This is a genomic window from Amycolatopsis sp. 3B14 (assembly GCF_050958625.1).
Classification (GTDB): domain Bacteria; phylum Actinomycetota; class Actinomycetes; order Mycobacteriales; family Pseudonocardiaceae; genus Amycolatopsis_E; species Amycolatopsis_E thermoflava.
On record NZ_JBHZEN010000040.1, the window covers coordinates 1 to 111,860 of the forward strand.

General features: G+C 72.4%; 111 protein-coding genes (1 of these 111 running past the window's edge). 26 read left to right on the plus strand and 85 right to left on the minus strand.

All coding sequences use genetic code 11. The features are described from left to right. The 11 genes from ACCP09_RS22200 to ACCP09_RS22250 all read right to left on the minus strand — a co-directional run. Window positions 1-870 (minus strand): acyl-CoA dehydrogenase family protein (locus ACCP09_RS22200; RefSeq protein ID WP_433749678.1); only part of this gene is annotated, 870 nt, incomplete at its 3' end. After that, window positions 863-1,726, minus strand: a complete 864-nt coding sequence (locus tag ACCP09_RS22205) for an SMP-30/gluconolactonase/LRE family protein (RefSeq protein WP_433749681.1) — start codon at window positions 1,724-1,726, stop codon at window positions 863-865. The genes ACCP09_RS22200 and ACCP09_RS22205, both read right to left, overlap by 8 nt. Beyond that, window positions 1,719-3,287 (minus strand): class I adenylate-forming enzyme family protein, encoded by a 1,569-nt coding sequence (locus ACCP09_RS22210; protein ID WP_433749684.1) that lies wholly within the window; start codon window positions 3,285-3,287, stop codon window positions 1,719-1,721. The genes ACCP09_RS22205 and ACCP09_RS22210 overlap by 8 nt, the downstream gene beginning before the upstream one ends. An 11-nt stretch (window positions 3,288-3,298) precedes the next feature. After that, window positions 3,299-3,670, minus strand: coding sequence for a Zn-ribbon domain-containing OB-fold protein (locus ACCP09_RS22215; RefSeq protein WP_237335253.1), 372 nt, complete (start codon window positions 3,668-3,670; stop codon window positions 3,299-3,301). After that, window positions 3,667-4,815 (minus strand): thiolase family protein, encoded by a 1,149-nt coding sequence (locus tag ACCP09_RS22220; RefSeq protein ID WP_433749688.1) that lies wholly within the window; start codon window positions 4,813-4,815, stop codon window positions 3,667-3,669. The genes ACCP09_RS22215 and ACCP09_RS22220 overlap by 4 nt, the downstream gene beginning before the upstream one ends. Window positions 4,816-4,894: 79 nt before the next feature. Continuing rightward, window positions 4,895-5,533 (minus strand): GntR family transcriptional regulator, encoded by a 639-nt coding sequence (locus ACCP09_RS22225; RefSeq protein WP_020415907.1) that lies wholly within the window; start codon window positions 5,531-5,533, stop codon window positions 4,895-4,897. Between the two features lie 80 nt (window positions 5,534-5,613). Then, on the minus strand, window positions 5,614-6,627 hold the full coding sequence (locus ACCP09_RS22230) for a CaiB/BaiF CoA transferase family protein (RefSeq protein WP_433749692.1): 1,014 nt from the start codon (window positions 6,625-6,627) through the stop codon (window positions 5,614-5,616). 11 nt (window positions 6,628-6,638) lie between these two features. Then, on the minus strand, window positions 6,639-7,364 hold the full coding sequence (locus ACCP09_RS22235; protein WP_433749695.1) for an SDR family NAD(P)-dependent oxidoreductase: 726 nt from the start codon (window positions 7,362-7,364) through the stop codon (window positions 6,639-6,641). Next, on the minus strand, window positions 7,361-7,867 hold the full coding sequence (locus tag ACCP09_RS22240; RefSeq protein WP_433749698.1) for an SDR family oxidoreductase: 507 nt from the start codon (window positions 7,865-7,867) through the stop codon (window positions 7,361-7,363). The genes ACCP09_RS22235 and ACCP09_RS22240 overlap by 4 nt, the downstream gene beginning before the upstream one ends. Continuing rightward, complete coding sequence (locus tag ACCP09_RS22245; protein ID WP_433749701.1) at window positions 7,864-9,018, minus strand: thiolase family protein; 1,155 nt, start codon at window positions 9,016-9,018, stop codon at window positions 7,864-7,866. The genes ACCP09_RS22240 and ACCP09_RS22245 overlap by 4 nt, the downstream gene beginning before the upstream one ends. Next, window positions 9,015-9,425, minus strand: a complete 411-nt coding sequence (locus ACCP09_RS22250; protein WP_433749704.1) for a Zn-ribbon domain-containing OB-fold protein — start codon at window positions 9,423-9,425, stop codon at window positions 9,015-9,017. Before ACCP09_RS22250 ends, ACCP09_RS22245 begins: the two co-directional genes overlap by 4 nt. Before the next feature lie 196 nt (window positions 9,426-9,621). On the opposite strand from ACCP09_RS22250, the gene ACCP09_RS22255 reads away from it, so the two are divergent. From ACCP09_RS22255 to ACCP09_RS22285, 7 genes are all read left to right on the plus strand, one after another. Beyond that, a complete protein-coding gene (locus tag ACCP09_RS22255) occupies window positions 9,622-11,118 on the plus strand; it encodes an aldehyde dehydrogenase family protein (protein WP_237335260.1) in 1,497 nt (498 codons plus the stop codon). A gap of 31 nt (window positions 11,119-11,149) precedes the next feature. Next, complete coding sequence (locus ACCP09_RS22260) at window positions 11,150-12,265, plus strand: NDMA-dependent alcohol dehydrogenase (RefSeq protein ID WP_433749708.1); 1,116 nt, start codon at window positions 11,150-11,152, stop codon at window positions 12,263-12,265. A gap of 59 nt (window positions 12,266-12,324) precedes the next feature. Then, window positions 12,325-13,614 carry an MFS transporter gene (locus tag ACCP09_RS22265; protein WP_433749710.1) on the plus strand — a complete coding sequence of 430 codons (1,290 nt, stop codon included), beginning with the start codon at window positions 12,325-12,327 and terminating at the stop codon, window positions 13,612-13,614. A gap of 66 nt (window positions 13,615-13,680) precedes the next feature. Further along, window positions 13,681-15,087 (plus strand): MFS transporter, encoded by a 1,407-nt coding sequence (locus ACCP09_RS22270; RefSeq protein WP_433749713.1) that lies wholly within the window; start codon window positions 13,681-13,683, stop codon window positions 15,085-15,087. After that, a complete protein-coding gene (locus tag ACCP09_RS22275) occupies window positions 15,084-16,373 on the plus strand; it encodes an MFS transporter (RefSeq protein ID WP_433749716.1) in 1,290 nt (429 codons plus the stop codon). Before ACCP09_RS22270 ends, ACCP09_RS22275 begins: the two co-directional genes overlap by 4 nt. After that, window positions 16,360-17,133, plus strand: a complete 774-nt coding sequence (locus ACCP09_RS22280) for an alpha/beta fold hydrolase (RefSeq protein ID WP_433749719.1) — start codon at window positions 16,360-16,362, stop codon at window positions 17,131-17,133. The genes ACCP09_RS22275 and ACCP09_RS22280 overlap by 14 nt, the downstream gene beginning before the upstream one ends. Beyond that, window positions 17,130-17,870, plus strand: coding sequence for an SDR family NAD(P)-dependent oxidoreductase (locus tag ACCP09_RS22285; protein WP_433749722.1), 741 nt, complete (start codon window positions 17,130-17,132; stop codon window positions 17,868-17,870). The genes ACCP09_RS22280 and ACCP09_RS22285 overlap by 4 nt, the downstream gene beginning before the upstream one ends. On the opposite strand, the gene ACCP09_RS22290 is transcribed toward ACCP09_RS22285, so the two are convergent. Genes ACCP09_RS22290 through ACCP09_RS22300 form a run of 3 tightly spaced genes read right to left on the minus strand, consistent with a single transcriptional unit; the run spans window position 17,867 to window position 20,663 of the window. After that, entirely contained in the window at window positions 17,867-18,958 is a 1,092-nt protein-coding gene (locus ACCP09_RS22290) for an aminotransferase class V-fold PLP-dependent enzyme (protein WP_433749725.1), read from the minus strand. The two genes, ACCP09_RS22285 and ACCP09_RS22290, sit on opposite strands and share 4 nt — an antisense overlap. Further along, on the minus strand, window positions 18,955-19,362 hold the full coding sequence (locus ACCP09_RS22295; RefSeq protein ID WP_431903315.1) for a RidA family protein: 408 nt from the start codon (window positions 19,360-19,362) through the stop codon (window positions 18,955-18,957). Before ACCP09_RS22295 ends, ACCP09_RS22290 begins: the two co-directional genes overlap by 4 nt. Continuing rightward, window positions 19,359-20,663, minus strand: a complete 1,305-nt coding sequence (locus ACCP09_RS22300; protein WP_433749729.1) for an aspartate aminotransferase family protein — start codon at window positions 20,661-20,663, stop codon at window positions 19,359-19,361. The genes ACCP09_RS22295 and ACCP09_RS22300 overlap by 4 nt, the downstream gene beginning before the upstream one ends. 171 nt (window positions 20,664-20,834) lie before the next feature. Here ACCP09_RS22300 and ACCP09_RS22305 point away from each other — a divergent pair, with 171 nt between their 5' ends. The 7 genes from ACCP09_RS22305 to ACCP09_RS22335 are packed head-to-tail and all read left to right on the plus strand — an operon-like array spanning window position 20,835 to window position 27,746. Beyond that, entirely contained in the window at window positions 20,835-22,073 is a 1,239-nt protein-coding gene (locus tag ACCP09_RS22305; RefSeq protein WP_433749732.1) for a M20 family metallopeptidase, read from the plus strand. After that, window positions 22,066-22,887 carry an IclR family transcriptional regulator gene (locus tag ACCP09_RS22310; RefSeq protein ID WP_433749734.1) on the plus strand — a complete coding sequence of 274 codons (822 nt, stop codon included), beginning with the start codon at window positions 22,066-22,068 and terminating at the stop codon, window positions 22,885-22,887. Before ACCP09_RS22305 ends, ACCP09_RS22310 begins: the two co-directional genes overlap by 8 nt. Next, window positions 22,884-23,627, plus strand: coding sequence for an SDR family NAD(P)-dependent oxidoreductase (locus ACCP09_RS22315; RefSeq protein WP_208722450.1), 744 nt, complete (start codon window positions 22,884-22,886; stop codon window positions 23,625-23,627). The genes ACCP09_RS22310 and ACCP09_RS22315 overlap by 4 nt, the downstream gene beginning before the upstream one ends. Before the next feature lie 44 nt (window positions 23,628-23,671). Then, the gene (locus ACCP09_RS22320; RefSeq protein WP_433749738.1) at window positions 23,672-24,628 is read left to right on the plus strand and encodes a thiamine pyrophosphate-dependent dehydrogenase E1 component subunit alpha; all 957 of its coding nucleotides are present in this window, start codon (window positions 23,672-23,674) and stop codon (window positions 24,626-24,628) included. Next, window positions 24,621-25,604, plus strand: a complete 984-nt coding sequence (locus ACCP09_RS22325) for an alpha-ketoacid dehydrogenase subunit beta (RefSeq protein WP_433749741.1) — start codon at window positions 24,621-24,623, stop codon at window positions 25,602-25,604. Before ACCP09_RS22320 ends, ACCP09_RS22325 begins: the two co-directional genes overlap by 8 nt. 8 nt (window positions 25,605-25,612) lie before the next feature. After that, window positions 25,613-26,419, plus strand: coding sequence for an acetoacetate decarboxylase family protein (locus tag ACCP09_RS22330; RefSeq protein ID WP_433749744.1), 807 nt, complete (start codon window positions 25,613-25,615; stop codon window positions 26,417-26,419). 7 nt (window positions 26,420-26,426) lie between these two features. Then, window positions 26,427-27,746: an MFS transporter gene (locus ACCP09_RS22335; RefSeq protein WP_433749747.1), complete on the plus strand. Its 1,320-nt coding sequence runs from the start codon at window positions 26,427-26,429 to the stop codon at window positions 27,744-27,746. A 42-nt stretch (window positions 27,747-27,788) separates the two neighbouring features. Here the strand turns inward: ACCP09_RS22335 and ACCP09_RS22340 are convergent, their stop codons facing one another. The 11 genes from ACCP09_RS22340 to ACCP09_RS22390 form a co-directional block, all read right to left on the minus strand. Further along, a complete protein-coding gene (locus ACCP09_RS22340) occupies window positions 27,789-29,405 on the minus strand; it encodes a PucR family transcriptional regulator (RefSeq protein WP_433749750.1) in 1,617 nt (538 codons plus the stop codon). Between the two features lie 25 nt (window positions 29,406-29,430). Beyond that, on the minus strand, window positions 29,431-30,537 hold the full coding sequence (gene menC, locus ACCP09_RS22345; protein ID WP_123686139.1) for an o-succinylbenzoate synthase: 1,107 nt from the start codon (window positions 30,535-30,537) through the stop codon (window positions 29,431-29,433). Beyond that, window positions 30,534-31,373 carry a GNAT family N-acetyltransferase gene (locus ACCP09_RS22350; RefSeq protein ID WP_378364597.1) on the minus strand — a complete coding sequence of 280 codons (840 nt, stop codon included), beginning with the start codon at window positions 31,371-31,373 and terminating at the stop codon, window positions 30,534-30,536. Before ACCP09_RS22350 ends, menC begins: the two co-directional genes overlap by 4 nt. Next, on the minus strand, window positions 31,370-32,458 hold the full coding sequence (locus tag ACCP09_RS22355; protein ID WP_433749970.1) for a M20 family metallopeptidase: 1,089 nt from the start codon (window positions 32,456-32,458) through the stop codon (window positions 31,370-31,372). Before ACCP09_RS22355 ends, ACCP09_RS22350 begins: the two co-directional genes overlap by 4 nt. Before the next feature lie 26 nt (window positions 32,459-32,484). Next, window positions 32,485-35,787 carry a serine hydrolase gene (locus tag ACCP09_RS22360; protein WP_433749755.1) on the minus strand — a complete coding sequence of 1,101 codons (3,303 nt, stop codon included), beginning with the start codon at window positions 35,785-35,787 and terminating at the stop codon, window positions 32,485-32,487. After that, the gene (locus ACCP09_RS22365) at window positions 35,784-36,581 is read right to left on the minus strand and encodes an ABC transporter ATP-binding protein (protein WP_433749758.1); all 798 of its coding nucleotides are present in this window, start codon (window positions 36,579-36,581) and stop codon (window positions 35,784-35,786) included. Before ACCP09_RS22365 ends, ACCP09_RS22360 begins: the two co-directional genes overlap by 4 nt. After that, window positions 36,578-38,446, minus strand: a complete 1,869-nt coding sequence (locus tag ACCP09_RS22370) for a dipeptide/oligopeptide/nickel ABC transporter permease/ATP-binding protein (protein ID WP_433749761.1) — start codon at window positions 38,444-38,446, stop codon at window positions 36,578-36,580. Before ACCP09_RS22370 ends, ACCP09_RS22365 begins: the two co-directional genes overlap by 4 nt. Window positions 38,447-38,450: 4 nt before the next feature. After that, window positions 38,451-39,431 (minus strand): ABC transporter permease, encoded by a 981-nt coding sequence (locus ACCP09_RS22375; RefSeq protein WP_433749764.1) that lies wholly within the window; start codon window positions 39,429-39,431, stop codon window positions 38,451-38,453. A gap of 10 nt (window positions 39,432-39,441) precedes the next feature. Continuing rightward, window positions 39,442-41,001, minus strand: a complete 1,560-nt coding sequence (locus tag ACCP09_RS22380) for an ABC transporter substrate-binding protein (RefSeq protein ID WP_433749767.1) — start codon at window positions 40,999-41,001, stop codon at window positions 39,442-39,444. A gap of 13 nt (window positions 41,002-41,014) precedes the next feature. Then, window positions 41,015-42,382 (minus strand): serine hydrolase domain-containing protein, encoded by a 1,368-nt coding sequence (locus ACCP09_RS22385; protein ID WP_433749770.1) that lies wholly within the window; start codon window positions 42,380-42,382, stop codon window positions 41,015-41,017. Between the two features lie 101 nt (window positions 42,383-42,483). Beyond that, window positions 42,484-43,317 carry an SDR family oxidoreductase gene (locus ACCP09_RS22390; protein WP_433749773.1) on the minus strand — a complete coding sequence of 278 codons (834 nt, stop codon included), beginning with the start codon at window positions 43,315-43,317 and terminating at the stop codon, window positions 42,484-42,486. Between the two features lie 244 nt (window positions 43,318-43,561). On the opposite strand from ACCP09_RS22390, the gene ACCP09_RS22395 reads away from it, so the two are divergent. Then, window positions 43,562-44,338 carry an SDR family oxidoreductase gene (locus tag ACCP09_RS22395; protein ID WP_027928974.1) on the plus strand — a complete coding sequence of 259 codons (777 nt, stop codon included), beginning with the start codon at window positions 43,562-43,564 and terminating at the stop codon, window positions 44,336-44,338. Window positions 44,339-44,358: 20 nt separating this feature from the next. Here ACCP09_RS22395 and ACCP09_RS22400 read toward each other — a convergent pair whose 3' ends face one another. Further along, the gene (locus ACCP09_RS22400) at window positions 44,359-45,174 is read right to left on the minus strand and encodes a helix-turn-helix transcriptional regulator (protein ID WP_433749973.1); all 816 of its coding nucleotides are present in this window, start codon (window positions 45,172-45,174) and stop codon (window positions 44,359-44,361) included. An 82-nt stretch (window positions 45,175-45,256) separates the two neighbouring features. Between ACCP09_RS22400 and ilvD the strand changes: the two genes are divergently transcribed. Further along, window positions 45,257-47,092, plus strand: a complete 1,836-nt coding sequence (gene ilvD / locus ACCP09_RS22405; RefSeq protein ID WP_433749778.1) for a dihydroxy-acid dehydratase — start codon at window positions 45,257-45,259, stop codon at window positions 47,090-47,092. 225 nt (window positions 47,093-47,317) lie between these two features. Here the strand turns inward: ilvD and ACCP09_RS22410 are convergent, their stop codons facing one another. Then, the gene (locus ACCP09_RS22410; RefSeq protein WP_433749976.1) at window positions 47,318-48,175 is read right to left on the minus strand and encodes a helix-turn-helix domain-containing protein; all 858 of its coding nucleotides are present in this window, start codon (window positions 48,173-48,175) and stop codon (window positions 47,318-47,320) included. Between the two features lie 160 nt (window positions 48,176-48,335). Next, window positions 48,336-49,277, minus strand: coding sequence for an acyl-ACP desaturase (locus tag ACCP09_RS22415; protein WP_027928970.1), 942 nt, complete (start codon window positions 49,275-49,277; stop codon window positions 48,336-48,338). A 203-nt stretch (window positions 49,278-49,480) separates the two neighbouring features. On the opposite strand from ACCP09_RS22415, the gene ACCP09_RS22420 reads away from it, so the two are divergent. Together ACCP09_RS22420 and ACCP09_RS22425 are read left to right on the plus strand one after the other, a co-directional pair. Next, entirely contained in the window at window positions 49,481-50,503 is a 1,023-nt protein-coding gene (locus ACCP09_RS22420; protein WP_433749782.1) for a lipase family alpha/beta hydrolase, read from the plus strand. An 8-nt stretch (window positions 50,504-50,511) separates the two neighbouring features. Continuing rightward, window positions 50,512-51,063, plus strand: a complete 552-nt coding sequence (locus ACCP09_RS22425) for a QsdR family transcriptional regulator (protein ID WP_148085746.1) — start codon at window positions 50,512-50,514, stop codon at window positions 51,061-51,063. 242 nt (window positions 51,064-51,305) lie between these two features. Here ACCP09_RS22425 and ACCP09_RS22430 read toward each other — a convergent pair whose 3' ends face one another. Beyond that, window positions 51,306-52,286 carry a LacI family DNA-binding transcriptional regulator gene (locus ACCP09_RS22430; protein ID WP_433749786.1) on the minus strand — a complete coding sequence of 327 codons (981 nt, stop codon included), beginning with the start codon at window positions 52,284-52,286 and terminating at the stop codon, window positions 51,306-51,308. Window positions 52,287-52,414: 128 nt separating this feature from the next. Here ACCP09_RS22430 and ACCP09_RS22435 point away from each other — a divergent pair, with 128 nt between their 5' ends. Continuing rightward, complete coding sequence (locus ACCP09_RS22435) at window positions 52,415-53,326, plus strand: dihydrodipicolinate synthase family protein (RefSeq protein WP_433749789.1); 912 nt, start codon at window positions 52,415-52,417, stop codon at window positions 53,324-53,326. A gap of 98 nt (window positions 53,327-53,424) precedes the next feature. Continuing rightward, window positions 53,425-54,807: an MFS transporter gene (locus ACCP09_RS22440; protein ID WP_433749793.1), complete on the plus strand. Its 1,383-nt coding sequence runs from the start codon at window positions 53,425-53,427 to the stop codon at window positions 54,805-54,807. A gap of 50 nt (window positions 54,808-54,857) precedes the next feature. On the opposite strand, the gene ACCP09_RS22445 is transcribed toward ACCP09_RS22440, so the two are convergent. Both ACCP09_RS22445 and ACCP09_RS22450 read right to left on the minus strand, forming a co-directional pair. Then, window positions 54,858-55,745 carry an SRPBCC family protein gene (locus tag ACCP09_RS22445; protein ID WP_027928964.1) on the minus strand — a complete coding sequence of 296 codons (888 nt, stop codon included), beginning with the start codon at window positions 55,743-55,745 and terminating at the stop codon, window positions 54,858-54,860. Further along, a complete protein-coding gene (locus ACCP09_RS22450; protein WP_027928963.1) occupies window positions 55,732-56,295 on the minus strand; it encodes a winged helix-turn-helix domain-containing protein in 564 nt (187 codons plus the stop codon). Before ACCP09_RS22450 ends, ACCP09_RS22445 begins: the two co-directional genes overlap by 14 nt. 81 nt (window positions 56,296-56,376) lie before the next feature. Here ACCP09_RS22450 and ACCP09_RS22455 point away from each other — a divergent pair, with 81 nt between their 5' ends. Then, window positions 56,377-57,336 (plus strand): RluA family pseudouridine synthase, encoded by a 960-nt coding sequence (locus ACCP09_RS22455; RefSeq protein WP_433749798.1) that lies wholly within the window; start codon window positions 56,377-56,379, stop codon window positions 57,334-57,336. Window positions 57,337-57,391: 55 nt separating this feature from the next. Here ACCP09_RS22455 and ACCP09_RS22460 read toward each other — a convergent pair whose 3' ends face one another. Genes ACCP09_RS22460 through ACCP09_RS22520 form a run of 13 tightly spaced genes read right to left on the minus strand, consistent with a single transcriptional unit; the run spans window position 57,392 to window position 72,112 of the window. Next, on the minus strand, window positions 57,392-58,207 hold the full coding sequence (locus ACCP09_RS22460; RefSeq protein WP_433749801.1) for a nitroreductase family protein: 816 nt from the start codon (window positions 58,205-58,207) through the stop codon (window positions 57,392-57,394). Further along, window positions 58,207-59,271 (minus strand): LLM class flavin-dependent oxidoreductase, encoded by a 1,065-nt coding sequence (locus tag ACCP09_RS22465; RefSeq protein ID WP_433749804.1) that lies wholly within the window; start codon window positions 59,269-59,271, stop codon window positions 58,207-58,209. The genes ACCP09_RS22460 and ACCP09_RS22465 overlap by 1 nt, the downstream gene beginning before the upstream one ends. Further along, window positions 59,268-60,584, minus strand: coding sequence for an NtaA/DmoA family FMN-dependent monooxygenase (locus ACCP09_RS22470; protein ID WP_433749807.1), 1,317 nt, complete (start codon window positions 60,582-60,584; stop codon window positions 59,268-59,270). The genes ACCP09_RS22465 and ACCP09_RS22470 overlap by 4 nt, the downstream gene beginning before the upstream one ends. After that, window positions 60,581-61,630 carry an LLM class flavin-dependent oxidoreductase gene (locus tag ACCP09_RS22475; protein WP_433749810.1) on the minus strand — a complete coding sequence of 350 codons (1,050 nt, stop codon included), beginning with the start codon at window positions 61,628-61,630 and terminating at the stop codon, window positions 60,581-60,583. Before ACCP09_RS22475 ends, ACCP09_RS22470 begins: the two co-directional genes overlap by 4 nt. Next, window positions 61,627-62,640: an aldo/keto reductase gene (locus ACCP09_RS22480; protein ID WP_433749813.1), complete on the minus strand. Its 1,014-nt coding sequence runs from the start codon at window positions 62,638-62,640 to the stop codon at window positions 61,627-61,629. Before ACCP09_RS22480 ends, ACCP09_RS22475 begins: the two co-directional genes overlap by 4 nt. Then, a complete protein-coding gene (locus ACCP09_RS22485) occupies window positions 62,637-63,656 on the minus strand; it encodes an aldo/keto reductase (protein ID WP_433749816.1) in 1,020 nt (339 codons plus the stop codon). Before ACCP09_RS22485 ends, ACCP09_RS22480 begins: the two co-directional genes overlap by 4 nt. 10 nt (window positions 63,657-63,666) lie before the next feature. Continuing rightward, window positions 63,667-64,860, minus strand: coding sequence for an acyl-CoA dehydrogenase family protein (locus ACCP09_RS22490; RefSeq protein ID WP_433749819.1), 1,194 nt, complete (start codon window positions 64,858-64,860; stop codon window positions 63,667-63,669). Then, the gene (locus tag ACCP09_RS22495; RefSeq protein WP_433749822.1) at window positions 64,857-65,738 is read right to left on the minus strand and encodes an LLM class flavin-dependent oxidoreductase; all 882 of its coding nucleotides are present in this window, start codon (window positions 65,736-65,738) and stop codon (window positions 64,857-64,859) included. Before ACCP09_RS22495 ends, ACCP09_RS22490 begins: the two co-directional genes overlap by 4 nt. Then, window positions 65,738-66,943 carry an LLM class flavin-dependent oxidoreductase gene (locus ACCP09_RS22500; RefSeq protein WP_123686110.1) on the minus strand — a complete coding sequence of 402 codons (1,206 nt, stop codon included), beginning with the start codon at window positions 66,941-66,943 and terminating at the stop codon, window positions 65,738-65,740. The genes ACCP09_RS22495 and ACCP09_RS22500 overlap by 1 nt, the downstream gene beginning before the upstream one ends. Window positions 66,944-66,953: 10 nt before the next feature. Beyond that, window positions 66,954-68,591, minus strand: a complete 1,638-nt coding sequence (locus tag ACCP09_RS22505) for a dipeptide ABC transporter ATP-binding protein (protein WP_433749825.1) — start codon at window positions 68,589-68,591, stop codon at window positions 66,954-66,956. Further along, entirely contained in the window at window positions 68,588-69,439 is an 852-nt protein-coding gene (locus tag ACCP09_RS22510) for an ABC transporter permease (protein WP_433749828.1), read from the minus strand. The genes ACCP09_RS22505 and ACCP09_RS22510 overlap by 4 nt, the downstream gene beginning before the upstream one ends. Next, window positions 69,436-70,398: an ABC transporter permease gene (locus ACCP09_RS22515; RefSeq protein ID WP_027928947.1), complete on the minus strand. Its 963-nt coding sequence runs from the start codon at window positions 70,396-70,398 to the stop codon at window positions 69,436-69,438. The genes ACCP09_RS22510 and ACCP09_RS22515 overlap by 4 nt, the downstream gene beginning before the upstream one ends. Before the next feature lies 1 nt (window position 70,399). Continuing rightward, window positions 70,400-72,112 (minus strand): ABC transporter substrate-binding protein, encoded by a 1,713-nt coding sequence (locus ACCP09_RS22520; RefSeq protein WP_433749832.1) that lies wholly within the window; start codon window positions 72,110-72,112, stop codon window positions 70,400-70,402. A gap of 258 nt (window positions 72,113-72,370) precedes the next feature. Between ACCP09_RS22520 and ACCP09_RS22525 the strand changes: the two genes are divergently transcribed. After that, entirely contained in the window at window positions 72,371-73,264 is an 894-nt protein-coding gene (locus tag ACCP09_RS22525; RefSeq protein WP_433749835.1) for a LysR family transcriptional regulator, read from the plus strand. A 52-nt stretch (window positions 73,265-73,316) separates the two neighbouring features. Here the strand turns inward: ACCP09_RS22525 and ACCP09_RS22530 are convergent, their stop codons facing one another. The 5 genes from ACCP09_RS22530 to ACCP09_RS22550 are packed head-to-tail and all read right to left on the minus strand — an operon-like array spanning window position 73,317 to window position 78,134. Further along, complete coding sequence (locus ACCP09_RS22530; protein ID WP_433749838.1) at window positions 73,317-74,075, minus strand: IclR family transcriptional regulator; 759 nt, start codon at window positions 74,073-74,075, stop codon at window positions 73,317-73,319. A gap of 30 nt (window positions 74,076-74,105) precedes the next feature. Next, window positions 74,106-75,083, minus strand: coding sequence for a cyclase family protein (locus ACCP09_RS22535; RefSeq protein WP_433749841.1), 978 nt, complete (start codon window positions 75,081-75,083; stop codon window positions 74,106-74,108). After that, complete coding sequence (locus tag ACCP09_RS22540) at window positions 75,076-75,342, minus strand: hypothetical protein (RefSeq protein WP_433749844.1); 267 nt, start codon at window positions 75,340-75,342, stop codon at window positions 75,076-75,078. Before ACCP09_RS22540 ends, ACCP09_RS22535 begins: the two co-directional genes overlap by 8 nt. Window positions 75,343-75,366: 24 nt before the next feature. Then, window positions 75,367-76,788, minus strand: coding sequence for a TRAP transporter large permease subunit (locus ACCP09_RS22545; protein WP_433749847.1), 1,422 nt, complete (start codon window positions 76,786-76,788; stop codon window positions 75,367-75,369). Then, the gene (locus tag ACCP09_RS22550) at window positions 76,788-78,134 is read right to left on the minus strand and encodes a DUF1932 domain-containing protein (protein WP_433749850.1); all 1,347 of its coding nucleotides are present in this window, start codon (window positions 78,132-78,134) and stop codon (window positions 76,788-76,790) included. The genes ACCP09_RS22545 and ACCP09_RS22550 overlap by 1 nt, the downstream gene beginning before the upstream one ends. Window positions 78,135-78,576: 442 nt before the next feature. Between ACCP09_RS22550 and ACCP09_RS22555 the strand changes: the two genes are divergently transcribed. Beyond that, window positions 78,577-79,212 (plus strand): hypothetical protein, encoded by a 636-nt coding sequence (locus tag ACCP09_RS22555; RefSeq protein WP_433749853.1) that lies wholly within the window; start codon window positions 78,577-78,579, stop codon window positions 79,210-79,212. Between the two features lie 81 nt (window positions 79,213-79,293). Here the strand turns inward: ACCP09_RS22555 and ACCP09_RS22560 are convergent, their stop codons facing one another. From ACCP09_RS22560 to ACCP09_RS22605, 10 genes are all read right to left on the minus strand, one after another. Next, window positions 79,294-79,698 (minus strand): type II toxin-antitoxin system VapC family toxin, encoded by a 405-nt coding sequence (locus ACCP09_RS22560; protein ID WP_431878568.1) that lies wholly within the window; start codon window positions 79,696-79,698, stop codon window positions 79,294-79,296. Next, window positions 79,691-79,921 carry a type II toxin-antitoxin system CcdA family antitoxin gene (locus ACCP09_RS22565; RefSeq protein ID WP_433749857.1) on the minus strand — a complete coding sequence of 77 codons (231 nt, stop codon included), beginning with the start codon at window positions 79,919-79,921 and terminating at the stop codon, window positions 79,691-79,693. Before ACCP09_RS22565 ends, ACCP09_RS22560 begins: the two co-directional genes overlap by 8 nt. A 435-nt stretch (window positions 79,922-80,356) precedes the next feature. After that, complete coding sequence (locus tag ACCP09_RS22570; protein WP_433749860.1) at window positions 80,357-80,773, minus strand: type II toxin-antitoxin system death-on-curing family toxin; 417 nt, start codon at window positions 80,771-80,773, stop codon at window positions 80,357-80,359. Beyond that, complete coding sequence (locus ACCP09_RS22575) at window positions 80,770-80,973, minus strand: CopG family transcriptional regulator (protein WP_027935544.1); 204 nt, start codon at window positions 80,971-80,973, stop codon at window positions 80,770-80,772. Before ACCP09_RS22575 ends, ACCP09_RS22570 begins: the two co-directional genes overlap by 4 nt. A gap of 40 nt (window positions 80,974-81,013) precedes the next feature. Beyond that, complete coding sequence (locus ACCP09_RS22580) at window positions 81,014-81,733, minus strand: CHAT domain-containing protein (protein ID WP_433749979.1); 720 nt, start codon at window positions 81,731-81,733, stop codon at window positions 81,014-81,016. Further along, on the minus strand, window positions 81,661-82,443 hold the full coding sequence (locus ACCP09_RS22585) for a hypothetical protein (RefSeq protein WP_433749864.1): 783 nt from the start codon (window positions 82,441-82,443) through the stop codon (window positions 81,661-81,663). Before ACCP09_RS22585 ends, ACCP09_RS22580 begins: the two co-directional genes overlap by 73 nt. Further along, window positions 82,361-84,472, minus strand: a complete 2,112-nt coding sequence (locus ACCP09_RS22590) for a hypothetical protein (protein WP_433749867.1) — start codon at window positions 84,470-84,472, stop codon at window positions 82,361-82,363. Before ACCP09_RS22590 ends, ACCP09_RS22585 begins: the two co-directional genes overlap by 83 nt. Before the next feature lie 3 nt (window positions 84,473-84,475). Next, entirely contained in the window at window positions 84,476-84,616 is a 141-nt protein-coding gene (locus tag ACCP09_RS22595) for a hypothetical protein (RefSeq protein WP_167499136.1), read from the minus strand. Next, window positions 84,616-85,254 (minus strand): DUF6338 family protein, encoded by a 639-nt coding sequence (locus ACCP09_RS22600; RefSeq protein WP_433749870.1) that lies wholly within the window; start codon window positions 85,252-85,254, stop codon window positions 84,616-84,618. The genes ACCP09_RS22595 and ACCP09_RS22600 overlap by 1 nt, the downstream gene beginning before the upstream one ends. Window positions 85,255-85,345: 91 nt before the next feature. Continuing rightward, window positions 85,346-85,951 (minus strand): TetR/AcrR family transcriptional regulator, encoded by a 606-nt coding sequence (locus ACCP09_RS22605; protein ID WP_433749873.1) that lies wholly within the window; start codon window positions 85,949-85,951, stop codon window positions 85,346-85,348. A 106-nt stretch (window positions 85,952-86,057) separates the two neighbouring features. Here ACCP09_RS22605 and ACCP09_RS22610 point away from each other — a divergent pair, with 106 nt between their 5' ends. After that, window positions 86,058-87,254 (plus strand): FAD-dependent oxidoreductase, encoded by a 1,197-nt coding sequence (locus ACCP09_RS22610; protein ID WP_433749876.1) that lies wholly within the window; start codon window positions 86,058-86,060, stop codon window positions 87,252-87,254. A gap of 2 nt (window positions 87,255-87,256) precedes the next feature. On the opposite strand, the gene ACCP09_RS22615 is transcribed toward ACCP09_RS22610, so the two are convergent. From ACCP09_RS22615 to ACCP09_RS22695, 17 genes are all read right to left on the minus strand, one after another. Next, window positions 87,257-87,988, minus strand: a complete 732-nt coding sequence (locus ACCP09_RS22615) for an SDR family NAD(P)-dependent oxidoreductase (RefSeq protein ID WP_433749879.1) — start codon at window positions 87,986-87,988, stop codon at window positions 87,257-87,259. Between the two features lie 68 nt (window positions 87,989-88,056). Then, on the minus strand, window positions 88,057-88,413 hold the full coding sequence (locus ACCP09_RS22620) for a hypothetical protein (RefSeq protein ID WP_433749882.1): 357 nt from the start codon (window positions 88,411-88,413) through the stop codon (window positions 88,057-88,059). A gap of 29 nt (window positions 88,414-88,442) precedes the next feature. Beyond that, on the minus strand, window positions 88,443-88,829 hold the full coding sequence (locus tag ACCP09_RS22625) for an SRPBCC family protein (protein WP_027928928.1): 387 nt from the start codon (window positions 88,827-88,829) through the stop codon (window positions 88,443-88,445). A gap of 3 nt (window positions 88,830-88,832) precedes the next feature. Next, complete coding sequence (locus ACCP09_RS22630; protein WP_346056889.1) at window positions 88,833-89,018, minus strand: tautomerase family protein; 186 nt, start codon at window positions 89,016-89,018, stop codon at window positions 88,833-88,835. A 15-nt stretch (window positions 89,019-89,033) separates the two neighbouring features. Next, window positions 89,034-89,999, minus strand: a complete 966-nt coding sequence (locus ACCP09_RS22635) for a biotin-dependent carboxyltransferase family protein (RefSeq protein ID WP_433749885.1) — start codon at window positions 89,997-89,999, stop codon at window positions 89,034-89,036. Next, window positions 89,989-90,879 (minus strand): 5-oxoprolinase subunit B family protein, encoded by an 891-nt coding sequence (locus tag ACCP09_RS22640; protein WP_027928925.1) that lies wholly within the window; start codon window positions 90,877-90,879, stop codon window positions 89,989-89,991. Before ACCP09_RS22640 ends, ACCP09_RS22635 begins: the two co-directional genes overlap by 11 nt. Next, a complete protein-coding gene (locus ACCP09_RS22645; RefSeq protein WP_433749888.1) occupies window positions 90,876-92,240 on the minus strand; it encodes an acetyl-CoA carboxylase biotin carboxylase subunit in 1,365 nt (454 codons plus the stop codon). The genes ACCP09_RS22640 and ACCP09_RS22645 overlap by 4 nt, the downstream gene beginning before the upstream one ends. Beyond that, the gene (locus ACCP09_RS22650) at window positions 92,237-92,485 is read right to left on the minus strand and encodes an acetyl-CoA carboxylase (protein ID WP_027928923.1); all 249 of its coding nucleotides are present in this window, start codon (window positions 92,483-92,485) and stop codon (window positions 92,237-92,239) included. The genes ACCP09_RS22645 and ACCP09_RS22650 overlap by 4 nt, the downstream gene beginning before the upstream one ends. 45 nt (window positions 92,486-92,530) lie before the next feature. Continuing rightward, window positions 92,531-93,253, minus strand: a complete 723-nt coding sequence (pxpA, locus tag ACCP09_RS22655) for a 5-oxoprolinase subunit PxpA (RefSeq protein ID WP_027928922.1) — start codon at window positions 93,251-93,253, stop codon at window positions 92,531-92,533. 21 nt (window positions 93,254-93,274) lie between these two features. Continuing rightward, the gene (locus ACCP09_RS22660) at window positions 93,275-93,610 is read right to left on the minus strand and encodes a Rieske 2Fe-2S domain-containing protein (RefSeq protein WP_123686090.1); all 336 of its coding nucleotides are present in this window, start codon (window positions 93,608-93,610) and stop codon (window positions 93,275-93,277) included. A gap of 13 nt (window positions 93,611-93,623) precedes the next feature. After that, a complete protein-coding gene (locus ACCP09_RS22665; RefSeq protein ID WP_167499135.1) occupies window positions 93,624-94,652 on the minus strand; it encodes a 2Fe-2S iron-sulfur cluster-binding protein in 1,029 nt (342 codons plus the stop codon). A gap of 7 nt (window positions 94,653-94,659) precedes the next feature. Beyond that, window positions 94,660-95,646, minus strand: coding sequence for a toluene monooxygenase (locus ACCP09_RS22670; RefSeq protein WP_433749895.1), 987 nt, complete (start codon window positions 95,644-95,646; stop codon window positions 94,660-94,662). Beyond that, window positions 95,643-95,975: an MmoB/DmpM family protein gene (locus tag ACCP09_RS22675; protein ID WP_228684539.1), complete on the minus strand. Its 333-nt coding sequence runs from the start codon at window positions 95,973-95,975 to the stop codon at window positions 95,643-95,645. The genes ACCP09_RS22670 and ACCP09_RS22675 overlap by 4 nt, the downstream gene beginning before the upstream one ends. Window positions 95,976-95,990: 15 nt before the next feature. Continuing rightward, window positions 95,991-96,245, minus strand: a complete 255-nt coding sequence (locus tag ACCP09_RS22680; protein WP_027928917.1) for a toluene-4-monooxygenase system B family protein — start codon at window positions 96,243-96,245, stop codon at window positions 95,991-95,993. A 20-nt stretch (window positions 96,246-96,265) separates the two neighbouring features. Continuing rightward, on the minus strand, window positions 96,266-97,762 hold the full coding sequence (locus ACCP09_RS22685; RefSeq protein ID WP_027928916.1) for a YHS domain-containing protein: 1,497 nt from the start codon (window positions 97,760-97,762) through the stop codon (window positions 96,266-96,268). A gap of 61 nt (window positions 97,763-97,823) precedes the next feature. Further along, the gene (locus ACCP09_RS22690; protein WP_123686088.1) at window positions 97,824-98,528 is read right to left on the minus strand and encodes a hypothetical protein; all 705 of its coding nucleotides are present in this window, start codon (window positions 98,526-98,528) and stop codon (window positions 97,824-97,826) included. 125 nt (window positions 98,529-98,653) lie between these two features. Continuing rightward, on the minus strand, window positions 98,654-100,174 hold the full coding sequence (locus ACCP09_RS22695; RefSeq protein WP_433749901.1) for a PucR family transcriptional regulator: 1,521 nt from the start codon (window positions 100,172-100,174) through the stop codon (window positions 98,654-98,656). Window positions 100,175-100,410: 236 nt separating this feature from the next. On the opposite strand from ACCP09_RS22695, the gene ACCP09_RS22700 reads away from it, so the two are divergent. Next, window positions 100,411-101,382 (plus strand): 5-oxoprolinase subunit B family protein, encoded by a 972-nt coding sequence (locus tag ACCP09_RS22700; RefSeq protein WP_433749904.1) that lies wholly within the window; start codon window positions 100,411-100,413, stop codon window positions 101,380-101,382. Then, window positions 101,379-102,386 (plus strand): biotin-dependent carboxyltransferase family protein, encoded by a 1,008-nt coding sequence (locus ACCP09_RS22705; RefSeq protein WP_123686086.1) that lies wholly within the window; start codon window positions 101,379-101,381, stop codon window positions 102,384-102,386. The genes ACCP09_RS22700 and ACCP09_RS22705 overlap by 4 nt, the downstream gene beginning before the upstream one ends. Window positions 102,387-102,439: 53 nt before the next feature. Here ACCP09_RS22705 and ACCP09_RS22710 read toward each other — a convergent pair whose 3' ends face one another. The 9 genes in view from ACCP09_RS22710 to ACCP09_RS22750 are tightly spaced (at most 38 nt apart) and all read right to left on the minus strand, a layout consistent with a single transcriptional unit that may run on beyond the window. Then, a complete protein-coding gene (locus ACCP09_RS22710) occupies window positions 102,440-103,315 on the minus strand; it encodes an alpha/beta fold hydrolase (RefSeq protein WP_433749908.1) in 876 nt (291 codons plus the stop codon). A gap of 1 nt (window position 103,316) precedes the next feature. After that, window positions 103,317-104,000 carry an isochorismatase family protein gene (locus tag ACCP09_RS22715; protein WP_433749911.1) on the minus strand — a complete coding sequence of 228 codons (684 nt, stop codon included), beginning with the start codon at window positions 103,998-104,000 and terminating at the stop codon, window positions 103,317-103,319. Next, a complete protein-coding gene (locus ACCP09_RS22720) occupies window positions 103,987-104,646 on the minus strand; it encodes an SRPBCC family protein (protein WP_378364295.1) in 660 nt (219 codons plus the stop codon). Before ACCP09_RS22720 ends, ACCP09_RS22715 begins: the two co-directional genes overlap by 14 nt. Next, a complete protein-coding gene (locus ACCP09_RS22725) occupies window positions 104,643-105,140 on the minus strand; it encodes a (2Fe-2S)-binding protein (RefSeq protein WP_433749915.1) in 498 nt (165 codons plus the stop codon). Before ACCP09_RS22725 ends, ACCP09_RS22720 begins: the two co-directional genes overlap by 4 nt. Then, window positions 105,137-107,539, minus strand: coding sequence for a xanthine dehydrogenase family protein molybdopterin-binding subunit (locus ACCP09_RS22730; protein ID WP_433749918.1), 2,403 nt, complete (start codon window positions 107,537-107,539; stop codon window positions 105,137-105,139). The genes ACCP09_RS22725 and ACCP09_RS22730 overlap by 4 nt, the downstream gene beginning before the upstream one ends. Beyond that, entirely contained in the window at window positions 107,536-108,399 is an 864-nt protein-coding gene (locus ACCP09_RS22735) for an FAD binding domain-containing protein (protein ID WP_433749921.1), read from the minus strand. Before ACCP09_RS22735 ends, ACCP09_RS22730 begins: the two co-directional genes overlap by 4 nt. Window positions 108,400-108,418: 19 nt before the next feature. Further along, complete coding sequence (locus ACCP09_RS22740; protein WP_123686079.1) at window positions 108,419-109,813, minus strand: MFS transporter; 1,395 nt, start codon at window positions 109,811-109,813, stop codon at window positions 108,419-108,421. A 38-nt stretch (window positions 109,814-109,851) separates the two neighbouring features. Continuing rightward, a complete protein-coding gene (locus tag ACCP09_RS22745; protein ID WP_433749925.1) occupies window positions 109,852-111,123 on the minus strand; it encodes an FAD-dependent oxidoreductase in 1,272 nt (423 codons plus the stop codon). Beyond that, window positions 111,120-111,860, minus strand: the 3' portion of a protein-coding gene (locus tag ACCP09_RS22750; RefSeq protein WP_433749929.1) for a maleate cis-trans isomerase family protein. The gene runs 33 nt beyond the window's last position; 741 of the gene's 774 nt are visible here — the last part of the coding sequence; its start codon lies off the right edge, out of view; it ends in the stop codon at window positions 111,120-111,122. The genes ACCP09_RS22745 and ACCP09_RS22750 overlap by 4 nt, the downstream gene beginning before the upstream one ends.

Sequence of the window (111,860 nt, forward strand, 5' to 3'; positions counted from 1 at the left end):
CGTCGCCATATCCGCCAGATAATTCCCGATCGACTGATGCTGCCAAATCGGCTTGCCGAACGACTCCCGCTCCTGGGCATACCGCAACGAATCCTCCAGCGCGGCCCGCCCCACGCCCAGGGCCCGGGACGCCACCTGGATCCGGCCCACTTCCAGGCCCTTCATCATCTGCGCGAACCCCTCGCCCTCGGCGCCACCCAGCAGCGCGTCCACCGGTGCGCGGTACCCGTCGAAGGACAGCTCGCAGCTCTCCACGCCCTTGTAGCCCAGCTTCGGCAGATCACGGGACACGGTGAGCCCGTCGCCGTGTTCCACCAGCAGAATGCTCATCCCCGCGTGCCGCGGCGTGGCGGCCGGATCGGTCTTGCACAACAGCGCAATCAGCTGGGAGCGGCGGGAGTTGGTGATCCACGTCTTCGCGCCGTTGACCACGTAGTGGTCCCCCTCGCGCCGGGCCGTGGTGGTCATCGCCTGCAGATCGGATCCGCCACCCGGCTCGGTCAGCGCCATGGTCGCCCGGATCTCCCCGGTCGCCATCGGCGGCAGGTACCGGTCCCGCTGCTCAGGCGTGCCGAACGTGGCGATCAGCTTCGACACCACCGTGTGCCCGCCCATCGCCCCGGCCAGGCTCATCCAGCCCCGCGCCAGCTCCTCGGTGACCTGGACGTAGCACGGCATCGACACCGCGACCTCGCCCCACGGCGCCGGGATCGCCAAGCCGAAGATGCCCATCTCCTTCATCGCCTCGATGAGCTTCTCCGGATAGGCGTTGTCGTGCTCCAGCTCCCGCGCCACGGGCCGCACCTCGCGGTCCACGAAGTCCCGCACGGTGTCGACGATGAACTGCTCTTCGGTGCTCAGCTCAGGCATGGTGTGTCCTCGCGGTGGTGGGTGGCGGCACGAGGTGCCGGGGTCCGGTGGCGACGCCGTCGAGGGCGAGCACCCGGCCGCCCTTGGCCGCCGTAACGATGAGCGTGTCGCGGGCCGGGCCCGCGAAGCACAGGTTGGTCGGGAAGGTGCCGTCCGGGAAGCGGATGGGCGCCAGTGGGGTGCCGTCGGTGTCGAGCACGGCGATCCGGTCGGCGTCGGGCAGCGCCGCGTAGAGCCGCCCGTCGGCGTCGAACGCCAGGCCGTCCGGGCCGCCCGGAAGGACAGCGAGGACACCGTCGAAGCGCAGGGACGCCCCGTCCCAGGTGTAACCGAGCAGACGGCGTTCGCGGGTCGCGGCGACGATCAACCGGTCGCCGCGGAAGGCCAGCCCGTTGGGGAAGCCGATCCCGTCGGCGACCACCTCGAGCCGCCCGTCCCGCGGGTCGTAGCCGAACACCTGGCCGGGGCCCTCCTCGTGCGGGCTGCCGGGATCGGTGAACCAGATCCGCCCGTCCGGGCCGCGGACCAGGTCATTGGGCGCGCGCACCCCGGCGGTGAGGGCGTCCAGGACGGTGCCGCCGAGCAGGGTCTGCAGTCCCGCGGCGGCCGGGCGGTGCGAGCTGCTCCGCCGCACCGATCCCCCGTTCTGGGCGACCCACACCCGGCCGTGCTCGTCCTCGGCCAGCCCGTTCGGGCCGCCGCCGGTCTCGACGCGTCGCACGACGGCGCCGGTGCGGTGGTCGAGTTCGAGGACCTGTCCGCGGGACACGCTGGTCACGAGCAGGCGGCCGTCGCTGGTCCACAACGGACCTTCGGTGAAGCCCGCGCCGCTGGTGAGCAACCGGATGTCAGGCATCGAACACCTCACGCAGCTTCAGCTTGCTGACCTTGCCGGTGTCGGTGAGCGGCAGGTCGGCGGCGGTCATCAGCACGAACCGCGACGGCACCTTGTACCCGGCCGCCTGTCCGCGGATGTGGGCGGTCAGGTCGGCGACGAGCCCGTCCCGGTCGGCGCCCGGGTCGCGGGGCACCAGCACGCAGGCCATCACCTCGTCACCGTTCTCGCCGGGCACGCCCATGACGAAGGCCTGATCGACGGCCTCGTGCGCGATGAGGATGTCCTCGACCTCGGCTGGGGCGATGTTGATGCCCTTGATCTTCATCATCTCCTTGCGCCGCCCGGCGAAGTGCAGCCGGCCGTGCTCGTCGAGCCACCCCAGATCGCCGGTGCGGAACCAGCCGCCGCGGCGGATGGCCTCGGCGTCGAGTTCGGGCGCGTCGAGGTAGCCGTCGATCACCGCGCCGGACAGCTCGATCTCCCCGGTCACCCCGGCCGGGCACGGCCGCCCGGCGTCGTCGACGATCCGGACCTGCTGCGTGGGCAGTGCGGTGCCGCAGGTACTCAGCTTGACCTCCACCGGGTCGAGCGCGTCGCTGACCGTGGAGTGCCCGTAGCCTTCGGTGAGCCCGTACATGCTGCACACCTGCGTGACGCCGAGTTCCTCGATCACCAGGCGCTTGTCCTCGGCGGTGAACCCGCACGTGCCGGTGCGCAACGAGGAGATATCGCGCTTGCCGAACGACGGCGCGGACAGCAGCGCCCGCGTGGTGGGCGCGAGTCCGTAGTAGACGGTGCAGCGCTCCCGTTCGATGAAGGCCAGCGCCTCCTCGCCGTCGAGGCGTTCCTGCAGGCACAGCGTGGTGGCGTGGGTGAGGGCGACGGGCAGGGCGTTGGCCGTGCCGTAACCGAAGAAGAACGGCGCCGAGATCCACAGCCGGTCGCCGGGGCGCAGGTGCTGTCGGCGGCCGATCTCGCGGGGGTTGGCCACCAGCGGGCCGTGGCGCAGCGGGACCGGTTTGGGTTTCGCGGTGCTACCGCTGGTGAACAGGATCGCCGCCAGGTCGCCGGGGCCGACCGGCACGTCGACGGGCGGGCCGGCGGGCAGCGCCGGGGGCAGCTCCGCGCCGGCGGGCCAGGTGAGCGCGCCGAGGTAGTCGCGGCGGGACTCGCCGTAGAGCTCGCCGTACCCGGCCTGCGCGAGGTCGGCGAGGACGTCGCGGCCGAACAGCTTGTCGTCGGTGACGACCGCGCGCAGCCCGGCCCGCTCGATCACGTAGGCGTATTCGGAGGAGCGGTACCAGGTGTTGACCGGGACCGCGACGAGACCGGCGAGGTGCGCGCCGAGGGTCGCGGTGAGCCAGCGCAGCCCGTTGGGCAGCAGCACGCCCACCCGGTCGCCCGGCCGCAGTCCCGCGGCCGCGTAGCCCGCAGCCATCCGTTCACACGCGCCGAGCAGGCCGGCGAAGGTGGCGCGGCCGTCGGCGGCGGCCACGGCCTCGTGGTCGCCGAAGTGCTCGCCGAGGGCACGCAGCACCCCGGGCAGGGTGTCCTGGTCGAGAAGCCGGTAGTGATCCACAGTGGACTCCTTCAGGCGGGCCGGAACCGCACCAGCGGGGTGCCGTTCACGCGCTCGAACGTAGCCGTCACGGGCAGGCCGACGCGGACGTCGCCGCCGGTGACGTTGCTGATGATCTTGACGCCCTCGGTCAGCAGCACGACCGCGACGACGTACGGCGGCTGCGGTCCCGGCGGCGGGAAATAGGCCTTGCGGAACACGGCGTAGGACCACACCGTGCCGGTGCCGGCTGCGGTGAACCACTCGATGTCGCCGTGGACCCGGCAGTGCGGGCAGACCGGTTTGGGCGGGAAGCGGGACTCGCCGCAGGCCCGGCACCGCGCCACGCGCAGCTGCCCGGCTTCGAGACCGGCGAGGTGCGGGGTGAGGTCGATGGTGTTCACGGCCGGCTCCCGTACACGACGGAGGACACCAGCGGCGCGGCGCAGGCGTACTGGATGTGGGTCGCGCCGGGGATCTGCCGTGCGCCGCATTCGCCGCGCAGCTGCCGCACGGCCTCTACGTTGAGACCCCAGCCCTGCAGGTAGCTTTCGGACAGGTGCCCGCCGGAGGTGTTGACCGGGAGCTCCCCGCCCAGCCCGATCCGGCCGTCCTGGATCCAGCGCCCGGACTCCCCACGGGGGCAATAGCCCAGGCCTTCCAGGGTGAACAGGACGTTGGGGCTGAAGTTGTCGTAGAGCATCAGGCCGTCCACGTCGGCCCGGTCGACGCCGGCCTGGCGCAGCGACTCCGTGCCGGCCTCGCCGATCGCCCCGGCCCAGAAGTCCTCGGGCGGGAAGTCGGAGCCGAGGAACTGGGCCCGCTGGGCGGCGCCGCGGACGTACACCGGCGGCCGCGGCAGGTCCGGGGCGCGGTCGGCGGTGGTGAGGATCATCGCCACGCCTCCGTCGTTGATCAGGCAGTAGTCGAACAGGTGCAGCGGTTCGACGATGTAGCGCGAGGCCAGGTAGGTCTCCAGGTCGAGCGGGTCGCGCATCACCGCCGCCGGGTTGAGGGCGGCGTGGCGGCGGAAGGTCAGCGCCACCTCGGCCAGTTGCTCCTCGGTGGTGCCGTACTGGTGGCGGTGCCGCTGGAACATCAGCGCCGAGAACGCGCCTGGGGAGGTCATGCCGTAGGGCCGGGTCAGTTCCGGCGCGGTGCCGTAGCCCTCCCCCGCCGCGGTGTAGCCGGTGCCGCCTGCGCCGTAGGTGGCGCCCGCGGAGCGGCCGTCGTTGCCGTAGACCAGCGCCACGGTCCGGCACTGCCCCGTGCGCAGAGCGGCGGTCGCCAGTTCGATCGCCGCACCGCACATCCGGCCCTCGGCGGGCAGCGGCACGCACCACCGGGGCTGCAGGCCGTGGGCCGAGGCGAAGGATTCGTAGCCGGTGACCCGGCAGGCGACCAGCCCGTCGATGTCCCGGACGTCCATCCCGGCGTCGGCCAGCGCCTCGCGGAGCGCCCAGCCGGCCAGGTCGTCGGCGGAGTGGCCGGGCAGCTTGCCGAAGCGGGTGGTGCCCACCCCGGCGACGGCCGCGAGTGGCCTGTTCATCACGACTCCCTCGTCGTCTGATACTTGATAATGTATAAACTCAGTCCGGAAAGCAAGGCCCCGGACGGAACGGGCCTGCTCAGAACGCGTCGTCGGCCAGGACGCCCTGGTCCCGCAGCGTGCGCACCACGTGGTCGCCCTCCAGCCGGACGTGCTCCCGGCTGGCGGCGTCGGCGGCCGCCGCATCGCCGTCCCGCAGGGCGCGCAGGATCCGGGCGTGTCCCTTGTTCGCCTCGGGACCGCCGCCGGAGGGCACCTCGTACACCGAGCGCGGCAGGTTGCGGGACAGCTGCCGCAGCACCGACAGCAGACGGCGGCTGCCCCCGGTCTTGTTGATCAGGGAGTGGAACTCCCAGTTGAGGTCGTGCAGCTCGTCGCCGTCGGTGCTGCGCTGCATCTGCTCGTGCAGCTCCTCCAGCTTGCGCAGGACCGGCTCGGTGATCCGCGTGGCCGCCCGAGCGGTCGCCAGGCCCTGGACCATGCCGTAGATCCGGTAGTGGTCCTCGATGTCCTCCTGGCGGATCGGCACGATGAACGTGCCGCGGTGCGGCTCGGTGTCGACCAGGCCCTCGGTCTCCAGGGTGATGAGGGCTTCCCGGACGGGCAGGCGGCTCACGCCGAGCTCGGCGGCGATCGCGTCCTGCGGCACGCGCTGCCCGCGTTCGAGGGTGCCGTCGAAGATGCGTTCGCGGATGTGGGCGGCGACCTCGTCGCTCATGCTCCGCCGCTTCGGCTGTGCCGCCCTGGCCATGCCGCCACCCCGTCCCCGTGTCGCTGCTGCCGGATACTTTATCAACGTTACTCCTCGATGATCGAGGAAATGCGCGGGGCAGGCGCGGGCTCCACCCGGTCGCCGTCCACCCGCAGCGTCGACCGCGCCGTCAGGTGCGGGTCGGCGGCGGCCTCGGTCATGCTCAGCACGGGCGTGACGCAGGCGTCGAGCGGCTCGAACACCTCGGCCCACTCGGCGCGGGTGCGGCCGGCGAAGATCTCCGCGAACAGCTTCTTGGTGGCAGGCCAGGACTCCCGGTCCCACTGGTCCGGCAACCGGGCGGGGTCCAGGCCCAGCGCGCGCACCAGCCGCTCGTAGAACTGCGGCTCCATGCTGCCCACGGCCAGGTACTCGCCGTCGGCGGTCTCGTAGACGTCGTAGAACGGCGCGCCGGTGTCGATGTCGTTCGTGCCGGGCTCGGGCTGCCAGCGGCCGTCGGCGACGCGCTGCCAGATGCCGGACATCAGCAGGCTGACGCCGTCGACCATGGCGGCGTCGACGACTTGGCCGCGGCCGGTGGCGTCGCGCTCCCGCAGCGCGGCCAGCAGCCCGAAGGCGAGCAGCATCCCGCCGCCGCCGTAGTCCCCGACGAGGTTGAGCGGCGGCACCGGCGCCTGTCCCCGCCGGGCGATCGAGCGCAGGGCGCCGGTGACGGCGAGGTAGTTGATGTCGTGCCCGGCCTTGGCGGCCAGCGGGCCGTCCTGCCCCCAGCCGGTCATGCGGCCGTAGACCAGGCGCGGGTTGAGCTCCGCGCACGCCCGCGGGCCCAGGCCCAGCCGTTCCATGACGCCCGGCCGGAATCCCTCGATGAGGACATCGGCGGAGGTGATCAGCTCGCGGGCCCGTGCCAGGCCGTCGTCGGATTTGAGGTCGAGGTGCACAGTGCGGCGGCCGCGGTCGAGGATGCCGCCGTCCCGGTCGCTGCCCGGGCGGTCGATCCGCACGATCTCGGCGCCGGCGTCGGCGAGCATCATCGCGGCGAACGGCGCCGGGCCGAGCCCGGCGAACTCCACCACGCGCAGTCCGTTCAGCGGTCCCATCCGTGTTCCCTTCACGCCGGCTGCCGGTACGGGTCGCCGATGCTGCGCCCACCGCACACGACGAGCACCTGCCCGGTGACGTAGGAGGCGCCGGCCAGGTAGGCCACCGCGTCGGCGACGTCGCCGGGGTGCCCGGCGCGGCCGACCGGGATCGCCTCCAGGGTGCGTTCGCGGATGCGGTCCGGCAGCCCCTCGGTCATCCGGGTGGCGACGAACCCGGGCGCGACGCAGTTGACGGTGATGCCCTGGCGCGCGACCTCCAGCGCCAGCGACCGGGTGGCGCCGACCAGCCCGCCCTTGGCCGTGGAGTAGGCGGTGGAGCCGAAGGTGCCCAGCCAGGCGCGGGAGGCGATGTTGACCACCGCTCCCCCGCCGCGCCGCGCCATCGGGCGCAGCAGCAGCCGCGTCAGCGCCAGCGGGCCGAGCAGGTTGATCGCGAGCAGGCGGCGGAACAGCACCGGGTCGAGGCGGCCGACCCGCGCGTCCTGGAGCACGCCGGCGCAGTTGACCAGAATGTCGACGCCGCCGAACTCCGCCACGCAGGCCGCGGCGACCTGCTCGCGGGACTCGCGGGAGGCGACGTCCAGGACCATCGGCCGCGCCTTCGGGCCGATCTCCGCCGCGGCCTCCGCCGGATCGAGGTCGGCGACGACCACGACGTCGGCCTCACGGGCCAGCCGTTCGCAGACGCCCCGGCCGATGCCACCGGCGCCGCCGGTCACGAGCGCGGTCTTCATGGCCGCAACCTCCCCAGACCGCTGCCCGCGGTCACGTAGATCTCCTGTCCGGTGATGTCCCCGCCGTCGGCGGCGAGCAGCGCGGACACCTGGTGGGCGACCGCGGTTTCGGCGCCGTCGGCGTAGAGCACGGTGTTGACCGTGATGCCGTCCCGGGCGAGCTCGATCGCCAGCGTCCGCGCCATCGACAGCACACCGCCCGCGACCGCCCCGGCCGCGGTGGCGTGCGGACGGCCCAGCGCGGCCTCGGCCGGGATCAGGAACACCAGCCGTCCTGCCCCGGACAGCGCGGGCAGCTGCCGCTGCACCTCGGCCAGCACACCGGCGAGCACGTCACCGATCTCGGCGTCGAGCAGTTCGTCGGACAGCCCTTCCAGGTCCCGGTCGCCGGGCAGGTCCGGGGCCAGGCACGCGGCGGGGACCGGCGATTCCAGAGTGGACAGTGCCGCGGTGAGTGCGGCGGAGCCGCCCCACACGGGCACGGTCGTGGTCACCTGCGTCATCGGGACATCACCAGCGTCGTCACCGATCCTCCGTCCGTGCCGTTGACCGTGCCGCCCTTGCAGTAGCTCAGCCCGACGCGCGCACCCTCGACCTGCCGGGCCCCGGCGGTGCCGCGCAGCTGCCAGGTCAGCTCGCAGGCCTGGGCGACGCCGGTGGCGCCGACCGGGTGCCCGCGTGAGAGCAGCCCGCCGCTGGGGTTGACGGGCAGCCGCCCGCCGAGCGCGGTGCGCCCGGCCTCGGTCCACGCCGCTCCTTCGCCGCGCGGGATCAGGCCGAGTCCTTCCATCCGGACGATCTCGGCGATCGTGAAGCAGTCGTGCATCTCGACCAGGTCGATGTCCTCCGGGCCGGTGCCGGTGAGCTTCCAGGCCTCCTCGGCGGCCCGGCGCGAGACGTCCTCCTCGTTGACGTCGCCGATGCCCGGCCGCACGCTGCCGCTGACGAGCGCGCAGCCCAGCATGCGTGGCACGGAACCGGCCACGCCGAGGCGGCGCAGGCCGGCCGGGCTGCACAGCAGCATCGCCGCGGCGCCGTCGGAGATCGGGCTGCAGTCCAGCAGCCCGAGCGGTTCGGCGATCGGCCGCGCGGACAGCACCTCCTGCAAGGTGACCGGCCGCTGGTACTGGGCGAACGGGTTGTGCACCGAGTGGGCGTGGTTCTTCACCGCGACCGCGGCGATCTGCTCGCGGGTCGCGCCGTGATCGGCCATGTACCGGCGGGCGCTGAGCCCGTGACCGGCGGCCATCACGTACCCGACCGCCGCGTCCAGGTCACCCGGGTCGGGCCGCACGCCCCCGGACACCCGGTCGGTCATCTTCTCCACGCCGATCACCAACACGACGTCGTGCAGGCCCGCGGCCAGGGCCACCCACGCCTCACGTAAGGCGGTGGCCCCGCTGGCGCAGTAGTTCTCGTGGTTGGACACCGGGCGCCCGTCGAGGCCGAGCTGCGCCGCGACGCGTTGCCCGGCGACCGGGCCGCCGAAGACGTGCCCGACGTACAGGGCGTCCACTTGGGACAGTTCGGCGCTCGCGTCGGTGAGCGCGGCGCGGGCGGCGCCGACGGCCATGCGCTCCAGGGTCACGTCGGCGGGGTACTTGCCGAACCGGATCATGCCGGCGCCGGCGACGTGGGCGGGTGCGAGCGTCATGCCGCCACCCCCGCGCGGAACCGGTAGCCGACCAGGTCGGCGCCGTCGGCGTCCTGGCCGGTGGTCGTCAGCTCCAGGTGCACGGGCAGGCCGATCGCGACGTCCTCGGGCGCGACCCCGCTGATCTGGGCGAGCACACGGACCCCCTCCGGCAGGTCGATGTAGGCCAGCACGTAGGGCACCTCGACGCCGGGCGGCGCCTGCCGGACGACGGTGAAGCTGTACACCGTGCCGGCGGGCGAGAGCTCGGTCCCGCGGATCCCCTCGACCGCGCGGCAGCCGGGACAGAACTCCCGCGCCGGGAACGAGACCGTGGCGCACCGGTCACACCGGGACCCGAGCAGGCGTGGCGGGGTCAGCTTCAGCAGCCCGTCCCGGAAGGGGCGGGCCGCGGCGACGGCGGGCATCGGAACCTCCAGCTGTCTTCGATGAACACCCACGACGGTACAAGTTTGATACATGATCAGACAAGCCTCACGAGCAAGACAGCGCTACTAGCTGCGACTTCTAGGTTTTTCCGACACATCCTGGACACCACGGCCGCGCTGACGTAGCCTCCGTCACAACTAGTTTGTATCAAATATCGAAGAGGATGAGACGCTGATGTCAACGACGACACCCGCCCGGGGCCTGGCTCCCGTCGTGGCCTCCCGCCTCGCCGCGGACCCACACCTGTTCATCGGCGGCGAGCGCCGCGAGGCCCGCAGCGGCCGGACCCGCCCGGTCCTGGACCCGGGCACCGGCGAGCCGATCGCGACCACGGCGTGCGCCGGCGCGGCCGACATCGACGACGCGGTCGCCGCGGCCGCGCGCGCCTTCGACCCCGCCTCCGAGTGGCGGCGGATGACCCCGCTGGAGCGCGGGCGCGTCCTGACCCGCATCGGCGAGGCGATCTACGCCCGGGCCGACGAGTTCGCGGAGCTGGAGGTGCTCGACGCGGGCAAGGTGCGCGGCGCGGCCCGCGCCATCGACGTCGAGTTCGCCGCGCGGACCTTCCTCTACTACGGGGGCTGGCCGAGCAAGATCCAGGGCACCACGGTGCCCGTCTCGCACCCGGGCATCCACGTCCGCACCGAGCGGGAACCCGTCGGGGTCGCCGGGGCGATCACGGCGTGGAACTTCCCGCTGCTGCTGTGCGCCTGGAAGATGGCGCCCGCGCTGGCCGCCGGGTGCCCGGTGGTGTTCAAGCCATCGGAGGAGACCCCGCTGTCCGCGCTGTGGCTCGCCGAACTCGCCGTCGAGGCGGGCCTGCCGCCCGGCGTGCTCAACGTGGTGCCCGGCTACGGCGACGAGGCCGGGCAGGCGCTGGTGGCGCACGCGGGCGTGCGCAAGCTGTCGTTCACCGGCTCGACCGCCGTCGGCCGCCGCATCGCCCGCGACGCCTCGGACCTGCTCAAGCGGGTCACCCTGGAACTGGGCGGCAAGAGCGCGAACATCATCTTCGGCGACGCGGACCTCGACGCCGCCGTCGCCGGTTCCGCGGGCGGGATCTTCTGGCACTCCGGCCAAACCTGCAGCGCGCCGTCGCGGCTGTTCGTGCAGCGCGACATCCACGACGAGGTGGTGGACAAGCTGCTCGCCGAGGCGGCCGCGTTGTCGATCGGCCACGGCCTGGACGCGGGCGTCGACTTCGGGCCGCTGGTCAACGAGCGCCAGGTGGAGCGGGTCCGCGGCTACGTCGAGCGGGCCGCGGCCGAAGGCGCGAAGGTGCACCAGGCCGGGGAACTGCCCACCGGTGGCGGGTTCTTCTACCCGCCGACCGTGATCGCCGGCGCCACCGACGACATGGAGTGCGCGCGCGAGGAGATCTTCGGCCCGGTCGTGGTCGTGCTGCCCTTCGACGACGCCGAGGAGGCCGCCCGCCGCGCCAACGCCAGCGACTACGGCCTCGCGGCCGGGCTGTGGACCGGCAGCGTCGCCACCGAGCACGCCATGACCCGCGCGCTGCGCGCCGGCACCGTCTACGTCAACGGCTGGGGCCTGACCGACCCGGCCGCCCCCTTCGGCGGCTTCGCCCAGTCCGGCTACGGCCGCGACCTCGGCCCGGACAGCCTCGACGGCTACCTCGAAACGAAGTCCGTGTGGACCTTCCACGGCTGACCCTCCCCCGCGAACGGAAAGTAGAGACACCATGAAGACCCGCGCCGCCGTGCTGACCGGCTACCACCAGCCCTTCGAGGTCCGGGAGGTCGAACTCGACGAGCCCGGCCCCAACGAGGTCCTGCTCAAGGTTTCCGCCGCCGGGCTGTGCCACTCCGATCTGCACATGATGGACGGCGACAACGTCGTGCGTTTCCCGATCGTCGGCGGCCACGAAGCCGCCGGAGTCGTGGAGCGCGTCGGCCCGGGCGTCACCCGGGTCGCCGAGGGCGACCACGTCGTGTGCAGCTTCATCCCCAGCTGCGGCAAGTGCCGCTACTGCTCCACCGGCAAGCAGAACCTGTGCAACATGGGCGCCACCATCCTCGAGGGCAGCATGCCCGACGGCACCTTCCGCATGCACGACCCCGAGCTCGGCGACATCGGCGCGTTCTGCATGCTCGGCGCCTTTTCCGAGTACACCACCGTGTCCGAGCTGTCGTGCGTGAAGGTCGACGACTGGCTGCCGCTGGACAAGGCGGTGCTGGTCGGCTGTGGCGTGCCGACCGGGTACGGCAGCGCGGTCAACGCCGGCGAGGTGAAACCCGGTGACACCACGGTGATCTACGGGATCGGCGGCGTCGGGATCAACGCCGTGCAGGGTGCGGTGCAGGCCGGGGCGAAGAACGTCATCTGCGTCGACCCGGTCGAGTTCAAACGGCAGACCGCCAAGGAGTTCGGCGCGACCCACGTGTTCGCCACCGCCGAGGAGGCCGCCGACGCGGTCCGCGAACTGACCTGGGGCGAGGGCGCCGACCAGGCGATCTGCGTGGTCGGGGTGATGACGGAGAAGGTCATCGCGGACGCCTTCGCGGTGATCGGCAAGGGCAGCACGGTCGTCGTCACCGGTGTGGCGAACCCGGCGAACCTCACGGTGCACGTGTCCGGTTCGGACCTGGTGTTCAACCAGAAGACGATCAAGGGCACGCTGTTCGGCTCGTCCAACCCGCAGTACGACATCGTGAAGATGCTGCGGATGTACGACGCGGGCAGGCTCAAGCTCGACGAGCTGATCACCGCCCGCTACACGCTCGACGAGATCAACGACGGGTACCAGGACCTGCGCGACGGCAAGATCATCCGCGGGATCATCGACTACACCAAGTAAACCGCGCCGGTGTGGCCGGATGGGGGCCGGCCACACCGCTTCTCTCCAGGAGCTCACCGATGCGCTCTCCCTCCGCGGTCGTCGCGGCCACCCTGGTCGGCAACTTCACCGAGTGGTTCGACTTCGCCGTCTACGGCGCGGTCGCCGTCACCCTCGGCCGCGTCTTCTTCCCCACCGGCGATTCCGTCGCCTCGCTGCTGGCGTCCCTGGCGGTGTTCGGCATCGCGTTCGTGTTCCGCCCGCTGGGCGGCGCGCTGCTCGGCTCGCTCGGCGACCGGCGTGGCCGCCGCGTCGCGCTGTCCACCGCCGTCATCGGCATCAGCGGCGCCACCACCCTCATCGGCCTGCTCCCCTCCTACGCCACGATCGGGTTCTGGGCGCCGCTGCTGCTGGTGCTGCTGCGCTGCGTCCAGGGCCTGTCCGCGGGCGGCGAGTGGACGAGCGCGTCGGCGTTCCTCGCCGAGTACGCCCCGCCGGGCCGCCGCGGTTTCCGCGCCAGCCTGATCTCCGCCTCCGGCGGCCTGGCCATCGTGGCCGGCACCGGATCGGTGCTGCTGCTGGAGAACCTGCTGACCCCGGCGCAGATGCAGTCCTGGGGCTGGCGGCTGCCGTTCCTGCTCGCCGCACCACTCGGCCTGATCGGCCTGTACCTGCGGCTGCGCCTGGACGAGACGCCGGTGTACCGGAGCCTGCGCGCACGCGACGAGGTCGCCGCCACCCCGGTGCGCACCGCGCTGCGGACCGAACGCCGCACGCTGGTGCTCGCGTTCGCCTGCGCCGCGGTCACCGGGGTCGGGTTCTACTACCTGGCCACGTACTTCACCAACGCGATGTCAGCCACCGGCAACCGGACCGCGTCGCTGGCGGTGAGTTCGATCGCGCTGCTGTTCTACGCCGCGATCTGCCCGGTGGCCGGGTGGGTGTCCGACCGGGCCGGGCGGCGCCCGGTCTACGTCGGCGGCGCGCTGACCCACGCCGTGCTGGCCGTGCCGGTGCTGCTGCTGGTCGGCTCGGGCTCACCGGGCCTGGCACTGCTGGGCATGTGCCTGTTCGCCGTCCCCCAGGCGTGTCTCAACGTGATGTCGTCGATCGTGCTCGTCGAACTGTTCCCGGCCCGCACCCGGTCCAGCGGTTCGGCGCTGGCCTACAGCCTCGGGGTCGGTCCCATCGCCGGCACCGCCCCGCTCGTGGCCGCGGCACTCGCTGCCGCCACGGGCAGCCCGCTCGCGCCTGCCCTCTACCTCGCCGTCATCGCCGCCGCGGTCGGCCTCGTGCTGGCCCGCAAGCTGCCGGAAACCTCGGCCCGCCCGCTCGGCGAGCCGGCCGCCGTCACCGCGCACACCGCCTGATCCCACTCCCCCACGCGACCCGGCCCGTCCGGGCGTTCCCCCCTGCCCTCTGCCCTGGAGGCCGCCATGTCCACCGGCACCATCCTCGCCCGGCTCGAACGGCTCCCGATGAGCCGCCCGCAGTACGGCATCCTCTTCGCGGGCGGCCTCGGCCACCTGTTCGAGGCGCTCGACATCGTGATCATCGGCTTCATGCTGCCGCACCTGAAAGCGGAGTTCGGTCTGGACAACGTCCAGATCGGCCTCATCGGCGGCGCCGCGCCGGTGGGCATGATCGTCGGCGCGATCCTGGCCGGCGTGGTCGGCGACCGGTTCGGCCGCAAACGCGTGATGCTCTACGCGTTGCTGCTGTTCTGCGCCGCGTCGATCGCGCTGGCCTTCGCCAACGGGTTCGCGTTCATCCTCGTGGTCCGCGTGATCGGCGGGCTCGGCGCGGGCGCGGAGGCCGCCATCGTGTCGCCCTACATCTCCGAGTTCGCGACCGGGCACAACCGTGGCCGGTTCGTCAGCGGAGTGACGTTGTTCTTCTCGCTCGGCAACGTGGCCGCGGCGGTGCTCGGTTCGCTGGTCGTGCCGCTGGACGGCGGATGGCGCATCGCCGCGGTGATCTGCGGCCTGCCGGTGCTGGTCCTGCTGTGGTGGCGGCGCTCCCTGCCGGAATCGCCGCGGTGGCTGCTCAGCCAGGGACGCGTGGCCGAGGCGGACGCCGTGGTGACCCGTCTGGAGGAGCGGGTGATCGCCGCCCGCCGCGGCGCGGCTCTGCCGCCGGTGCCGCCGGCGCAGGTCGTCGCACCGGCCGCGCCCGCGATGTCCTGGTCGCCGCTGCAGGTGTGGCGTGGCGGTCTCGCGCGGGTGTCGGTGGCGACGTGGCTCGGCTCGTTCGTGTTCCTGTTCGCCTTCTTCGGGTTCTTCACCTGGATGCCGTCGCTGTTCCTGGAGATCGGGGTCGACCCCGGCGTCGCCGCCACCTACAGCTTCTTCCTCTTCGTGGCCCAGCCGATCGGGTACCTGACCGCGATCGCCGTCAGCGACCGGTTCGAGCGCCGCACGCTGCTGGTGATGTTCTTCGGCTTCGCCGCGCTCGCCTCGCTCGCGCTGGGGGTCGTACCACGTGACAGCATCGCCCTGCTGCTGATCGGGATGGCGTTGTCGATCTGCATCACCTGCATCTCCGGCATCGTGTTCCCGTACTGCTCGGAGGTCTACCCGACCGCCATCCGCGCCACCGGCGCCGGGCTCGCCTCGACGGCGGGCAACGCGGGCGGGCTCACCGCACCGGTCGTCATCGGGCTGGCGTTCGGCTCGATCGGGTTCGGCGGCGTGTTCGCGGTGATGGCCGCGCTGCTGGCCGCGGGCGCGCTCGTCATCCGGCTGTTCGGCCCCCGCGTCACCGGCAAGACGCTGGAGCAGGTCTTCGCCGACGAGACCGCCCGGCCCGCCACGCCCAGCACGCTCGAAGGGAGCGCGTCGTGACGCAGGCCCCCGTCCCGCGCGGGCGGATCTACTTCGCCACGGTCTTCGGCCACCTCGTCGAATGGTACGAGTTCTCCGTGTACGGCTTCGTGGCCGTCCACATCGGAGCGACGTTCTTCCCCGGCGCCGACCCGATGGCCCGGCTGCTGGCCACCTTCGGCGTGTTCGGCTTCACCTTCGGGCTCCGCCCGCTGGGCGCCCTGTTCTTCGGGCCGCTGGCCGACCGCATCGGCCGTCGTCCGGTACTGGTCACGGTGCTGCTGCTGATGTGCGGGTCGACGTTCGCGATCGGGCTGCTGCCCGGGTACGCCACGCTCGGCATCGCCGCGCCGGTGCTGCTCGTCGTGTTGCGCGGGCTGCAGAACTTCTCCACCGGCGGCGAGTTCGGCAGCGTCGGGGCGTTCATGATCGAGCACGCCCCGCCGGGGCGGCGCGGGTACGCCACCAGCTGGCTGATGTTCTCCGCCGTGGTCGGGTTCGTGATCGGCAGCCTGGTGGTCGCCTCGCTGGCCGCGGCGCTCGGTGACGCGGCGATGGCCGCGTGGGGCTGGCGGATCCCGTTCCTCGTCGCCGGTCCGCTGGGCATCGTCGGCCTCTACATCCGGCTGCGCCTGGAGGACACGCCGGAGTTCCGCGCGCTTGCCGACCGGCACGAGGTGGCGCAGTCGCCGCTGCGGGAGGCGCTGCGGTACCGGCGGGAGATCCTGACCGTGGCGGGGCTGGCCGGCCTGCACACGACCGCGTTCTACCTGGTGCTGACGTTCATGGTGTCGTACCTGACGCAGACCGTCCGGTTCGGCACCGGGCTGGCGCTCACCGCGACGCTCGCCGGCGCGGTCGCCGCGCTGGCGCCGATGCCGTTCGTGTCGGCGTGGTCGGACCGGATCGGGCGGCGGCCGGTCCTGGTCACGCTCACCGCGGCGATCGCCGTGCTGGCGGTGCCGGTGCTCGCGGTCATCCGCAGTTCCCCGGCCGGCGCGATCGCCGGGCAGGTCGTGCTCGGGTCGCTGATGGGGGCGCTGGTGTCGACCACGCTGGTGTCGATGACGGAGATCTTCCCGGCGCGGGTGCGCTCGGCCGGTTCGTCGTTCGCCTACACCATCTCGGCGGCGCTGATCGGCGGCACGGCGCCGTTCGTGTCGACGTGGCTGATCGGCGCGACCGGCAGTTCGCTGGCGCCCGCCGGGTACCTGGCCGCGACGGCACTGCTGGCTCTGGTGGCCGCCGTGTGCTTCCGGGAGCGGATGGTTCCATCGGTGAAGGGAGAAGTCCATGTTGGACAGTGACGTCCTCGACCGCGGCGAGGGACCGGCCGTGGTGTTCAGCCACGGCACGCTGCTCGACCGCACGATGTTCGACCCGCAGATCGCGGCACTGGCCGGGGCGTACCGGACGATCGCCTACACCAGCCGGGCGGGCACGTCCCGCTACGGCACCGAACGCTCGCTGGACGACCTGGTCGCCGACTGCCTCGACGTGGTGGACGGCATCGACCGGTTCGTGCTGGTCGGCATGTCGGTGGGCGGGTTCATGGCGATCGAGCTGGCGCTCAAGCACCCGGCTCGCCTGGCCGGACTGGTGCTGGTGTCCACCATGGCCGACGCGTACACGCCGGAGGAGCGCGAGCGGTTCGGGGCGCTGCTGGAGCCGATGGACACCGAGGAGCCGATCAGCGCGGAGTTCGCCGAGGCGTTCGTGCCGGTGATCTTCGGGCCGCGGACGATCGCGGAGAACCCGGAGCACGTGCGGCGGTGGGTGCGGAAGTGGAGGGCGCGCCCGTCGCGCTCCGTGTGGGGCGAGTACCGGTCGTGGATCGACCGCGAGGACCGGCTCGGGCAGCTGGCCGAGATCACCGTGCCGACGCTGATCATCCACGGCGAGGACGACGGCGGCATCCCGATCGCCCGCGCGGAGGCGATGCACGCCCGCCTGCCGGGGTCGGAGTTCGTGCGCGTCGCGGACAGCGGGCACCTGGTGACCGAGGAGCAGCCCGAGGTGGTCAACCAGGCGCTGCGGAGGTTCGTCGACGGGATCGCGCCGTGGTGAGCGCCGAGCTGGATGGCCAGGTCGCGATCGTGACCGGCGGCGCGCGTGGCATCGGCGCCGCGATCGTGCGGTCGCTGGCGGACGCCGGTGCGGCGGTGGTGATCGCGGGCGGGCGCGAAACCGACGGACGCGCCCTCGCCGCCGAACTGGGCGACCGGGTGGTCTACGAGCCGCACGACGTGGGCTGCGAGCACTCGTGGGACCGGCTTCTCCAGGCCACGGTCGCGCGGCTCGGCCAGCCCGCGATCCTGGTCAACAACGCCGGGATCTACCGGCCGGGCCCGGACGTGACCGGGACGGCGCCGGAGGACTTCGACGAGCACTACCGGGTCAACCAGCGCGGCCCCTTCCTCGGGATGCGGGCCGCGGGCGCGGTGATGAAGACGGCCGGTGGCGGGGCGATCGTGAACATCTCCTCGATCGCCTCGCACCGGCCGTATCCCGGGCAGATCGCCTACTCCACGACCAAGTGGGCGGTGCGTGGCATGACGAAGTGCGCCGCGGTGGAGCTGGGTGCGCACGGGGTTCGCGTCAACTCGGTGCACCCCGGGTTCATCGACACCGGGATGCTGGACGTCATCACCGAGGAGTGGAACGCCCAGGTCCTCGCGGCGACGCCGCTGGGGCGGCGGGGTCTGGCCGAGGAGGTCGCGGCGACCGTGCTCTTCCTGGTCTCCCCGGCCAGCGCCTTCGTCACCGGCGCGGAGTTCGTCGTGGACGGCGGGTTGGCTTCCTAGCGGGCCTGCGCGGCGGCGAGGGCCCGCACCGCGGCCGCCACGTCGGACTCGTCGTTGAAGTAGTGGAATCCGAACCGGACCCGGTCGCCCAGTGCGGTGGCGCGCACGCCGTGCCCGGCCAGCGACCGGGCGATCCGGTCGGCGTCCTCAGTGGCCAGGACGACGATGTGCGAACCCGGTCCACTGTGGACACGCTGCAGCCCGAGTGCCGCCGCCTCGTCGGTCAGCTGCCCGGCCAGGCCGAGCACGTGCCGTTCCACCGCGGCCGGGTCCAGCTGGTGGAACAGGCGCAGCGCAGCACAGGCGCCCAGCCAGGAGAACCACGCCGGTGAGGCGTCGCAGCGGGCGGCGTCCGGTGCGAGGTCCAGGTCGCCGCCGAAGTAGCCGTGCGGCGCGGCGGTGGACTTCCAGCCGGGCGCCAGCGGCCGCAGCCCGGCCACCCGGTCCGGCCGCGCCACCAGCCATGCCGCGCCCCGGGGGCACAGCATCCACTTGTAGCCGTGCACCGCGAGGTAGTCGGGCGCCACGGCCGGGTCGAACCGCAGCGCGCCGAGCGACTGGGTGAGGTTGACGAACAGGCGCGCCCCGACCCGGTCGGTCGCGGCGCGCAACGCGGGAAGGTCCAGCCGCTGCCCTTCGCGGCTGGTCACCTCGCTCACCGCCAGCAGCGCCACGTCCTCGTCGAGGGCAGCGATCAGGTCCTCGGCCCGGGTCACGCCGTCCCGCGCCGGGACGCTCACCACGTCGTGCCGCGCCAGCCAGGGGAACCGGTTGCTGCGGAAGTCCTGCTCCGCCACCACGACCCGGCCACGGGGCAGGGACGCGGCGACGGTCGCGGCGGCCTCGGCGAGCGAGGACACCGTGGCGACCGTGCCCGGCGGGACGCCGAGAAACCCGGCGAACAGCTCCCGCGCATCGCCGGCGGCAGAGTCCCAGGCGAGCCAGTCGAACCCGCCGGAGGACCACGTGTCGAGCACCTCGCGCATCGCGGTCACCACCGGCTCCGCCCCTGGCGGCGCGCCCGGCGTGTCCAGCCACACCTGGTCGCGCAGCGCGGGGAAGAGCGCCCGGAACTCGGCGGGCGTCACCGGGGCACCGCGGCCATGGCCTCGACCTCCACCAGGATGTCCGGCCGGGCGAGCGCGGCCGCCACGATCAGCGACTGGGCCGGCCAGTCGCCGTCCGGGTACCAGCGGGTGAAGGTCCGCTTCACCACGGACCGGAAGCCGGTCAGGTGCTCGGTGCCGGCCACCATGCTGAACACCTTGACCAGGTGCCGCGGCTGCGCGCCCGCCGCGGCGAGGAGCCGTTCGAGGTTGGCGAACATCGCCTCGGTCTGGGCTTCGGCGTCGGCACCGGCGAGCGAGCCGTCGGGCAGCGCGCCGACCTGCCCGGAGATCACCACGAGCTCGTGCCCGGGCGGAACGTGCGCCAGGTGGCTGTACATCCCGATCGGGGCAGCGACGGTGTCCGGGTTCCAGCGCTTGATCATGCGTTCTCCTCGGTTCGTTCCACAGTGGTGAGGACCTCGCGCAGCACGGCGAGCGCCTCGTCCGCCTCGGCGACGGTGACGGTCATCGGCGGGGTGACCCGCAGGACGTTGCCGTGCAGGCCGCCGCGGCCGACCAGCAGGCCACGCTGCCGGGCGGCCTCCAGCACGCGCAGGGTCGCGGCCACGGCCGGTTCGCGGGTGCCGGGCACGACGAGTTCCACGCCGATCATCAGCCCCATCCCGCGGACCTCGCCGACGAGCGGGCAACCGTCCGCGATCGCACGCAGGCCGGTCATCAGGTGCTCGCCGACCTTGTCGGCGTTCGCCTGCAGGTCGTGCGAGAGCAGGTAGTCCAGGGTCGCGACACCGGCGGCCGTGGCGAGCGGGTTGCCGCCTGCGGTGGAGATCGAGTTCGCGCCGAGGCAGTCCATCAGACCGGCGGGCGCGACGACCCCGCCGATCGCGACGCCGTTGCCCAGGCCCTTGGCGAAGGTGATGGCGTCCGGGGTCACGCCGGAACCCGGCATGGCGAAGAACGACCGGCCGGTGCGTCCCCACCCGGACTGGACCTCGTCGGAGATCAGCAGGATGCCGTAGTCGTCGAGCACGGCCTTCATCGCCGGGAAGAAGCCCTCGGGCGGGGTGGCGAACCCGCCCGCGCCCTGGACCGGCTCGGCCAGCAGGCACGCCACGTCCCCGGCGGTGGAGGTCTCGATGATCGTGCGCAGCTCGTCGGCGCAGGCCGCCACGAACGCGGCGTCGTCCAGGTGACCGAAGGGGCTGCGGTAGCGGTAGCCGCTGTGCACGTAGGTGACCGCGAGCGGGCTGAGCGCGGTGGCCGACCAGCCCCGGATCCCGGTGGCCGCGACCGTGCCGAAGGACCGGCCGTGGTAGCTGCCACGCAGCGCGAGCACCTGGTGCGACCGGCGCCGCTGGGTGGCCAGCAGCAGCGCCGTCTCGACGGCCTCGGTGCCGGAGTTGACGAAGAAGACCTTCGCGTCGGGCAGGCCGGACAGCTTCGCGATCCGCTCGGCGAGCTCGACCTGGCTGCGGATCAGGTACAGCGTCGAGGAGTGCAGCAGACGCCCGGCCTGCGCCCGGATCGCCTCGGTGATCTCCGGGATGTCGTGGCCGACCATGGTGGCGAGCAACCCGCCGAAGAAGTCGAGGTACTCGCGGCCCTCGCCGTCGGTCACGCGGCGCCCTGAGCCGCGGACCAGTTCGATCGGCTCGTCGTAGTAGAGCTGCATCCAGGACGGCATGACCTGGCGGTGGCGCTGCCACAACTCGGCGTGGGGCACGGGCTCCTCCTTCGGCGGATGGCGACGCCTGCGCACGCTAGGGCGGCCGCCCGGACGGGCTCACCGTCGCCGGGCGCGAATTTCAAATAGTCGAAAAACGGGTTCACTCTGATGCAATGGGCGCCTCCGGGGCCGCACAGTGTCGGCCAGCCCAGCAAGCAGGAGGTGACCATGCCGCGACCGACCGACGCCGACGTGACGGCCCGTGTCGACGCCCTGGCCGAGGACATGCTGTCGTTCCTGGCCGCGACGGTGCGGGACCCGAGCGAGAGCGGGTGGGAGGACCGGGTCACCGGCCGGTACGCCGACTGGTTCGCCGCCCGGGGCTGGCCGGTGACGCGGCAGCCGCTCGAGGAGGCCTCCGGGGAGCCGCGGGCCGCGCAGCGGGAGAACCTGATCGCCTGGTACCCCGGCCGCCGCGGCCTGCCGTGCGTGGTCCTCAACGGCCACGTCGACGTGGTGCCCGCGGGCGACGAGCAGGCGTGGTCCCGGCCGCCCTACTCCGGTGACCGGGACGGCGGCCTGGTGCACGGGCGCGGCTCGGTCGACATGAAGGGCGGCATCGCGGCCGGGCTGTACGCGCTCGCCGCACTCGACGAAGCCGGGGTGGACCTGCCGTTCGACGTGGCGGTGCAGCTCGTCGTCGCCGAGGAGACCACCGGGGCGGGCACGCGGGCGGCGGTGCACCAGGCGCCGGACCCGGCGGCCGCGCTGGTGCTGGAGCCCACCGGCGGGGCGATCGTGCCGGTCAGCACCGGTCTGCTGTTCTTCACCGTCGAGGTCACCGGCGTCGCCGCGCACACCTCGGCCCCGTGGCGCGGGGTGGACGCGTTCGACAAGCTGATCCGGGTCCGCGAGGCGCTGGCCGAGCTGGCGCGCAAACGCGGCGCGGCCTACCGGCACCCGCTGTTCGCCGACGTGCCGACCGCGATCCCGTTCGCGATCGGCACCGCCCGGGCGGGCAGCTGGCGCGCCGCGGTGCCCGACCACGCGACCATGTCCGGCCGGATCGGCCTGATGCCCGGCGAGCCTCCGGGCGAGCTGCGCCGGGAGGTGGAGCGGGTGCTCGGCGAGGTCGCCGCGACCGACGACTGGCTGCGGGACCACCCGCCGTCCGTGCGCTGGGACCACGAGGGACTGCCCGGGTGGGAAACCCCCACGGACCACCCGCTGATCACCGCGCTCCGGTCCGCGCAGCGGGAGTGCGCGGGCGCGGAGACGCTGACCGGCTTCACCGCCGGCTCCGACGCCGCGTACTTCGGCTCCCGGGGCGTGCCGACGGCGATCTTCGGCCCCGGCGATGTGACCCGGGCGCACGCGCCGGACGAGTGCGTGGCCGAAGCCGACGTGGTGCGGGCCGCGAAGGTGCTGGCGCTGACGCTGGCCAGGCTGGTGGTGCGCGATGGGTGAGCAGCGCACGACCGTCCTGCACACGCTGGAGCGCGGGCTGCAGGTCCTGGAGGCCGTCGCGGCCGCGGACGGGACCGCCACCGCGAAGGTGCTCGGGCGGCAGCTGGGCATCAAGATCGGCACCTGCTACCACCTGCTGCGCACGCTGGTCGCCAGCGGGCACGTGGTCCGGCTGCCGGGCGGGTACTACGACGTGGGCCCGAAGGCGGCGTCGCTGAGCCGCCACCTGCAACGGCGGTCGGGGCCCTCCCCGGAGCTCGCGGTCATCCTCACGCGCCTGCACAACAAGACGCGCGAGACCTCCTACATCTCCGGCTGGAACCACGGCACGCTGATCCTGCAGCACTACATCTCGGGTCTGCACACGCTGTCCGTGGGCAACCTCGACGTGGGCTACACCGGGCACATGCACGCCCGCGCCTCCTGCAAGGCGGTGCTGGCGTTCCTGCCGGAGGAGCAGGTCGCGGCGATGTTCGCGGGTGTGCCGCTGGAGGCGGTCACCGCGCACACGATCACCGACTTCGACGCGCTCACCGTGGACCTGGCCACCTCCCGCCGCCGCGGTTATGCCCTGGACCTGGAGGAGTTCAGCGACGGCGTCTGCTGCGTGTCCGCGCCGTTCTTCGGCGAGAACGGGATGCCGGCCGGGGCGTTCACCGTGTCCGTGCCGCAGTCCCGGTTCACCGAGCGCCGGTCGTGGCTGATCGCGGAGGTGCGGGAGGCGGCGGCGATGGCGACCGGGCTGCTGCGCACCGGCCGGCTGACCGTGCCCTCCCCCGACGTGCCGGCGCGCACCGACCGGGAGGTCTCGTGAGGACGCTGGATTCCGCCCGGGCTGTGGTCACCGGCGCCGGGCGCGGGATCGGGCGCGCGATCGCGGTGCGGCTGGCGGCCTCCGGGGCGTCCGTGGCGGTGGTGGACGCCGACCTCGGCGGCGAGGTCGTGCCGGAGGTCGCCGCCCAGGGTGTGGACGTGATGGGCCTGCGCTGTGACGTGACCGACCCGGCCGCGGTGGACGCGTCGATCGGCGCGGTGGTCGACGCGTGGGGCGGGGTGGACGTGCTCGTCTGCAACGCCGGCGGCGGCACCGGCCCGATCCACGGCAACCGCGCGTCCGAAGTGGACCTCGGTGAGCTGGAGGCTGTGCTGCGGCTCAACCTCTACGGCACGATCCACTGCTGCCGGGCCGTCGCCGGTCCGATGCGGGCGCAGGGCCGCGGCAGCATCGTCACGATGAGTTCGATCAACGGGCTCGCGCCCACCGCGGACGGCGGCTACGCCCACTACGGCGTCGCCAAGGCGGCGGTGGCGCAGTACACCCGGTACCTGGCGCGCGACCTGCGCCCGCACGGCATCCGGGTCAACTCGGTGGCCCCCGGCCCGATCGGCACCGCCCGGCTGCGCGCCCGCTACGCCGAAGCCGGCGAAGACCTCGACGCGGCAGGCGAACCCGGCGACGTCGCCGGTGTCGTGGAGTTCCTGGCCGGGCCGGCCGCCCGGCACGTCACCGGACAGGTCCTCACCGTCGACGGCGGCCTGCTCGGCCACGCCTGAACCACATACTTCCCGTCAGTCCGAAAAGGAGAGTGGGTACACCCATGCCCGAAACCGCCGCACTGCTGGCCCATCTGGAATCGATGTGGCGCATCCGGTCCTTCGAAGAGGAGGTCACGCGCCTGCGCGCCACCGGCGACATCGTCGGCTCGGTGCACCTGTGCAACGGCCAGGAAGCGATCTACACCGGTGCGTGCGCCGCGCTCGACCTCACCCGCGACGCCGTGTTCCCCACCTACCGGGGTCACGGCTGGACACTGGCCTGCGGCGCGCCGCCCCGCGCCCTGTTCGCCGAGCTGCTCGGCCGCGCCACCGGGATCAACGGCGGCCGGGGCGGGTCGGCCTACCTCACCGCGCCCGACTACGGCATGTACGGCGAGAACTCCATCGTCGGGGCCGGTGCGCCGATCGCCGCGGGCGCCGCGCTGGCCGCCACGTTCGACGGCTCCGGCCGGGTGGCGCTGGCCGCGTTCGGCGACGGCGCGATGAACCAGGGCGCGGTGCACGAGGCGATGAACTTCGCAGCCGTCCGGTCGCTGCCGGTGATCTTCCTGGTGGAGAACAACCACTACTCGGAGCTCACCCCGATCGCCGACATGGTGCGGGTGGACCGGTTGTTCAAGCGCGCCTCCGCCTACGGGTTCCCGGGCGCGCGCATCGACGGCAACGACCCCGAGGCGGTGCGGCAGGCCGTGGCCGAAGCCGCCCGCCGGGCCCGGTCCGGGGCGGGCCCGGTGCTGCTGGAGGCGATGACCCAGCGGATCGTCGGCCACTACATCGGCGACGCGCAGCACTACCGACCCGCCGGGGACCTGGACGCCGCGCTCGCCGCGGAGCCGATCGGCAGGCTGACCCGCGAACTGCTCGCCCTCGGCGTCGCCCAGTCCGAACTGGACGAACTCACCGCCCGGGTGGACCGCGAGATCGCCGACGCCGCCGCCCGCGCCCTGGCCGATCCCCTCGCCGACCCCTCGACCGTTCTGGAGCACCTGTATGCCTGAGACGAAGAACCTCTCCTACGCCGAGTCCGTCAACGCCGCGCTGCGCCGCGCGCTCGCCGAACGGCCGGAAGCGCTGCTGTTCGGTGAGGACGTCGGCGCTCCCGGCGGCGTGTTCGGCGTGACGAAGGGCCTGCGCAAGGAGTTCGGCGACCGCGTGTTCGACACCCCGATCTCGGAATCGGCGATCCTCGGCGGCGCGGTCGGCGCCGCGATGTTCGGCCGCCGTCCGATCGCGGAGATCATGTGGGCCGACTTCTCCCTGGTCGCCTTCGACCAGCTGGTCAACCAGGCCACCAACGTCCGCTACGTCTCGCGTGGCGCGCTGTCCGCGCCGCTGACCGTGCGCACCCAGCAGGGCAACGCGCCCGGCGCGTGCGCGCAGCATTCGCAGTCGCTGGAGGCGTTGTTCGCCCACGTACCCGGGCTGCGGGTGTGCCTGCCCGCCACCCACCAGGACGCCTACGACCTGCTGCTGTCGGCGATCTGGTGCGACGACCCGGTGATCGTGATCGAGAACCGCACGCTCTACCACGCGGGCAAGCAGGAGGTCCGGCTCGGCGGCGAGGTGCGGCCGATCGGGGGCGCGGCCGTGCGGCGGCCCGGCCGAGACGTCACGGTGCTCACCTGGGGCGCGATGCAGCACCGGGTCCTGGAGGCGGCCGGGCGGCTCGCCGCGGACGGCATCGACGCCGAGGTGATCGACGCCCGCTGGGTCCGCCCGCTCGACCTGGACACCGTGCTGGCCAGCGTGCGCCGCACCGGGCGCCTGGTGGTCGCCCACGAGGCGCACACCGTCGGCGGGGTGGGCGGCGAGGTGGTCGCCGCCGTCGCCGAGGCCGGGGTGCCGTTGCGCTGCCCGCCGGTGCGGGTCGGCACGCCCGACGCCCGCATCCCGGCCGCGCCGGGACTCGCCGCCGCCGTGATCCCGTCGGCCGAGGTGATCGCCGAGGCCGTCACCAAGTCCGTGCGCGCCTAGGAGGAACCGTGACCGAACCCGTCGTCGCCATGCCCCCGTTCGCGCCGCTGTACGGCGTGGGCACCGAGTCGGTGCGGCTGCGCTGGCTCACCGTCGAGTACCGCACCGACCCCCAGGCCGTGGCGGGCCTGCTGCCCGCGCCGCTGGCGGCGACGGCGGACCCGCTGGTCGGGATCTGGGTCGCCGAGTTCCTCGGCGCCGGGTTCCACCTGCCCGACGGCACCGTCGAGCAGCGGCCGCCGTACCTGCAGGCCGGGATCAGCGTGCGCTGCCACCGGCACGGTGAGGTCGGCGCCTACCCGCTCACGTTCTTCATCGAGGGCCTCAACCACGGGACCCTCGGCCGGGAGATCTTCGGGCTGCCCAAGAAGCAGGCCCGCGCCGTCACCCTCACCGAGGACGGCGGCGAGGTCAGCGGCCGCATCGTCACCGCCAACGACATCGAGATCGTCACCATCCGGGCGCGGGCCACCGCACCCGCCGGCCCGCTCGACCCGGTACCCGCCTGGTTCGGCAACCACTTCGCGCTCAAGCTGATCCCCAGCGCGGAGGGCACCGGCTACGACATCAGCCGCCTGGTGCGGATCCCGTTCCGCACCTCCGAGCCGGGCGGCGCGTGGGACGGCACGGCCGAAGTGACCCTCCGGCCCTCCACCGCGGACCCCGTCCAGCTGCTGCCGTGCCGGGAGGTGGTGTCCGCGCGCTACGGCGGGATCCGCCTCGACATCGGCTTCGGCACCTACCTCGACCACGTCGACCACGTCCCCGTCGCGGGGACACCGCACTGGGGCAGCGTCGCCCCGGCAGGAGAGTGAGCACACCATGAGCGTCCAGACCCACGCGCAGGCCGGTGCCGGCGCCGGCATCACGCCGGCGCAACGCAAATCGATCGTCGCCGCGTGCATCGGCAACTTCATCGAGTGGTACGAGTTCGTGCTGTACGGGTACTTCGCGTCCACGATCGCGAAGTTGTTCTTCCCCGCCGGTGACCCGACCGCGGCGCTGCTGCTGACGTTCGCGTTGTTCGGCGTGAGCTTCGTGGTGCGGCCGCTGGGCGGGGTGGTGTTCGGCTACATCGGCGACCGCTACGGCAGGCGCAGCGCGTTGTCGGCGATCATCCTGCTGATCTCGCTGGGCACCGCGCTGATGGCGCTGGTGCCGCCGTACGCCTCGATCGGGGTCGCCGCGCCGGTGCTGATCCTGGTGCTGCGCCTGGCGCAGGGCCTGTCCGCGGGCGGCGAGTGGACCGGGGCGGTGGCGTACGTTATCGAAACCGCCCCGGCCGGGCGGCGCGCCTACTACGGCAGCTGGCAGACGATCACGATCGTGCTCGGCATGATGGTGGCCAGCCTGTCCGCGCTGCTGTTCACCGAGGTGCTCTCGCCCGCCGCGCTGGAGTCGTGGGGCTGGCGGGTCCCGTTCCTGATCGCGCTCCCGCTGGGCCTGATCGGCCTCTACATGCGACTGCGGCTGGACGAGACACCGGAGTTCGCGCAGGTGGCCGCCTCCGGCGAGCACGAACGCGCGCCGCTGCGCGCCACCCTGCGGCACGACTGGCGGTCGATCCTGCGGATCGCCGCGCTGGTGTGCTCGCCGACGATGTGCACCTACGTGCTGCTGGTGTACGGGCCCACGTTCCTGACCACCGAGCTGAAGGTGCCCGCCGCGCAGGCGAAGCTGGCCGGGTTCGCCGCGATGGTCGTGATGATGGTGCTGACCGTGGTGTTCGCGCGCCTGTGCGACCGCGTCGGGCGCAAGCCGTTCCTGATCGCCGGGGCGATCTGGGTGCTGGTCACCGCGCCGCTGGGGTTCCTGCTGCTGCACCGGTTGTCGTTCGGGTTCCTGGTGGCGGGCCTGGCGCTCGTGGTGATCGGCGAGGCGCTGATGCTGGCGCCGCAGCCGGCGATCTTCGCGGAGCTGTTCCCCACCGCCCGCCGGTACAGCGGGGTCGGCATCGGCTACAACATCGGCGTGGTGCTCTTCGGCGGCGCGGGCCCGCTGGTCGCCACCGCCATCGTGGAGGCCACGCAGAGCACCTACGCGCCCGCGGGGTACCTGGCGTGCGGCGCGCTGATCAGCCTCATCGCGGCGATCTGCACGCCGGAGACGCTGCGGCGCGACCGGACGTCCACCGCGAGCTGAACGACCGGAGACCCCCGCAGCCGGCTGCGGGGGTCTCCGGCGTCAGCGGGGCGCGATCACGCGCAGCTGCAGCATGGCGGCGAAGCGGGCCTCCGGGTCGGACAGGTCCAGCCGCGCGACCTCGGCCAGGCGCCGCAGCCGGTAGCGGAAGGTGTTGGGGTGCACGTAGACCGCGTTGGCGGCCGCGTTCACGTCGCCGAAGGAGTCCAGCCACGCGCGCAGCGTCTCGACCAGGTTGGTGTTGTGCTGCCGGTCGTAGTCGAACAACCGGGCGACCGGGCCGGTCGGGCGGTCGCCCCGCGCGGCGACCAGGTCGCGCAGCTCCAGCAGCAGCGCCTCGACCTGGACGTCGGCCAGGCGGGCGACCCGGCGGCCGGTGCGCGGTTCCGCCCGCAGCACCCGCAGCGCCCGGTCCGCGCTGGCCCGGGCGCCGGCCAGTGCCGGGACGTCCTCGGCGACCGGTCCGATCGCGACGACCGCGGGCACCCGCTCCCCCACGCGGTCCACGAATTCGGTCGCGATGGACACCGCCCACTGCTCGCCGTCGCCCTCGCCCTCCACCGGGACCAGCCCGTAGGCCACGTCCCCGACGAGGGCGCTCGCGGCACGCGGGTGCACCGCGGTCAGGTGCATCGCGAGGCCGTCGCTCACCCGTTGCAGTTCGGTCGCCACCCCGGCGTCGTCGCGCTCGCCGGGGCCGCGGTCGGCGAGCGCGAGCGCCAGCACCACCACCGGACGGCCCGCCAGCCCCAGCCGGGCCATGGCCTCGCGTGCTCCGGCGCCGCCTTCGAGCGCGGTGCTGAGCAGTTCGGCGCGCAGGCGGCGGGACACGTCGGTGCCCGCGCGGACCCGCAGCATGTGCAGCGCGACGAGCCGGGCCGCCTCCCGCAGCGCCTGCTCGCGTTCGGCGCTGAGCGGTTCCCGGACCGCCGCCCAGATCGAGCCGAGCACCTCGTCGCCCGCCCGCACGGCGACGGCGACCCGGGGCATCGTGAGGCCGTCGAGGTTGACCAGCGCGTCGACGTAGACCAGCCGGTCGCTGCGGTACAGCTCGCGGAACACGCCCCGGTCGGTGAGCATCCGGGCGAAGCGTTCCGGCACCTGCCGTCCCAGGATCGTCTCCACCCGGGACGGGTCGGCTTCGTCCTGGCGGCCGGAGAACGCCAGCACCCGCGAGCGCGGGTCCTCGATCGTCACCGGCGCGTCGATCAGCTCCGCGATCGCGTTGGCCACCGCGAACAGGTCGCCGGAGGGCACGCCGCCCAGCATCTCCGGCTCGGCCTGGCCGACGTCGCCCTCGGCGAGCAGCGCCCGCAGCATCGCGGCCAGCTGCGCCCAGGACGCCCCGCGCGTCAGGCCCAGCAACACCACGCCGGTCTCGTCGACGGCGGCGGTGACCTCCGCCGGCACGGCGACCGGCGCGCGCACCACCAGCCCCGCCGCCTCCTGCTTGCCGAGCCCGCGCAGCAGGCGGACGATGTCCGCCGGCTCGCGGACGCCCACGCCGAGCACGAGCGCGTGGCGGGGCAGCACGGGTTCCTCGAACGGGTCGTGGATCGCGACGCCGCCGATGTCCCCGGCGCCGCCCGGGTCGCCGTGGACGAGGTCGAGCAGCGTGCCACCGAGGTCGTCGAGGACACGGACCACACCGGCGCTCACCGCGACGCCCCACCTCCTCGCCGGCTCAGCAGGCCACCCGCTCGGTCGCCGTCGTCACCTCGGCCAGCAGCTCCGGCACCGGCTCCACCCCGATGCCCGGCCCCGCGGGCACGTCCAGGTGCCCGCCGGAGAGCACGAACGGCTCGGTGATGTCGGTGCGATAGTAGCGGTCGGAGGCGGAGGTATCGCCGGGCAACGTGAAGCCGGGCAGCGCCGCGAGCGCGACGTTGGCGGCGCGGCCCAGCCCGGATTCGAGCATGCCGCCGCACCACACCGGCACCCCGTTGGCGGCGCACACGTCGTGCACCCGGCGGGCTTCCAGGTAGCCGCCGACCCGGCCGGGCTTGATGTTGACGACCTGGCAGGCGCCGAGCGCGATCGCGTCCGCGGCCGACTTCGCCGACACGATCGACTCGTCCAGGCACACCGGCGTGGCGAGCCGCTTGGCGAGTTCCGCGTGCCCGAGCACGTCCTCCTCGTCCAGTGGCTGCTCGATCAGCAGCAACCCGAACGGGTCGAGCCGGGCCAGGTGGCGCGCGTCGGCGAGCGTGTACGCGGTGTTGGCGTCGACCTGCAGCAGCACGTCGTCGCCGAAGCGTTCCCGGACCGCCCGCACCGGCTCGACGTCCCACCCGGGCTGGATCTTGAGCTTGATCCGGACGTACCCGGCGTCGAGGTAGCCGCCGACGGTGTCGAGGAGTTCGCCGACCGAGCCCATGATTCCGACCGACACGCCGCACGGCACGCGGTCGCGCACCGCGCCCAGTTCCCGCGCCAGCGGGCGGCCTTCGGCGCGCAGCTCGGCGTCGAGCACCGCCATCTCCAGGGCGGCCTTGGCCATGCGGTGTCCCTTGAACGGCGCCAGCACCCGGGCCACCGCGGTGGCGTCGAGGTGGTCGGCGGCCGCGAGCGCGGGCACGAAGAAGCGCCGCAGCACGTCGGCCGCGCCGTCCACGTACTCCGGCGAGTAGAGCGGGTCGGCCAGTGCGCCGCATTCGCCCCAGCCCACGGCCTCGTCCGTCTCGACCCGCACCAGCAGGATGTCGCGGGCGGTCTGCGTGCCGAACGAGGTCCGGAACGGAGCCACCAGCGGCATCTCGATGCGGCGCAGTTCCACTCCGGTCAGTTTCACGCGTTGTCCTCCTTCGCCACGCGGGTGACGACGTACCACCCGGTCTTGTCGAATCCCGCGACGCGCGCGCCCTCGGCCAGCAACGTGCCGAGCGTGTCGCGCACCGCGATGCGCCACTGCCGCGCCAGGCGCGGGTCCGCACGGCGCAGCGTCTCGATGTCCCGCGGGGCGGCGACCAGCAGGGCCGGCCCGTCGAGACTGCCGGCGCGGGGTGTGTCGTTCTCCGCGCCGAGCGCCACGACCGCGCCGGGCGGCGCGCTGACGCGGCGGGGTGTGCCGTCGCAGGCCGCTTCGACCTCGGGGGCGCCGATGCGCCAGTGCACGAGCAGCCGGTCGGTGTCGTCGTCACCGTTGATGTGGTCGTGCATCCCGCCGTAGAAGTTCGGCAGGTACTCCACGGCCTCGGCGGCGAGCTTGCCGAGGTTGAAGTAGGCGTTGCGGCTCACCAGCGGGTCGAAGGTCCACTCGATCACCGAGATCCCCCGCGGCAGCGCCCAGGCCCGCTGGTGCAGCTTGAGCGCCAGCCCGACGCTGCGCCCGGCCATCACCGGGGCCACGCCCGCGATGTGGCTGTGCATCACACCGGGCGTGCCGAAGAACCCGACGCAGGCGCCCACCAGCTCGTCCCCGACGAAGGCGCCCGAGACGTAGTTGCCCGCCTTGGTCAGCGCGCGCATGAGTTCGGTGGTCACCGGCGGGTTGGCCGGATCGGGGCGCCAGATCAGGTCGAACAGCCGGTACACCGCCTCCAGCTCCGGCAGTTCGGCGACCTCGCGGACGCGGACGCCCGCCGCGACCGCCGCCTTGGCCGCGGCCTCCTCGGGACTGGTCCTCACCGGCGCACGTCCGTCAGCAGGTCGGCGACCAGTGCCGACACCAGCGCGGTGCGGCCGGGCAGCTCGCCGATCCGCACGTGCTCGGTGTCGGCGTGCGCGCCGCCGCCGACGGCACCCAGCCCGTCGAGGGTGGGTACCCCGGCGCCCGCGGTGAAGTTGCCGTCCGAGGCGCCCCCGACCGCGGCGGCGGTCAGCGGCGCCAGGCCGAGCGTGGCCGCCACCTTCTGCGCGCGGGCGAACAGCGCGGCCGACGACTCCGCTTCCATCGGGGGCCGGTTGGGGCCGCCGAGCACCTCCACCACCGAACCCTCCACAGCGGACTCCAGCGCCCGCATCCGCTCGTCCACCCTGGACTGCTCGGCCGCGCTTCGGACGCGCACGTCGACCGCGAACTGCCCGGCGGCGGGCACGGTGTTCGCCGTGGTGCCTGCGGACAGCACGGTCGGCGTCACGCTGGTGCCGCGCCCGGCGTCGGCGAGACCCGCCACCGCCAGGATCTGGTGCGCCAGCTCGACGGTGGCGTTGACGCCGCGTTCCGGTTCCAGTCCGGCGTGCGCGGCCCGGCCCTTCACCCGGACCCGGTACAGCGACACGCCCTTGCGCTCGGTCTTGAGCGCCCCGCCGTCCGCGGACGCCTCCAGCACCAGCGCGGCGGCGCAGCCCGCGGCCTCGTCCTCGATCAGGGTGCGCGAGCTGGGCGAGCCGAGCTCCTCGTCGCCGGTGATCAGGATGGTCACCCCGGCCCGGTCGCCGAGCGCGGCGACGGCGTGCAGGGCCATCACCACCCCGGCCTTCATGTCGAAGCAGCCGGGGCCGCGCAGCACATCACCCTCCACTGTGTACGGATGTGTGGCCAGGGAACCGAGCGGCCACACGGTGTCGTGGTGGCCGAGCAGCAGGACCCGCGCGGGCCCACGGCCGAACCGCCAGCGCAGGTGGGTCCACCCGTCGCGGACGATCCGCTCCGGCGGCACCCCGAGGAGCCGCTCGCCGATGCGCGCGAGCGTGTTCGCGCTCGCGGCCACGGCCGCGTGGTCCGACGAGGGTGATTCGCAGGTGACCAGCCGCTCGATGTCGTCGAGCATCGCGGGCAGGTCCGGGAACGGCATGCTCACACCACCTTCGGTGTGGCCCGCACGCCGTGGTGCACGTACCGCTCACCGGTGGGCAGCGAGTAGAACGTGACCGGCATCCAGGACTCCATCTGCGGGATCCACACCACGAACAGGTCGTCGTCGACCGCGACCAGCTCGTACTCCTCGACCGGGTCGGGCACGAGCTCGGCCAGCTCGCCGGTCACGGTGGTGCGCAGCTTCGGCGTGTCCCCGTCGCGGAACACCTCGATCCGGGTGCTCGCGCGCTCGTAGGTGCCCAGGTGCGGGGCGATGTCCACCGCCACCGGCTCGTCCGGCGGCGCCAGCGGGTGCGGCACGGCGACGCCGGCCAGTTCGGCGAAGATCTCCCGGTACAGGTCCTCGTACAGGCCGCGGGTGTTGCCGCCGTTGGTGAGGAGGGTGACCGCGAGTCCCGCCGCGGGCAGCAGGCGCAGGAACGCGGCCTGCCCGATGGTGTTGCCGTCGTGCCCGAGCACCAGCTGCCCGTCCCAGTGCAACCGGAACCAGCCGATGCCCCACGAGTCGGCGAGCGAGTGCTTGTCCGGCAGGTCGACCTGCTTGTCCGCCATCGCCGCGGCCGCCTCCGCGCTGAGCACGCGCGTGCCGTCGGCGGCCAGGCCGCCGGTCAGGTGCATCCGCGCGAACGCCAGCACGTCCGCCGCGGTGGAGTCGATGAGGCCGGCCGGACCCGCGGACCGCGGCAGCGTCCACACCGGCGCCGTCACCGGTTCCGGCGAGCCGACGTGCCCCACCGCGGCGCGGAACATCAGCGCCTCCTCGGGCAGCGTCACCGTGCGCGTCAGGCCGAGCGGGGTGAACAGGCGCTCCCGCAGCGCGGCGTCCCACGTGCCGCCGGTGAGCTTCTCGATGACCCGGCCGGCCAGCGAGAACCCGGAGTTGCAGTAGGACCAGGTCGCGCCGAGCGGGTGGTTCTGCGCGACCTCGTCCAGCCGCGCCACGTACTTCTCCAGGCAGTCGTCGCCGCGGCCGGTGTCGGTGAACACGTCGCCGTCGATGCCGCTGGTGTGGGTCAGCAGGTGGCGCATCGTCACCCCCTTCGTGGTGTCCGGGTCCGCCAGCCGCAGCTCCGGCAGCACGTCCGCCACGGGCGCGTCGAGGTCGAGCAGCCCCTCGTCGGCGAGCTGCATGGCGACGGTCGCCGTCCACACCTTGGAGATCGAGCCGATCTGGAACACCGAGTCCGTCGTGGCGGCGACACCGGTGTTCACGTTGAGCACCCCGTGGGCCGCCTCGACCACTTCGTCTTCGCCGCCCAGGCGCAAGATGCCGAGCGCCGCGCCGGGCACGTGGTGACGTTCGGCGAGTTCGGTCAGGCGCCGCTGCCAGTGCGCGGCGTCCAGCGGCGGGCGGCGGCCGGGCGTGTGCCGCTCGACCCAGTCCACGACGCGGCGGTTGTAGTCGAGGCGGTGCGAGGGCCGTCCATTGAGGATGAACGCGTGCGCGCCACCCGGGTACAGCACCAGCCGGGTGGGCACGCCGCGCTCACGCAGGGCGGTGTGCCACTGCTGCGCTTGGCCCACCGGGCAGAGCAGGTCGGCGCCGCCGTGCAGCACGAGCGTCGGCGTGCGGACCTGGTCGACCTTCGCCAGCGGCGACATCGCGGCGTAGGCCTCGGGGGCGTCCCACGGCAGCGCGCCGAGTTCGTGCGCCGCCAGCAGGTGGCCCTCGTCCGAGGTGCCCGCCATGCTGGTGAGGTCGGTGACCACACCCCCGGCGACGGCCGCGGCGAACCGGTCGTCGCGGCTGGTGAGGTAGCAGGTCATGAAGCCGCCGTAGCTGTACCCGGTGACGGCGAGCCGGTCCGGGTCGGCGACGCCTTCGGCGACGAGGTCGTCCAGCGGCTCCAGGAAGTCCTTGGCGTCGGCGGCGCCCCAGCCGCCGCGGACGCCGGTGAAGAACTCCTCGCCGTAGCCGTCGCTGCCGCGCGGGTTGAGCAGCAGCACGGTCCAGCCGCGGGCGACGAGTTCCTGGTGGTAGAAGTGGATTTCGTCGGCGCCGCCCTGCCACGCGTTGTGCGGTCCGCCGTGGATGTCGAGCAGCAGGGGCGCGGGGCCGGTCGTGGCCGGGTCGCGCAGCAGCCAGCCGTGTACGACGGTGCCGTCGGAGATGCGGAACTCCCGCTCCCGCGGAGTGAACAGCTCGATGCCCTCCGGTGTGTGTCCGGTGAGGACGGTCTCGGCGCCGGTGGACAGGTCCAGGCTGACGATTTCGCCGTAGGAACCGGGCGTGGTGAGCACGACGGCCGCGGCGGCGCCCGCGACGCTGAGCCCGGCCACGGTCCGTCCGGCGCCGGTGAGCACCGGGCGCGGCGTGCCGCCGTCGACGGGCACCGAGTACAGGTGGGTGCAGCCGCGGTCGCGGACGCAGAACAGGACGCTGCGGCCCTCGTCGGCAAGCTGCGGCCAGGCTCCGGGGTAGGCCGGGCCGCCGGGCATCACGTTGCGGTCCAGTGCGGCGGCGAGGTTCACCGGATCGCCCCCGTCGAGCGGGATGCGGATGAGCCCGGCGTGGCCTTCGGGCCCGCGCTGGTTGCCGACGACGAGCAGCGCGTCGCCGTCCGCCGTCCACGTCAGCGCCGCGGCGAGCCCGTCGGCGAGACCCACCGCGCGCGGGGCGGCGACGGGATCGGTCACGTCGAGGACGTGCACCGGGACCCGGATGGCGAGGTCGCGGTCGGTGCCGGTGGCGGCGGCGAAGGCCAGCTTGCCGCCGTCGGGCGACCACGCCGGGTCTCCGGCGTGCCAGTCGCCGCGGGTGACCTGGCGGCAGTCGCCGGTGGCGACGTCGACGACGTGCAGGTGCGCGCGCTTGCCGCGCAGCACTCCGGCGCCGTCGGCGTGGTAGTCGAGCCGGTCGGCCACGATGGGCGCGTGGTCGGCCTCGTCCGGGGTGAGGTCGACGGCCGCGGTGAACGCGATCTTCGTGCCGTCCGGGCTCCACACCGGCCGTCCCGCGCCCAGCGGCAACGAGGTGAGGCGCTCGGCCTCGCCGCCGCCGGCGGGTAGCAGCCAGACCTGCGGCGGCCCGTCCACCGCGCGCAGGAACGCGATGCGGCTGCCGTCGGGCGACCACGCGGGTGCGGTGTCGGCGCGTCCGTGCGTCAACCGCCGCGCCTGCCCGGCGGGGACGTCGGCGCGCCACAGGCTGTGCACGTTCTCGTCGGCCGCGAGGTCGCTGCTGCGCAGGACGTAGACGACCGCGTCGCCCGAAGGGGACAGCGCGGGCTGCTCGGGCACGGTCAGGTCGGTCAGGTCCGTGATGCGCTGGCGTCGGGTCACTGGGTTCTCCTCTGTGCGCGAAGGGGGACGGGCAGGGGCTCCTCGCCGGAGCCGGTGTCCGGATCGGACACCTCCCCACCGGAAGCGGCCGCGAGCAGCTCGCGGGTGTAGGGGTCCTCCGGTTCGCTGAGGACCCGGTCGGCGGGACCGTGTTCGACGATCCGGCCCCGGTACATCACGGCGATGAAGTCGCTGACGTAGCGCACCACCGCCAGGTCGTGGGAGATGAACAGCATCGACAACCCGGTCCGCTGCCGCAGGTCGCGCACGAGGTTGAGCACGGTGCCCTGCACCGAGACGTCGAGCGCGGAGGTGATCTCGTCGGCGATGATCACCTCCGGGCGCGCGGCGAGCGCCCGCGCCAGTGCCACGCGCTGGCGCTGCCCGCCCGACAGCTGGGCAGGCCGCATCCCGGCGCGGTCGGCGGCGAGGCCGACCTGTGCGAGCAGGCGGGCGACCTCGGCGCGCCGGTCGGTCCGGCCGCGCGGGATGGCCTCGGCGATCGAGGCACCGATCGTCATCCGGGGGTCCAGCGCGGAATACGGGTCCTGGAACACCATCTGCACCGGGCCGGGCCGCCGGACCGGACGTCCGCCGACCAGGATCCGCCCGGCGGCGACCGGCGCCAGGCCGACCGCGGCGCGGGCGAGGGTCGACTTGCCGGAGCCGGACTCGCCGACCAGTCCCACGATCGCGCCGTCCGGCACGGTGAGGTCCACCCCGTCCACGGCGGTCGTGCCGCGGCGCCGCGAGCCGTAGCGGACGGAGACGCCCTCGAAACGCAGTTCGCTCATCGCGCCTCCCCCACCCGGATCTGCTCGCGCGGCACGTCCACCACGGGGTGCCAGCACGCGACTCCGTGCACCAGTGGCGGCTCCTCGGTCGTGCACCGTTCGCTCGCCAGCGGGCAGCGCGGCGCGAACGCGCAGCCCGGCGGCAGGTCCGCGGGGTCGGCGGGACGGCCGGGGATGACGGCCATCGGCTGGTCGCGGTCCGTCGTCATGTCCGGCACGGCGGCGAGCAGGGCCCGCGTGTACGGGTGCGCCGCCGAGTCCAGCTCCGCGGCGGGCAGGTCCTCCACGATCCGGCCCGCGTACATCACCAGCACCCGGTCGCACATCCGGCGGACCACCCCGATGTCGTGGCTGATCAGCAGGATCGCGACGTCGTCGGCGGCGCGCACGTCGGCGAGCAGCCGCAGCACGCGGCGCTGCACGGTGACGTCGAGCGCTGTGGTGGGCTCGTCGGCGACGATCAGCGCGGGCGAGCACATCAGTCCCATGCCGATCATCGCGCGCTGCCGCATGCCGCCGGAGAACTCGTGCGGGTACTGCCGGGCCCGCCGCTCGGCGCCGGGCAGGCGCACGGCGCGCAGCCGGTCGACAGCCCGCGCGAACGCCGCCCGCCGGGTCATCCCCTGGTGGTACCGGGCCACCTCGGCGAGCTGGTTGCCGACCCGCTGGGTGGGGTTGAACGACGTCATCGGGTCCTGGAAGACCATCGCGAAGGCGGTTCCCAGCAACTGCCGCCGCGCGCGGCTGTCCGCGCCGGGCAGCGACTGGCCGAGGAACTCCAGCCGGTCGGCGTGCACCTGGCCCGGTTCCTCGATCAGTTGCGCGACCGCGAGCGCGGTGAGGCTCTTGCCCGACCCCGACTCCCCCACCACACCAACGGATTCCCCGCGCGCGAGGGCGAAGCTCACGCCGCGCACCGGGGTCACCGGCCCGGGGAAGGTGACGTGCAGGTTCTCCACCGACAGCACGGGTTCCGCCGGCTGGGGCGCGGGGGCGTCCGTGGGGCGCGGTGCCGGCGCCTTCCGTCGCCGGTGCCGGGTGGTGTCGGCGCCGATCGCGGTGGCCACCGCCTCGCCGAAGAGGCTGAACGCGAGCCCGGCGACCACCACCGCCACGGTGGGCGCGAGCGCGGCGGCCGGGTGGAGGTAGAGCACGTCGAGACCGTCGCGGAGCAGGCGGCCCCAGTCGTAGTCCGGCGACTGCACGCCCAGGCCCAGGAACGACAGCCCGGCGAAGGCCAGCATCGTGCTGCCGGTCGTGATGGTCGCGTTGACGACCAGGGCTTCGGCGACGTTGGGCAGGATGTGCCGCCCCAGCAGGCGGAACCGGCCGACGCCGGCGATCCGCGCCGCGGCGACGTAGTCGAGGGCGGCGACGCGGGCCACCATCGTCCGGGTGAGCCGGGCGAACGCCGGCGCGATGGCCAGCCCGATCGCGAGCACGCTGCCGCGCGCGCCGACGCCGAAGATGACCGCGAAGAACAGCGCCAGCAGCAGCCCGGGGAAGGCGACCGCGATGTCGACCGCCGCGGACACCAGCCGTCCCGCGCGCCTGCCGAGCAGCACGGCGGCGGTGCCCAGCAGCAGGCCGGTGGACACGCCGATCGCGGTGGCGGCGAGCGCCAGCTCCACCGACAGCCGGGTGGCGACCAGCACGCGGAAGAAGATGTCGCGGCCGAGCCCGTCGGTGCCCATCCAGTGCTCGGCGGAGGGGCCGCGCAGGATCTGGTTCGTGTCCAGCGCCGCGGCCCGGTCCGACCACAGCAGCGGCGCGAACACCGCCAGCGCGAGCACGGCGACCACGACCACGGCGGCGCTCGCGCCCAGCGGGCGGCGCAGTGCCGCGCTCCAGTTCGACTTCGGCACGATCTCAGCTCTCCCTGATCGCCGACCGCGGGTCGAGCAGCGCGAGCGCCACGTCGACGAGGAGGTTCACCAGCAGCACCCCGAGGCCGTAGACGAGCACCACGCCCTGCACCAGCGGGTAGTCCTTGGCGAGGATGGACTGCACGATGGTGCTGCCCAGGCCGGGCCAGGCGAACACGTTCTCCACCAGCACCGTCCCCGCGACCATCGCGCTGAGCAGCAGCCCGCCCAGCGTCAGCGTCGCCGTCAGCGCGTTCGGCAGGGCGTGCCGCAGGTAGATCCAGCTGGCCGGCAGCCGCTTGGACCGGGCGGTGCGGATGTGGTCGGCGCGCAGCTCGGCGAGCATCTCCACCCGGGTGATCCGGGCCAGCACCGCGGCCGGTCCGGCGGCCAGCGCCAGCACCGGCAGCAGGTAGGACTCCGGTCCGGACCGCCCGGCCACCGGCAGCCACCCGAGGCTGACCCCGAACACGAACACCAGGCCCACCGCGATGAGGAACTCCGGGATCGCGGCCAGGACGGCGGTGGCGGAGGTGAACGCGAGCTCGGTCGTCCGCCGCTTCCCGCCGCGGGTGAGCACCGCCATCACCGTGCCTGCCGGGATCGCCACGACGACGGCGAGGAGGAACGCGTACCCCGCGATCTCCAGGGTGGCGGGCAGCCGGTCGCCGATCACCTGCGCGACCGGCAGGCCGGAGCCGAGCGAGGTGCCGAGATCGCCGGTGAACAGGTTCCCGAGGTAGTGCAGGTACTGCTGCCACAACGGGTCGTCCAAGCCGAGCGCGGCCCGGCGGGCCGCGACGAGTTCCGGCGCGGCGGTCGGCCCGAGCGCGGCCCGCACCGGGTCGCCCGGGATGAGGTGGATCATCCCGAACGCGGCGGTGAGCAGGACCCAGACCGACACCAGCACCCTGGCCAGCCGCCGCACGGCGAACCGGGACCAGACGTTGTCACCCAGTCCGGCCGGGCGGATCGCGGTGGTCACCACGCGCGCCTCAGCCGAGCATCCGGATCGAGCTCGGGGTGATGCTGCCCTGACTCGTCTCGAGCGTGGCGCCCTGCACGAACGTGGGCCGCACCGAGTTGACGAACGGCACCACGTTGAGCTCCCGCACCAGCGCCTGCTCGGCTTCGCCCCACTTGCCGCAGCCGTCGGCGCCGGCGAGCGCCGCGGCCTGCTGGACCGCCGCGTCGTAGGCGGGGTTCTGCACCGCGGCGAAGTTGTTGCCGCCGCTGCCGGAGAAGAACGGGACGAGCTGGGAGGGCAGGAACACCCCGAGCGGCACGAACGCCGCGTCCCAGCCGCCCTGCGTGAGGACCTGCATGGTCTCGGTGTCGGTCATGCCCTTGACGGTGACCTGCGCGCCGACCGCGGACCAGCGCTGCTGGACGAGTTCGGCGGCCGCCTGCATGGTCGAGCCGAGCGTCGACGGGTAGTAGAAGGTGAGCGCCAGCGGCTTGCCCTCCTTGGCGCGCACGCCGTCCGGGCCCGCGACCCAGCCCGCGGAGTCCAAAGCGGACTTCGCGGCGGCTGGGTCGGAAGCGGGCAGCAGCCCGCTGATGGTGTCGCCGCCGCACGGGCCGAGCCCGGGCGCGAGGAGGCTCTTCGGCGCGCGGCCGGTCCCGCTGGTGAGGACCTGGCCGAGCTGGCCGAGGTCGAGCGCCTGGGTCAGGGCTCGCCGCACCGCGACGTCCGCGCCGGGCATCCCGGCGCGCTGGTTGAACCACAGCTCGCCGAACGGGGATTCGATGTCGTGTGCGGTCAGGCCCATGCCGCGCAGCCGCTGCTGGTCGGGGCCGAGCACGGTGGCCGCGTTGACCTGCCTGGACGCCAGCAGGTTCGCGGCGGTGATCTCGTTGCCGACGACCCGGATCACGACGGTGTCGGGCAGTCCGCGCGTGTCGGTCTTCCAGTCGCCGGGCCCCCAGGCGTAGTCCTTGCGCCGCGTGAGCGTGTAGTGGTCGCCTGCGACGGCCTCGGTCAGGGTGAACATCCCGGTGCCGTCGGCGCCCTGCTTGAGCAGTCCGCGGTCGGCCATCCCCTTGCCGCAGACGATGAACAGCCCGCCGATGTCACGGACGAGGAACGAGTCCGGGGTCGGGCTGGTGACCGTGACGGTGCCCGCCGCGTCGTCACCGCTGGCCGTCGCCCCGGGCATCACGTAGAGGCCCAGCGAGGCGGAGCCGTTGGCCGGGTCGCTGACGAAGTTGATGTTGTCGGCGACCTGCGACGCGGTCAGCGGCGTCCCGTCCGAGCAGGTGATGCCCTTGCGCAGCGTGTACTTCGCGGTGGTGGTGTCGCCTTCCCACTTCTCCGCGAGCCCGGCGACCAGGTTGCCGCCCGAATCGATGTTCACGAGCGTGTCGTAGAGGAACCGGTCGGCCTGGATGGTCACCGACAGCGCGGTGAAGTGCGGGTCGAGGCTGCCGGGGTCGCCTGCCGAGACCAGCGTGAACGTGCCACCGTCCACAGTGGTCGACCCGGCGCCGCCGCCGCAGGCGGTCAGAGCCAGCGCCAGTACGGCGGCCGCGGCCGTGATCGAAGCGGTCTTCATCGTGTCTCCTGGGTCAGGCGGAGCGGCGGGTCGCCCGCCCCGAGTGGACGTAGGCCGCCCGGCCGGTGCCGTCGTCACCGACGAACACGTGCGGCAGGTGGACACCGTGGGTGGGGGTGCGCGGGACGAGGACGTCGTCGTCCAGCCGGACCAGCTCGGTCCGCTCGGCCTCGCCCAGCTCGGCGAGCAGGCCCTTGGGCCGCTGGTCGAGCCAGAGGCGGCCGTCGTCGTCCTGGGTCACGGTCAGGTCGGCGACCTCGCTGGAGTAGGTGCCGAGGTAGCGGCGGGCGTCGACCGGCTGCGGGTCCGCGGGCGGCACCGGCAGCGGCGGCAAGGTCATCCCGGCCAGCTCGGGCATCAGGTGGCCGAAGACGTCGGTGTAGAGGCCGATCGCGTCCCCGCCGTTGGTGAGCAGCGCGATCGCGACGTCCCGGCCGGGCACCACGCGCAGGAACGCCGACTGCCCGATCGTCCCGCCGTCGTGCCCGAGGACCGTGCCGCCGGGCCACTCGTACAGCTCCCAGCCGAGCCCCCACCCGGTGCCCATCAGGCCGAGCGGCGGCAGGACGACCTGCCGCTCCTGCATGGCCTTCACGCTGCCGGGGCTGAGCAGGGCCGTGCCGTCCGGGGCGGCGCCGCCGGACAGGTGCAGGCGGGCGAAGGCCAGCAGGTCCCGTGGCCGCATCGCCAGCGCCGACCCGGCAGGCGCGTTGGAGCGGACCAGCGACCACACCGGGGCCGGCTGCCCGCCCGGCAGGTGGCCGAGCGCGGCGCGGTGCAGGATCGCCTCCTCGGCGTTCGTCGCGAAGTGCGTCAGGCCCAGCGGGGTGGCGAGGTGGTCGTGCAGGCACTGGTCGTAGGGCTTGCCGCGCAGCACTTCGACGATCCGGCCGAGCACGACAAAGGCCGCGTTGTTGTAGGAGAACATCTCCCCCGGCGGGAACAGCTGGTCGGTGCCGCTCAGCGTCGCGACGTACTTCTCGACGCAGTCGTCGCCGCGGCCGGTGTCGGTGAACAGGTCGCCCTCGAAGCCGGCCGTGTGGCACATCAGCTGGCGGACGGTGATCGTGGCGGCGGCGCTGTCGTCCGCCAGCCGGAACTCCGGCAGGTACCGGCGCACCGGCGCGTCCAGGTCGAGCGCGCCCTCGTCGGCCAGTTGCATCGCGAGCGTGATGGTCCAGACCTTGGTGATGGACCCGATCTGGAACACCGAGTCCGGGGTGGCCTCGACCCCGGTCGCCCGGTTCAGCACCCCGGCGGCCGTGTCGGCGACCTCGCCGCCCACGGCGACCGCGATGGCCGCGCCGGGCACCTCACGCGTCTCGACCAGGCCGGGGAAGTCGTGTCCGAGCCAGCCGGTGATCTCGTCCAGGTTCGCCATCGGGCCAAGGTAGCGGCGCCGGTGGCGGAAAAGTTCGTTCGCGAGCACGAACGCGGCCCCGTGGATTGGTCGTGCCGGACGAATCCACGGGGCGGTCCGCCTCAGTCCTGGTGGGCGGTCGCGATGGACTTCGCGCGCCAGGGCTCGGTGTCGTCGGCGATGCGGTCGACCTTGACCTGCCAGCGGTCGATCGCGTCGCGGCCGAGCAGCAGGTGGGTGGGCAGCTTCTCCTGGCCGGTGACCTCGTAGATCAGCGCCGCGCCCTGGACCGGGTCGCCCAGCTGCGTGTGGTTGGCCTCGCCGACCCAGTCCAGCGTCGTGTGCGCCGGGGTGCCGTCATAGGCCGCGATCCGGTTCCCCGGCAGGGACAGCGAGCTGGCGTCGAGGAAGTCGGTGCGGAACACGCCCGGCTCGACGACCATGCTCTGGATCCCGAACGGCGCGAGTTCGACCGACAGGGCCTCGCTGATGCCGGCCACGGCGAACTTCGACGCGCTGTACATGCTCACCCCGGGCTCGCCCTCGAAACCGGAGCGGGATCCGATGTGGACCAGCTTGCCGCCGCCCGCTTCGCGCATGTAGGGCAGCACCGCGCGGGTGACGTTGATCAGCCCGAACACGTTGAGGTCGAACAGCGAGCGCGCCTCGGCGTCGCTGATCTCCTCCAGCGCGCCGAGCAGACCGCGGCCGGCGTTGTTGACCAGCACGTCGATCCCGCCGAACCGGTCCACCACGGACTCCACCGCGGGGGCGATCGCGGCGGTGTCGGTGACGTCCAGCGCGACCGGGAACACGCGGTCGGCGGTCTTGAGGTCGTCCGGGAGCCGGTCCGGGTTGCGGACCGCGACCGCCACCGTGTCCCCGCCGGCCAGTGCCGCGCGGGCGATCTCGGCACCGAGGCCGCGGGACGCGCCGGTGATCAGCCAAGTAGCCATTTCCTCGTTTCTCCTTCGCTTTCGGCGTTGTGCCTGTGCCCCGCACTCAACCAGCGCCGAGCAGCGAAAAGGGCGCCGAAAAGGGCCTCGCTCGTCCTGGGACGGAGTGGGCCACCCAACCGCGCTGAGGGGGACATCCTGTCCCCCGATCACCTGGGCGTTGGTGCGGCCCCTTTTCCGGCTTCCGGACTGGTTGTGTGAAGACATCGGGACGAAAACCCGCAACCGGAAAGGAAAAACCGTCATGTCGCAGGTCATCGCCGGAACCCCGCTCACCGGCCGCGTCGCTGTCGTCACCGGCGCCAGCAGCGGGATCGGGGCCGCCACCGCGGAACGGCTCGCCGCGCTGGGGGCGAAGGTCGCGGTCGCCGCGCGCCGCAAGGACAACCTCGACGGCCTGGTCGCCCGGATCACCGCCGCGGGCGGCACCGCGCTCGCCCTCCCGCTGGACGTCACCGACCGGGACGCCGTCGCCGCGGCGGCCGGGCAGGTGGCCGATCAGCTGGGCCGGGCCGACCTGGTCGTCAACAACGCCGGGGTGCAGCTGATCTCGCCGATCGAGGACCTGAAGGTCGACGACTGGCAGCGCCAGATCGACCTGAACGTCACCGGGGTCATGAACGTCCTCGCCGCGTTCGTGCCGCAGCTGGTCGCCGCGGCGGCTGCGGGCGGGCCCGCGGACCTGATCACCACCTCGTCGATCGCCGCGACCAGGATCCTGGAGAAGTTCTCCGTCTACTCCGGCACGAAGGCCTACCTCAGCCACTTCAGCCGCCTGGCGCGCGTCGAGCTGGGCCGCAAGATGGTGCGGGTGTCGGCGATCGAGCCGGGCATGGTGGACACCGAGCTGCCCGACCACGTGACCGACCCGGACGCCAGCAAGCTGATGGCCGACCTGCTGCGCGACATCGAGTGCCTGAGCCCGGCGGACGTGGCCGAGACCATCGCGTTCATCGCCGCGGTTCCCCGCCACGTCAACCTCAGCGAGATCACCATCCTGCCGACCGCGCAGGCGATCTGAGCGGCTCCCGGCGCGCCGTCCTATTCGGACGGCGCGCCGAGCAGCCGCCGCAACGCCGCGGCGTCGGCCTCCCGCACCGGCGTGTAGACCACCAGGTGCAGGCCGGGGTGGTCCTGGGGCGTGAGCTGGTGGTGTTCCAGCAGCAGCTCACCGGCCACCGGGTGCCGGAACAGGCGCTCGCGGGAGGCGAACCGCTCGACGCCCAGGCTCTCCCAGCCCGCCCGGAAGTGGTCGCTGGCCGCCCGCAGCCGGTCGATCAGGTAACCGAACTCCCCCAGCCGGGGCCCGGCTTCGGCCCGGAACTCGGCGAGGAACCGGCGGCTGGTGACCTCCCAGTCCGGCAGCAGCTGCCGCACGTACGGGTCGGTGAACACCAGCCACAACAGGTTGCGGTCCGGCGCCGGCACGGTCGCGACGTTCGGGTAGAGCGCCGCGTAGGCGGCGTTCCAGCCGGTGATCTGCCAGTCCGGGGCCACCGCGTAGGCGGGCGACTGCGCGAGCGCGTCGAGCAGGCGCTGCACGTGTTCCGGCACGGCCTCGGGCTCCGGCGCGACGAGCGGCGGGGGCGGCGAGTAGCCGGCCAGCGAGAGCACGTAGGCGTGCTCGGCGCCGGTCAGCCGCAGCGTGCGGGCGATGGCGTCGAGGACCTCGCGCGAGGGGTTGATGTCGCGGCCCTGTTCGAGCCAGGTGTACCAGGTGACGCTGACCCCGGAGAGGTAGGCGACCTCCTCGCGGCGCAGCCCGGTGGTCCGGTTGCGGCCGACCGGGGGCAGGTCGAGGTCGGCCCGCACGAGCCGGGTCCGCCGGTCCCGCAGGAACTCCCCGAGCGCACGCATGGTCACCCCGCAACACTAGTGGTGCCACTACTAGTGTTCGCACCGTCTTCGCTTCGCCGCGTGGCGCGGGCATCGTGAGCGCATGCCCGAACTGCGATCACGCACTGTCACACACGGACGCAACATGGCCGGCGCCCGCGCGCTGCTGCGCGCCGCCGGGGTGGCCCGGGAGGACTTCGGCAAGCCGATCGTGGCCGTCGCCAACAGCTTCACCGAGTTCGTGCCCGGCCACGTCCACCTCCAGCCGGTCGGCCGGATCGTGTCCGAGGCGATCCGCGAGGCCGGCGGCATCCCGCGCGAGTTCAACACGATCGCCGTCGACGACGGCATCGCCATGGGCCACGAGGGGATGCTGTACTCGCTGCCGTCGCGCGACCTGATCGCCGACTCGGTCGAGTACATGGTGCAGGCCCACCGCGCCGACGCGCTGGTGTGCATCTCCAACTGCGACAAGATCACCCCCGGCATGCTGATGGCCGCGCTGCGCCTGAACATCCCGACGGTGTTCGTCTCCGGCGGCCCGATGGAGGGCGGCACGGCGGTGCTCGTCGACGGCACGGTGCGCACGCGCCTGCACCTGGTCTCCGCGATGTCCGACGCGGTCGCCGACTCGGTGTCGGACGCCGACATCGCCCGCATCGAAGAGGCCGCGTGCCCCACCTGCGGTTCCTGCTCGGGGATGTTCACCGCGAACTCGATGAACTGCCTCACCGAGGCTCTGGGGCTGGCCTTGCCGGGCAACGGCTCGGTGCTTGCGACGCACACCGCGCGCCGCGCCCTCTACGAGCAGGCCGGGCGCACGGTGGTGGAGTTGGCGCACCGCTACTACGACTCCGGCGACGAAGGCGTGCTGCCGCGGGCGATCGCCTCGCACGCGGCCTTCGACAACGCGATGGCGCTGGACCTGGCGATGGGCGGATCGACCAACACCGTCCTGCACCTGCTGGCCGCCGCGCACGAGGCCGGGCTGGACTACACGCTGCACGACATCGAGCGCCGGTCCCGGGAGGTGCCCTGCCTGTGCAAGGTGGCGCCCAACGGCAGCTACCTGATGGAGGACGTGCACCGGGCAGGCGGTATCCCGGCGATCCTCGGCGAGCTGCACCGCGCCGGGCACCTGCACGAGGACGTGCGCAGCGTGCACGCCGGCTCGCTCGCCGAGTGGCTCAAGACCTGGGACGTCCGTGGCGGCTCGCCCTCCCCGGAGGCGGTGGAGCTGTTCCACGCCGCGCCGGGCTGCCGTCGCTCGGCCGAGGCGTTCTCGCAGTCGGAACGCTGGCACGACCTGGATCTGGACGCCGCGGGCGGCTGCATCCGCGACGTCGCCCACGCCTATTCGGCGGACGGCGGGCTGGCGGTGCTGCGCGGGAACCTGGCCGAGGACGGCTGCGTGGTCAAGACGGCGGGCGTGGACTCCGCGATCCTGACCTTCGCCGGGCGGGCCGTGGTGACCGAGTCGCAGGAGGAGGCCGCCGAGGCGATCCTGGCCGGGCGCGTGCAGGCCGGCGACGTCGTGGTGGTGCGGTACGAGGGCCCGCGTGGCGGCCCCGGGATGCAGGAGATGCTGTACCCGACGGCGTACCTGAAGGGGCGCGGCCTCGGCAAGGACTGCGCGATGGTCACGGACGGCCGGTTCTCGGGCGGCACCTCGGGCCTGTCGATCGGGCACGTCTCGCCGGAGGCCGCCGCGGGCGGCACGATCGCCCTGGTCGAGGACGGCGACCGGATCGTCATCGACATCCCCAACCGGACGTTGCATCTGGACGTGCCTGAGGAGGTGCTCGCCGAACGCCGGGCCCGCGCGACGTTCCGGCCGCGGAACCGGAAGCGCACGGTGTCCACAGCGCTACGCGCCTACGCCGCGATGGCCCTGTCAGCGGACAAGGGCGCGGTGCGCGAGGTGCCGGACACTCTGTGAGCTCAGGGGGTGAGCCCGCCGCGACGAGGCCGGCCAGCGCGTGCCGCTTGGCCTCCAGCAGGCGGAGAGGTGGGCGGTGGCCCGGCCGATGCCGCTGGTGGCGCCGGTGAGGACAATGGTGTCGCGGTTCATGTCCCCAGCCAAGCAAGATCCGGGGCGCCGCAGGGGCTGTTGCCCAGCCCGGTTCATCGGGGGAAAAACCGGGCCACCCAACGGAAACGGGGGTCAGCGCACCGGCAGCTCACGCTCGCTGGTGTGCCAGTTGGCCAGCAGGCGCATCGAGGTTTCCGACGCGGAGCCGGGTTCGGTGGTGTAGACGAACAGGATCTGGTCCGGGTCGCCCGCGGGGTGGAGCGCCTGGTACTGCACGGTCAGGTCGCCGACGAGCGGGTGGTGGTAGCCCTTGGAGCCGGTGGTGCGCCGGTGCACCTTGTGGTCGGACCACCACTTCCGGAAGTGTTCGGAGTGGATGGACAGCTCACCGATCAACGCCGACAGCTGGGGGTCGTCCGGGTAGCGGCCGGCGTCCAGGCGCAGCATGGCGACCGTGTCGGCGGCGACGGCCTCCCAGTCCTGGTACAGCTCGCGGGCGTGCGGGTCAAAGAACACGAACCGCGCCTGGTTGCGGTCGGCCGCGGGCAGCGCCCGGAACTCGGTGATCAGGAGCCCCGCGAGCCGGTTGTGGGCCAGCACGTCAAGCCGCCGCCCGAGCACGAACGCCGGCGAGTGCACCTCGTCCAGCATCTCCACCAGCCGCAGCGTGGCCGGGTCCACCCGCTGCGGCCGGGCGCGCCGCTTGCGCACCGCGGGCTCCGGGCGGCCCAGGTCCATCAGGTGCTGGCGCTCGGCGTCGTTCAGCCGCAGCGCGGCCGCCAGAGCGTCCAGCACCTCGGCCGAAGCGCTGCGGCTGCGGCCCTGCTCCAGGCGCGTGTAGTAGTCCACGCTCACCCCGGCCAGCTGCGCCAGCTCCTCACGCCGCAACCCGGGCACCCGCCGCCGGGCCGAGCCGTCCAGACCCAGCTCCTCGGGGCTGACCCGGGACCGGCAGGTCCGCAGGAACTCCGCCAGCTCGCTGCTCTTCATGCCGCTCATGCCCGCGATTCTGCCCGGTGCTGCCCGCCCGGCGAGCGGTGAAGGTGGCCCATCTTGTCCCCTGTCACCGCGGTTGGGCGCACCCCCAATCCACAAGGTGCCGGACTTCGCGGTCACGGCCGATCCCCGGCGGCGGACGTCGAGCTGGGAGTCAGGCGAGCGGGCGCTCGCGTGCGGCGTCGCGGGCGAGGGCGGCTGCGCGGCGGTCCTCGAAGCGGGACGCCTGCGCGTCGAGTCCCTTGAGGAATGCGGCGAGCTCGTCGCGGGCGGTCTCGCCGACCTGACCCAGGCCTTCCAGCTCGAAGACCTTCCAGTACCGCAGTAGCGGCATCACGACGTCGTCGTGGTGGATGCGCAGGTCGTAGATCCCCGCTTTGGCGATCAGCGCGGCCTTGCGTGCGAAGCTCGGGATCACCGCGCCCGGCATCGCGAAGTCGAGCACCTCGTCGGTGATGGCGCGCATCATCGCGTCCGGCGTGATCTCCAGGGCCGCCTTCACCAGGTTGCGGTAGAACACCATGTGCAGGTTCTCGTCCGTGGAGACCCTGGCCAGCAGTTTCTCCGCCAGCGGGTCCTGGGTGTAGCGGCCGGTGTTGCGGTGCGAGAGCCGCGTCGCGAGTTCCTGGAACGACACGTAAGCGCACACCCGCAGCAGCGGCTTGTCCCCGCTGTCGTAGCCGGCCTGCATGGTTTCCATGCGCATCCGCTCCAGCTCCACCGGGTCGACGGCGCGGGTCACCAGCAGGTAGTCGCGGATGCAGATGCCGTGCCTGCCCTCCTCCGCGGTCCAGCGGTGCACCCAGGTCCCCCACGCCCCGTCCCGGCCGAACGCGCGCTCGATTTCCCGGTGGTAGCTGGGCAGGTTGTCCTCGGTCAGCAGGTTGACCTCCAGGGCCGTCCGCGCCACCGGCGAGACGCGCGACTGCTCGGGATCCCATGCCTCGCCACCCAGATCCGCGAAGTTCCGGCCCTCGCTCCAGGGCACGAACTCGTGCGGCATCCAGTCCTGGGCCGCGGCGAGGTGGCGGTTGAGGTTCTCTTCGACCGTCCCCTCGAGGTCGTACATCAGGCGGGTGGTGTCGGAAAGCGTCATGCGCACGTCCTTCGGGAGCCAGGGGCAGGAACCTACGAATCCGTAACCTACGGTCCCGTAGGTACTGTCAACGCGCGAGCACCCCGATGGGTTCCCGGTGCCCCTCCCCCGGCGCCGATCCCGTCGTCTTGCTGGATGCAACGTTTCGTGTTTTAGTTGCATCCGGCGTCGCGACGAGGCGGCACCGGCCGGAAGGATTTCCCATGCGCAGCCCGATTCGGCACCGCCTGCTCGCCGTCGCCGCCGCGACCCTGCTCGCCGTCACCGGCTGGAGTGGTGTTGCCGGGGCCGATACCTACGCGCCGGTGGACCGGCCAGGACCGGCGTTGACCGCGCCCCACCTGGCGGACAGCCTCAACTGCACCGCCGACGTCCGCAACGCCACGCGCGAACCGGTCCTGCTCACGCCTGCCACGACCGTCGACAGCGAACAGAACTTCGGCTTCACCTACGAGCGGCTGTTCCGGCAGCTTGGTATCCCGTACTGCACGTCGGATTCGCCGGTGGATCGCTACAACATGGGCGACCTGCAGGTTCGGGCCCAGTACGTCACCTACGCCATCCGGGAGATGTACAAGCTCGCCGGGCGCCCCATTGCCGTGATGGGACACAGCCAGGGTGGGATGATCATGCGCTGGTCGCTGCGGTTCTGGCCCGACACGCGGCACATGGTCGACGACGTGATCGGGATGGCGGGCACCAACCACGGTTCGGTGGTCGTCCCCGCGTTGTGCGTCCCCGACTGCGCTCCGGCGCTGTGGCAGCAGCGAGCGAACTCGGAGTTCGTGAAGGCGCTCAACTCCGGCCAGGAGACCTTCCCCGGCATCAGCTACACCGAGATCTATTCGCGCACGGACGAGTTCGTGCAACCCAACCTGGACGACCACGGCACCTCCTCCCTGCACGGGGGCGGCGGGAACATCACCAACGTCGCCGTACAGGAGGTCTGCCCGCTGGCCGTCCCCGAGCACCTGCTCATCGGCACCCTGGACCCCGTCACGTCCGCGCTGGCGATCGACGCGCTGACCCATCCGGGCCCGGCGGACCCCGTCCGGATCGAGCGGTCGGTCTGCGGCCGCCTGCTGATGCCCGGAGCGCACCCGGTGACCGGCCCGCTCACCTTCGCGACGCTGACCGCGCAGGTCACGGCGCAACTGACCGTCGCAGCGCACCGGGTGCCGTCCGAACCCGCGCTCGCCTGCTACGTCACCGCCCGCTGCCCGTGACGGCACCGGTGGGCCGACCCGATCGCGAGAGCGCCCTGCACCTGGCAGTGCGGACGTTCAACGCGCGGCAGCGGGTGGAGGTCAACGACCTCGCCAAGGCGCTCGGCGTCAACCGGGTGACCGTCTACCGTTGGCTGGGCGACCGGGACGCGATCCTCGCCGAGGTGGTGTGGCGGCTCGGCGAACGGACGATGCTCGGCGCGTACGCCTCGGCGGAGGGGACCGGGGGCACGCGCATCGCGAACACCATGTCGGCGTTCGTCCGGCAAACGCTCGCGCATGCCGGCATGCGGCACTTCCTCACCACCGAAACCGAGACGGCGCTACGCGTCCTCACCCGCGGCGGGCACACGTTCCAGCCCCGGCTCGTCGCACTGGTCGAGACGCTGCTGAACAAGGAGCGCGAGGCAGGCGCCCTGTCCGTGACGGGCATCGACCTGCACGACCTGGCTTACCTGTGTGTCCGCGTCGGCGAATCGTTCGTCTACACCGACGCCATCACTGGCGAGCCCCCGGACCCGGACCGCGCTGAACGGGCACTGCACTACCTGCTCCGCTAGCTTGTAGTCCACACGCGTCGGCCGCCTGCTCGCAACAGCGGCGGCTGCCGCGGATCCGCGGCCGCGCCGAACACGGGACGGTCGGCGCAGTGTGGGAGCTGCACACGCTGAAAGCCGTGATCCGCGACTGCCCCACCTGGCCGGGCGCGATGGTGAGCCGCACGCCTGAACCTCGTCGGCAGGGGTCCCTGCGCCAGGAACGCCCACCGTCGCGTTTGGTCACTGCTCCGGCAGCGACGCCGTCACGTGTGCGCGGGTCCGGTGGAGCGCCGTGGGATGAGGGTGGGTGTGGCGACGAGCGTGCGGGGCTGCTCGCCGCGGGAGGCTTCGGTCAGCAGTTCCAGCGCGCCGGCCGCGATCTGTCCGAACGGGACGCGCACGGTGGTCAGCGGCACGGGCAGGCGGCTGACGATGGGGATGTCGTTGTAGCCCACGATCGACAGGTCCTCGGGCACGCGCAGCCCGAGCGCGTGGGCGGCGGCCATCACGCCGATGGCGGTGTTGTCGTTGACGGCGAAGATCGCGGTGGGCCGGTCGGCCCGGTCCAGCAGGTCGCGCCCGGCGATCTCCCCGGATTCGATGGAAAACGCGTCCCCGGCGACCAGCCGGTCGTCGAAGCCGATCCCGGCCTGGTCGAGGGCTTCGCGGTAGCCCGCGAGCCGTTCCCGGGCGCTGGAGGCGTAACCGGGGCCGCCGACGAGGCCGATGCGCCGGTGGCCGAGGTCGAGCAGGTGCCGGACGGCCAGGTGCGCCCCGAGGCGGTCGTCGCCGACGGCGGCCGGGCCGATGCCGTCGGTGCGCAGGGCCAGCGCGTGTGGCACGTCCCGCGCGGTGGGCGTGCCCAGCCGTGCCGTGGTGAGGATCAGCCCGTCGACGCGACGGCGCACCAGGGTCTGCACCGCGAGCCGTTCGGTGTCGGGCTTGTCCTCGGTGGTGGCGACGATGGCGAACATCCCCCGGCTCCCCGCGGCGGCGGCGATCTCCTCGTAGAGCATCGCCATCACGGTGTCGGTGAGCCGGGGCACGATCACGCCCACCGTGTTGGTGCCCGACCGGCGCAGCCCCGAGGCCAGTGGGTCGCGCACGTAGCCGAGCTCGGCCGCGACCCGCCGCACCCGTTCGGCGGTGGGACTGGTGGAGTGCGGCAGCCGCTCGTCCAGGACACGGGACACGGTGGACTTGCTGACCCCGGCGGCCCGGGCAACGTCGAGGATGGTCACCACGGGGGTCAGGCTACTGGTCGGCGAGGACTTTCCGGACTCGCTGTTGACGGCGGGAGGCACGTGGCGCATTCTATGGGAACGTTCCCGCAACCGTTCCCAAACTCGCCGACGAGAAGGAGAACTTCGAGATGACACTGGACCTCCGCGGCCTCAACCCGGCGCCGGTCACCCCGTTCACGCCGGACGGCGAGGTGGACCACGCCGCGATGGCGAAGCTCGGCACCTGGCTGGCCGGGCACGACGGCGTGCAGAGCCTGGTGATCCTCGGCCACGCGGGCGAGGGCACCTTCCTCACCCAGGAGGAGCAGGTCGCCACCATCGCCAACCTGGTCGAAGCCGTGGACATCCCGGTCATCGCCGGCATCACCGGCGAGGGCACCGCGGTCGCGGTCGCCGAGGCCAAGCGGGCCGTCGCCGCCGGCGCCAAGGCCGGGCTGATCTACCCCTCACACGGCTGGCTGCGCTTCGGCTACCAGGCAGGCGCGCCGCAGGACCGCTACCGGGCGATCTACGAGGAGTCCGGGCTGCCCTGCATCCTGTTCCAGTACCCGGACAACACGAAGGCCACCTACGACCTGGACACCCAGCTCGAGATCGCCGCGCAGGACGGCGTGTTCGCCACCAAGAACGGCGTGCGCAACATGCGCCGCTGGGACACCGAGATCCCGGTGCTCCGCCGCGAGCACCCGGACCTGCAGATCCTGTCCTGCCACGACGAGTACCTGCTGCACACCATGTTCGATGTCGACGGCCTGCTCGTCGGCTACGGCGGGCTCGCGCCGGAGCCCCTGCTGGAGCTCATCGCCGCAGGCAAGGCCCGCGACTACCCCGCCGCCCGGGCCGTGCACGACCGCCTGCTGCCGGTCACCAAGGCCGTCTACCACCGCGGCTCGCACATGGAAGGCACCGTCGCCCTCAAGCTCGGCCTCAAAGCGCGCGGCATCCTCGAGCACGCCGGCGTCCGCTCCCCGCTGATCGACCTCTCCCCCGAGGCCGAAGAGGAGATCGTGCAGGCGCTCAAGAGCGCCGAACTCGTCTGAGCTCCACTCGCGTCCCGGCGGCGGCCCGGCCGCCGGGACCGGCGACAATGTTGTCCCCACGACTCCGCACCGCGGCGGAGGGCGAGGAAACGAAACCCATGACGACTTTCGCTGCCGGCAGCGCCGGCGCGGCCGCCAAGGCCAACGCCGCGCTGGTGGCGCGGCTCGAGCGGCTCCCGGTCACCCGCCGGCTCCTGATGATCCGCGTCATCATCGGCACCGCCACCTTCTTCGACGCCTACACCGTGCTGGTCATCGCCTTCGCGATGCCCAAGCTGGTCACCGAATGGCACCTCACCCCCGCGTGGGTGGGCCTGATCCTCTCCGCGGGTTACGTCGGCCAGTTCGCCGGCGCGATCCTGTTCGGCTGGCTCGCCGAACGCATCGGCCGCCTGCGCACCCTGCTCATCACCATCGTGCTGTTCGTGTCGATGGACATCGCGTGCCTGTTCGCCTGGAGCGGCGCCTCGATGCTGGTGTTCCGCTTCCTGCAGGGCATCGGCACCGGTGGCGAGGTGCCGGTGGCCAGCGCCTACATCAACGAGTTCGTCGGCGCCCGCAAACGCGGCCGGTTCTTCCTGCTCTACGAGGTCATCTTCCCGGTCGGCCTGCTCTTCGCCGGGCTCGCCGGCTACTTCCTGGTGCCCGAGTTCGGCTGGCGCGCCCTGTTCGTCGTCGGGCTCGTCCCGGCCGTGCTGATGATCCCGCTGCGGGTGCTCATGCCCGAATCCCCGCGCTGGCTCGCCGCCAAGGGCAAGTTCGACCGCGCCGACAAGGTCGTCACCATGCTCGAACGGGAGGCCGTCAAGGAAGGCAAACCGCTGCCCGAGCCCGTCGCCCGCCCGGTCACCGCAGCCGCGACCGGCGCGGGGTGGCGCGACCTGTTCCGCGGCATCTACCTCAAGCGGACCCTGATGCTGTGGGCGCTGTGGATCACGGTCTACGTCATCAACAACGGTTTGGTCACCTGGCTGCCCACGCTCTACCGGCAGGTGTTCGACCTGCCCCTGCAGACCAGCCTGCTCTACGGCTGGATCACCTCCGCCGTCGGTGTCGTCGCCTCCGTGCTCTGCGCGCTCTACATCGACAAGGTCGGCCGCAAACGCTGGTACGCCATCGCCTTCCTGGCCGCCACCGTGCCACTGGTGGTGCTCACGGCCCTCGGCGCCACGACCGCCACTCAGGTGGTGATCCTCGCCCCGATCGCCTACGCGATCCTGCAGACCATCGCCTTTTCCCTGTACCTCTACTCCGCCGAGCTCTACCCCACCCGCTTGCGCGCCGTGGGCACCGGGTTCGGCAGCGCGTGGCTGCGCGCCGCGTCCTCCGCCGGCCCGCTGCTCGTCGGCTTCGTCGTCGCCGGCCTGGGCATCCGCTACGTCTTCGCCGCCTTCGCCGTGGTCGCCCTGATCGGCGGCGTGGTCACCATCCGGCACGCCGTGGAAACCAAAGGCCAGGTGCTCGAGGAACTGTCCCCTTGAGACAGCCGACGGCGTGAGTGTGCCCCGGAACGGGTTCCGGGGCACACGTCTCACTGGTCGACCGTCAGCATGCCCTCGGGGACACCGGCGATCTCGACCCGGCGCCAGATCGAGTGCCGGCCCGGGAGTTCGTGGTAGCGCCGGAGCCCGGCGATGCCGCCGAGCCAGCCTGCCCAGCCGGGGTAGGGCGGGTTGTCCGGGTCGAAGCCGCTGTGCATCATCGTGAGCCGGGTCTTGCCGCCGGAGCCGTCCAGCTCCCAGCTGGTGGTCTCGCCGTCGGCGAAGAGCAGGGCTGCCTTGCGGCCGGGTTCGAACTCGACGAACTTGGCTCCGCCGGGGTCCAGGTCGAACCCGCCCATCGCGAAGCGGCCGCCCAGCCGGGGTTCGATGTCCACGTTGGCGCCGAACCATTTGCGGAACACCTCCGGCTGGATCATCGAGTCGAACACCTCGTCCGGGGCCGCGTCGATGACGACCGACGCGCGCAGGTCGCTGGAGGTGAAGTCGACCATCGGGGTCAGCTCGCGGCCGGCCAGGTAGTCGGCGAGGTTGGCGATCGCGAGGGACCAGAACGTCTGGAGCGCGCCGCGGGCGCCGGCCTGGTCCGCGATCACCTCCTCGAAGCTGGGCAGGTCGCTGTGGGTGAGCGTGACCAAGGTGCCGTCCTCGTCCTCGGCCAGCTCGAACTGGACGGTGGCCGCCACCCCGTCCACGGTCCAGGCGAACCGGATGGTGCGCTCGTCCACGTGCAGCACGCGCTGGTGCGGTTCGGCGCCGTCTGGCGTGTAGCGGCCCCAGAACTCGTATCTGCCGGGCAGGTCGACCTCGGCGTGCTCGGCGAGCCAGACACGCAGCGCGGCCGGATCGGTCAGCGCCTGGTAGGTCTCCTTCGGCGGGGTCGGCACGATCGCGGTCAGGAGCAGGTCAGGTTCGGTCATCGGGTTCTCCTCTCGGGTAGCAGGCGACGGCCAGGCGGAACGCGTCGCCTTCGGCCCCGCCGTAGCGGGTGAACAGGTCCTGCAGTGTCTGCTGCAGCTCGTCGAGGAACGCCTTGCGTTGCTCCGGGCGCACCCGGATGTCGCCGGACACGCCGATCGACGGCAGGTCCGGGCGGGTGAGGTCGAGCGCGGCGATGTCCGCCTGCACGTCCTCCATCAGGTCGACCAGGTAACCCAGGCTGAGCCGGTCGCGGGTCTGCCGCAGCCCGATGCGGCCCACCAGGGCCGGGGACAGCCAGTAGGACCGGCCTGCCGCCTGGTAGATCCCCTCGTGGATCCCGCGGACCCGGCGCTGGGCCACCTGACGCGCGAGGCCGGCGTCCAGCAGGCGCTTGACGTGGTAGTAGACCCGCTGCGGGGTCTGGTCGAGCTCGAGGGCCACCTCGGTGCACGACCGGGGCTCGGCGAGTCGCCGCAGCACTTCGATGCGCTGCGGCTTGAGCAGGGCCTCAGCCTGCTCGATCTGATCGAGGTAAACGACATCTCTCATGACAAAAATGAGTCTTTATGTAAAAGAAGTTTTTGTCAATAGGGCCGATGAACCTCCCGGGGGCGCCGGTAGGGTCCACCCGTGTCACACAGGCCGGCCCCGCTGCCGCAGCGCCACGGGCTCGCCCCGGCGCGGCTGAAGCTGCCCGCCGAGGGGCCGTGGACCACGATTCGCGACCACCTCGCCGAGCGCCTCAGCCGCCTGCCCGCGGGACGGCTCGACGAGATGCTCGCCGAGGGACGGATCGCCGGCGAGAACGGCCCGGTCACCGCCGACACCCCGTTCCGGCCGGGCGGGTTCGTGTGGTTCCACCGCGACCTGCCCGACGAGGTGCCGGTGCCGTTCCCGATCGGCGTCGTGCACCGCGACGAGCACCTCGTGGTGGCCGACAAGCCGCATTTCCTGGCCACGATTCCGCGGGGACAGCACGTGCTGGAGACCGCGCTCGTCCGGCTGCGGCGCGACCTCGGGCTGCCGGAGCTGAGCCCGGCGCACCGGCTGGACCGCGCCACGGCCGGGCTGCTCCTGTTCGTCACGCGGCGCGAGTACCGCGGCCGCTACCAGACCCTGTTCCGGGACCGCCGCGTCACCAAGGAGTACGAGGCGATCGCGCGGCACGACCCCCACCTGGACTTTCCCGTCACGGTGCGGAGCCGGATCGTCAAGGACCGCGGGAGCCTCACCGCGCGCGAAGTCGCCGGGCCGGTCAACGCCGAGACCCGAGTCGAGCTGCTCGAGCACGCGGACGGCCGCGGCCGCTACCGGCTGGTGCCCGCGACCGGGCGCACCCACCAGCTGCGCGTCCACATGAACCACCTCGGGATCCCGATCCTGGGCGACCGCTTCTACCCCACCGTCGTCGAGGCCCCGCTCGACGACTTCCGCCGCCCGCTGCAGCTGCTGGCCAAGACGCTCGAGTTCACCGACCCCGTGACGGGCGAGCGGCGGCACTTCGAAAGCAAGCTGACGCTGGGCGCGTGGGAGTCCTATGCGGACTGGAGCGGCGGCGACGAGGCGGGCACCGCATCGCGTCCCGGGTGATGGGTTCGCTGCCCGGCGGAAGCGCATCACCCGGGTGGAGATGCACGAGCTAGCGTCAGCGCAGCTGGAAACCCTGCCGCCGGAACGCTTCGCGCAGCCTGTCGCGGCCGCGCAGTCCCTCGACGCTGCCGAAGCGGTCCGCCACCCGCCGCACCCAGCTGGGCTCCAGGCCCGCCTCGGCGTAGAAGTCGGCCAGGAGTTTCTCGTAGTCGCGGATCCCGTCGGCCTGCGCGGAGTCGTCGTAGCGCTCGTGGTGCAGCACCACGCGTTGCGCCAGCCGCGGCTTGATTTCGGTGGCTCGTGCCGGGTCCGGATGCCCGACCACGAGCCCGAAAACCGGGAACACGTGTGCGGGCAGCCCCAGCTCGCGCGACACCGCGAGCGGGTCGTTGCGCAACGCGCCGGCGAACACCGTGCCCAGCCCGAGGGATTCCGCGGCCAGCGCGGCGTTCTGGGCCGCCAGCGCGGCATCGATGACGGCCACCAGAGCGCTTTCCAGGTAGTCCGCCCCCTCGCCGGAGGCGCCCGCCTCCGCCGCGATCCGCCGGGCGCGGGCGAGGTCGGCGAGCCACACCAGCAGCAGTGGCGCCTCCGTGATGTGCCGCTGACCGCCGGCGACCTCGGCCAGCCGGGCGCGCCGCCGCGGATCACGGACGGCGACCACGCTCCACAACTGCAGGTTGCTCGACGACGGCGCGGACTGGGCCGCCGCGATCAGCGTGGTCAGCGTCGCGTCGGAGACCGGATCCGGCAGGTAGGCGCGCACCGAGCGGTGGGCCAGCTGCGCGGCCACCAGGTCGCTCCACAGATCGGGGAGGTCCGTCGGCGCGCCGGGACCGTACCGGGCGCGGTAGGGGTCCTCGACCGTCATCAGCTGTCCTCCCTCAGCAACGGCAGCAGCTGGTCGCCCTGGCGTTTGATCTCCGGCAGGTACGGGGTGTCGGACAGGACGAAGTGCGTGATGCCCAGCGACTGGTAGCGGCGCAGCGACTTCGCCACGTCCTCGGCCGAGCCGACGAGCCACGTGGTCCCCGCGCCGCCACCGCCGTAGCGGCCGGGCGCGGTGTAGAGGTTGTCGTCGAGCACGTCGCCTCGGGTGGCCAGCTCCAGGAGCCGCTGCTGGCCGGTGGCGACGAACCGGTTGGGGTCGCGGCTGATCGCGCCCTTCGCCATCGCCTCGACCTTCGCCTCCGCGTCGGCCCACGCCTGCTCCGTCGTGTCCCGCACCAGCGTCGTCACGCGCAGCCCGTACTCCAGCGGCGCATGCTCCCGGCCGAGTTTCTCGCTCAGCCGCTCCAGCCGGTCGATCCGCTCGGCGACCCCGTCCAGCGGCTCGCCCCAGAACAACTGCACGTCGGCCTCGGTGGCGGCGACCTCCTCGGCCGCCGCGGACGCGCCGCCGAAGTACAGGCGCGGATGACGGCGCTCACCCCGCACCACCGGGCGCGGCGCCACCGTCGCGTCGGTCACGCTGAAGTGCTCGCCGTGGAAGGTGACGTTCTCCTCCGTCCACAACCTGCGCACGATCCGCAGGAAATCCTTGGTGCGCGCGTACCGCTGGGCCTGGTCGCCTTCGCTGTCGCCGTAGGCGGCGAGGTTGTCCTTTCCGGACACGATGTTGACCAGCACCCGCCCCTGCGTGAGGTGGTCCAGTGTCGCGGCGGCGGAGGCGAAGTTCGCCGGCCGCCAGTAGCCGGGCCGCACCGCGATCAACGGCTGGAACGTCGTCGTGCGCGCGGCCAGTGCGGTGGCGACCGTGAAGGTGTCCGGCCGTCCCCAGCCGGTGCCGATCAGCGCGCCGCCCCAGCCGTGCTCCTCCAGGGCTTTCGCCTGTGCGGTGAGGGTGTCCAGGCTGTTGTGGTCGGCGGTGACGGCGTCGCCGCGGTGGCCGGGCTCGGCCTGGTTCGGGATGTACCACAGGAATTCGGCACTCACGACAATGCTCCCTCGGTCAGGCGCGCCAGGAGACGGCCGCGCAGGGTCGGGTGGCGGTACCCGGTCTGGAACAGGCCGCGCTCCTGCAGGATCGGCACGACCAGCCGGGCGAAGTTCTCGAAGTCGACGGCGGTGTCGGCCGGCATCACCGTGAACCCGTCGGCGGCGCCGGCCTCGTACCACGCCTGCAGGTCGTCGGCGACCTGCTCGGCCGAACCGACCAGCAGCCGGTGCCCCGATCCCCCGGCGCCCCGCTGGACGAGCTCCCGCGGCGTGCGCGGCCCGTCCGCGATCAGGGCGCGGGTGGAGGCACTGAACCCGGTGGAGAAGGCGCTCTCCGGCACCCGGTCCGGCAAATCGGCGACCGTGATCGGATCATCCGGGCCGAACCTGTCCGGCGGCAGCCCGAGGTTCGCCACGAGCGCGGCGGACAACCGCTCGATCGGCAGTGTCGCGTACAGCTCCTGTTCCCGGCGCCGGGCCTGCGCCTCGGTCTCCGCGACGAGCACGACCACGCCGAGCGAGACCTTCACGTCGTCCGGGTGGCGCCCGGCTCCGGCCGCCCGCACACGGATGTCGTCGCGGAAGGCCACGGCCTTGGCCTGGGTCTGCGCCACCGTGAACACCACGTCGGCGAACCGCCCCGCCAGCGCGAGCCCCTCCGCGGACCCGCCGGCCTGCACGATCACCGGCCGCCCCTGCGGTCCCGCGGTGACCGGCAGCGGGCCCGCCACCGAGAAGAACTCGCCCACGTGGTCGATGCGGTGGATGAGGTCGGGGTCGGCGTAGCGGCCGCCCCGCTTGTCGGCGACGATCGCGCCCCGGTCCCAGCTGTCCCACAGCCGCGTGACGACCTCGAGGAACTCGTGCGCCCGCCGGTACCGCTCCCCCTTCGGCGGGTGCTCGGCGAGACCGAAGTTCGCGGCCGCCGCGGGACTGCCGGTGGTGACGACGTTGACCGCGGCCCGGCCTCGCGTCACGTGGTCCAGCGATTGGAAACGCCGGGCGAGGTTGTAGGGCAAGTTGTAGGTGGTCGAGCTGGTGGCGATCACCCCGAGGTGCGTGGTGATCGCCGCCAGGTGCCCCAGCAGCACGAGCGGGTCGAGACCGGTGCCCGGCGCGTCCTCGATCTCGCCGCGCAGCGCCGGGCTGTCGCCGAGGAACACCGCGTCGATCTTCGCCTGCTCGGCGATCCGCGCGAGCCGCCGGTAGTGGTCGATGTCCACATAGGCCAGTGGGTCGGCGTGCGGGAGCCGCCACGCGGTGCGGAAGTGCCCGGGCGTCATCAACGACAGGTTCAGGTGGAAGGTCACGACGCCGGGCTCCATCCCAGCAACGGCGCGAGTTCCGTCGCCGTGTCCGTCAGCAGCCGCACGTGCTCGTCGAAGCCGGGCACTCCGGGCACGAAACTGACCAGCAGGTCGGTCGCCTGTCGCAGGGCCGGGTCGGCGGCGAGCTCTCCCGCCAGCTCCGCGGCCGGGCCGAGCAGCGCGTGGTCGGCCGCCAGGTACTCCGCCACACCGAGCCCCGCGGCGTCCCGCCGGTGCGACTGCCAGCTCTGCCACCGCCGCACCCCGGGCGTCACCAGCCGCACCGCCGCCGCCCGATCCGGGTGCGGGTAGACCGCCCGCGACACCTGCACCCGCGGCGCGCGACCAGGCTCGGTCCACGCCGCCCGGTAGGCCTGGATCCAGTCCGCCTGCGCCTGCTGCGCCTCGCGCACCGAACCGCCGCTCCACGCGGTGGCGCGGGACAGTTGCAGCCCGTCCCCGGCGCGGCCGGCCGCCGCCGCGGACGCCACGGCCCGGCCGGGAGCGCTGGTCGTGGCCTGCCACAGCCGCTGCCGCACCCCGGCGCCGGGTGGGTGCAGCACCTCGCCGAGGCTGTTGAGCGCCTTGCCGTCGAGCACCTCGTGCAGCCGCGCCACCGCGGCGTCGAACTCGTCGTGCCGCCGGTCCAGGTCCCGCCCGAACGCCTCCCACGCGCCGGGGAACGGCCCCGATCCGACCCCGAGTTCCAGGCGCCCGCCGGACAGCTCGTCCAGGGTCGCCGCGTCCTCGGCCACCTTGAGCGGGTCCTCCAGCGGCAGCACCAGCACACCGGTGCCCAGCCCGATGCGGCTGGTGTGCTCGGCGATCGCGGCGAGCACGACCAGCGGCGCGGACACGTGTTCCTTGCCCTGCCGGAAGTGCCGCTGGATCACCCAGCCCGAGTCGTAGCCCAGCTCCTCGGCGATGCGGAACAGCTCGATCCCCTGCCGGTAGGCCCGCGCCGGCGCCAGGTCGTCGTCGAGGTGCAGCAGGAAGTTCAGCCGGAACGGCCGCCCGTCCTCGACCCCCGCACCGATCGGGGCGTTCACAGCGTCAGCCCGGTGCCGTGCACGCCGTGCTCGTCGATCGCCGCCAGCTCCGCCTCGGTCAGCGGCGGGAAATCCAGCGCCCGCACGTTGTGGTCCAGTTGCGCGACCGAACTGGCGCCGATCAACGCCGAGGTGACCTCCGGGCGGCGCAGCACCCACTGCAGCGCCAGCTGCGCCAGCGACTGGCCACGGTCGGCCGCGATCTTGTTCAACGCCGCGGCCCGCTGCCGGTAGGTGTCGTCGATGACCTCCGGCGACAGGAAAGCGCTGTCCCGTGCCCGCGCGCCGTCGGGGATGTCCACCAGGTACTTGTCGGTCAGCAACCCCTGCGCCAGCGGCGAGTACACGATCAGGCCGAACCCCTCGGCGGCGGCCAGCTCCAGCAGGCCGTTGCGTTCCGGCCGCCGGTCGAAGATCGAATACCGCGGCTGGTGGACCAGCAGCGGGACACCGGCCCGCCGCAGCTGCCCGGCGATCTCACGCGCCCGGTCCGGCTGGTAGTTGGAGATGCCGACGTAGAGCGCCTTGCCCTGCTGCACCGCGCTGACCAGGGCGCCCACCGTCTCCTCCAGCGGGGTGCTCTCGTCCGGGCTGTGGCTGTAGAAGATGTCGACGTAGTCGGTGCCCAGGTCGCGCAGGCTGTGGTCGAGCGAGGCCAGCAGCGACTTGCGCGAGGCGCCCTTGAGGTAGGGGCTCTTGCCGATCGGGTTGCCTGCCTTGGTGGACAGGATCAGCTCGTCCCGGTACGGCTTGAGGTCGCGCGCGAGCACCTGGCCGAAGAACTCCTGCGCGGCGCGGTGCGGCGGCCCGTAGCGGTCGGCGTTGTCGAAGTGGGCGATGCCCAGGTCGAAGGCGCGCAGCACGATCTCGCGCCGGGTGTCGTAGGAATAGCCGGGGCCGAACTTCTGCCACAGCCCGAAGGAGAACGCGGGCAGGTCGAGACCGGAGTGGCCGGCGCGGCGGAACTCGGCTGCGTCGTAGCGGTCGTCGGCGGGCGTGTAGGTGCTCATGGGGCCTTCCTGTTGTCGCGGACGGGGAATTCCCGGCCGGTGTCGCGTTCGAGGAACTGCGTGCCGGGGCTGACGATCTCGTCGATGCGGTCGAGGGTGTCCTCGTCCAGCTCGACGGTGGCGGCCTTGAGGTAGGCGGCCAGGTGCTCGCTGGTGCGCGGGCCGATGATCACGCTGCTCACCGCCGGGTGGGTGAGCGCGAACCCGACGGCGAGGTCGACCAGGGACCGCCCGGTGTCCTCGGCGAGCCGGGCGAGCGCGTCGGCGGCGGCGAGCTTGCGCTGGTTGCGTTCCAGCGAGACGTCGAACCGGCCGGGCACGAGATCGGCGCGCGCCGACTCCGGTTGCCCGCCACCGATCCGGTACTTCCCGGACAGCCAGCCGGCGGCGAGCGGCCCGTAGCCGAGCACGCCGACGCCGTACTTGCGTGTCACGGGGAAGACCTCGCGTTCGGCGCCGCGCACGAGCAGTGAATAGGGCAGCTGCTCGGTGTGCGGGGCGATGAGGCCGTGTTTTTCGGCCAGCCAGTGCGCCTCGACGAGCTGGTGCGCCGGGAACACCGACGTGCCGTAGTAGCGGATCTTGCCCTGGCGCACCAGGTCACTGAGCGTCTGCAGGGTTTCCAGCAGGCTCGTGCGCGGGTCGGGCCGGTGGGCCTGGTAGAGGTCGAGGTGGTCGGTGCCCAGCCGCCGCAGGCTGTCCTCCACGGCGCGCACGATCCAGCGGCGGGACGTGCCCGCGTGCCGCGGGTCGTCGCCGACGCGGCCGGAGAACTTGGTGGCGAGGAAGATGTCGTCGCGTCTGCCCCGGATGGCCTTGCCGACGATCTCCTCGGAGCGGCCCTGGCCGTAGACGTCGGCGGTGTCGATCGCGGTGATCCCGGCGTCCAGCGCGGCGTGGATGATGCCGACGCCGGCGGCCTCGTCCTGCCGGCGGCCGAAGTTCATGGCGCCGAGGGTGAGCGGGGTGAGCAGGACGCCGGTGCGTCCCAGCACCCGGGTGGGTTCGAGGGTCAACGTGGTCCTCCTAGAAGAGCCCGGTCGTCGGCGGTTCCTCGCCGGTGAGGTGGTAGGCGCCGGCGACCGCGGCCTTCCAGCGCCGTGGGTTGTGGTTGGCGACCACGCGGGCGTTGCGCCAGTGCCGGTCGAAGCCGAGGTCGCGGTCGGTGATGGAGCCGCCCGCGACGTCGAAGAGCAGTTCGGCGGCGCGCAGCGCGGACTCGATCGCCACCACACCGGCCTGCGCCACCGTGACCGCGGCCTCCGCCCCCGCCGTGCGCGCCTGCGCGCCGCTCAGTCCGCGCACGCGCTCCAGCACCTCGGCGGCCAGCAGCACCGCGGACCGCGCGGCGTGCGCCCGTGCCGCGATCTCCCCCACGGTCTCCCGCACGTACGGGTCCTCGACCGACCTCGACGCCGAGCTGTGCTTGATCGGCCGGGCCTTCTCGCGGCCGAACGCGGCGGCGTCGTCGAGGGCGGCCGCGGCGATGCCCGCCTCGATCGCCGCCAGGTACAGCTGGGCGAACGATCCCAGCCACGGGTTGTCCAGCAGGTGGTTGTCCCGCGGCGCGATCTCCTCGGCCGTGACGCGGACGTTCACCAGCCCCGTGGTGCCGCTGGCGGTCAGTCGCTGGCCGACGGCGTCGAAGTCGTCCAGCCGGTGCACCCCCGCCCGGTCCACCGGCACCGTGAAGAACACGACGTCGCCGTTGTCGTCCAGGGCCGAGCCGGAGAACCACGACGCGTAGAGCCCGCCGGTCGAGTAGTACTTCTCGCCGTTGAGCAGGTAACCGTCGCCGTCGCGGCGCAACGTCGTGCTCACCGAACCGCTGGCGCCGCCGGTGCGCTCGTTGCTGGTTCCGGCGAACAGGTCCCCGGCCCGCAACCGCCGGAGCGTCACCTCCCGGTGCGGCAGATCGGGCCGCGTCGCGACCCGGTTCGCGGTGAGGAAGCTGCTGCGCAACGCCTGGGCCACGTTCGAGTCGGCGCGGGCGATCGCCACCACCAGGTCGGCCACGTCGCGCACCGAGCCGCCCGCCCCGCCGTCCCGCACGGCGATCCCGGTCAGCGTGATCCGCTGCTCGGCGAGCGCCCGGACGTCGGCGAAGGCGTAGTCCCGAGCGCGTTCCCGGACGGCGGCGGTCGCCCGCAAACGCGCGAGGATCGGGGCGACCGCGGCGCGGATGCCCTCGACGGTCGGGGCGGGGGCCACCGCGGTCATGCCGCCACCTCCGCCCGCAGGCCGAGCGCGGCCCGCAGCGTCGGTGGCGGGGCGGCCTCGGTCGCCCACGCCCGCAGCACCGCCACCACCTCGCCGGCGCCGCCCGCGGGCACCAGCTCGACTCCGTCCAGCCGGTGCTCGTGCACCCACGCCAGGACATCCGCGGGCGAACCCACCGGGACCCGGCCCAGCAACGTCACCTCCCGGCGGTCGCGGCCCACCGCGCGCAGCGCTTCGGTGAGGGCGTCGTCGGCCCCGGCCGCGTGCTCGACCACGACGACATCCGCGGACTCCGCGACCGCGGCCGGGTCGAGGACGCCGAGGTCGGCGACCACCACGGGGCGGCCCTGCGCCGACGACGGCCCGTCCAGCGGACCCGCCACCCGGTAGTACACGCCGTCGTGACCGACCGGCCGGATCAGCTCCTCCCGCACGACCAGAGCCGCCTCCTGGTCGCCGATCAGCGCCCGCCGCGGGAACGACTCCCACAGCCGGGTCAGGACACCGGCGTACTCGCTCCACCGCCGCGCCGGATCCGCCGCGGCGGGATCCGGGGCGGTCGCGTCGCTGACCTCGTCCCCGTCCCCGGCGAGCAGGGCGATGCCCGCCCGGCCACCGGTGGCGCGGTCCAGCGACGACACCCGGCGCGCGGTGTTGTAGGGCGCGTGGTGCGTGGTCGGCACCTCGGCGACGAAGCCGATTCCACTGTGGACTCCGGCGAGGTGGGACGCGGTCACCGTCGGGTCGAGGGTGTGCGGGGTGTCGGCCAGGCGGATCGCCGCCACCCCGGACTCCCGGGCCAGCGCGGTCAGCGCGCTCGCCTCGCCCAGCGAGACGCGGTCGCCGACCGCGAGGGCCAGCTGCACGATCGTGCTCATCAAGCGGCTCCTTCCAGAGCAGGCAGGCCGAGGCCGAGGTGGGCGCGCAGCGTGGTGCCGTCGTAGTCGGTGCGGAACAGCCCGCGCCTGCGCAGTTCGGGGACGACGTGGTCGGCGAAGTCGTCGAAACCGGAGGGCAGCACGTCGGGCATGACGTTGAACCCGTCCGCCGCGCCGGCGCGGTACCAGGTCTCGATGTCGTCGGCGATCTGCTCCGGGGTGCCGGTGACGATGCGGTGCCCGCCACCGCCGGACAACCGCTTGAGCAACGTGCCCAGTGTCGGATTCTCCCGGTCGATGATCTCCTTGACGACCCGGTAGAACGTCTGCGATCCGCCCGCTTCGTCGGGTTCCACGAGCAGGCCGGCGGGGATCGGTTCGTCGTCGCGCAGGCCGTCCAGCGAGATCCCCAGCTGGGCCGCGAGCCGGCCGCGGCCGTAGGCGTCCGGGAGCAGCTCGTCCAGCAACTCGCGGCGCCGCTTCGCCTCAGCCTCGGTGCTGCCGACGACGGTGGACAGCCCCGGCAGCACCACGATCTCCGCCGGGTCGCGTCCGAACTGGACGGCACCGGCGCGGATCTCCGCCCGGAAGGCGCGCGCGTGCTCCAGGTCCTGGTCTGCCGAGAACACCACCTCGGCGACGCGGGATGCGAGCCGGCGCCCGTCGCTGGACCCGCCGGCCTGCACCACCACCGGACGGCCCTGCGGCGAGGGGAACCGGGTGCGCGACGCCCACGCGGCCACCACCTGCTGGGTGAACCACGCGGCGCGCTGGTACCGCACCGCGTGGTCGATCTCGCCGTCGCGGCCGAAGTTGCGGGCGGCCACCGGTCCCGCGGTGGTGACCACGTTCCAGCCGAACCGGCCGCCGCTGACGTGGTCGAGGTCGCCGAGGCGGCGGGCCAGTTCGACCGGGTCGTTGTAGGAGGAGGACAGGGTGCCGATCAGCCCGATCCGCTCCGTCCGGGCCGCGATCCGCGCGAGCACCGTGGTGGGCTCGAAGTTGTTGCCGGTGCGGTGCTTGATGCCGGGGTCCAGCGCCGGGCCGTCGGCCAGGAACACGGCGTCGAGCTTGGCCTCCTCGGCCTTCTTCGCGATCGAGGTGTAGTGCTCGATCGTGTAGCTGGCGGTGCCGTCGGTGCCGGGGAACCGCCAGGACCCGCCGAACACGCCCGCGTTGAGGATGTTGACGTTGAGGTGCAGCACTGTTCGCTCCTTACCGCGCGCCGGCCGCGGCCAGGCGCGTGCCGGGGATCGCGTCCAGCAGTTCTCGGGTGTAGGGGTGCTCCGGGGCGCCGAAGATCCGCTCCACCGGGCCGGTCTCGACCACCGCGCCGTCCTTCATCACGGACACGTCGTGCGCGATCAGCCGGACCACGCCCAGGTCGTGGGTGACGAACACGTAGCTCAGCCCGAACTCGGCCTGCAGGTCGACGAGCAACTGCAGGATCTGCGCCTGCGCCACCACGTCCAGCGCGCTGACCGCCTCGTCGAGCACCAGCACCTGCGGGGTGAGCGCCAGCGCGCGGGCGATCGCGACCCGCTGCCGCTGACCACCGGACAGCTGACCGGGCAGGCGGTGCAGGTGGCTTTCGTCCAGCGCCACCGCCGTCAGCAGCTCGACCACCCGCCCGGTCCGCTCACGCCGGGTGCCGCCGAGCCCGAACGCGCGCAACGGCTCGGCCACCAGCTTGCCGACCGTCCACCGCGGGTCGAGCGAGGTGAACGGGTTCTGGAACACGAACTGCAGGTCCCGGCGCACGGCGCGCAACTCGGCTCCGCGCAGCCCGGTGAGCGAACGCTCGCCCAGGTGGACCGTGCCCGCCTCGGCGGTCGTGAAACCGGCCAGGATGCTCGCCAGCGTGGACTTCCCCGCCCCGGACTCGCCCACGATCGCGTGCGTGGTTCCCTTGCGCACCACCAGATCCGCGGCATCCAGGGCACGCAGCTCACCGCGGCCCCGCAGCTGGTAGGTCTTGCTCAGACCGTTCGCCCGCAACACCACCTCGCCCGGGACCACCGGGGTGCCGGACGCCGGTTCCAGCCGCCCGGCGTGACGCGCCGGATTGGCGTCGAGCAACTGTCGCGTGTAGTCGTCGGCGGTGGCGTCCAGCACCTCCCGCACCGGACCGGATTCGACGATCCGCCCGCCCCGCATGACCAGGATGCGGTCCGACCGGTCCAGCGCCACCCCGAGATCGTGGGTGACCAGCAGGATGCCGATGCCCAGCTCCTCGCGCAGCCGCTCCAGGTGGTCCAGGATGACCTTCTGGAACGTCACGTCCAGCGCGCTGGTGGGCTCGTCGGCGACGATGATCTTCGGCTTGCCCGCCAGCGCGATCGCGATGAGCGCGCGTTGTTTCATGCCACCGGACAACTCGTGCGGGTACTGCCCGAACACGCGCTCCGCGTCGGCCAGGCCCGCGGTGCGCAGGCTCTCCAGCGCGGCCGCCCGGTGCTCGGCCGCGGTCCGCTTGCCCGGTTCGTTGAAGCGGACCGCCTCGACCACCTGCTGCCCGATCCGCTTGACCGGGTTGAGCGAGGTGTTCGGGTCCTGCGGCACGAACCCCACGTGGTTGCCGCGCACCAGCGCCATCCGCTGGTCGTTCCACCCGGTCACGTCCACACCGGAGAACTCGATGGTGCCCGACCGGATCCGCGCCGAGTCCGGCAGCAGGCCCAGCGCACCCTGGATCACGGTGGTCTTGCCCGATCCGGACTCGCCGACCAGCGACACGAACTCGCCGGGTTCGACGTGCAGGCTGACGTCGTGGACCGCGGTGGTCCAGGCACGACGGCCGGTGCGGTAGTCGACCGCCAGGCCGGTGATCCGCAGCAGCGGGTCCTCGCTCATCCGTGGTCCTTTCTCAACGACGTGCTGATCCGGTGGGTGGCGAGCACGACCGCGGCCAGCGCCGCGCCCGGCAGCAGCGAAATCCACGGGTGCACGGCCACGAAGTCGCGGCCCTCGGCCACCAGCAACCCCCACTCCGGCTCCGGCGGCGGGGCGCCGTAACCGAGGAACCCCAGCCCGGCGACCGACAGGATCGCCGAGCCGATCTCCAGTGCCGCCAGTGCGAGCACCGAGCTCAGTGAGTTCGGCACGATGTGCCGCACCACGACGCCGAGTCTGCGCACCCCCAGCCCGTAGGCCGCGCGTACGTAGTCCCGTGAGGCGACGGAGAGCACCTCGGCCCGCATCACCCGGGCGAACGACGCGATCGAGGAGATCCCCACGGCGAGGGCGATGTTGTCGGTGGCGTAACCCAGCACCGACACGATCACCATGGCCAGCAACAGGTTCGGGATCGCCAGGAACACGTCGACCACCCGCATGATCGCGGTGTCGGCCCAGCCGCGGGCGAACCCGGCGACCAGCCCCAGCAGCGAGCCGGCGCCGAACCCGATCAGCACCGCGAACAGGGTCGCGGTCAGCGTGGTGCCGGCCCCGTGCACGGTGCGGGCGAACAGGTCCCGCCCCAGCCGGTCGGTGCCGAACCAGTGCTCGGCGCCGGGCGGGGCGAAGCTGGCGTCCGGGTCGCCGGCGTAGGGACTGTAGGAGGTGAACAGCGACGGGAACAGCGCCCACCCCAGCGCCACCAGCACGATCACCCACGCCAGCACCAGCCCGGGCCGGCGCGCCGCCTCCCCGAGGCGCCGCAGCGCGCCGGACCGGGTGGGCGCCAGGACGGTCGCCGTCATCGGGTCCCCCTTCCCCCGGCGACCGCGAGCGTGGCGCGCAGACGCGGGTCCAGCAGCGGGTACACCAGGTCCACGACCAGGTTGATCAGCGCGAACGCGGCGGCGACGAACACCACGATGCCCTGCACCAGCGGCAGGTCGAGGGTGTTGATCGCGGTCTGGGTCATCCGGCCGAGGCCCTTGCGGGCGAACACGGTCTCCACGATGACCGCGTTGACCATGAGGCTGCCGAACGTCACCGCGGCGATCGTCAGCGCGGGCAGGCTGGCGTTGCGGAACACGTCGCCGACGATGATCCGCGCGCGGGTCGCGCCCTTGGCCCAGCTCGTTGTGACGTACCCCGAGCGGAACTCGGTGGCGAACGACCGCACCAGCAGCTGCGCGATGGGCCCGGACACCGGGATCGCCAGCGTGACCAGCGGCAGCACCAGGCTCTGCCAGCCCCGCTCGCCGAACGCCGGGAACCAGCCCAGCCGGAACGCGAAGATCTGCAGCAGCAGGATCCCGGACAGGAACACCGGGATCGACACCGACGCCGTCGGCAGCGACTCCACCAGGTTGCGCAGCCACCGCTGCCGGGCCGCGGTCGCCACGAGCGCGATGACGAACGCGATGACCAGCGCGAGGGCCAGCGCGCCCACGGCCAGCCCGAGCGTGGCCGGCAGGACACCCGCGATCGAGGAGGCCACCGACGCGCCCGTCTGGGCGGAGGTGCCGAAATCACCGCGGACCGCGTGCCCGAGCCGGTCCAGGTACTGCACCAGCACCGGCTCGGTGAAGCCGTAGCTCTCTGCCACCGCCGCCTTCACCTCCGGCGGCACCGAGTTGACCTCGGCCGGGTCGAAGAGCAGGTCGACCGGGTTCGCCGGCAGGACGTAGAGCAGGATGAAGGTCAGCGTGAACGCGGCCCAGACCACGAACACCGCCCGGCCGGCCTTGCCGGCGACGTAACGCAGCATGTCAGTTCCCGGGGTTCTTCCACGCGTCCACGAAGTGGTTGCGGGACTGCGCGTCGAAGACGATCCCGTGCACGTACGGGGCGTGCGCGATGACCTGTGAGGGGTTGTAGACCGGGTTCACCAGCGCGTACTTCTCCAGCAGGAGGTCCTGCGCCTGTTTCGCGTACGCGTTGCGGGTCGCCGGGTCCAGGGTGGTTTCCAGCTTGCCCAGCACCTGCGCGACCTCGTTCACGTCCACGCCCGTGGAGTCCGCGGAGAGGTAGGTGCTGTTGCCCGCCGACGGACCGAACTGCAACGTGAGCGCGGCCGGGTCGTTGCGCGAGCGGTTGGCGGCGGTGATGTTCCAGTCGGTCTTCGCCTTGGCCTGCTGCGCGGTGTAGTCCGGGATGGGGACGACGGTGAGCTGCAGATCGATGCCGATTTCCCGCAGGTCCTGCTGCACCGACTCGTAGGCGGGTTTGTTCACCACGAGGTTGCTGATGCCCAGCAGTTTCACGGTGAGCTTGCGGCCGTCCTTCACGCGGATCCCGTCCGGCCCGGGCACCCAGCCCGCCTGGTCCAGCAGCCGCCTGGCCTGATCCGGGTCGTACTTCAGGACCGAGCCGCTGTAGTCGGCGAATCCGGGCACCGACGGTTCGAGGATGGACTTCGCGATCGAGTAGGACGGGGTGAGGATGGTCTTCTCGATCGCCTGCCGGTCCCAGCCGAGCTGGATGGCCTTGCGCACGGCGATGTCGTTGGTGGGGAACAGCGAACTGTTGAAGGCGAAGTAGATCGCGGTGCCCGAGACGCCGCGGTGGATGATCTGGAACCCCTGGTCGGCCAGCGGTTTCTCGTCGGTGGTGCCGACGTCCAGCGTCGCGTCGACGGTGCCCGAGACGAGCGAGCCGGTGCGCACGCTGGCCTCCGGGATCGTGTTGAACACGACCTTGTCCAGGTAGGCCTCGCCCTCGTGGTGCAGCGCGGGCGGCGACCAGTGGTAGCCGGCGCGACGCGCCAGGACGGTCTTGACCTGCGGTTCCCACGACTCGTAGACGAACGGGCCGGTGCCGATCACCTTCGTCGGGTCGGTGCGCTGGTCGGCGCTGAGCTTCAGCGTCGACAGGGACAGGAAACCGGGCTGGGCGTTCGCGGTGAACGAGGAGGCCTGCAGGAAGCTGGCCAGCGGCTGCGCGAAGCTGATCTTGACGGTGTAGGGATCCAGCACCTGGGTTTCGCGGTAGCCGCGCAGCAGCGAGGCGCCATTGGGCAGGATGCCCAGCGCGGGGTCGCCGTGGACGTACTGGTCGAAGTTGGCCTTGACCACCTCGGCGTCGAACGGCGAGCCGTCGCTGAAGGTCACGTCCCGGCGCAGGTGGAAGGTGAACTCGGTGAGGTCGCTGTTGTACTCCCAGGACTGCGCCAGCCACGGCGTGATCTCGCCGGTGGCCGGGTCCTGCCAGGTGAGCTTGTCGGTGATGTTGTTGCCGATGAGCGATTCGGCGTAGTTGGTGCCCCACTGCGGGTCGGGGCTGCGCTGGTAGTCGATCAGCGCGAACTGCAGGGTGCCGCCGCGCACGGGCTGGCCGGCGGCCGTGGCCTCGCCGGAGCCGCCGCCGCGGACGACCGCGACGACGATCCCGGTGATCACCACGACCGCGATCGCCGCGGCCACCCAGCGCCATCTGCGGCGTGGGACCCCGGCGTTGGCGAGGGTACTGCGAAGATCGGACATTGCACTTCTCCCGTGGGGACTGGAGCATCCTTTGTGGATGGTGGATGAGAGCGCCGGTGCCAGACGCGACGATACGGCGCACCACGGGCTCTTCCAACGGATCCCACGGATCAAGACGACATGTTGCGTCCTATGTGGACGCTATCGCGGAACAACTCGATCCCACTACGGGTTTCGTGCAGTTTCGCTTAACGGAAGGCGCCTGGTCATTATGTGGGAAGCGTCGACAAGCGCCCAAGGTTGTTCCAGGCTGTGGGAATGTACGACGTCCGGCGGCTGCTGCTGATCCGCGACCTCGCCGAACACGGCACGCTCGGCGCGGTGTCGGAGCTGCACGGCATCACCACCTCCGCGGTGTCCCAGCAGCTGCGGGCGCTGGAGCAGGAGGCAGGCAGCACGCTGCTGCGCCGCGACGGGCGGGTGCTGCGGCTGACCCACGCCGGGCAGGTGCTGGTCCGGCACGCCGCGAAGGTGCTGCAGGCGCTGGACGAGGCCGAAAGCGCGGTCGCGGCCGCGCGGGAGGGCACGTCCGGGACGGTGACCCTGGTGGGGTTCCGCACCGCGCTGATGGCGCTCGCCCGCCCCGTGCTGGACCGCTTGCGGCACTCGGACGTGAAGCTACGGCTGGTCACCGCGATCAAGGAACCGGCGCTGAACGCGCTGCGGGCGGGCGAGGCGGATCTGGCGATCACCTACCACTACTCGTTCCGCAGCCAGACCCTGCCCGACGGTCTGGAGTCGGAGTTCCTGGCGGCCGACCCGCTGGTGCTGCTGGCGCCACCGCCCGCGCACGCCGGGGTGGAGCGGGACGGCCTGCGCGCGCTCGCCGAAGCCGAGTGGATAGCGGCCGCGGAGGGCGCCCCGTCGATCGACTCGCTGCTGCACAATTGCCGGGCCGCCGGCTTCACACCCCAGATCACCCACCGGATCGACAACTTCGGCGACATGGCGCGCCTGGTCGAGGCCGGCGCGGGGGTCACCATCGTGCCACGGCTGGCCGTGCCGCCCGAACTGTCGCACCTGGTGGCCGTTTCGGTAGCCCACGGCACGCGGCAGATCTCGGTCAGCCGCCGCCGCGGCACGGCCGGTCACCCCGCCGTGGCCACCGTGGCACAGGCGCTGAAAGCCGTTATCCGCGACCGAGCGCGATAACCCCGCAGCGGCGGTGGGATGACCAAATGGCTCGTGCTGCCGGCTCTCCGGCTCAGGAGATGCGGCGCGCGATCGCGAGCGCCGCGCGCTGGAGTTCCACACCGAGCTCGGGGACTCGGTCTTCGGGGATGTCGGCGAAGGTGCCGGTCACCTGGACCGCGGCGGTGGCGCCTGCCGGGTCGGGCACGGCGGCGGCGACCGAGGCCATCCCGGGTTCGCGCTCACCGCGAGCCTGGGAGTATCCGCGGTCCCGGATGGTCTTCAGCTCGGCCAGGAAGTCGTCGTGGTCGACGCGACCGCGGTCCGGGTGACCGAGGTTCCCGAGCTGCTCGAGGAACTCGGTCAGCTCGGTGTCGGTCAACTGCGCGGTGAGGGCCTTGCCCGCGCCGAGGTGAAGGGGCAGCCGTTCGCCGATGGGCAGTTCGTAGCGCAGCGGGCTGGCGCCGTCGACGCGGGCGAGCACCACGCGGGACCAGCCGATCCGCTTGAACAGGGACGCCGTCAGACCGGTGGCGGCGGCGAGGTCGTGCAGGATCGGGCGGGCGGCGGTCAGCAGCGGACTCGTCGTGAGGTAGGCGTGCGCTCCGAAGATCAGGGCGACCCCGGGCCGGTACCCGTTGGCATCCCGTTCGACGCGGCCGCGCGCCTCGAGCACCCCGAGAATGCGCTGGGTGGTGGCGACCGGCAGCCCGGCCCGCCGGGCGATCTCGGTCAGCCGCAGGGCGTGCTGGCTCGAGTCGATGACCTCGAGGATGTCGATGGCCCGCTCGAGCGAGCGCATGCTCGTCGCGGGTTTGTCCGGCTCGGCCATGAGCCACATCTTCCCACACAGTGAGCACAGTCACCGGAGTGCGGTGGCGTTGGGCGGCGAGCCGACCCCGCCGACGAGGTGCAGGGGCTTGACGGTGACGAGCGCGTCCCACCTTCCGTGGACCCGGCTGTCGGCCACCAGGCCGGTGAGGTTCCACAGCTCCCCGAGGGGCACGCCGAGCTTGGCGATGAGCTCCTGGTGCATCATGCCTGCGTCCTCGGGCGCGCCGGCCAGGAAGGTGTCGGCGGCGACCGGCAGGACTTCGACGGCGAAGGTGTCGGTGGCGAACAATGCGACCTGGTGGTCCCACAGCCACTCCGGCAGGTCGTGGGTCTGCCGGAAGCCGGTGGCGCGGCGGGCCTCGCGGACTTCGGCGCGCAGGGCGGGTCCGGCGTCGAGGAACCAGCGCGCCCACCCGGTGTGGACCAGCACCAGGTCCCCGGGACGTACGCGTTCGCCCTGGGCGCGCAGCGCGCGGTCGAGGATGTCCACGTCCAGCGCGGGACCATGCCGGTGGTCCAGCGGCGCACCCTCGGCGGCGAGAAGTCCGGCCACGTCGATGAGCAGGCCGCGTCCGACGATCGGTTTCTCGGCCCAGCGCTGCACACCGAGCGCCGGCCGCCCCGCCCGGATGTCGTCATCGGGCACCCCGTTGTAGAAGCCGTACCCGGACGCGCGCCGGTGCCGCAGACCGTCGACCTGCGAGGTGGCCTGCAGATAGAACTCGCGCAGCACGTCGTCGCGAGCCTCGGCGTGCGCGGAAAGCAGCTCGTGGCGCGGCGCTTTCCGCGCCCGCGCCATCGGCGGGTCGAACGCGTCGAGGGCGTGGTCGAGGCTGAAGACCGCGCCGCGCCTGACGCAGGCGAGCGCGTCGAGAACCTGCGCGGGACCGGCGAAGTTGGCCATGCCGCGTTCGGGGTCGTGCTCGAAGACGCGCCAGCTGGAGCCGGGCGGGACGTGCCCACGCAGCTGTGCATACGTGGGCACGTCCATGCGGTGGTCAGTCACGGTCGGGGTCCTGCTTGCTGTAGGAGAGGGCGAAGGACAGCAACCCGGCGACGGAGGCGCCCCCGAACGCGTAGGGAGCGACGGCCGCGGCCCAGTGGCGGGAGGCGGTGGCTTCGCCCGCGGCGAGAGTGGCGATCTGCCCGACGACGATCGCCAGTCCGGCGAGGAGGAAGAACACGACGGTGAGGGCGAAGAGGAAGGTGGCGATCCGGACTGTCCGGTTCGGACGGGAGGTGATCTGGTTCATCGTTGAACTCATGGGTCTGTTCCTTCCGTTTCGGCGTCAGACGGGGAGGACACCGACGGCGATGCCGACACCGAGGGCGAGGATGGGCAGGCAGTAGTACTTGAGCAGGGGCAGGAAGGTCTTGACCGGGTCGACCCGGGCGATGCCGGCCGCGACGTAGATCGGCGCGCCGGAGGGCGGCGACGCTCCCTCGGTCGAGGCGAAGATCAGGACCGCGGCCGCGGCGATCGGTGCGGGAACGCCGGCGCCGACCAGGGCGGCCACCGCGACGGGCCCCACCGCGGCCATGGTCGCGCTCGCGGTGAGCGGGATCGCGATGGCCACGATGATCACACCGATCGCGATGGCCATGATCCACGCGGGCGCGTCGAGCCCGGACAGCACGGTCTCCAGCTGCCCGGCGAGGCCGAGGTCGGCCAGGACGTTGGAGGCGGAGAACGCGGCGACGATGGTGATGCCGATGACGCCGAAGGACGGCGCCGCCTTGCCGATGACCGACCACCACCCGGAGGCGGTGCGGGGCAGGTGCTTGCGGCCGAGGAACAGCACCAGCGCGATCATCAGCACCGGGATCCAGGTGATCAGGCTGATCACGTCCGGCATCGAGTAGGGCTGCGCGGGCAGTTTGGTGCCGTCGGCGAGTGCGACGGGCTTCTTCAGGGCCTCGCCGACGCCGGAGTAGGTGCCCAGCGCTTCGGCGACCGGGCCGCGGGTGAGCAGCAGCGGGACGAGAATCGGCAGGAACAGCAGCAATGAGGTCCATCCGGAACGCAGGCTGCGGCAGAACGGGATCCGGTCGCTCTCGGCGATCGGTTCGATGCCGTTGCGCCGGATCAGGAACCACGACAGCACGATCCGGTAGCCCAGGCACCACAGTCCGGCGATGGCGAGGGGTTTGACGATCTCGTCGGCCTGCATGATGCCCTGCGCGGCGAGCCCGCCGACGAGGATGAACATGGTGGCCGAGAACGGGAACGTCACGCCCATCCCGGCGCCGCCGGCGACCACGGTGGCGGCAAGTTCGGGCTTGACGCCGGACCGTTTCATCCACGGCACGGTCACCGAACCGACCGCGGCCGTGACGGCGGCGCCGACGTGGGCGATCGCACCGAAGATGCCCCCGGCGACGGTCGCCGTGTAGACCGGGCCGCCACGCAGGCGCCCGAGGACGGAGTTGAGCAGGTCGATCAGCTTGTCCAGCACCGGGGTCTTGGCGAGCAGGTAGGACATGAACACGAAGGCCAGCCCGGCGAAGGTGACCTCCTCCTGCATCGAGTCGACCACCGCGTGCTCGATTGCCGACCACGCGGATCCGCCGTCCTCGGTGCCGCCGAACACCGCGAACCCGCACACGACCACGAACCCGAGGATCATCGCCTCACCGATGTTGCGCTTGAACACCGCGTTCCACACGATGATCACCGCGACGAACGCGAGCAGTGCCCACACCCCGGCCATCACGCGGTCCCGGCGAGGATCGCGGCGCGGCGCTGCGCCTCGTCGGCTTCCACGGCGCGGCCCCCGAGGAGGCTGGCCGCGGCCTCGGCCGCGGGGATCACGATGACGCCGTCGTCGTCGCCGACGACCACGTCGCCGGGCCGCACGACCACCCCGCCGACCGCGACCGGCACGTCCACCTGGCCCGGGCCGTTCTTGTACGGTCCGGCCGGGCAGGCGCCGCGGGCCCACGCCGGGAAGCCGATCTTCTCCAGTTCGCTCACGTCGCGCAGCACCCCGTCGGCCACGATGCCCCGGACCCCGCGGCGCTTGGCGCGCTCGGCCATCAGCTCGCCCAGCAGCGCCCGGCTGGTGTCGCCGCCACCGTTGACGACCAGCACGTCACCCGGCCGTGAGCAGGCGATCGCCCGGTGCACCGCCAGGTTGTCGCCGTGGGGCACCCACACCGTGCGGGCGCGCCCGACCACTCGAGCGCCCTTCCACAGGGCGCGGATTCCGCCATCGAGCATGCCCATACGATCGCGTGCGTCGCCGATGTTGGCGACGGCGAGTCCCTCGAACTCCGGCCACAGGTCCTCGGCCGGGGCGAGCGCGGCGTCCGCGCGGCCGCGGTGCACCTCCGCGGTGGCCCGGGTCATCACCGGCAGCACCCCGAGCGAATCGAGCAGCGCCGCGGCCGCGTCGGCTTCACCAGCGCGCCGGGCGGCGTGTTTGAGCGTGCCGTCGTGCAGCCGGTTCACCGCCGCGTCTCCGCCGGACAGTTCGCGGGCCATCTGCTCACGAACCCAGTCCTCCGCGCCCGCCGCGCGACCCGCCAGGACCGATTCCACGATCAGCGCGCCCAGGCCCTTCATGAAGGTGCTGCGCAGCAACTTGCGGCCCGACGCCGCACCGGGTGCTCCCCCGATGTCGTCCACGCGCGCACCCAGCTGCTCGAAGGTCGCGGCGGCCCGGGCGGAGGCGTGACCGCTAATGATCACCGGGGTGGCGGCGCCGTGGGCGGGCACCGGCCCGATCACCGCCACGTCGGCGAACCGGCTCTCGCCCACCATTCCCGCGATCGTGCGCTTGACCTCGGGCGCGGCCGCGTTCATGTCCACGTACACGGCCGCGGGCGGCAGGAACGGCGCGACCGACTGCGCGGCTTCGACCGCGGCGCGCCCGCCCACCAGGCTGAGCACCACGTCCGCGTCACGGACCGCCTCCTCCGGAGTGTCCGCGCGTTCCACGCCCGCCGGCGTCGCGTTGTCGGCGGGGTCGTACCCCGCCACGGTCCAGCCGCGCGCGACAAGGCCGGCCGCGTACAGCGTCCCGGCCTCGCCGAGCCCCAGCACCGACATCCGCATTCTGCCTCCTTGCAGGTTTCCACACAGTGGTAAGTCATCTCGTTGTGCGGATAGTATTGCCACAAGATGGGAGAGGAGTCAACGGTGAGCCGCGCCGGGCCGCCGCGCCGACCACGGAAGGCGGCGCGCCTCACGGCGGCGCCGTCGGCGGCGTGCTCGAGCGGCTCACCCCCGGGACCTTGCCTACCGCCGGCGAGTCGGCCGCACGTCAATCACTGTCCGATGTGGACGCGGGCCGCCCACTGCTTCCGAAGAACGGTTCGACACCTCGCGTCTCGCGGTGTCCGGATCGAGGACTTGCTGCCGGCGCAGAGGGAAAGCCCGGGCAGACCGTTGTCGGACGCAGCCGATCTGGACAGCTCCCCGGCACGCTCCAGCCGTCCCAGCGCCCGCCAGCGCACCGCCATGCAGGCCCCGTCCGTAGCGCGTCACAATGGAGCACATGAAGAGGGGGCTTCGCCGCTGCATGCTGGCCTTGCTGGGCGTCTTGACGTTGGCGATCCCGTCGGCCGCTGAGATGACGAGGCCTGCGGCACCGCCGGTTGCCGGGCCGCCGCCGGTTGTGCCGGGCTGCGAACAGGGTTGCGAGACGATGTTCTCGGCCGCGCTGCCGGGCGGGCACCGGCTGGACGGGCTGCACGGAGTCGGCGGCAACGTGCTGGCGTACTGGGACGGCGCAAACCTCGTCGACACGACGCAGGTTCGCGGCAGCGACGGGCAACCCTACGAGCGGGTGACGGCCGGCCTCTGCGGCGCGGGGCGGTGTGCCGTCGCGTTCGAGTTCGGCGCGCACTCCGCCGCCGTCGCGGCGCTGCGGGTGGACACGAAGATCACGGTGGTGGACACCGCGGTGGAGGGCGTCGCGGCCGACGTGCGGGACCTCAACGGCGACGGCCTGCCGGACGCGGCGGTGCGGCAGAGCACCTACGAGCCCAGCTTCGCGCTCGCGCCGCTGTACTGGGTGACCTACGTACAGCAGGACGACCACCTGGTGCCCACCGGCTGCACGACACCGGTGCAGGCCTACGAGGAGGCCCCGATCACTGCGGCGACCGGGGCTTGCCCGACGAACGTCTAGAACGCGAGGACGCTTTGTCGGCGCGTAGCCGTCGAGGACCGTTGGCAGGGGTCGCGCTGGCTCAGTCCCGTGGCGGGTCGACTACCGGCTGATCCCTTCGGCCAGGGAGGTCGCCCGGGCGAGACGGTGATCGGTCGTGATAACCCGGGCGTGCAGGCGCGCGGCGAGTTCGACGTAGAGCGCATCAGCGAGACGGAGGTCCGCCCGGCGCGCCCAGGCCCCGGCGGCGAGTTCGACGACCGGATGCCGCGTGAGGGGGATCGTGGCCAACGCGTTCAGCGCCACGTCGACCTCGGAAGCAGGCAGCTCCCCGGCGCGCTCCAGTCGTCCCAGCGCGGACAGGACCTCGGCATCCAGGTGCGCCGGCGCGTGCAGGACGGTACCGGCGAGCCGCTTCTTCGCGGCGGCGGCGTAGTCGGTGCCGGCCAGCAAGTCCACGAGCACCGACGCGTCCAGGACCGCGATCTCCGCCGGCGCGTCACTCATCCTCGGCACCGGCCAGCTCCGCGCGGGCGCCGTCCAAGGCCTCGACAGCAGCCTCGTGCGAGACTGTTCTCCGCGGCGACGGGAGGGCGTCCAGCCAGGCGTCCGTGGCGCGGCGTTGCAGCTCGTCCGCAATCGCCGCCTGCACCAGCGCGGATACGTTCAGGTCCGCAGCCTTGGCGCGTTCTGCCAGCTCATCGGGCACATAGACGTTCAACCTCGCCATACACACACTATACACACATGCCAGGCGTCGCTCATGATCATCGGCGATTTCGCAACCGGGCGCGGGATCCGGGACACGTCTGCTGGGCGGCCAGAACGCCGCGGCGCTGGAAGCGGGGCAAGTTCGATCAGGACGAGACAGTGTGCGTCGACGAGGGGTACGCCCTCACCGGGGGCGGCTGGGAATGCGCCGAAAACGCACCGAACAGCAGCAGGTACATGCCGCTCTATTCGCGCGGCGCCTGCAAGAACAAACCGACCGAGGACTGGCGCGGCTGGGTGGTCCGGGTCCTGCCGCCGCGTGGCGAGAAGGGGGAGGAGGACGAGCACATGTGGGTGTACGCCTGCGGAATCCGCATCAAGCCGGACTGGTGCGCTGCACACCGAGGCGGGTGCGCGGCGCACGGGACGGTTGACCAGGTTCCGCGAACCGCAGTCAGGTTTCGAAGCGGAAGTCGGCGGGACCACGCGGCGGAGCGAGGTCAGGCCGGGTCCATCGGGCCAACCGCTCCGCGGCCTCCGCATACTGGACCGCACCCGTGGAAACCCCGATGACGAGGTCGTACGCCTCGTCCTCGGGCGCATCGAGATCGAGACCGTTCAGACCGTAGAACACGAAGACGGCCATCCAGCCAAGCCGCTTGTTGCCATCGATCAGCGGATGGTTGCGCACGATCGACTCGAGCAGGACCGCAGCCTTCTCATGGAGGCCGGGGTAGGCGTCCTGCCCCATCACCGACACCTTCGGGCGGTGCGCCGCGGAGTCCAGCAGGCCCGCATCCCGCACCTTCGGCACTCCCAGATCCGATGCGAGAGCGAGCAGGTCCTCCAGATCGAGGTAGTCGATCCTCACTGGGCCAGCCGGTCGAGCAACGAGGCGTACCGGCTTCGTCCCTCCTCGGACAGGGCGCGCACCCGATCATCCCGAACCCGGCGCGCCGCGGCTTCACCAATAGCACGCACCACTGCCTCGTGCTTGCTCACGCCTTGAGCCTCCGCGAGCATCGCGAGCGCGCGCTCCTGCTCCTCCGTCAAGCGCAGTGTCATCGCCATGCTGTCCATGATACCAGTCTGGTATCAAGATCGTTTGCTGTCAGGCGCCGAAGTGGACGTGGGCTGCCCAGAGGGATGGGAGGTTCGGGTACCGGTCCCGTAGCGCGCGGATCGTCCGGTGCACCGCCGCGGCCGCGGTTTGGGCTCCGGACGAGAGCAGGTCGGTGTAGATCTGCTGCGTCAGCGACGGCGCGACGGCGTCGTCGACCCGCCACAACGTGCCCACCACCTGTGCGAATCCGGCGATCTGGAACGCCGCCGCCGGGTGGATCGCCTCGTCGGACAGGGTTTCCGTCGTGCGGGCCGTGTCGCAGGCCGACAGGTATGCGAACTGCGCGCCGGACAGGCGGAGGCGGGACACGTCGACCACCCGCAACGGCGCCTGACCGTGCAGCACCAGGTGGCTGTCCGACGGGTTGGCCGGGTCGCTGTAGCCGTGGCAGGCGAAGTGCACCCAGCCGGCGCTCGGCAGCGCGTCCAGCACAGCTTCCCGGGTGGCGTCGCGGCCGGTCAGCACCGTGGCGCCGGCCACCCGGGCAGCGAGGAATTCCGCTTCGGCCTGGGCGCCGGGCAGGTCGGGACCGTCCGGTGTGGACGGCATCGCGACCACGAGCAGCCGGTCGCCACCTCCCCGTCCCTGAGCCCGCGCGTGGGCCAGCGCCCGGACCGTCGGCGTCACCGACGAGATCACCCGGTCCACCACCGTGGGACCGCCGTCGCGGTGGTGACCGGCGGCGTGCAGCGGCAACAGGCTGAGCACCCCGACCGGCGCCCACCAGATCCGCGACGCCGCACCGAGCGAGTCCAGCACGGGCCCGCCACGGTGTCCCACAACCATTCCAGCGTCTCGTGGATCGTGCGCTCGGCGAACAACCGCGAGTCCGGCTCCGCAGCGAGCGCGGCGCGGAACGAACGCACCCGTTGCCGCAGCGCCTCTGAACTCAGGTCAGGCAGCGGCCGGACCTGCACGCCGTCCGGGGTGAGGATCACCGCGTCGCACCGGTAGCCGCTCACGTTGACGTAGACGACCGGACCCTCGTGCGCCTGCGCGGTCAGGTCGGCGAGCGACGGCGGCCGCAGGAACCGGTCCAGCCCGGGCAGTTCCCGGATCCGCGCGGCCAGCTCCTCCAGTTCCCCGGCGAGCGCGAGGCGGTCCCGGCTGGTGTCGGTTTCGAACTCCGCGCCGAGCGCCTCGAACTCCGCCGCCAGCTCGGGCGACCGCTCCCGCAACTCGGACAGGTCGCCGCGGCTGTCGAGCGCCTGAGCCGCGAGCACGCAGCGGCCGGACTCCAGCATGGTCACCGCGCCCTCCGGGTCGCCCGCGTCGAGGGCGCACGCGGCGGCGTCGGCCGCGAGCCCGGCGAACCGGCCCAGCCAGTACTGGGCGTCACCCCGGTCGAGCCGGCGGCCGGCGAGCTGGGGCAGCAGACCGACCGCGACGGCGTAGCCCTCGGCCGCGGACGCGGGCAACCCGCCCTCGGCGGCCAGCTCCCCCCCACCTGTCGGCCGCCTCCACCCGCCGGACCGTGGGGGATCCGGCGAACAGCGCGGCCTCGCGATACACGGCGAGCGCCTCGGCGAGCGCGTCCCGGTCGCCGAACCGCCGGAACCGCAGCCGCAGCGCGTCGGCCAGCGTGCTCAGCGTCGTCGTCCGCGAGAACGACTCACCCTCCCGCGCCCGCACGGCTTCGCGCGCCAGTGCGACGGCCTCGTCGAGGATCGCCGGGTCCTCCTCACCGGCGCCGGGGCGCGCGAACCAGTCGTGCAGCGCACCGGCGAGGCCGGTGACGTAACCGGCTCGCTCCGGGCTGCCCTCGGCGGCCGCGGCCACCGACGCGCGGCGGGCGGCGATCGCGTCGCGCAAGGCGGTCTGGTCGCCGAACCGGGCGTAGGCGGTGCCCAGGACGCCACCCAGGTTCGCCAGGCGCAGCGCACGGTCGGGGTCGTCCGCCGCGGTGGCGTCGACGGCGGCGCGGTGGACGCGGATGGCCTCGTCGAGCGCTTCGGCCCGGCCGGTCCGCTCGAACCAGTCGGACAGCATGGTGGCGAGGTTGCCCAGGTGGCTGGCGTGCCCGGCCACGCGGCCGGCGCCGAGGCGGACGGATTCGCGCGCGACGTCGAGCGCGTCGGTCAGCATCCGCAGCTCGCCGGTGACGCGGAAGCGGCGGTGCAGGGTCGCGGCGAGGTTCGCGAGCAGCACCGGATGGTGGGGGTGCCCGGCCGTCGTCGCGACGGCTTCACGGGCGGCGTCGATCGCCTCGGTCAGCGGTGCGAGCTCGCCGGTGGCGAGGAACAGCGCGTTCAGGGCGACGACGAGGTTGCCCAGGTACTGGGGCCGCCGCGGATCCGCGGTCGGCGCGTACCGGACCGCTTCCCGTTGCAGCGCCGCGGATTCGGTGAGCGAGTCCAGGTCGCCGAACGCTTCGCCGCGCTGGGCCAGCGCCGCGGCGAGGTGGTCCAGCCGCTCGGCCCGGTGCGGGTGCCCGGCCGGGGTGGCGGCGATCGCGGAGCGGCCGTGCCGGATGGCGCGTTCCAGCAGTTCCGGGTTCCGGGTCCGGCCGAACTCGGCGGCGAGCATCCCGCACGTCTCGGCCTCCACCCCGGCGCGCTCGGCCAGGCTCCCGCTGCTCACCGGTTCGGCGGGCTCGCCGGTGAGCGCGGTCCAGGCACGTTGCGTGAACAGCAGGTTCGTGGAGAACCGCGAGTACCGCGGGTCGCCGGGCGGGGTGAGCGCGAGCAGGGTCGTGCGGGCTTCGAGCAGCTCGGCCAGGTCGTCCCGGGCGCCGGTGAGGCGGTGGCGGTCGTCGAGGAGCTGGCAGTGGAACGCCAGACGGTCCAGCTGCTCGGCCGAGCCGGCTGGGGTGAGCTCGACGCCGCGCCGCGCCGCGTCGAGGGCTTCGGGCAGGACCGCGGGATCGCCGGTGTGCGTGAACCAGCGGCGGAGCAGGACTGCGAGGAAGTGCAGGCTGCGGCTGGTGATCTCGTCGTCCGGCGCGTTGCGCACCGCGTCCCGGGCTTGCTGGATGCCTTCCCGCAGCGCGTACTCGTCGCCGGTGGCGGTGAAGACCGTCAGCAGCGCGACGACGAGGTTGTCCTGGTAGTCGGCCTTGTCCTCGGGCGCCGCGCCGTCGACTGCGCGCCGGCTCCACCACACCGCCTCGTCCAGCGTGTCCGGGTTCTGGTTGTGCTGGAACGCGGTGTGCATCACGATGCCGAGGTTGTTGGCGTGGGAGGCTTCCTCGACCGGGCGGTCCGCCGACAGCAGGACCGCCTCCATCAGCCCGTCCACGGCTTCCTGCAGGTAGGTCAGGTCGCCGGTCTGGTGGAACCGGGTCTGCAACAGGCCGCCCAGGTTGGACAGGTACGTGGTGCGCTCGTCGCCGTCCACGGTCGCGAGCGCCTTGCGGCCGTACTCGATCGCCGTCTGGACCGAGGCCGGGTCCGGGCTGTGCCGGGCCACCCGGAACGCGTCCCAGAACCGCTCCCCCCAGCCGGTCACGGGTCAGTCCTCGGCGGCCTGCGAGGTGCCCGCGGATCCGGCGGGCGGCTCGTCGGGTTCGGTGACCTCGCGCTTGGGCGTGTAACCACGCGACACGCTCGTGCGCAGGATCTCCGCCTCCTCGGGCGTGAGTTCGTGCTCCATCAGTTCTCCTTTCCCTGGCCTGGTTCGACGAACTCGAGCACGTCGAAGTCCTCCGCCCGCAGCCGCAGGCCCGCGGTCCCCTGGACGCGCGCGCCGAAGGTGCCGTCCGGGCCCATCACGCGCGCCGATTCGAGGTACAGCTCGGGCGGGTGCGGGTAGGAGGAGGCGTAGGAGCGGTGGCCGTACCAGCCGCCCGCCCAGTTGCCGTCCTTGAGGCGGACGCGGATGAAGCACGGTTCGCGGTCGCGGAAGGCGTGGTCCCAGGCGGTGGGGGTGCGCAGGTATCGCGAGCCGCGACGGCGGCGTTCCACCAGCGACACGGCGGCGGCCGCGAGCGCCGGGACGACGAGGAACAGCAGCACGGCCACCGCGCCGACGAGGCGGGGCTGCTGGGTGAAGCCGGTCCAGTCGCCAGGCCCGGTGCCCTTGGCGAGGCGGACGAGCGCGGGCCCGGCGACCATCGCGTACGCGGCGTCGAGGGCGATGGAGGCGACGATGGCGCGCAGCACGCGCTCGCCGAGGTCGCGCTCCCCCGGCACCGGCCCGCGCCGGCGTTCCCGCACGAACTGGTAGGTGATGCCGGGCAGCACGAGGAGGACGAGCAGCACGAGCTGCACGACCGTCGACGGTGCCTGCATCGCCTCATCCCCTCGCTCGCGCCGGCATGATCACGCTAGCGGCAACGCCTCCCTGCGCGGCGCGGAACCGCCGGGTTTCCCGAGCGCCGGCTCAGCCCAGCAGGTACCGCACGGCGAAGTCGCCGAGGTCCAGGCCGTCCCGGCCGCCGGGGAACTCCGGTCCGTAGGCGGTCCGCACCACCATGGTCGAGAACAACATCGTGAACACCAGCCGGACCGCCGCGGGCGGGTCCGGGTGCGTCACGGGTGCGCGCAGGACGACCTCGGCGAACCGCTCCCCCACCTCCCGGCTGTACCGGGCGCCGCGGCGGTGGATCTCGGCGTCGGCGCCGGAGATGAGCACCACCGACCGCAGGAACTTCGCGTGCCGGGTGAAGATCCCGTCGAGCTCGCCGACCGCGTCACGCACGAGCCGTTCGGGGGCCAGCCCGTCCCAGCGCCCGGCGTCGGTGAACACCTCCTGGTCGGCCCGGATCCGGGCGATGCCGTGCTCGTAGACGGCCAGGAACAGCGCGTCCTTGTCGTCGACCCGGTCGTAGAGCGCCCGCGGCGCCACGCCCGCCCGCTCGCAGACCGCGGCGATGGTGAAGGCCTCGTAGCCGCCCTCTTCGAGCAGGGCGACACCCGCGTCGAGCACGCGGTTCCACGCCTCCCGGGTGCGCTTCTGCCGCGGCGGGCGAATCACCGGACTGCCCACTGTTCTCCTCTCCCGAGCTTGACAGAAGCGTAGCGCGCACTTCATTCTTCCGTCAGATCGTAGCGGTCGCTACGGTTTGACCTTCGACTCGACGAGGAGCCGGACCATGACCACCCACCGCGTCGCCGTGATCGGCGCCGGCCCGGCCGGGATGGCGACCGCGCTGTCCGTGCGCCAGGCCGGCCACGACGTCGTCCTGCTGGAGCGCTACCCGCGGGCCCGGCCGGCGGGCAACATCCTCAACCTGTGGCCACCGCCCATCAAGGCGCTGGGCCTGCTCGGCGTCGACGTGACCGACCTGGGCGCGTCGTGCCACTCGGAGTTCCGCACCGCCGCCGGCCGCACCCGCGCGTCGATAAACCTGCCCGCCGAGGTGGTGCGCGACTACGGCGGCGGGTTCATCGGGCTGCTCCGGCCCGCGTTGTACGAGCGCCTGCTGGCCGCGCTCCCGCCCGGTGTCCTGCGCGTGGACTGTCCTGTTCAGACGGTCGAGCAGGATGAGAACGGGGTGTCCGTGGCTCTCGCCGATGGTGAGGTATTGGAGGCCGACGTGGTGGTGGGCGCCGACGGGATCGACTCGCTGGTCCGGCGCACCCTGTGGGGCGAGTCGCCGAAGCGGGAGCACCACCTGCACATCTTCGGCGGCTACACCTTCGACGCAACCGCTGAACGCGGCCTGTGCGTGGTGTCCCACGACCGCACCGTGCAGGGCAGCTGGACCTCGATCCGGCACCAGGGCCGCGACGGATTCCAGTGGTGGGTGCTCACCGCGCACGACGCGGCCGCCGAGTTCACCGGGGACCTGCATGCCACCGCCACCGCCCTGGCCGCCGGGTTCGCCGAGCCGCTGCCGCGCCTGATCGCCGCCACGCCGCCGGAGCACCTGCAACGCTGGGTCCTGCGCGATCGCAAGCCGTTGAAGCAGTGGTCGCGCGGCCGCGCCACTCTCGTCGGCGACGCGGCGCACCCGACTTCGCCCTACGCCGCCTACGGCGCCGGAATGGCCATTGAGGACGGTTACTTCCTCGGCCGCAGGCTGGCCGGGGTTGACCTGTCGGACTACGCCGCGGTGCGCCGCGCGCTGGAGGCGTTCGAGACGCCCCGCAAACCGCACACGGCGCGGCAGTCGCAGCAGGCGTGGCTGCTGGGCAAGGTGTTCCACCGCGCGCCGCGCCCGCTGCGTGCCCTGCGCGACCTCGTCCTCGACCACACGCCGCTGCTGCAGAAGGTCGTCGGCGAGTCCTCTCCCGGCGAGATCCTCGACCAGCTCGACGAGATCGACCGCGCGGAGCGGGCGGTCTAGCTCTACGCCAAGCGGGTGCCGGTGAAGGCCGCGAGCTCGGACACGAGCTCGTCCTGGAACCGCTCGTCCCTGGCGGCGGCGTGCGGCTCGCGCGGCTGCTGGTGGTACCAGTAGCCGCCGGTGGTGCGGGCGCGCGGGTCGTCGCTTGTGGCGAGCCATTCCTGGGTGCGGTGCCCCTCGCGGAGGTCGTCGGGGGCGCCGGGGCCGCCCATCTTCGTCGGCACCCAGCCCGGGTCGACCGCGTTCACGGACACGCCGGGCCACAGCCGGGCGACCGCGAACGCCAGCGCCGTCACGAACAACTTGCTGTCCGAATAGGACGCCGTCGCGCGCCGGCCCGCCCAGTCCCGGCCACGCACGTCCGCCCGCCCGCCGTGGTGCATGCCGCTGCTGAGGTAGATCAGCCGCGCCGGACGCCGGATCAGCGCGGTCAGCAGGTAGGGGGCGACGACGTTCACGGGCAGGATGCGCGCGCCGGTGTAGACGCCGGCGTTGTGGATCACCGCGTCCACCGGGTCGAGGGCGTTCACCTGCCCGGCGACCCCGCGGGTCTGCCCGGGATCGGACAGGTCCCCGGTGACGGCCTCGGCGCCCCGGTCGATGAGCGCGGACACCGCGGTGAGCCGTGCGTGGTTGCGGGCGTGGAGGACGACCTGGTGCCCGTCGTCGAGCAGGGTCTGGGCGGCCAGGCGGCCGAGGCCGTCGGCGGAACCGGTGATGAAGATGCGTGCCATGGTGCCGCCAGCGTGCTACGTGACCGCCGCCCGCGGGAAGCGCCACGCCGTTCGGCTCGTCGGCACCGTCAGTGGCAGTAGCTCGCCACCCGGGCGGCGGCCAGGACGGCGGTCAGGCTCGGCAGCCAGCGCTGCCGCGGGTCGGGCGGTACGAGCCACCGCGCGGGCCCCGGCGCGCCCGGCAACGGGATGGCGGTGCCGGAGGTGAGCACCCGGACGTCGGCAGGCAGGCCGTCCAGGTCGCCGGGCAGGACGTCGGCCTCGGCCAGGAAGATCACCACCGGCGGGACGCTCAGGGCCGCCGCGCGACAGCCCTGGCGTCCCAGGTTCTCCACCACCTGCCCGGCCCGCGCCCGTGGGACGGCCGCCGCGCCGATACCCGCTCCCAGGACCAGATCGGACCCCCGGACCGGCCATCCGAACACGCGGCGGCACTCCGCGGCACCCGGCCGGCTCACAGGAACCCCGGCAAGCCGGCCACCGCCTCGGAGATCGCCTCGTCGAACGCTCCGGCCAGCGACGCGGGTTCGATCTCGGTGCTGTAGACGACGAGCGAGCCCGCGCCGGGCACCTCGATCACGTCGACCGTGCCCAGGTGCGACTCCACGCCGAGGTCGCCGCCGACGACCCGGTACTGGAACCGCCGCAGCACCGGGTCGCGGGTCACCACTTCCTCCTCCAGCCGCGCGCCGTCGCGCAAGGTGACCGTGCGGCGGGTGTCGTCGCCGGTGGAAGCGGTCATCGCGGGGAACCAGTCGGCGATGTTCGCCGCGTCGCCGACCACCTTCCAGACGGCGTCGGGATCGGCGTCGACCAGCACGTGCGAGCGCAGTGTGGCCACGGCTCAGCCGTCCGCGAAGAGTTTGCCCGCGCGGGCCCAGTTCTCGGTGGCCACGTCGGTGAACACGATCCCCACGGAGTCCGGGGCGCACTTGCCGATCCGGCAGATCTCGCGGGTCAGCACCTCGGCCAGCTCGCGCTTCTGTTCCACGGTGCGTCCGGGGAACCAGTCGATGCGGACGTGTGGCATGGCGGTTTTTCCTTTCTAGGCGAGGAGTTCGGCGACGCGACGGCCCCGCTGTCGGTACTCCCGGCGGGCGGCGAGCGCATCGTCGAGGGTGACGTCGACGAACCGGGTGCGGGTGCCCGGCGCGGACTGGGCGACCAGGTCGAGGTCGCAGCTGATGACGGTGGCGATCATCATGTAGCCGCCGCCGGACACCGCGTCCCGGTGTAGGATGATCGGCTCCACCCCGCCCGGCACCTGGATGGATCCGATCGGGTACGGGGCGTCGACGATGTTCGACGGGTCCTGTCCGGCGCCGAACGGCGGTGTTCGGTCGACCGTCTCCAGCTCGCCGCCCTGGTACCGGAATCCGACGCGGTCGGCGACCGGGGTCAGCGTCCAGGTCGTGTCGAGGAAGCCGCGCCGTCCGGCGCCGGTGAGCACGTGGTTGTACAGGCCCATCACGACCCGGACCTCGATCTCCTTGGCCAGGGCGGGCCTGAGCTCGTCGGGCAGCGACCGTCCGGGGGTCCCGCCGCCGGGCCCGATCGGCAGCACGTCGCCGGGCACCAGCGGGCCGCCGGACACCCCGCCGAGCTTGCCGAGACCGTAGGTGGAGCGGCTGCCGAGCACGACGGGCACGTCGATGCCGCCGCCGACCGCCAGGTAGGCCCGCGCGCCCCGTTTGACGTAGCCGAAGTCCAGGACGTCGCCGGCGTGCACGGGGAACGCCTCCCACAGCGGCCGCTCCTCCCCGTTGACCCGCGGTGGCAGGTCCGCGCCGGTGATCGCCACCACGGCGTCCTCGGTGAACAGCAGTTCCGGCCCGAGGTAGACGCATTCGAGCGCGGCGGCGCCGGGTTCGTTGCCCACCAGCTGGTTGGCGACCGTAAGCGAGTACTGGTCGAGCGCGCCGGACGGCGGGATCCCGACGTCGTAGTAGCCGCTGCGGCCGGTGTCCTGGACGGTGGTGGACAGGCCTGGTTTGCGCACCTCAATCGGCACGGAGCACCTCCAGCAGGCGGGTGTTGACACCGTCCGGGTCGTCCAGGAACGGTTTCAGCGCGAAGTCGACCGGCCGGGAACGGATGCGGAAGGTCCCGGCCTCGACCTCGGCGACCAGGTCGTCGTAGCGGTCCCGGTCGACCGGGGCGAACCGCACGATGTCGCCGGGGCGGAAGAAGACCATGAAGTCGGCGAAGTCCGGCGCGGACTGCGACGGGTCGTAGATCGGCGCGGGCGTGATCCCGAACATCTGGTACCCGCCGGCGCCGCGGACGGAGTAGATGCACCCGAAGCAGCCGCCGTGCCCCACCGTCTGCTTGGGGGTGTCGGTGCGGGGGCGCAGGTACTTCGGGACGACGAGCTGACGCTCCTGCGGCACCATCTGGTACATGAACGGCAGTCCCGCCACGAACCCGACCATCGAGGTGAACCACGGGGAACCGGAGTGCACGCGGATGAATTCGTCGGCGTCGGCGAGCCCGTTGATCCTGGCCGCGTACTCGATGTCGGTGGCGTCCGGGTCCTGGTGCCGGTCGCGGAACCGCATGAGCGTCTCGGTGGTCCACGGATCCCGGTACAGCACGGGGATTTCGACCACGCGGGTGGCGAGGCTGAAGTCGGAGGCGTCGCCGACCTTCCGCTCGATGTCGCGCAGGTGCCCGAGGAGCTTCTCGGGTTCGATGACGTCCGGGTCGTACCGCACCTGGTAGGAGGCGTTGGCCGGGCAGATCTCCAGCACGCCGTCGGGCCGGTCCGCGCGCAGCGACGTCGTGATCGCCATGGCGCGGAAGTTGGCCCGCAGGCTCATCGACTCGGCGAGCTCGACGAAGATGTGCTCGTCACCGCCCCAGCTGTAGCGGGCTTCCGCGGCGCCGCTCATGCGCTCACCCCCGTCGCCGCGCGCTGGGCCAGCCACTGTTCGAGCGTGCCGGTGCCGAAGCTGCCGTCGGCGAACCACGGCTCGTCGAGCAACTCCAGCAGCAGGCTCGTGGTGCTCGGCACCCCGTCGATGACCAGTTCGGACAGTGCCCGGCGGGACCGCGCCAGCGCGGTGGCCCGGTCGTGCCCCCAGACCACGACCTTGGCCACCAGGGAGTCGTAGTAGGGCGACACCTGGCTGCCCGGCGCCAGCCACGTGTCGGTGCGCACCCACGGGCCGCCGGGCAGGTGGACGTGGGCGATGCGGCCGGGGCCGGGCATGAAGTTCTTGTCCGGGTTCTCCGCGCACACCCGGAACTCGACGGCGTGCCCGCGCGCGGTCACGTCGCTCTGCCGGATGCCGAGCTTCTCCCCCGCCGCGATGCGCAGCTGCTCGGCGACCAGGTCGATCCCGGTGATCAACTCGGTGACCGGGTGCTCGACCTGGATCCGGGTGTTCATCTCGATGAAGAAGAACTCGCCGGTCTCGTCGTCGACCAGGAATTCGCAGGTGCCCGCGCTGCGGTAGCCGACCTGGCGGCACAGGCGGACCGCCGCCGCGGTCATCTCCGCGCGGATGCGCTCGTCGATCCCCGGCGAGGGCGCCTCCTCGACGACCTTCTGCCGCCGCCGCTGCAGGGAGCACTCCCGCTCGAACACGTGGATCGCGTCGGTCCCGTCGCCGAGGACCTGCACCTCGACGTGCCGGGCGTTGCGGACGAACCGTTCGAGGTACATCCGGCCGTCGCCGAAGGCGCTGGCCGCCTCGCCGGAGGCCTGCGGGAAGGCGGCCACCAGTTCGGCCTCGTCGGCCACGACGCGGATCCCGCGGCCGCCACCGCCGGCGGCGGCCTTCAGCATCACCGGGTACCCGGTCTCGCGCGCGGCGGCGACCGCGGCGGCGACGTCGGCGACACCGTCCCGGGTGCCCGGCACGGTGGGCACCCCGGCGGCGGCCGCCACCTGGCGGGCGCGCACCTTGTCGCCCATCTGCTCGATCACGTCGGCGTCGGGCCCCACGAAGGTGAGGCCGGCGTCGGCGACCGCGGCCGCGAAAGCGGCCCGTTCGGACAGGAACCCGTAGCCGGGGTGGACCGCGTCCGCGCCGGAGTCCCGAGCCGCCGACACGATCGCCTCCGGCACCAGGTAGCTCTTGGTGGCCGGGGCCGGGCCGATGTTGACGACCGTGTCGGCGAGCAGGGCGTGCTGGGCGTGCCGGTCGGCGTCGCTGGCGACCGCGACGGTTTCGATGCCGAGGTCGCGGGCCGCCCGGATGATCCGCACCGCGATCTCGCCGCGGTTGGCGATCAGCAGGCGCTTCACGACTCGACCTCGAGCACCACGAGGACCTGCCCGGCCTCCACGACGGACTCGCCCTCGGCGGCGAAGTCGACGACGGTTCCCTCGGCGCCTGCCTCCACCGGGTAGAACGACTTCATCACCTCGACCAGGCCCACCGTGTCCCCGGCGGAGACGTGCTGGCCGGGTTTGACGTAGTCCGGGCTGTCCGGGTCCGGTTTGCGGTAGAAGACGCCGGGGATCGGGGACAGGACCTCGTGTCGGGTCATCGGAGCACCTCGCTGTGACTCGTTGATGGGACGGGTGGGGAGGTTTCAGCTCAGGTACGGCTTGAGCGCCTCGTAGACGCTCTTGGCCAGGTCGACCGCTCCCGGCGTGTCGGAGTGCACGCAGATGCAGTCGGCCCGCATGGGGATGTCCTTGCCGTTGACGGAGGTGGCCACGCCTTCGGTGACGGCGCGGACCGCGCGTTCGGCGGCGAGGGCGGGGTCGTAGGCGATGTGCTCGCGGGTGATGATGAGCGAGCCGTCGTCGCGGTAGTCGAGGTCGGTGTAGTACTCGGCGATGAAGCCCTGCGGCCGACGGCCCCACACCTTTTCGTGCACCGTGCCGGCCATCCCCATGAGCGGGACGTCGAAGACGTCGGCGGCGGCGGCGATGGCGGCGGCCACCGACTCGTCCCGGGACGCCAGCCCGTAGAGCGCGCCGTGCGGTTTGATGTGGTTCAGCGGCATTCCCTCGCCCTGGAGGAAACCGTTGAGCGCGCCCACCTGGTAGACCACGGACGCGGTCAGCTCCTCCGGGTCGAGCTTCATCTCGCGGCGCCCGAACCCGTCCCGGTCCGGGAAGGACGGGTGCGCGCCCACCTTCACCGAGTGTTCCTTGGCGAGGGCGACGGTCTTGCGCATCACGACCGGGTCGGCGGCGTGGAAACCGCACGCCACGTTCGCGACCGTGATGTAGGGCATGATGCCCTCGTCGTCGCCGCAGCGGTAGATGCTGTAGGCCTCGCCCATGTCGCAGTTGATCGCAACCATTGTGCCGGATTCCTTGTCTCGTCAGGAGTGGGCGACCTTGGGGGTGTCGCCGTCGGGGTCGATGTAGATGTCGTCGCCGTCGAGCTTGACCGGGTAGCGCGCCAGCTCGGCGTGTCCGGGGTTGATGCCTTTGCAGGTGGTCAGGTCGAACGTCCACAGGTGGCTCTTGCAGGTCAGGGTCTTCTTGTCGAGCTCCCCGTCGACGAGTTCGACCTGCTGGTGCGGGCAGATGGCCTGGGTGGCGACGACGTCACCGCCGTCGAGGTGGGCGACGAGGATCTCCTTATCGCCGACCTCGAAGGACTCCATCTCGCCCTCCCAGACGTCATCCAGGCTGCAGACCCGAACGAAAGCCATGGGTGTTCCTTTCTCAGCAGAAGCGGTCGAAGTACAGGTGGTCGGCCGCCAAACCGCCCTCGACCACGAGGGCCCTGGCGAGGGCGTCGGTCATCGCGGGCGGCCCCGCCGCGTAGTAGGTGAAGTCCCGGATGTTCTCGCCGAGGGCGCCGACGACGGCCTCATGGACGAAGCCGCGGAAGGGCGCGATGCCGCACTCGGGCTGCGGGTCGCACCCGTCGGCGGCCGAGACGGCGGTGCGGACGTGCAGCGCCCGCAGGCGGCGGCGGGCGACGAGGACCGCGTCGGGGATGTGGATGTCCGCCTCGGTCCGGCCGCCGATGAACAGGTGCGCCGTGCGGTCCACGGCGTCCGGGAGCGCGGCCGCGCCGAGGATGATCGAGATCATCGCGCCCAGTCCGCTGCCGCCCGCCACGCACACGATGTCGCGGTTGCGTTCCGGCCGCAGGTAGGCGTGGCCGTAGGGGCCGTCGATCACCACGGCCGACCCGACCTCGAGCTTGTCGAACAGGATGGACGTCGCCTGCCCGTCCGGGACGCGCTTGACGACGAACTTCCATTCCCGGCTGCTGTTGCCCAGGTTGCTCATCGAGTAGGCACGTTCGACCCGCCCGTCGGGCAGGTGGATCATCGCGTACTGGCCGGGCGCGAACTCGGCGCGCTCCTCGGCGGTGAACACGAACTCCGACATGTCATGGGTGAGCGGCCGCACCGCGCTCAGCAGCGCGGTCTGGGTCACCGGCCGGTAGGTGGTCACCTCGGCGGGCTCGGGAGCGCGCACGACGCAGTCGGACAGCGGTTCGCTCTGGCAGGCCAGCCGACGTCCCCGGCGGCGGTCGCGTGCGGTGAGTCCGGGCGCGCCGGGCCGCCGGTCCCGCACCTCGCCGTCGACGAGTTCGTACCGGCAGCTGCCGCAGGAACCGCTGTTGCACTCGTAGCTGAGCCCGACTCCCGCGCGGAGGGCGGCACGCAGCAGCGTGTCGCCCTCCGCGCAGGAGAAGCGAACGCCGGTCCCCTCGACAAGGACGTGGTGTCCGGTCATCGCGATCTCAGTTCCCCAGCCCGAGGTGCCGCTGGAAGGCCCGCACCGCGGCGATGGCGTTGTCGGAGGCTTCCGCGTTCTCGGCCACCTCGTCGCCATAGGCCCGGATGGCCTTCGTGGCCAGCGGCTGCCACTTGTCCACCCATTCCGTGAGCTTCGGCAGGTTCTCGTCGACCTCGGCCATGTGCCGCACCAGGGCCTCGGTCCAGCGGCGGGAGCGTTCACTGTCGCGCAGCGCGGCTTCGGTGAGCAGCGCGTGCAGGGTGTCGCCGTGCCGGCGGGCGCTGACACCCAGCTGGCGCAGCACGATCTCGTCCACCGCCGGCTTGGCCACGACGTTCAGCGCGACGAACGCCTCGGCCCAGTCGAAGGTGGTGAGCTGGCGCTCCATCAGTTCCCGGAACCCCTGCCAGGCGGGCAGTTCCTCCCACAGCTCGCGTTCCCGCTCACCGAACCCGGCGTTCGGATGGGCGAGCTTGAGCTCGGCCGTCCGGTAGGCCACATTGGACAGCCACCGCAGCTGGTCGGCGGTCTGGAAGGCGGCGCAGTTGGCGATGGTGCTCGCGGGCGCCATGTGGACCAGGTAGGCGCTGGCCATCTGGATGGTGTGCAGCAGGTAGCGGCTCGGGGTGTAGAGCTGGGCGAGGGTCGCGACCCACTCGGGTGCGAGCCCCTTGTCGTGGCCCTCGGCGTTGTGCTGGTCCAGCAGACCCTCGACGTAGGTCTCCTGGCCGTCCTGGAGGATGTTGTAGGTGCGGTAGACCAGCTCGTCGGGGTCGCGGAAGGCGTTCCAGTCCGGGTGGGTGACCGGGCTGCCGTTGCGGTTCTTGCGGTAGAAGTCCGCCATGAACCCGGTGTGCCCGACGTCCCAGGGCTGTTCGGCGTCGCGCGTGTGCCACAGCAGGTTGGTGGACACGATCTCGTACTCGCTGGGCTTGCGGCGCCGGGCGGCGAGGTGGCCCCAGGTCTTGAGTGGCTTCAGCGGCGCGCTCATGCGAGAGCCCCCTTCTGGTCGGTGTTCGCGGCCTGCTGGTGGCCGTGGTAGAAGCGGTAGACGTCGCTGCTGGTGTCGATCCGCCCGACGAACGAGGGCATGATCAGTTCGAGCTCGGACATCTTGAACGGGCGGCCGAGTTCCTCGGCGATGGTCGCGCGGCGCAGCACGCACTCCCCGCCCTCGACCTCGATCCGCACGTAGGAGCCGCGGTCGCGGACGTCGACGCGCCGTCCGGCGTTGTCGATCACGGCCGCGTCGGCCACGGCCCTGGCGACCTCGCCGGTCTGGAGGACCGGGCCGACCGGGTCGATGATGGGATCAGTCACGCTCACCGGTCCTCCTCACTCGAAGTAGATTTCGACGCATTCGGTCGGCTCCAGGCCGGAGTCGGCGACCGTGGTGGTGCGGGGGTAGGGCGTTTCGGCGCCCTGCTTGCGGACGCGCAGGGTGCGGCCGGGCTGGTCGGCGACGTGGATGCCCACGGCGTTGGCGGCGGCAGCGGCGGCCACCTGGTCCATCGTGTCGCCCGAGTCGACCGGCAGCAGTTTGATGACGAAGTCGCCGTGGAAGTGCGCGGCGAGCGGGATCACGGCCATCGTGGTGTCCTCCTGGGGTGTCAGCCGGCCTTGGCGAGTTGCTTGCGGTAGGTCTCCACCCAGGCGAACCCGTGGGCGTCGTCGCCGCCGGGGCCGACGGTGCCCAGGCCCATGTACTCCAGGACGCCGCCGAGGTCGGCGGGCTGGATGTCGCCGCCGAGGAACCGGTCGACCAGGTTCTTGTGGTGGCGGTAGCGCTCGGGGTCGTCCTCGAAGATCCATTTGTCCACTTCGGACGCGAAGTGGTAGCGGCGTCCTTCGTGGACGATCGAGATGTCGCGCAACGTCTGGGACGGGGTGCCGACGATGGGCAGCTGGGACACGTTGCAGATCACCGGCAGCGTGCCCGGGACGGTCTTGTCGGTCCGGCCGTGCACGAAGTTGTCGATCATGACGTCCCACACCTTGCCGAAGGTGTCGTTCCAGCCCGGGTACTTCTCCTCCAGCCAGTCCCGTTCCTCCGGGCTGACGCCCGCGGCCGGGTTCCACCACAGGGTGGGCCGCCAGGAGTAGGTGCCCAGGTGCTGGCCGTGGTGGTGCTCGGAGATGTCCCGCAGGAAGATGTCCCAGTACCAGGGCTTGGACAGGCCGAGGTCCTCCAGCGACCGCATGAACTGCGTGACGATCCACTCCTCCATGAACTCCTTGAAGGAGGCCTCGCGCACCTCCAGCGGGACGTAGTAGTCCATCGGGATGCCGGACAGGATCGTGAACAGCCGGTAGGACCGCCAGAACGCGATGTCGATCTTCTTCTGGGCGACGTCCTTCTGCCCGTTCTCGATCAGCATCTGCAGCAGCGGGGTGCCCAGCTGCGCGTGCCGCGCCTCGTCGGACTGGATGCTCTGGATGAGCTTGGAGAAGGTGAAGTCGCCTGCCTTCGCGGCGTCCCCGGACAGGCCGATGAACTGCAGGTTGGTGAAGCCGGTCTCGAACGAGAAGTTGGCGAAGATCGACGTGGACAGTGCGTCGCGGGTCATCATGACGTCGTCGAAGAAGTGGCGGGCGCCCAGCGTCACCCAGTTGTCGGTGAACATCGCCGCGTGGGACCACTCGAACTGCCGGTCCTTGCTGACGTATTCGTGCGGGAAGTAGAGCTGGATCTGGCCGTGCCGGATCTCGTCGAGCATGCCGAAGGTCGCCATGTTGCGCATGCCGGGGGCCTTGGACCAGCGGATGAAGCGGGCTTCCTGGAACGAGGCGCCGTACTCGACGAGCGCGACGGCGGCGTAGTGCTCCTTGAGGATGGAGATCCACCCCGGATCGGCCTTGTTGTACAGATCGGCGCGCTCGAGCGCGGCCTTGACCGAATAGGCGCCGGCGTCCTTCTGCCGCTGGATGTCGACGTATTCGCGGTAGCTGATCTTGTAGGGCTCGTCGTAGGTCGACCAGATCTCGTCGGGCAGCCCCTCCCCGCCGGAGAGCTCCGGCGGGAAGAGTTCGGCCAGGGTCACGTACCGCGGTGTCCACTCGGTGTCGCGCGCGATGTCGTACCACTGCGCGCGTTCCAGCAGAGCCATGCTGTTGCTCCTCGGGATGTCGGGGCGGATGTCGATGCGGGTTGCCGGGCAGCCGGACGGGTCAGCTGCCGTGCTCGGATCCCAGCGGACCTTCGCCGCCGGGGTAGACGAAGGACATGGAGGGTGCGTAGAAGCCGAACGTCACCTGCAGGGGGTCGGCGGGCCGCAGCTGGTAGGTCGGGTGGTTCTCGTCGAGGAACTCGAAGGACCGCACCTGGAAGTGCTCGGCCAGATCGGCGACGTAGGCGTAGCGTCCGCTGTGGAACTCCCCGTCGCGCCGGGTGATGTACCGGAGTTGCCCGGCGGCCCGCTGGGGTGTGCCCACGGTGACCGTCGCGGTCGTGCGGATGACCGGCCTGCCGTCCAGATGGGTGGTGGCGACGAGGGTGTCGCCACTGAGGGTCAGTGTCGTGTGGCCGGGTTCCCCCGCCGGGACGCCGTGTTCCCTGGCGTACCGGCTCATCACGTCGGAGCTGTTGTAGTAGTGGGTCCACCACCGCCCCGGCACCCCGGCCTCGGTGTCCAAACCGGACAGGTTGACACCGAGGTAGGTCAGGGAGTAGGCGCCGAAGGATTCCGCTCCCACGGCCGAGGTCTGGTCGGGGCCGTCGACGACGTACTGGTTGATGTAGCAGGAACAGTCGCCGGCCGGGCTGAGCCCCTCGGGCACCAGCTTGGCGACGGCGTCCGGATCCGCGGGCACCCAGACGAGGTAGAGGGTGCGGGAGCCGGTCACCAACTGCGGCGGATGCAGTGCCGTGCCCATTTCGCCTCCTGGTTCACCGTTGAACGTCTTGCGATGAACAGACTCGGCGAAGTGCGGCGGGGCGGGTAGTGCGCATCTTGGACAACCCGGCGGCGGCCGGTGCCAGTCGGGAGTACCGGCGGACGTCAGAGCTGGTCATCGAGCTGCAGGGCGATCCACAGCTCGGCCCGGGTCGTCGGATCGTCGATCTCCCGCCCCAGCGCTTCGACCACCTTGCCCATCCGGTACCGCAGCGTGTGCCGGTGGATGCCCAGGGCCGACGCGGACGCGTCGGACTGGCCGTTGTGGGCCAGGAAGGTCCGCAGCGTGTGGCGCAGGTCCACCTTGGAGTTGTTCTTCTTGTCGGTCAGTGGCGCGAGCAGGGCCGAGGCCCATCCGCGCGCTTCGTCCGTGTCGAGGTGACGCATCAAGCCGGCGGTGGCGACGTCCCCGGCACTGGTCAGCCTCCCGGCGGTTCCGGGCGCGCTGTTGAACACCGATCGGACCTGCCGCCAGGCCTCGGGCAGGTCCTTGGCGGGAGTGGGGTCGCTGACCGCGCCGCGGGCGAGGGGGATGCGGCGCAGCAGTGCTTCCAGTGTGCGGGTGTCGCCTTCGGCGGGTGGCATCAGGACGACCACCCGCCCGCGCTCCCACTCCGCCACGAGCGCGCACACGTTCCGCAACCCGTAGTCGCCCTCGGCGTGTTCGAGCAGTTCCAGCTCGTGGCCCGAGGGCACGCCGAGGATGGCCACCCGCAGGTCCCCTTCGGGCAGGTCGGTGCCCAGCGCGTGGCCGATCGAGGCGGCCAGGCGGATGTCGCCCTCCACGGCGGCTTTGAAGACGGCAAGGCGCTGCCTGCGCTCGCTGTCCAGGACTCCCCAGGCGCTGTGCAGGTCGGCGCACAGCAGGGACACCGCCGTCGTCACGATGCTCTGCTCGGCGCTGGTCAAGGGCGTGGACCGGCCGATCGCGAGAAATCCGCGGATCCGGCCGCGGACGGTGAGCGGCAGCAGCACCACGGCCTCACCGGCGACGGTCATGCTCAGACTCGAAGACGTGCCCCGTTCCCGCAGCCGGGGCAGTTCGATGCGGATGCGAGGCACGTGCATGCGTCCGGCGGGCGCGCCCGCGCGCACCGCCCCGTCGACGTCGAGGAGCACCGTCCAGCCGCGCAGCGCCTTGGCGAGCCGCTCGACAATGGCCCGGGCGGCGTAGGACGACAGCGAAGCGCGCGTGAGGTCCCGTTGAGCGGCGACGGCGTAGGTGAGTTCCTTCTGCCGTTCGTCGGAGATGAAGTCGGCGACGACCCTGCTGATGGCCGCGAATCCGGTGTCGTGGGGAACCGACAACAGCGGCAGGCCCGTCTCCTCGGCCGCGGCGACCAGGTCCTCCGGCACGTCGGGGTAGAACGAGCTCACCCCGAACCCGAGCGCGACCGCCCCGGCTTGGGCAAGCCGCCGCACGTACTCCCGTCGTTCGGCGAAGCCGGGCGCCAGGCGCGAGCCGGTGGTCAGCACCAGTTCCCCGCCGTCGATGTAGGGCGAGGGATCGGGCAGTTCGCTGATCAAGGCCCAGGTCACCGCGCTGCGACAGGCTTCCGGCGACCCCGCGACCTGCGACAGCCTGAGGTCCGGTCGGTCGAGGAGTTTCTCGACGGTGAGCGGCATCCTTGCCTCCGAGTGCTGGCCTGCCGGCCCGGCGGTGTGGTGGTGGCCAGGAATCGTAAACCGCTCCGGCGGGCGCGCGGGTTGAACGACGGCCAAGCGATGGCGGCGCCGAAGAGGCGGAAACTCCAAGCTGGACAACACCCCGCGGCGATCTGTACAAACCGGAGAACGAACCGGAACCCTCCGGCCGGGGAGAATCCGGACCGGGATCAGTGAGCGGACAGGGAGGTCCAGGGATGTCGGCGATCATCACGACTGCCGAGCCCCGTGCCGGCCGTCCGAAAGTGACCTACCGGACGGCGGGCGACCGGGCGGTGCTCGTCGAGTACGGGCACACCATCCCCGTCGACCTCAGCGTCAACTTCTTCGCGCACGCCTCGGCGCAGCACCTCGCCGACCAACCCGTACGTGGCGTGCTGGAAGTCGCGCCCGGGCTGAGATCGCTGCTGGTCTACTACGATCCCGCCGTCATCGGCCAGGACCGGGTCGTGGCCGCGCTGGAGGAGCTGCACGACGACATCCCGGAGCCCGCGTCGATCGTGCTGCCGAGCCGGCGGCTGACGCTGCCCATCGCCTTCGACGACTCCGCGTCCCGCGAGGCCGTCAACCGCTACCGGATCAGCACCCGCCCCGACGCGCCGAATGTCGTGGACGGCAACAACATCGACTACCTGGTGCGCTACAACGGACTGCCGAACCGGGAGGCGTTCGCCGAACGGATCCTGCGGACGGAGTGGTGGAACGCGTTCACCGGCTTCTACCCGGGCCTGCCGTCGCTGCTGCCGCTGGATCCGCGGTCGGAGATCATCGCGCCGAAATACAACCCGGCGCGGGGCTGGACGCCGGAGGGCGCGGTCGCGCTCGGCGGGCCGTGCCTGGTGATCCACCCGATCGAGTCGGTGGGCTCGTACCAGCTGTTCGGACGGACGCTGCCGATCTCGAACCTGGTGCGCCAGCCCCGCTCGCACCGGATCGACCCGATCCTGATCCACCCCGGCGACCGCATCACGTTCGTCGAGGTCACCGAAGGGGAGCTGATCGAGCTGCGGCGGCAGGTGTTCGAGGGCCGTTACGACTACGCGATCGAACCGGGCCGGTACGCGGTGGCCGACCACCTGAAGCTCGGCTCGGATCCGGAGGTGGCGGCCGAAGCGCAACGGCGGCGCGCCACCCGGTGCGCGGCGCAGGAGCTGGTGAAGGTTCCGTGAGCGCCCGATCGGCGGGCCAGGCGCTTCCCGCGCTCGAGATCATCGACCCGGGCCTGCAGACGACCGTGCAGGACTATCCGGGCCGGCGTGGGCGGCAGGCTCTGGGTTTCTTCCCGTCCGGGCCGGTCGATCCGCTCGGGTTGCAGGTGGCGAACGTCCTCGTCGGCAACCGTCCCGGTGCGGCTGCGCTGGAGATCCCGCTGGGCCGGTTCCAGGCGGTGATCCTGCGTGCCGGGCTGATCGCGATCACCGGCCCGGACGCCGGGGTGACGCTCAACGGTGAGCCGGTTCCGTTGTGGGAAGCGGTGTCCGTCGCCGAAGGGGACGTGCTGTCGTGCGCGGTCATCCGGGGCGCCGGTTATCGCCGGTATCTCGCGGTGAGCGGGGGGATCGCGGTGGACGAGGCGTTCGGCTCGCGGTCCACGTTGCTGGTGGCGGGCATCGGCGGTCACGACGGGCGGGCGCTGGAACGGGCGGACGTCCTCGACGCCTATCCGGCGGGCGGCGCCCGTCAGCGCAGGCGGATGCCGGTGTCACTGCGCCCGCACTACACGGACAGCTGGGAGATCGAGGTCCTCCGTGGCCCCCACGCCGATCCGGATTTCCTCACCGCGCAGGACTTCGAGGACTTCCTGGGCGCCTGCTGGCGGTGCGACCTGAACTCGGACCGCACCGGCGTGCGGTTCAACCCGCACCGGTTCCAGTGGGCGCGGACGTCGGGCGACGTCGCCGGCGGGCACCCGTCGAATCTCCTGGACACCAGCTATCCCTACGGCGGGATCCTCGCCTACGGTGACGTGCTCACGATCCTCGGCCCGGACAGCAACACCTCAGGCGGGTTCGCGGTGATCGCCACGGTCGCCCACGCGGCGCTGAGCAAGGTCGGGCAGCTCCGCCCCGGGCGCGACGTGGTCCGCTTCCGGGAGATCAACCTGCACCAGGCCGCGGCGATGCAGAGCCACCTGGACCAGCTGCTGGACCCACGCCACTTCGAGACCGTCTGACCCCGCGCCCGGAGGCGGTTCGCCCGGCCGTCTCACCCGTGCCGAGCGCCCAGTCAGCGTAGTTTCCGCAGCGCGTCGCGCAGGGTGGTCAGTGCTGTTTCGGGCTCGTCCCAGAACACCATGTGCCCGGCGCCGGGCACCGGCACCAGTTCGGCGGCCGGGTTGGCGCGGGTGGCTTCGGCGGCGCCGTCGGCGGTGACGACCGGGCTGTCGCCGCCGTAGAGGAGCACCGCCGGGGCGGGCACGTGCGGCCAGTCGTCGAAGAAGTCCTCCGCCTCGAAGCCGGCGTGGGTGGCCGCGATCGCGGTGCGGGAGCACGACGACAGCCACCGCGCGCGCAGCTCCTGCTCGCGGCGCGGCCACCGGGGCCAGGACCGGGCGACCTCGTCCGCATCGGTGCCGCGGCGGGCCTGGTCGAGCTGTCCGAGGAAGGCCTCCAGCGTGGTGGGGTACGGGCCCCGCCCAGGGCCGCTCATCGGCGGGTCGACCAGGACGACACCGCGCAGCTCGTGGCGGCCGTTGACGGCGGCCCGCGCCGCGATCCGCGCCCCCATCGAGTGTCCGAGCAGGATGGGCCGTCGCAGGCCGAGGCCGGAGACGACCGCGTCGACGTCCGCGGCGTAGCTGTCCAGGTCGTAGCCCGCCGGCTCGGTGTCCGCGCTGTCGGACAGCCCACGGCCGCGGACGTCGAGCACGAGCGGGCGCACGAGATCCGTGAGCTCCCGCGCCACGAAATCCATCGTGATCGCCGGGCTGGTGATGCCGGGCAGCACGAGGACCGGGACACCGTCGTCCGGTCCGTAGTCGAGCACGTGCAGCCGCACCGCGCCGGACCGGACCCAGCGGCTCGTCGCGGGAATGTCGGCGAGGTCGGCCAGCGCGGGCTGGTTCAGCGTGCGGGCGGCCGGGGACTCGGACGGGATCACCATGTCAGGAAACCTTTCTGCCGGCCCGATCCGCGGCGCCGAGGTAGGTCACGGCGTCGTCCAGGCCGATCACGTCGGCGTATTTCGCGTGCAGGTCGAACAACGCGGCGTCGTGCGGCCCACGGGCCCGGTCGCCGCAGGCTTCGCGCACCACGAGCGTGTTGAAGCCGGACTGCACGGCGTCCACGGCGGTCGCCCGCACACAGCCGGAGGTGGTCGCGCCGCACACGAGCACGGTGTCCGCGCCGAGACCGGTGAGCAGGGCGGCCAGCCCGGTTCCGTGGAACGCCGAGGCGCCCTTCTTCAGCACGAGGTGGTCGCTGTCGCGGCAGTCCAGCCGGGGGTCGAGTGCGACGGCGTCGCTCCCTTCGCGGAGGCTGCGCATGCCCGGCGCTTTCCGGAGCCAGGCCACGCCGTCGCCGTCGGCCTCGGCGGCGGTGTAGCTGATCGCGGTGTAGACCACCGGGACCTCACCGCGCCGGGCCGCGGTCACGAGTGCGGCGGCCGCGGTCACTTCGGCGGTGAGGTCGGCCCCGGACGGGAAACCGGGTTCGGTGAAGCCGCGGGTCAGGTCGACCACGACCAGGGCCGGGCACTGTCCACGCGGGACAGTGGCGCCGAACCCGGCCCGGTCGTAGACGGCGTCGGTCTCCGCGCCGTGCAGTCCGGACGGGTCATCGACGGGCACGCTGCAACTCCTTGATCAATTTGTCCTGGGTGCGGATCCGGCCCAGCAGCCAGCCCTGGAACAGTCCCAGCGCCGCGGCGGCCGCGATCGGGGCGTACCGCTTGACGCCCGGGGGAAGCAGCATCGCCAGCCCGTCGAGGGACTCGCCGCTGTCGGCCGGGGCCGGCGTGCGCGGGGCGGCGGCCGGGCGGGGCTCCTCCCCCGGCGCGCTCAGCTGGCCGGCGAGGTTGCGGGCGAACTGGTCGAGCAACCGGGCCGACACGGCGCTGATCGCGCTCTTGCCGAACTGGGCGAGCTTGCCGCGGATGGACAGGTCGGTGCGCAGGTCGATGGTGGCGCCGCCGGGGGCCTCGCGAACGGTCAGCGTCACGTCGGCCTCGGCGTCCCCGTTGCCGTGGGTGTCCGCTCCGCGCGCCGACAGCCGCAACCGCCGCGCGGCGGTGTCGACCTCGGTGAACCGCACCCGGCCGGAGTAGGCGGCGGTGATGGGGCCGACCTTGACCTTGACCCGGCCCAGGTAGGCGCCGTCCTCCTGACCGTCGAGGGTCGCGCCCGGGAGGCAGCCCGCCACCCGCTCGACGTCGTTGATCAGGGCGAACACCGCGTCCGGGTCGGCCGGAACGGACAGCTGGTTTTCCAGGATCACTTCGTCGCTTCCTTCTCGGTGTCACGGCGGCGGGCCGCGGTCGCGGCGATGGCGTCCACAATGGTCTGGTAACCGGTGCAGCGGCACAGGTTCGCCGAGACCGCTTCGCGGATCTCGTCGCGGTCCGCGTCGGGTTGCTGGGCGAGGAAACCCTCGGCGAGCATCAGGAATCCCGGTGTGCAGAAGCCGCATTGCAGACCGTGGTGCTCGCGGAAGGCCTGTTGCAGGTCGGAGAGCTCGCCGTCCCGGCCGAGCGATTCGACGGTGCGGATGTCGGCGTCTTCGGCCTGCACGGCGAACACGAGGCACGCGCGCACCGGTTCGCCGTCCACGAGGACGGTGCAGGCTCCGCAGACACCGTGCTCGCAGCCCGCGTGCGCACCGGTCAGGCCGATGTCGTGGCGCAGCACGTCGAGCAGGGTCTTGCGGGGCTCGACGACGGCTTCGTGCTCGCTGCCGTTGACGGTCAGGACGATCAGGTGGCGGTCGGTCATGCGGGCCTGCTCCGTTCCGGGTCGGCTGCCGCGTCGAGCGCGGCGAGCACGGTCTGCGGGTGCACCGGCGTGGTGTCGAGTTCGACGCCGGTGTGGCGCAGCGCGTCGTTGATCGCGTTGAGCACCGCGGCCGGCGCGCCGATGGTGCCGCCCTCCCCGGCGCCCTTGGCCCCGTTCTCGGTGAACGCGCAGGGTGTTTCCAGGTGGGAGACGGTGATGTCGGGGATCTCGGTGGCGGTCGGCACGAGGTAGTCGATGAAGCTGGCGGCCGACGGTTCGCCGTTGTCGGCGTAGGTGACCTCCTCGAACAGCGCGCCCGCGATGCCCTGGGCGATCCCGCCGCGGCACTGCCCGTCGACGACCTGCGGGTGGATCACCACGCCGCAGTCCTCCACGCACGCGTACCGCAGGATCGTGATGCCGCCGGTGCCCGGGTCGGCTTCCACGACCACGGCGTGGGTGGCGTTGGAGAAGGTGCCGTCGCCGGGCACGTCGAAGCTCGCGGTGGCCGTGAGCGTCGGCTCGACGTCCTTGGGCAGCAGGTGGCTGCGCAGGTAGGCGACGTCGGCGATCTCCTCGAACGACGCGCGCCGGCCCGGATCGTCGATCTGCACGACGCCGCCCGCGCCGTCGAGGCGGACGTTCTCCGGCTGGGTGTCGAGCAGGTGCGCCGCGATCCGGCACAGCAGCTCTCCCAGCCGCGTGGCCGCCAGCGCCACGGCCGAACCGCCGATGGTCACCGACCGCGAGGCGAAGGTCCCCCACCCGTAGGCGATGCGCTCGGTGTCGCCCTGGCGCAGCTTCACCTGGTCGATGTGCAGCCCGAGCCGGTCGGCGACGATCTGCGCGAGGGTCGTCTCGTGGGACTGCCCGTGGTTCATGGTGCCGCTGGTGACGACGACCGAGCCGGACGTGTCCATCCGGATCTCCGAGATGTCGAACCCGGGCACCACGGCCATCTTGCGTTTGGCGAAGGCGCCCGACCCGTAACCGGTCCGCTCCGAGAAACAGCAGAACCCGATACCGACATGCCTGCCCTCGGCGGCCGCGGTGTCCCGGAACTCGTACCACCCCTCGTCGCGCAGGGTGGCTTCGGCCAGGTCGAGGGATTCCCGGTAGGTGCCGGGGTCGTAGGTGACGGCGTTGACCCCGGTGTAGGGGAACTGGGTGATCAGGTTGCGGCGCCGGATCTCCAGCGGGTCGAGGCCGAGTTCGCGGGCAGCGCGCTCCATCACTCGTTCCATCGCCATCACGTACTGCGGCCTGCTGACGCCGCGGTAGGGCGCGGTGGGCGCCTTGTTGCTGGTGATGGCGCGGGCCCGGACCCGGTAGGCGGGCACCTGGTACACGCTGGGCATCTCCGCCGAGGCCATCAGCGGTTCGATCCCGGCGGTGAACGGGTAGCAGGAGTAGGCGCCCATGTCGCACACGATGTCGACGTCGAGAGCGGTGATGCGCCCGCCGGCGTCGAACGCGGCGCGGGTGCGGTAGCGCTGTTCCCTGGCCAGGAATCCGGCCGTCAGCGCCTCGCGCCGGTCTTCGATCCACTTCACCGGCCGGTTCAGGCGCCGGGCCACGGCCGCGACCGCGATCTCCTCCCGGCCGACCACGCACTTCTGGCCGAACCCGCCGCCCATGTCCGGGACGGTGACCCGCACGGTCCGCTCGGGCACGCGCAACGAGCGGGCGAGCGCGGTGCGCACCTGGTGCGGGACCTGGGTGCACATCTGCACGAGCAGCTGGTCGTCGTGGTCATCCCAGGACGCGATCACCCCGCGCGTTTCGAGCGGGAGGGCGTTCTGCCGTCCGCTGCGGGTGACGACCTCGACCACGCACCCGGCGTCGGCGAACGCTTCGTCCACTCCCGGGGTGTCGAACATGGACACGTCCAGCAGCACGTTGCCGGGCGCTTCTTCGTGGACCAGGGGCGCATCCTGAGCGAGCGCGGTCTCCTCGGAGACGATCGCGCCGAGCGGCTCGTAGTCCACCACGGCCAGTTCGGCGCCGTCCTCGGCGACGTAGGGGTCGCGGGCGACGACCAGCGCGACCGGTTCGCCGACGAACCGCACCTTCTCCTTGGCGAGAATCGGCATGGCGGTCGGCGCGAACTCCTCGGGCGGGCGGTCCAGCAGCGCGACGATGTCGCCGAGGTCGAGGTCGGCCGCCGTGTAGGCGGCGACGACCCCGTCGACCGCCAAGGTGGCCGACAGGTCGATCCCGGTGATCCGGCCGTGCGCGATCGTCGAGCGGACGAAGCACGCGTGCAACGTGCCGGGCAGCTGGATGTCGTCGACGAAGCGTCCCCGGCCGGTGAGCAGGCGCGGGTCTTCCCGCCGGGGCACCGAGGCGCCGACCCAGCGTCCGCCTCGCCCGTCGAACTCGGGGGCTGCGTCGCTCATCGCGTCACTCCTTCCTGCCAGGCCTGGTGCAGGGCGCCGGCGACGAGGGTCCGGGTGAGCCGGCGGCGGTAGGCGCTGCTGCCGGCGGCGTCGTCGGGCGGGTCGACGGCGGCGGCCGCGGCGTCGGCGCAGTCGGCGAACAGGTCCGGTCCGGGCTCGCCCGCGGCGAGGACCGCCTCGGCCTCCGGGACCCGGATGGGCGCCGGCGCCACCCCGCCGACCACCACCCGGCTGCCGTCACCGTCCAAGCTGACCGCGACGTCGACGATGGCGAAGTCGCCGTGGCGGCGGGCGAACTCGGTCAGCGCCGCCCGCGGCGCGGGCCGCGTGAAGCGCACCGCCGTCACGACTTCGTCCGGTTCCACGGCGGTGGTGTAGAACCCGTGGAACATCTCCGCGGCCGGGATTTCCCGCCGCCCACCCGGTCCCTCCGCGATGATCACGGCGTCGAGCAGGAGCGCGAGCAGGCACCATTCGGCGGTGGCATCGCCGTGCACGATGCTGCCCGCCACCGTGCCGCGGGAGCGGATCGGCAGGTGCCCGACCCACCGCATGGCGCGGGACAGCACGTCGAAGCCCGGCCCCAGCTTCGCCACCTCGACCGCCCGGTGCGTGACCAGCGCGCCGATCTCCAGCTGCGCGCCGTCCCGCCGCAGGCCCGTCAGCGCCGGGTCCCGACGCAACGGCCCCAGGTCGATCAGGGCCGTCGGCCGGGCGAGCCGGAAGTTCATCATCGGGACCAGGCTCTGCCCGCCGGCGATCAGCTTCGGCTCGTCCCCGGCCGCGGCGAGCTCGCCGAGCAGGCCGATGGCGTCGGCGACGTCGTGGGCCCGGTGGTAGGCGAACGCGGCGGGCTTCACAGTTTCGACCTCTCCTCGCTCACGGCACCTGCGTGGTTTTCGCGGGCGCCACGGGGTTCGCCGGCTCCGCGATCCGGTCGAGCTCGCGGCCGCGGGTCTCCGGCGCACCCACCATCATGAACACGACCGCGGCCACCACGAGCGCGCCCAGCACGGTGAAGGTCAGCGGCAGGCCGAGCACCGGCCACAGGAGGCTGCCGAACACCAGAGGCGCGAAGCCGGTGACGGCCCGGCTCGACGACGACGCCCAGCCGAACCCGGAGGCACGCAGCTCGGTCGGGTACAGCTCGGACACGTAGGCGTACATCACCGGGATGACCACCAGCGCCAGCATGCCGAACGCGCCGATCGCGATCACCGCGCCGGTGGGCGAGCCCAGGAGCAGCGAGAACACTACGAGCGAGAGCGCGGCGAGTGGCCCGGCGACGGCGACGATCCGCTTGCGGCCGACCTTCTCCACGAGCAGCACGGCCACCGCGACGCCGACGATGCCCAGCGCGTTCATCAGCGCGGTGGAGGCGAAGGCCGCGATCTCGCCGAACCCCTGGGCGCGCAGGATCGAGGGCATCCAGCTCAGGGCGGCGTAGTAGACCAGCATGACGCTGATGAACAACGACCAGGCGACCGCGGTGATCCGGGGGTTGAACGCCCACACCCGGCGCAGCTGGTCGAACGCGGCGGTGACCGCTCCCCCGCGGGTGTCCTCCACCACCGCGGGCGGGATCGAATACGGCTCAGCGGGCGCGCCCGTGCGGCGGACGAGCTCGTCGATGACCGCGCGGGCTTCCGCTTCCCGGCCCTTGCGCACCAGGTACAGCGGCGATTCCGGGACTCCGCGCCGGATCCAGAACAACAGCAGCGCGGGCAGGATCATCAGCACCAGCATCCAGCGCCAGTTCCCGGACACCGGGACCAGCAACGTGGCCGTGACGGCGGCGAGTGTGGTGCCGACCGGCCACCAGCCGTCCATGGCCGAGAGCACCCGGCCGCGGTGCCGCCGCGGGGAGAACTCGCTGACGATCGCGTAATCCACCGGGATGCACCCGCCGAGACCGACCCCGGCGAGGAAGCGCAGGGCCAGGAAGACCTCCACGTTCGGCGACAGCGCGCCGAGCACGGAGAACAGGGCGAACACCAGCAGCGTGACGCTGAACGCGCGTTTGCGGCCGATGCGGTCGGCCACGGTCCCCCACACGACGGCCCCCACCGCCATGCCGATCAGGTTGGCGGTCGCCACCAGCCCCTTCTGCCCCGGCGACAACCCGAACTCGGCCCCGACCAGTGGGGTGAGGAACCCGTTCAACGCGACGTCCCACGCGTCGAACATGTAGCCCAGCCCACCGATGAGGAAGATCTTGCCCTGCACGCTCCAGCGCCAGGGCAGGTCCTGGACGATCTGATCTCCGGTACGCATGAATCGCTCCGTTGCCGTTGTCGGCCAGTTCGCCCGCCTCAGCGCGCGAACTGGTAGTGGATGGACTCGGTGTCCGGATCGGTGAGCGGGCTGCCGTTCCAGAGCCAGTCGTAGGACACGTCGGACTCGCCGTCGAACCGGCGCAGCTTCTCGTCGCGCTCGCGCTGCTCGGGGCCGTCGGGGAGGTGGTAGAAGCTCATGTTCTGCAGGGAGGCGTCCTGGACCATCCCCGCGTGCTTGGCGCGCCGGTCGACGTAGCGGATGAGGGCGCCGTCGATCCCGTCGCGGGTGACACGTCCCAGTTCCTCGGCGAGCACCGCGGCATCCTCCATCGCCTGGGAGGCGCCCTGCGCCTGGTAGGGCAGCATGGCGTGGCAGGCGTCGCCGAGCAGGGCGATCCGCCCGTCCACCCATACCGGGTCACGCCGGCGCCGGTACATGGCCCACACCGACACGTCCTCGTCCTTGGCCTTCGACAACACCGTCGGGACCCGATCGTCCCAGTCCTGGTACTCCGCCGCGAGCTCGGCGGCGGTCGCCGGACCGCTCCACTCCCGTTCGATCGTCTCGCTGCACGGCACGATCGCGACCACGTTGAGGTACTGGCCGCCGCGGATCATGTAGTGCACGAGGTGCTTGTCCGGGCCGTACCAGATCGTGGAGTGGTAGCGGTCGACGAGGAACCGGGTGGCCGGGTCCTGGGCGACCAGGTCGCCGGGGATCAGGGCGCGGTAGGCCATTTCGCCGGAGAACACCAGGGTGTCGTCGAACCCGGCGAGGTCCCGGACGGCGGAGCGGATGCCGTCGGCGCCGATCACCACGTCGCCGGTGAAGCGGCGGCCGTCGGCGGTGATCACGGCCGGGCGTTCCGGCTGGGCGCGGTCCAGCTCGACGACCCGCGCGCCGGTCGCGACCCGCACCACCGGGCCGTGGCCGTCCGGGTCCACGCACGCGTCCAGCAGCACGCCGTGCAGGTCGGCGCGGTGGTAGTGCCAGTACGGGGCGCCGTAGGTGTCGGTGACCCGCTGTCCCAGCGGCAGCTGGGCGATGATGCTGCCGTCGGCCCACCGGCGGCGGACCTGGTCCTGCGGCTCGGTGCGCACCCGCTCCAGCTGGGGGCGCAGCCCCAGCCCGATGAGGATGCGGCTGGCGTTGGGGGCGGTCTGGATGCCCGCGCCGATCTCGCCGAGTTGCGGCGCCGCTTCGACCACGGTGACCCGCAGTCCGCGTTGCCGCAGCGACAATGCCGCGCACAGGCCGCCCAGGCCGCCGCCGACGACGACGACTTCGAACGACTGGCTCGCGCTCATGCCGGCCTCCTCGTCTCGTCGCCCGTGCCCGCGAGCAGCCGCCCGGCGCCGGGCACGCGCGGCTCCAGCCCGAGTTCGGTCAGGATCCGGTACGTGGTCGCGGTGGCCGCCGACAGGACCGGGAGCCCGATCTCGTCCTCGACGGGCTGGATCGACGGCAGCGACGGCATTTGCACGCACGCCGACAGCACCAGTGCGTCCACTCCGGACAGATCGAGCTTGCGGTAGTGCTCGCGCAGGTCGGCCGGGTCCAGCCGCGCGACGGCGAGGTTGTCCGGCACCTCCAGCGACAGCGCGTCCACCACCTCGACCCCGGCGTCCTCGAGGTAGTCGGCCACGGCCTTCGTGAGCGGCTTCAGGTAGGGCGTGATGATCGAGATCTTGCGCGCGCCGAGCGCGGCGATGCCGGACAGCAGCGCACCCGCGCTGGACACCACCGGCGCGGCGCAGCCCTCGGCGCGCAGGACGCGGGTGATGTCGTCCTCGGCGGTGCAGTGGTAGCCGGGGCCCTGGGCCATGATCGCCACCAGGCACGCGGTGGCGACCACGTCCGGGCGGGCGTCGGCGAGCTCGGCCGCCGCGCGCCCGGCCTGGGCGTTCATCGCGCGCAGCTGCTCCGGGTCGACGTGCCGCATCCGGGCGCGCGCGGAGTGGAAGACGAACCGGTCCCCCGGCTCGGCCTCCTCACGGGCGCGCAGCATCCGCGGCAGCTCGGTCTCCATGGTGAGGTTCGAGCT

Bases quoted from the DNA above. Each gene is read 5' to 3' on its own strand.
- ACCP09_RS22205 (WP_433749681.1), bottom strand. From the start codon at position 1,726: ATGCCTGACATCCGGTTGCTCACCAGCGGCGCGGGCTTCACCGAAGGT.
- ACCP09_RS22220 (WP_433749688.1), bottom strand. From the start codon at position 4,815: ATGAACAGGCCACTCGCGGCCGTCGCCGGGGTGGGCACCACCCGCTTC.
- ACCP09_RS22225 (WP_020415907.1), bottom strand. From the start codon at position 5,533: ATGAGCGACGAGGTCGCCGCCCACATCCGCGAACGCATCTTCGACGGC.
- ACCP09_RS22230 (WP_433749692.1), bottom strand. From the start codon at position 6,627: ATGGGACCGCTGAACGGACTGCGCGTGGTGGAGTTCGCCGGGCTCGGC.
- ACCP09_RS22235 (WP_433749695.1), bottom strand. From the start codon at position 7,364: ATGAAGACCGCGCTCGTGACCGGCGGCGCCGGTGGCATCGGCCGGGGC.
- ACCP09_RS22240 (WP_433749698.1), bottom strand. From the start codon at position 7,867: ATGACGCAGGTGACCACGACCGTGCCCGTGTGGGGCGGCTCCGCCGCA.
- ACCP09_RS22245 (WP_433749701.1), bottom strand. From the start codon at position 9,018: ATGACGCTCGCACCCGCCCACGTCGCCGGCGCCGGCATGATCCGGTTC.
- ACCP09_RS22250 (WP_433749704.1), bottom strand. From the start codon at position 9,425: ATGCCCGCCGTCGCCGCGGCCCGCCCCTTCCGGGACGGGCTGCTGAAG.
- ACCP09_RS22255 (WP_237335260.1), top strand. From the start codon at position 9,622: ATGTCAACGACGACACCCGCCCGGGGCCTGGCTCCCGTCGTGGCCTCC.
- ACCP09_RS22260 (WP_433749708.1), top strand. From the start codon at position 11,150: ATGAAGACCCGCGCCGCCGTGCTGACCGGCTACCACCAGCCCTTCGAG.
- ACCP09_RS22265 (WP_433749710.1), top strand. From the start codon at position 12,325: ATGCGCTCTCCCTCCGCGGTCGTCGCGGCCACCCTGGTCGGCAACTTC.
- ACCP09_RS22270 (WP_433749713.1), top strand. From the start codon at position 13,681: ATGTCCACCGGCACCATCCTCGCCCGGCTCGAACGGCTCCCGATGAGC.
- ACCP09_RS22280 (WP_433749719.1), top strand. From the start codon at position 16,360: ATGTTGGACAGTGACGTCCTCGACCGCGGCGAGGGACCGGCCGTGGTG.
- ACCP09_RS22295 (WP_431903315.1), bottom strand. From the start codon at position 19,362: ATGATCAAGCGCTGGAACCCGGACACCGTCGCTGCCCCGATCGGGATG.
- ACCP09_RS22305 (WP_433749732.1), top strand. From the start codon at position 20,835: ATGCCGCGACCGACCGACGCCGACGTGACGGCCCGTGTCGACGCCCTG.
- ACCP09_RS22310 (WP_433749734.1), top strand. From the start codon at position 22,066: ATGGGTGAGCAGCGCACGACCGTCCTGCACACGCTGGAGCGCGGGCTG.
- ACCP09_RS22320 (WP_433749738.1), top strand. From the start codon at position 23,672: ATGCCCGAAACCGCCGCACTGCTGGCCCATCTGGAATCGATGTGGCGC.
- ACCP09_RS22325 (WP_433749741.1), top strand. From the start codon at position 24,621: ATGCCTGAGACGAAGAACCTCTCCTACGCCGAGTCCGTCAACGCCGCG.
- ACCP09_RS22335 (WP_433749747.1), top strand. From the start codon at position 26,427: ATGAGCGTCCAGACCCACGCGCAGGCCGGTGCCGGCGCCGGCATCACG.
- ACCP09_RS22355 (WP_433749970.1), bottom strand. From the start codon at position 32,458: ATGCTCGACGACATCGAGCGGCTGGTCACCTGCGAATCACCCTCGTCG.
- ACCP09_RS22365 (WP_433749758.1), bottom strand. From the start codon at position 36,581: ATGAGCGAACTGCGTTTCGAGGGCGTCTCCGTCCGCTACGGCTCGCGG.
- ACCP09_RS22380 (WP_433749767.1), bottom strand. From the start codon at position 41,001: ATGAAGACCGCTTCGATCACGGCCGCGGCCGCCGTACTGGCGCTGGCT.
- ACCP09_RS22385 (WP_433749770.1), bottom strand. From the start codon at position 42,382: ATGGCGAACCTGGACGAGATCACCGGCTGGCTCGGACACGACTTCCCC.
- ACCP09_RS22390 (WP_433749773.1), bottom strand. From the start codon at position 43,317: ATGGCTACTTGGCTGATCACCGGCGCGTCCCGCGGCCTCGGTGCCGAG.
- ACCP09_RS22395 (WP_027928974.1), top strand. From the start codon at position 43,562: ATGTCGCAGGTCATCGCCGGAACCCCGCTCACCGGCCGCGTCGCTGTC.
- ACCP09_RS22400 (WP_433749973.1), bottom strand. From the start codon at position 45,174: ATGCGTGCGCTCGGGGAGTTCCTGCGGGACCGGCGGACCCGGCTCGTG.
- ilvD (WP_433749778.1), top strand. From the start codon at position 45,257: ATGCCCGAACTGCGATCACGCACTGTCACACACGGACGCAACATGGCC.
- ACCP09_RS22410 (WP_433749976.1), bottom strand. From the start codon at position 48,175: ATGAAGAGCAGCGAGCTGGCGGAGTTCCTGCGGACCTGCCGGTCCCGG.
- ACCP09_RS22415 (WP_027928970.1), bottom strand. From the start codon at position 49,277: ATGACGCTTTCCGACACCACCCGCCTGATGTACGACCTCGAGGGGACG.
- ACCP09_RS22420 (WP_433749782.1), top strand. From the start codon at position 49,481: ATGCGCAGCCCGATTCGGCACCGCCTGCTCGCCGTCGCCGCCGCGACC.
- ACCP09_RS22435 (WP_433749789.1), top strand. From the start codon at position 52,415: ATGACACTGGACCTCCGCGGCCTCAACCCGGCGCCGGTCACCCCGTTC.
- ACCP09_RS22440 (WP_433749793.1), top strand. From the start codon at position 53,425: ATGACGACTTTCGCTGCCGGCAGCGCCGGCGCGGCCGCCAAGGCCAAC.
- ACCP09_RS22445 (WP_027928964.1), bottom strand. From the start codon at position 55,745: ATGACCGAACCTGACCTGCTCCTGACCGCGATCGTGCCGACCCCGCCG.
- ACCP09_RS22450 (WP_027928963.1), bottom strand. From the start codon at position 56,295: ATGAGAGATGTCGTTTACCTCGATCAGATCGAGCAGGCTGAGGCCCTG.
- ACCP09_RS22460 (WP_433749801.1), bottom strand. From the start codon at position 58,207: ATGACGGTCGAGGACCCCTACCGCGCCCGGTACGGTCCCGGCGCGCCG.
- ACCP09_RS22480 (WP_433749813.1), bottom strand. From the start codon at position 62,640: ATGAGCACCTACACGCCCGCCGACGACCGCTACGACGCAGCCGAGTTC.
- ACCP09_RS22490 (WP_433749819.1), bottom strand. From the start codon at position 64,860: ATGACCGCGGTGGCCCCCGCCCCGACCGTCGAGGGCATCCGCGCCGCG.
- ACCP09_RS22495 (WP_433749822.1), bottom strand. From the start codon at position 65,738: ATGAGCACGATCGTGCAGCTGGCCCTCGCGGTCGGCGACCGCGTCTCG.
- ACCP09_RS22505 (WP_433749825.1), bottom strand. From the start codon at position 68,591: ATGAGCGAGGACCCGCTGCTGCGGATCACCGGCCTGGCGGTCGACTAC.
- ACCP09_RS22510 (WP_433749828.1), bottom strand. From the start codon at position 69,439: ATGACGGCGACCGTCCTGGCGCCCACCCGGTCCGGCGCGCTGCGGCGC.
- ACCP09_RS22515 (WP_027928947.1), bottom strand. From the start codon at position 70,398: ATGCTGCGTTACGTCGCCGGCAAGGCCGGCCGGGCGGTGTTCGTGGTC.
- ACCP09_RS22520 (WP_433749832.1), bottom strand. From the start codon at position 72,112: ATGTCCGATCTTCGCAGTACCCTCGCCAACGCCGGGGTCCCACGCCGC.
- ACCP09_RS22525 (WP_433749835.1), top strand. From the start codon at position 72,371: ATGTACGACGTCCGGCGGCTGCTGCTGATCCGCGACCTCGCCGAACAC.
- ACCP09_RS22530 (WP_433749838.1), bottom strand. From the start codon at position 74,075: ATGGCCGAGCCGGACAAACCCGCGACGAGCATGCGCTCGCTCGAGCGG.
- ACCP09_RS22540 (WP_433749844.1), bottom strand. From the start codon at position 75,342: ATGAGTTCAACGATGAACCAGATCACCTCCCGTCCGAACCGGACAGTC.
- ACCP09_RS22545 (WP_433749847.1), bottom strand. From the start codon at position 76,788: ATGGCCGGGGTGTGGGCACTGCTCGCGTTCGTCGCGGTGATCATCGTG.
- ACCP09_RS22550 (WP_433749850.1), bottom strand. From the start codon at position 78,134: ATGCGGATGTCGGTGCTGGGGCTCGGCGAGGCCGGGACGCTGTACGCG.
- ACCP09_RS22555 (WP_433749853.1), top strand. From the start codon at position 78,577: ATGAAGAGGGGGCTTCGCCGCTGCATGCTGGCCTTGCTGGGCGTCTTG.
- ACCP09_RS22560 (WP_431878568.1), bottom strand. From the start codon at position 79,698: ATGAGTGACGCGCCGGCGGAGATCGCGGTCCTGGACGCGTCGGTGCTC.
- ACCP09_RS22565 (WP_433749857.1), bottom strand. From the start codon at position 79,921: ATGGCGAGGTTGAACGTCTATGTGCCCGATGAGCTGGCAGAACGCGCC.
- ACCP09_RS22575 (WP_027935544.1), bottom strand. From the start codon at position 80,973: ATGGCGATGACACTGCGCTTGACGGAGGAGCAGGAGCGCGCGCTCGCG.
- ACCP09_RS22595 (WP_167499136.1), bottom strand. From the start codon at position 84,616: ATGGAGCACGAACTCACGCCCGAGGAGGCGGAGATCCTGCGCACGAGC.
- ACCP09_RS22600 (WP_433749870.1), bottom strand. From the start codon at position 85,254: ATGCAGGCACCGTCGACGGTCGTGCAGCTCGTGCTGCTCGTCCTCCTC.
- ACCP09_RS22610 (WP_433749876.1), top strand. From the start codon at position 86,058: ATGACCACCCACCGCGTCGCCGTGATCGGCGCCGGCCCGGCCGGGATG.
- ACCP09_RS22615 (WP_433749879.1), bottom strand. From the start codon at position 87,988: ATGGCACGCATCTTCATCACCGGTTCCGCCGACGGCCTCGGCCGCCTG.
- ACCP09_RS22630 (WP_346056889.1), bottom strand. From the start codon at position 89,018: ATGCCACACGTCCGCATCGACTGGTTCCCCGGACGCACCGTGGAACAG.
- ACCP09_RS22640 (WP_027928925.1), bottom strand. From the start codon at position 90,879: ATGAGCGGCGCCGCGGAAGCCCGCTACAGCTGGGGCGGTGACGAGCAC.
- ACCP09_RS22650 (WP_027928923.1), bottom strand. From the start codon at position 92,485: ATGACCCGACACGAGGTCCTGTCCCCGATCCCCGGCGTCTTCTACCGC.
- pxpA (WP_027928922.1), bottom strand. From the start codon at position 93,253: ATGGTTGCGATCAACTGCGACATGGGCGAGGCCTACAGCATCTACCGC.
- ACCP09_RS22660 (WP_123686090.1), bottom strand. From the start codon at position 93,610: ATGGCTTTCGTTCGGGTCTGCAGCCTGGATGACGTCTGGGAGGGCGAG.
- ACCP09_RS22665 (WP_167499135.1), bottom strand. From the start codon at position 94,652: ATGACCGGACACCACGTCCTTGTCGAGGGGACCGGCGTTCGCTTCTCC.
- ACCP09_RS22670 (WP_433749895.1), bottom strand. From the start codon at position 95,646: ATGAGCGCGCCGCTGAAGCCACTCAAGACCTGGGGCCACCTCGCCGCC.
- ACCP09_RS22680 (WP_027928917.1), bottom strand. From the start codon at position 96,245: ATGGCCGTGATCCCGCTCGCCGCGCACTTCCACGGCGACTTCGTCATC.
- ACCP09_RS22685 (WP_027928916.1), bottom strand. From the start codon at position 97,762: ATGGCTCTGCTGGAACGCGCGCAGTGGTACGACATCGCGCGCGACACC.
- ACCP09_RS22690 (WP_123686088.1), bottom strand. From the start codon at position 98,528: ATGGGCACGGCACTGCATCCGCCGCAGTTGGTGACCGGCTCCCGCACC.
- ACCP09_RS22695 (WP_433749901.1), bottom strand. From the start codon at position 100,174: ATGCCGCTCACCGTCGAGAAACTCCTCGACCGACCGGACCTCAGGCTG.
- ACCP09_RS22700 (WP_433749904.1), top strand. From the start codon at position 100,411: ATGTCGGCGATCATCACGACTGCCGAGCCCCGTGCCGGCCGTCCGAAA.
- ACCP09_RS22710 (WP_433749908.1), bottom strand. From the start codon at position 103,315: ATGGTGATCCCGTCCGAGTCCCCGGCCGCCCGCACGCTGAACCAGCCC.
- ACCP09_RS22725 (WP_433749915.1), bottom strand. From the start codon at position 105,140: ATGACCGACCGCCACCTGATCGTCCTGACCGTCAACGGCAGCGAGCAC.
- ACCP09_RS22730 (WP_433749918.1), bottom strand. From the start codon at position 107,539: ATGAGCGACGCAGCCCCCGAGTTCGACGGGCGAGGCGGACGCTGGGTC.
- ACCP09_RS22740 (WP_123686079.1), bottom strand. From the start codon at position 109,813: ATGCGTACCGGAGATCAGATCGTCCAGGACCTGCCCTGGCGCTGGAGC.
- ACCP09_RS22745 (WP_433749925.1), bottom strand. From the start codon at position 111,123: ATGAGCGCGAGCCAGTCGTTCGAAGTCGTCGTCGTCGGCGGCGGCCTG.